Genomic DNA, 114,208 nt, shown 5'->3' with positions numbered 1-114,208 from the left:
GTCGCTTCGCTCCACGCCGCCGCCGTCCGGACGGCCGCCCTCGAGACGACGCTCGCCTCGCGCGAGGCGGGCGGCGAGTCCGCGCGCCGTGCGCTCGTCGCGGCGGGCGTCTCCCCCGCCGGCGTCCTCGCCGACCACTTCGAAGCCGCATCCGGCTACGAGACGGCGCTCGACGCGGCTCTCGGAGCCGCTCTCGAGGCCCCGGTGCTCGAGAGTCGCAGCGCTCTCGACGCCGCCCTGCGTGCCGTCCGCGAGGGGAAGCTCGGCACCGCGCGGTTCGTCCACCCGCTCGAAGACACGCCGTTCCCGCTCAAGCCCGCCGACCCGAGGGTCAAGGGCATCGCCCGTGAGCTCCTCTCCCCGAAGTCCGCGAAGGCGCCCGCCTCGGCACTGCCGGACGCCGTCGTCGTCGCGAACGTCGACGACGCCCTCGCGATCGCGGCCATCCACCCCGAGAGGACGATCGTCACGGAGTCCGGCGTCGTCGTGCGCGGCGCCGTCGTCGAGGCCGCCGGCACCGACGTGCCCGGCGAGGGCCTCTTCACGGTTCGGCGCGACCTCAAGAACCTCGCCGGCGAGCGCGAGGCGATCGACGCGAAGCTCGCGGCGTCCGACGCCTCGATCGCGGCGCTCACGCTGCAGGCCGGCAGCTTCGCCGCGACGCTCGACGAGGCCGTCGCGGCGGCTCGCGCCGCCGAGCGCGAGCACTCCGAGGCCCTCGCGAAGGCGGCCGCCGCCCGCGAGGAGGAGGAGCGCGCCCGCAAGGAGACCGCCGTCCTCGAGGACGAGGAGCGGGGCCTCGCGGCCGACCTCGGCCGCGCGAAGGAGAGCCGCGCGGAGGCGGCGCGCCTCGCGGCCGCCCGCGCCGCCGAGATGGCCACCGTCGAGCGGACGCTCGCCGAGCTCGAGACCGCGCTCGACGCGGCCCGCGCCGCGCGCCTCGAGGCGGCCGAAGCGGACGCCGCCTCTCGAAACGCAAGGGATGTCCTGACCGAGCGCGTGCGCGCGCTCACCGACGCCGCCGCGTCCGCCGACGACCGCGCGCGCGAGGCCGCCCGCCGCGTGGCCGAGCTCGCCGACGCCCTCGTCGAGGTCGAGACCAGGAGGACGCACGCCCTCGGGACGGGCGCCGCCTCCGCCGCCGCCCTCGCCGCCGCCTCCGCCGCCGCGGGGGCCGCCGAGACGCGTCGGGCCGACGTGGACGGCGCAGCCGCGGGACGAAGGGAAGCGCGCACCGGCGCCGAGACGCTCAGCGCCGCGGCCCGCGAGGCTCTCGACGCGGCCCGCCGCGCGCGCTTCGATGCGGACCTCGCGCTCGAGCGCCGCCGCGCCGACCAGGACCACCTCGTCGAGACCTGCCGCGCCGAGTTCGGCTGCCTCCCCGGCGAGCTGCCCGCCCTCGAGAGGACCGCGGAGGAACTGGCCGTCGCCGAGGACGTCTTCGAGGCCCAGCTCGCCGAGGACGTCGTCCAGAAGACGCTCTCCCTCGAGCGCCTCGGCCCCGTGAACCACGCGGCCCTCGAGGAATACGACGTCGAGCACGCGCGCTTCGTCGAGCTCTCCGGCCAGAAGGCCGACCTCGAGGCCTCCCTCGCGCAGATCCTGGAGACGATCAAGACGATCAACCAGACGTCGTCGGTCCGATTCCAGGAGGCGTTCGCGGCCGTCAACGCGAACTTCGGCGCCGTCTTCCAGCGGCTCTTCCACGGCGGCACCGCTTCGATGCACCTTCTCGACGAGGACGACCCGCTGGACTCGGGCCTCGAGATCATGGCGCAGCCCCCCGGCAAGCGGAACCAGACGATCGGCCTCCTGTCGGGCGGCGAGAAGGCGCTCACGGCCATCGCGCTCCTCGTCGCGATCTTCAAGTACAAGCCGTCGCCCTTCTGCATCCTCGACGAGGTCGACGCCCCCCTGGACGAGGCGAACATCGACCGCTTCACGTCCCTCCTCGTGGAGCTGTCCGAGGAAACGCAGTTCGTCCTCATCACGCACAACAAGAGGACGATGGAGACCGCGCAGGCGCTCTACGGCGTGACCCAGGAAGAGCCCGGGGTCTCGAAGCTCGTCAGCGTCCGGTTCGACTAGGCCGCGGCCTCCCCCGGGCCCGGCCGGTCCGTCGCCGCGCGGAAGAGGGCCCAGACGGAGAGCCCGGCGCACAGGACGAAGACGGCGAGGAAGAGAGCGAGAACGCTCCACTGCGGGGCGACCACGAGCCGCTCGGTCGCGCGCGCTCCGGCGAGGTAGAGATCGCGGACCTGGTGGCGCGTGACGATCATGAAGAGCGCCGCCGCCGCGAAGTGGCCGAGGGCGACCCGCGCGAGGCGGACGTTTCCGGGAGCCCCGACGGCCCGGACGAGGAGCCCGAGGAGGGCGAGCCCCACCAGGATCCCGAGGGCGAGCGGCGCCAGGTTCGCGACTCCTCCGGTCATGAGCCCCGACAGCACCGCCCTCGGGAGGGCGAGGAGAAGCCAGAGGCCCACCGCGAACTGCGCCCCGGTCAGGACGAGCGCCGTGAAGAGGCCGAAGCGGGCCGCCCCCGGGGCCGCGTCCGCGAGCGAGCCGGGGAAGGCGGCGGGGAGCACCGCCGCCATCGCGACCGCCGCGAGGACGAAATGAAGAAGACGCGGGACGAACGTCGGGTCCCCGAGGACGAGCGACGGGCGGCCCAGGAAGGCGCTCCAGAGAGCCGGCTGGACCGAGATGAGATGGACGGACGTCTGGATCGCCGCGATCGCGAGGGAGCAGGTCGCCGAGAACGCGAGAGCCGCCGTCGCGCCCTTCCCCGCCCGGAGCCGGAACTTCGCAATCCAGTTGAGGTAATAGGCGAGCATGAGCAGCAGGAGAAGTCCCAGCCAGACGGGGGCGACGAGGACCGACGCCGTGTAGAAGAAGCGGCCGTAGAGGACCTGCATGAAGAGGAGCGGGGCGATCGCGAACGTGATCGCGAGCGACAGCGCCCACGAGTTGATCTCCGCGAAGAACGCCGCGACGGCCCGCCGCGAGGCGCCGGGCATCGACGGCGGCAGGAGCACCGAGAAGAGCGCGCCGCCGAGCGCCGCGTTGACCGCGAGCAGATGGAGGAAGAACGTCACGATCCAGAGGACGACGAGCAGCGCCGGCGGTCCGGGGACCGGCGCAGGGTCGAGGGCCGGGATCAGGTCATTGCGCACGGGTCGCCTCCGCGGTTTTCACCGCTGCGGGGGATTTCAGGGAGTCGAGATAGGCGACGAGCCACCGGATCTCGTCCTCGGTTCCGACGAAGGGCGGCATGAACGGGTAGTCGGCCTTCTGCGGCGGCGACGCCGTCCACTTCGCTCCGTCGTCGCGCAGCGCCGTGAGAAACAGCGTCAGGAAGTCCGCATCGGCGGAGGCCGTCCGCTTGCGGATCGAGAGGTAACCGTCGAGCGTGTGGCACGAGGCGCACTCGGCGCGGAAGACGGCGCGGCCCTTCGAAACGGAATCGTCCCCCGCGTCGTACGCCGCCCAGCGCGCCTTCGAGAGGACGCCCTCTCGATTGAGCGCCGCCACCTCGGAGACGAGAATGCCGTTCGAGAACATGTAGCCCCGGACGATGAAGGGCTTGCGCGCCCCCTCGCGGATCCTCTCGTAACCGCCGAGGAGGCCAAACGCCGCAACGAGCGCGAGAACGGCCTGCGGCCAGCGGACGGTCCGCGGCAGGAGCGCGGCGAGGAGAGCGAGGACGGCGGAAGCCGCGAGGGCGATGAAGAGGTGCCGCCAGCCCGTCCCGAGAGACGCGATCAGCGGCTTGTCGCCGAGAAAATTGGCCGCCACGTCGGGCGGGAGCGCAGCCTTCCACCAGAAGAGCCCGGCGGCCGCGACCGCGACGCCCACCGTCATGACCCGGCCGAGGAGGCCGGCGAGGCGTGTGCGCGCCGCTCGGTCCTTCTCGCGGAGCGCCGCGAGCATGAGGTACGTGCCGGCGAGGAGGAGGCAGACGCCCGTCCGGAAGACGATGCCGGGGAGATACGTCGGGTTGAGGAAGCCGTCCCAGAAGCCGCGAGTCTCCAGCCACCGCCCCGGTGTCAGCATGAACCCGAGTATCCCCTGGATGATCACGAGCGACATGTACGCGGCGAAGGCGTAGAGAACGATCAGCAGGCGGTGCGTGCGGGGGCGGACGCGGTCCCACGTCGCGTACCAGGCCAGCGCCGTGACGACCTCGAGCAGGAAGAACGCCCACTCGATCGCCCATCCCCAGACGAAGGAATGGATGAGCGCCGACGTGGCCGCGGGGTGGACGAGGCCGATCGTGAACCAGATGGCCACGCCCGAGATCGCGCCGAAGACCGTCGAGACGAGGATCAGCATCAGCGAGGCGCGCTTCAGGAGAGCGCGCAGCGCAGGATCGGGGCGGCGGCCGAGCGACGTTTCCGCCCACGCCATGACGAGACCGCCGCCGACGGCGAAGTGAGAGACGACGACGTGGAGGATCGCGATCGTTCCGATCAGGACCCCTCCGCCGACCGCCAGATCCCAGATCGGGTAGTCCATGGGGGACCTCCACCCGGTTCTTAGCGCATCGACCCTCCGGCGTCCATGAGGCGCCGGCTCCACGCCGATCGGTGAGTCGGGACGCAGGCGCCCTTCGGCGGCCGCGAAGGCGACCGAGTCTCCGGTGCGATAATCTTTGAAACGGCGTTTCCTTGAAAGTAGAGTAACGGTCCTCGGGGGGAATCGAATGTCTCAGGAAGGTCCTCTGCACCGCCTCGTCCGGCGGGGGGCGTCCCGCACGTCGCGGAGCCTCGCGTTCCTGCTCCCGTTCCTCGTCTCCGCGGCCGCCCTCGCGGGGCCGTCCGCGCCGTACGCGCCGCCCCGCGACGTGTCCACGGAAGGCCACCGGGTCACCTGGCTCTTCTGGTACACGACCGGCCTCGGGATCGTCGCCTTCACGCTCGTCTGCGGGAGCCTCGCCTTCATCGTCGCGCGTTACCGCGCACGGGCTGGGCACCGCGCCGTGTACGACAAGGGAACGGACCGCCGGAGCCTCGTCGTCACGGGATCGCTCGCGCTCCTCGTCTTTCTCTCGATCGACCTCGTGCTCGTCCACCGGTCGCGCGCCGACATCGAGGAGTACCTGTTCAAGTGGCCGACGTCGGCCGACACCGTCCGGATCGAGGTCATGCCGCAGCAGTGGGCGTGGAACTTCCGGTACGCGGGCGCCGACGGCGTCTTCAACACGGCCGACGACGTCGTGACGCTGAACGAGATGTGGATCCCGAAGGGCCGCCCGATCTTCCTGAACCTGAAGGCCAAGGACGTCATCCACAGCTTCTACGTCCCGAACTTCCGCATCAAGCAGGACGCGAACCCGGGCCACGTGACCCGGATGTGGTTCCAGGCGAAGGAGACCGGTTCGATGGAGATTGCCTGCTCGCAGCTCTGCGGCTGGGCCCACTACAAGATGAAGGCCGACCTCACGGTGATGGAGAACGACGCGTTCGAGCGCTGGTACGCCGAGGCGCAGGGCGACGCGAAGCGCCGGTTCGACGCGGCCGACACGGAGGCCCAGTGGGGATGGGAATGGGTGGCGAAGTGACGACGGAGCGCCCGAGGCTCGCGTACGCCGGTCCGGACTTTCACGCCGAGCAGCACATCCACCCCGACCCCGACTCGTTCCTGAGGCGGTGGGTGTTCTCGCTGGACCACAAGGTCATCGCGAAGCAGTTCCTCTGGATGGGGCTCGCCTTCCTCGCGATCGGCGGGACGATGGCGATGATGATCCGCTGGCAGCTCGGCCACCCGGGGACCGCGTTCCCGGTCCTCGGCGAGCTCGTGTGGCCCCAGAGCGGCGGCGTCATGCCCCCGCAGTCCTACTCGTCGTTCTTCACGATGCACGGGACGATCATGATCTTCTTCGCGATCACGCCGATCCTGATCGGCGCGTTCGGCAACTTCTGCATCCCGCTCATGATCGGCGCCCGGGACATGGCGTTCCCGACCCTGAACATGCTCTCGTTCTGGACGATGGCGCTCTCGAGCGGCATCCTCGTCACGTCGTTCTTCGTCCCGGGCGGCTCCGCGTCGGGAGGCTGGGTGTCCTACCCGACGCTCTCGACCCTCGTCGGACAGCCGGCCCCGGGCCAGACGCTCTGGATCGTCGCGATCTTCCTCGCGGGCTCGTCGTCGATCATGGGCGCGGTCAACTACATCACGACCGTCATCCGCCTCCGCGCGCCCGGCATGGGCTACTTCGACATGCCGCTCACCGTGTGGGGCCTGTGGCTCACGGCGATCCTCAACGCGCTCTTCGTCCCCGTGATCGCGGCGGGCATGCTGCTCCTCTTCCTCGACCGCGTCTTCGGAAGCCACTTCTTCGTGGCCGGCATGGCCGTGACGAAGGGCGGCGGCGACCCGATCCTCTACCAGCACCTCTTCTGGATCTTCGGGCACCCCGAGGTCTACATCCTCATCCTCCCCGCGTGGGGCGTCGTGTCCGACGTCCTCTCGTTCTTCTCCCGCAAGCCCGCGTTCGGTTACAAGGCGACCGCCCTCTCGATGACCGCCATCACGGTGCTCTCGGCGGTCGTCTACGGCCACCACATGTTCGTGGTCGGCATGAGCCCGCTCCTCTCGGAGGGCTTCATGACGCTGACGATGCTCATCTCGATCCCGTCGGCGGTCTTCTTCCTGAACTGGCTCGGCACGATGTGGCGCGGCTCGATCCGCTTCACGACGCCGATGCTCTTCTCGATGGGCGTCGTCTTCGTGTTCGGCCTCGGCGGCCTCACGGGCCTGCACCTCGGCGCGATCGGCACGGACGTCTACCTGCACGACTCGTACTTCGTCGTCGGGCACTTCCACCTCACGATGGCGGCGTCCGTGCTGCTCGGCGCGTTCTCGGCGATCTACTTCTGGTTCCCGAAGCTCTTCGGAAAGATGATGAACGAGAGACTCGGGAAGCTTCACTTCTGGCTCACGATCGTCCCGATCGTCCTCGTCTTCGGCTCCCAGCTCGTCATCGGGTACGCGGGAATGCAGCGCCGCCTCTACAACCTCGACTCCTACACGTTCCTCCAGCATCTGCAGCCGCTGAACCTGTTCATCACGCGCGCAGCGCTCTTCCTGGGCGCGACGCAGTTTCTCTTCGTCGCGAACTTCCTCTCGAGCCTGATCTCGGGGGCGAAGGCCTCGGAGAACCCCTGGGAAGTCGGCACGCTCGAGTGGACGATTCCCTCCCCGCCCCCGCACCACAACTTCGACGAGATCCCGCTCGTCCTCCACGGGCCGCACGAGTTCAGCCACCCCGGCGTCACCGGGAAGGACTGGCTCGCGCAGAACGAGCCCCTCGAGTCCGAACCCGCCGCGCTCGGAGCCGTCGGAGCCTGATGGCCGCCGTCGCCGCCGCCCGCCTCCCGCGCCGCGAGGAGTCCCGCCGGACGTCGTTCGTCGGGATGGTCATGGCGCTCGGGTCGTGGACGATGCTCTTCGTCAGCCTCTTCTTCTCGTACGCGGTCCTGCGTCTCGGCGCCGGGGAGTGGCCGCCGGACGGCCTCGAGCCGCTGCCGCGGCTCCTCCCGTTTCTGAACACGCTCGTCCTCGTCGCCTCCAGCTTCGTCCTCCACGCCGGCGCCCGCTCCGAGGCGGCGGCGCGGCCGGGCGCGCTCCTGTCGGCGCTGCGCCGCACGCTCGCGCTCGGGTCGCTCTTCCTCGCGCTCCAGCTCGCCGTCTGGATCCCTCTCTGGCGCTCCGGCTTCCGGATCGAGTCCGGCGTCTACGGGTCGATCTTCTACGGCCTCACGGTGTTCCACGCGCTGCACGTCCTCGCGGGACTCGCCGCGCTGCTCGTCCTGGTCCCGGGCGCCGCGAAGGGCCGCTGGGTCTCGGGGGCGCAGAGCCCCGTGCGCCTCACGGCGATGTTCTGGCACTTCGTGGACGCCGTCTGGGCCCTCATGTTCGTGACGATCTATCTGCTCTAGAAAGAGAAAGAGGAAGAGAAGATTTCTATGAAGGTTGGAACGCGGGTCGCGGCGGGCGGGGTCGGTGCGCTTCTTGGCGCGCTTCTTCTGCTCGGTTCGGGATGCTCGGGTCCGGGCGCCCGTTTCTCGAAGTCCCAGACGCTCGGCGGCAAGCGCGTTTCCGCCCGCCGCCTCAACCACGGCCGCGAGCTGTTCGTGACGTACTGCGCCGCATGCCACGGCCTCGAGGGCGACGGGAAGGGACCGGCCGCCGTCGGCCTCCGCCCGCCGCCGCGCAACTTCAAGCAGGGGCAGTTCAAGTTCGCGGCCGTCGCGAGCGGCCAGCTCCCGAACGACGAGGATTTCCTGAATACCATCCAGATGGGCCTTCACGGTACCGCCATGCTCCCCTGGAACGACGTGCCGGAGCGCGACCTCCTCGACATCGTCCAGTACCTCAAGACGCTCTCGCCGAAGTGGGCCGAGAAGACTGCCGGCGAGCCGATCGTCCCGTCCCCCGACCCGTACGGCGCCGCGCGGAAGGCCGAAGCGATCACGCGTGGGATGAAGGTCTACCACGGCTTCGCGCAGTGCCTCTCGTGTCACCCGGCCTACGAGACGCCGGCGACGATCCAGGCCGCGAGCCTCGAACTCAGCAAACGCGAGACGACGCTGCGGCCCGACCCGTACCACGCCTCTCCCAAGGAAAGCGACTACGGCTTCAAAATCATGCCGCCCGACTTCACGCGCGACCACGTCCGTTCGGGCGAGGCGCTGACCGACTTCTACCGCACGATCGCCTCGGGCATCGGCGGCACGGCGATGCCGACGTGGAAGGGCGCCCTCCCCGAGGAGGACATCTGGGCGATGGCGTACTACGTGCGGTCGCTCATCGACATCAAGAACACGCCCGAGGCCGACGCGCGCCGCGCCAAGCTCGTCGCGATGGCGCCGCCGGAAGCGACGACCGCCTCCCGATGACGCCCGCCGCCGCCCCCGCCTTCGACGTCCCCGCCCCGCAACGCCTCGCAGCGCGGCTTACGGGGAGCGTGTGGTTCTGGGCGGTGTTCGTTTTCGCGGTCTTCGCCGTCCCGGTCTTCCGCTCCGTGACGCGGCCGCTCCCTGCCGCGCCGCCCGTGCTCGGCGACCTCCCCGCCTTCGCGCTCGTCGACCAGCAGGGCCAGCCCGTGACGGCCGAGAGCCTGCGGGGGTTCGTCGTCCTCGCCGAGTTCGTGTCCGCGGAGCGCTTCGCCGAGAAGCCCACGGCGGCCGCGTCGCTCGTCCGCCGCATGCGCAACACGGGCGGCTCCGTCCGGATCGTGAGCTTCGTGGACGCGCCGCCGGGCTCGCCGCCCTGGTGCGACGCGGACGCGGCCCGCGCCGCGCTGCCCCGCTGGATTCACGCGAGCGGCGGCCTCGCCGGCTTCGAGGCCGCGGCCCGGAAGGCGTCGGGCCTCCCCGACGACCTGCCCCTGTGGGGCCGTCTCCTCCTCGTCGACGCGCGCGGCCGGATCCGCCGCGTCGCCGTGCCCCTCAAGCCGGAGCTCGACCAGCTCATGCGCGACACCGGATTTCTCGTGAACATGGAAGGACGTTGAATGAGCGCACCGTCTGAGGCCTTCCTCGCCGCACCGGGAGCCACGCCCCGAAACGCGCCGACCTTCGGCGCCGCCACGACCGGCAAGGTCGGAATGTGGGTCTTCCTCGTCACGGACGCGATGACGTTCGCGGGCCTCCTCCTCGCCTACGCGATCCTCCGGGCCGGCAACCCGAAGTGGCCCCTGCCGTCCACCGTCCTCGGGATTCCGTTCACGGGCATCATGACGTTCGTCCTGATCCTCTCGAGCGTCACGATGGTCCAGGCGCTGGACGCGGCCAAACACGGCGAGCGCCGGCAGACCGCCCTCTGGCTCTTCGCCACCGCGCTCGGCGGAGCGTTCTTCCTGGGCGGGCAGGTCTACGAGTACGCGCACCTCATCCACCACGGGTTCACGCTGCCCTCCGGCAACTTTCCGGCGACCTTCTACGTGGTCACGAGCTTCCACGGCGCGCACGTCTTCACGGGCGTCTGCTACCTCCTGATCACGGCGATCGGGGTCCTGCGCGGAAAGTTTCTCGACAACGGCGCGAACGTCGTCGAGATCACGGGGCTGTTCTGGCACTTCGTCGACCTGATCTGGATCCTCGTCTTCACGTTCATCTACCTCATCTGACGGGAGCGCCCATGAGCGACCACGCCTCGACCCACGACGATTCCCCGGCCGCATACGTCCGCTTCGGGCCCCTGAAGATGCGGCGCGAGTACTTCATGGTCCTCATCGTCCTTTCCGTGCTGACGGTCGCGGAAATCGGCGTCGCGAGCCTCAAGATGGACCGCCGCGTCATGGCGGTCCTGCTGATCGGGATGGCCCTCACGAAGGCGGCTTACGTCGGCCTCTACTACATGCACCTCAAGCACGAGAAGCGGGGTCTGCTCTGGATGGCCGCGATCCCGCTCCCGCTTGCCGGCCTCTACGCCGCCGCCCTCATGCTCGACGGCGCGCACCTGCTGCGCGTCGCGACGCTCCCGTGGGTCCACCACTGAGGCGCGCCGTGACCCAAACGCTTCGCGCCGCCGCCCTCGCCGCCCTCGTGGCCGGCGGCGTTCTGTCCGCGCCGGCGGCGCACGCGTGCCCGTCCTGCTCGGCGAGTTCGTCGCCGAAGGAGCCGAACGTCTGGCCGGTCGTCGGCGCGTTCATGCTCGTCCCCTGGGTTCTCGCGGCCGGCGCGGTCGTGATCGTCCGCCGCAACTCCCGCTCGGCATAGACTTCCGCCCGTGCGGGCGCCCGCGGGCGCCCCGGAGGAGTCTCATGCCGCACGCCCGACGCGCCGCTGCCGGCGCCGTCCTCGCCCTGACCGCCGCCCTCACCGCGGCTCTCGCCCTCCCGCTCGCCGCGGCCGACGCTCCGAAGACCGCGGCCCCGGAGAAGGTCACGTCCGTCGAAGGAGTCACCGAATACCGGCTCGCGAACGGCCTCCGCGTGCTGCTGTTTCCCGACCCGTCGAAGCCGACGATCACGCTGAACATCACGTACCTCGTCGGCTCGCGGCACGAGGGCTACGGCGAGTCGGGCATGGCCCACCTGCTCGAGCATCTCGTCTTCAAGGGCACGCCGAAGCACCCGAACATCCCGCAGGAGCTCACGGCGCACGGCGCCCGCCCGAACGGCACGACGTGGTTCGACCGCACGAACTACTTCGAGACGTTCGACGCGACGGACGTGAACCTCGAATGGGCGCTCGACCTCGAGGCCGACCGGATGGTCAATTCGTTCATCGCGAAGAAGGACCTCGACACCGAGATGACGGTCGTCCGGAACGAGTTCGAGGCCGGCGAGAACGACCCGGGCGGAGTTCTCATCGCGCGCGTCTTCTCGACGGCCTATCTCTGGCACGGCTACGGCCGCGACACGATCGGGGCGCGCTCGGACCTCGAGAACGTTCCGATCGAGCGCCTCCAGGCCTTCTACCGGAACTACTACCAGCCCGACAACGCAGTCCTCGTCGTCGCCGGCAAGTTCGACGAGGCGAAGACCCTCGCCCTCGTCCAGAGGACCTTTGGTCCGATCCCGAGGCCCTCGCGGACTCTCTACCCGACGTACACACTGGACCCGACCCAGGACGGCGAGCGCGCCGTCACGCTGCGCCGCGTCGGCGACGTGCAGCTCGCCGCGGCCGCGTACCACATCCCCGCGGGCAGCGATCCGGACGCGCCCGGCCTCGACCTCCTCGCGTTCGTGCTCGCCGACACGCCGTCGGGCCGCCTTCACAAGGCTCTCGTCGAAACGAAGAAGGCGTCGTCCGTCTTCGATTTCTCGCCCCCCGTCAAGGAGCCCGGGCTTCTTCTCTTCGGGGCCGAGGTCCGGCAGGACCAGTCCCTCGACGAGGCGCGGGACATCCTCCTGAAGACCGTCGAGGACGCCGCTGTCCGCGCGCCCACGAAGGAGGAGGTCGAGCGCGCCCGCACGCAGCTCCTCAAGCAGATCGATCTCGCGCTGAATGACGCCTCCCAGATCGGGCTCCGGCTCTCCAACTGGATCGCGAAGGGCGACTGGAGGCTCTTCTTTCTGTACCGCGACCGGCTCAAGGCCTACCCGGTCGAAAGCGTCGCGAAGGTCGCCGCGGCGTACCTCAAGCCCTCGAATCGCACGCTCGGTCTCTTCGTCCCGACGGCGAAACCGGACCGCTCCGAGGTCCCGCCGCCCGCCGACGTGGCCGCGATGCTGAAGGGCTACACGGGCGCGGCCGCCGTCCAGACCGGCGAGGCGTTCGACCCGTCGCCCGCGAACGTCGAGGCCCGCACGAAGCGACCGACGCTGCCCTCCGGCATGAAGGTCGCGCTGCTTCCGAAGAAGACGCGCGGCGGGTCCGTGCGCGGGTCGATCACGCTCCACTTCCGCGACGTCGCGAGCCTCACGGGCAGGACCGCCGTCGCCGACCTCACGGCCGACATGCTCGAGCGCGGGACGGCGAAGAAGACGCGCCAGCAGATCCAGGACGAGATCGACCGCCTCAAGGCCCGGCTCAGAATCCTCGGCGGAACCGGCACGATGGCCGTTTCGATCGAGACCACGCGGGAGAACCTCCCGAAGGTCCTCGACCTCGTCGCCGAGATCCTCAAGGAGCCCTCCTTCCCCGCCTCCGAGTTCGAGATCCTGCGTCAGGAGAACCTCGCCCAGATCGACCAGATGAAGACGGAGCCGCAGGCCGTCGCCCAGACGGCCTTCATGCGGCGCCTTCGCCCGTACCCGAAGGGCGACCCGCGGTACACGTCGACGCCGGAGGAGAGCCTCGAGGAGTACAAGGCCGCGACGCTCGATCAGGTGAAGACGTTCTGGAAGGAGTCCTACGGCGCGTCGAACGCCGAGGCCGTCCTCGTGGGTGACTTCGACGAGGCCGCCGTGTCCTCCCAGCTCGCGAGCCTCTTCGGGGCGTGGAAGAGCCCCAGCCCGTACACGCGCGTCCCGAGCGTCTTCAAGGACGTCCCCGCCGACACGCTGAAGTTCGAGACGCCGGACAAGGCGAACGCGATGTTCTTCGCCGGGCAGAACCTCGCCCTCCGCGACGACGACCCGGACTACCCGGCCCTCCTCCTTTCGAACTACATGTTCGGCGGCGGCTTCCTGAACTCGCGCCTCGCCGTGCGGATCCGGCAGAAGGACGGCCTCTCGTACGGCGTCGGCTCCGGACTCGAAACCGGAATCCAGGACGTCTCGGGCCGCTTTACCGTCTACGCGATCCACGCGCCGCAGAACACCGCGAAGCTCGAAACGGCGGTGCGCGAGGAGATCGACCGCGCGCGCAAGGACGGGTTCACGGCCGAGGAGTTCGCGGCCGCGAAGTCCGGATGGCTCCAGGGACGGCAGGTGAGCCGGTCGCAGGACGGCGAGCTCGCCGGCCTCCTGCAGCGCCACCTCTTCAACGGCCGGACCCTCGCGTGGGACGCGGAGCTCGAGAAGAGGGTCGGCGCCCTCACCGCGGATCAGGCCGGCGCCGCGTTCCGCAAGTGGATCGACTCCGCGAAGATCTCGGTCGTGAGGGCCGGCGATTTCGCGAACGCGAAGGCGGGGGCGAAGTAGCGGCGTGCACGCCGAAGAGGCCGCCGCCCTCGCGACGCTCCACGTCGGGAGCCGTTACGAGATTCTCGAGCCGATCGGCGCGGGCGGCTACGCGGCCGTCCTGAAGGTGCGCAGCCGCGCGAACGGGCGGCTCGAGGCTCTCAAGATCACGACGGTCGCCCCGGGCGCGGACCCGGACGCGGTGCAGCGCTTCCGCGAGGAGACGCGGATCGCGGCCGGGCTCGACCATCCCTCGATCGTCAAGGTTTGGGCGTCGGGCGGCGAGGGCGAGGTGCTCTGGTACGCGATGGAGCTCGTCGAGGGGCCGAGCCTCGCCCAGAGCAGGGGCCGCCCGTTCGCCGCCGAAGCGGCCGCGCGCCTCGGTGAGGCGCTCGCGGACGCGCTCGCGTACAGCCACGCCCGCGGCGTCCTCCACCGCGACGTCAAGCCCGAGAACGTTCTTCTCGACCCGGAGGGTCGGCCCAGGCTCATGGATTTCGGCATCGCGAAGAGCGAAGACAGCTCGGTGCGGACGAAGACGGGGTTTCTCGTCGGCTCGCCCGCGTACGTTTCTCCGGAGCAGCTCTCGGGGACTCCGCTCGACGGCCGCACGGACGTCTACTCGCTCGGGACGACGCTGTTCGAGCTGCTCGCCGGCCGGCTCCCGTTCCGCTCGCGCGGCATCGAGGACCTCGTACGCCGGCTCGACGACGAGGCACCGCCCCTTTCGAAATACCTCCCCGAGGTGGACCCCGACCTCGAGCGCATCGTCGGCAAGGCTCTCGCCCGCGACCGGAACGCGCGCTACGACGCGGCGGGGCTGCGCGACGCGCTGCGGGCGTTCCTCGCGCGGGAGGCCGGAGGCCTCGCCCTCTCCGCGCCTCCCGCGCCCTCGGCGCCGTCCGAAAAGCGGCTCGCGCGGGCCGCGCTCATCGCGGCTCTCGCGCTCGCGGCCGCGGTCGTCGCGATCCTCGTCGCGCGCTGAACCCGGCGCGCCGGAAGCCGTCGTACACTCCCGGAACTTCGGCGGACGTGAGACGCCGCCACGCAATGAAGGGGCCCCGATGAACCTCATGAAGCGAGTGATCCCGATCCTCCTCGTCCTTGCCGCGACCGCACCGTCGTTGGCCCAGACCGACGCACCCGCAACGACGCCGGCGTGCAAGTGCCCGTGCCCGTGCCCCGAGCCGCCGCCGCCGCCGCTCACGGGATCGCTCGGCGCCGGCCTCTCGATCACGGGCGGCAATTCGGAGACGACCGCGTTCAACCTCGCGTTCGGCCTCGTCTACGACCCGAAGACGCACAGCCTCTTCAAGGCCGACGCGTTCTGGCTCTACTCGAGGTCGGACGGCGAAGCGACCTCCGACAAGGCGACCGCCTCGCTGCGTTACGAGTACAAGATCACGGAGCGGGCCTACGCGTTCGGTCAGCTCTCCTACCTCCGCGACCGGTTCAAGAACGTCACGTACCTCGTCACGCCGATGGTCGGCGCCGGGTACTACGTCGTGAAGCAGAAGGCCCTCGAGCTCTCCCTCGACGGCTCCGTCGGCGGCGCGTTCGAGAAGGACTCGGGCTACGACGCGACGTCGAGCGGCGCCTTCGCGGCGGGCGAGCAGTTCCTCTGGAAGTTCTCGCCGTCGGCCGCGCTCACGCAGAAGGCCCAGGGCCTCTGGAAGATGAACGACACGTCCGATTGTTTCTACCACTTCGAGATCGGCCTCGCCGCGACGCTCACGAAGGCGTTCGAGATGAAGGTCTCGTACCTCGTCGACTACAAGAACAAGCCGCTTCCCGAAACGCTCAAGAAGACCGACACGGCCTTCATCGCGACGATCCTCTACAAGTTCTAGGCCGTTCCGTGCGGCAACCTCAGCTGTCGCAGGGTCCCGACGTCGGCATCGTCAGGAGCGGGCGCTGGCCCAGCGGGCCCACGATCGTCCACTCGATCGTGTAGGAGAGAGATTCGCCCGGACCGTACATCCACTCGACGACCGTCTGCAGGCGGTCGGCGTCGGGCTTCGTCTTGACCCTCGCGTACCGGTACGCGTTTTCGGGTGCCGTGTTGCCCGGCGCGTCCAGCTTCGACTGCGCCGCGACGATCTTCGTCTCCGTCACCTTGTAGCCTTTGCCGAGGAAGACGCCGAGGCCGAGGGTGTCCTCGCCCGAGGTGGACACCCACGGCTCGCCGTCGCTCGAGCGCGGGCTGTTTCCGCCGAACTTCGCGTTCGCCGCCTGCAGGCCCGCGGCGTTCGCGCCGAGGAAGGGCGCCACCGCGTCGATCGAGAGCGTGATCTTCACCTGCTGCCCGGCGCCCAGGACGCCCGCGAAGGTCTTTGAGGCGTTCGGGAGACCCGCGGCCAGGAAGGTGAGCGTGACTGTCTTGCCGTCTGCACCGAGGCGCCACTTGTCCGCGTTGTTCGAGGAGTTTTTCAGGAACATCTTCTCCGCACCGTTCTCGTCCGGAAAACAGCAGATGCCCAGGGGGCCGTCACTCTCGAGCGGGCCGCCGTAGTCGAGCCCGCAGGGCCCGCTGACCTTGTATGTGACCTCGCCCGCGGCGTAGGCCTTCGGCGCCTTTACCTTGAGCGTGGCGTCGACGTCCCAGGCAGAGAGGAAGGCGCTGGTGATCTCGAGGGTCGGCGGGCCGGAGGGCGGCGCGGTTTTCCGGCCCTTCGTGTCCGGGGGCGCGGTCGGCTTGTTCTTCTCGCCGTATCCTCCCCGGCCCTGGACGATCTGGGCCACCACGCTGCCGCGGTTGCCCCTCGCCCGCCCACGGGACTCGAGAAGGGCCGCCATCTTCGCCTTGAGCTGGGGATCGGTAGCGAGAAGCCCGTTCGTCTTGATGCGGTCAGCGACGCCCGGCGGAATCGCCGCGACTGCTCCCTTCGCGATCACCTTCATGTTACTGGCCGTGGGCGTCGGCCAGGGGTTCTGGTTGAGCTGGGCTCGCGCCGCTGGCGCGGCGAGAACGACCGCAATGAGGACGAGAGACGGCGTCTGGCGCAGGATCATCGGTTCTCCTCTTTCACTTCGCGGGCGGCTTCGGCGCGGGCTTCGCCGCCGGGGCCGCCGGCGCCGCCTTCGCGCGCGTGTAGTGGTACTCGAGGAACGGCCTCACCAGCTCTCCCGTGAGCTTCTCCTCGAAGATCTCGTAGTACTCGTCGTTGCTCATCTTCACGAGGCGCATCGCGACGTCCGCGGATTCTCCCCAGATGTAAAACGTCCCCGCGAGCGTGAGCCGCTCCTCGTCCCAGCCCCGCGTCGAGACGAGTGCGGAGTTCGTGCTGCGGCCGACGCTCGAGAAGAACTGCCAGCGCCAGATGCGCTGGTACGGGTCGAACCCGAGGAGTTCGACGGCGTCCTCGCCGAGAGGACCTTCGCCCTTGTTCCGCGACACGAGCCAGCGGCTGCCGAGCTCGAACCGGGTCGTGCGCGTCGCCTTCCCGACTTTCTCGCCTTCCACCTTCGTCGCGTGGGTCCTGACCACCGCGTCCCACGTGCCCGTCAGCCAGCTGACGGCCGCGAGGGCCTCGGGCTGGGTGGTCGCGAGCTTGCGGATGTCCGGGTTCTCGGCCCACTTGCGCTGGACGCGCTCGATGACGGTCGGCGGCTCGTCGCCGAAGACCGGAGCGGCGAGGAGGGTGAACGGCGCGGCGAGCAGGGCGGCGAGGAGCTTGCGGCTGTTCATGGCCGCAATTCTATTGGACCGTCGAAGAAACAGCCTTCCAAAAGGTGGAACCCTTCGCCTGAAATCTCCCTGATGCACCTGGCTCACCTGCGGTAAATTCCGCCGGCCCCGATGTTGGGAGAGACATGATCAAGCAAGGGGAGGAGCATCCCATGTACCGCACGCAGTCCGTAACCGAGCTCGAGCGCTCCTGGGCCAACGACCTGAGGTGGAAGGGGATCGTCCGCCCCTACACGGCGCAGGAGGTCGACCGCCTGCGCGGGACCGTTCAGCTCGATCACTCGATCGCCCGCATGGGCGCCGAGCGCCTCTGGAACCTCCTCCACACCGAGAAGTTCGTCCGCGCCCTCGGCGCGCTGACGGGCAACCAGGCCGTCCAGCAGGTGCAGGCGGGGCTCAAGGCCATCTACCTCTCGGGCTGGCAGGTCGCGGGCGACGCGAACGATGCGCTCACGATGTACCCGGACCAGAGCCTCTATCCCGTCACGTCCGTCCCGACCGTGATCCGCAAGGTCAACAACGCCCTCATGCGCGCGGACCAGATCCAGCACATGGAGGGGAAGACCGACATCTACTACTTCGCGCCGATCGTCGCGGACGCCGAGGCCGGCTTCGGCGGCCCGCTCAACACGTTCGAGCTCGTCAAGTCGATGATCGAGGCCGGCGCGGCCGGCATCCACCTCGAGGACCAGCTCTCGTCCCTCAAGAAGTGCGGGCACATGGGCGGCAAGGTCCTCGTCCCGATCCACGACTTCATCCAGAAGCTCATCGCGGCGCGCCTCGCGGCCGACGTCACGGGCGTCCCGACCGTCTTCATCGGGCGGACGGACTCCCTCGGCGCGAACCTGATCCGCGGCGACATCGACAAGGTCGACCAGGACTTCCTCACGGGCGACCGGACGGCGGACGGCTTCTACATCGTCAAGGGCGGCCTCGACTACGCGGTCGCGCGCGCCTGCGCGTTCGCGCCGTACGTCGACCTCATCTGGTGCGAGACCGGAACGCCGGACATCGGCGAGGCGAAGGCCTTCGCCCAGGGCGTCCACGAGAAGTTCCCCGGCAAGCCGCTCGCGTACAACTGCTCGCCGTCCTTCAACTGGAAGCGCAAGCTCTCCGACGCGGAGATCGCCGCGTTCCAGGAGGAGCTCGGCGCGATGGGCTACAAGTTCCAGTTCATCACGCTCGCGGGCTTCCACACGCTGAACGCTTCCATGTACGACCTCGCGCACGGCTACAAGGCGCAGGGCATGACGGCCTTCGTCAAGCTGCAGGAGCACGAGTTCGAGATGGAGAGGACCGCGGGCTTCCAGGCCGTCAAGCACCAGCGCTTCGTCGGCGCGGGCTACTTCGACCAGATCCAGATGACCGTGACCGGCGGCGAGGTCTCCACGTCGGCCCTCAAGGGTTCGACGGAAGAAGAGCAGTTCTACGCCGGAGCCGAGAAGAAGGACCACTGACCTCGAAACGGGCCGCGGCGTAAGATTTCTCCCATGAGAAACGCCGCGGCCCTCCTTCTCCTCCTCCTTGCGGCAGACGCCGCCCTCGCGCAGCAGCAGGCTCCCACGCCGATCCCCCAGAGCGTCGTCGTGCCGTCCCTCCCGGACGAGAAGAACAAGGAGGGCGTCGTGCGGCCGGGAGCCAGCCAGAAGACGGACGGCGGCGGCTGGGTGCAGACGAACGTGGGCCCGATCGACCCGAACGCGCCGAAGACCGCGGCCCCCGCGGCCGCCGCGCAGCCGCCTGCCGGCGCCGCCCCCGGGCCCGGCATCGTAGCTCCGGCGATGCCGCTTCCTCCCGAGAGCGGCCCGACGGGCAAGGCCGTCGTGGGCGCCGCGAACATCACGCTGCGCGGAGTCGTCAAGGCCTACGAGAAGGGCGTCTCCGTCACGATCACCGAGGCGAACGGCAAGGACCGCACCGTGCTCCTCGCGGACAAGGCCGCCGTGTACGAGGGTGTCGCGGCCGGCGACAAGGTCACCCTGCGCGTTCCGCTGCAGAAGCCCGCCGACGGCAAGCACGCGGATCGTGTCGAAAAACAGAAGGTGTCGAAGACCCCGCCGCCGTCGAAGTTCTCGCAAGCTCAGTCGCCGAAGAGCTGAGCCTCGTGGGCTCCTGGACTCCCCCGCCCGGGCAGGCGGCGCGGCCCGCGCCGCCGTCGCGATTCGACGCGGGACGGCCCGCTCCGCCGGCCGGGCCTTCCGGGACGACGATCCTTCTCCTGCTCGCCGCCGTCGCCGCGGCCGCCTGGTTCCTCACGCACCGGCCGCAGCGCGTCGCGAGCGCGGCTCTCCCGCGCCTGACGGCGGAAGGCGCGAGCACCGGCGAGACGGGGTCGGCCGAGCGCTGCGGCGGCGAGAAGGGCTGCCTGATCGTCTACGTCGCGCCGTGGTGCGGGCCGTGCAAGCAGTCGCTCCCGCACGACCGCGCGCTCGCCGACCTCGTGAAGACGCGCGGGATCGAGACGACGTTCGTCGTCGGGATGGACTCGCTGCCGAAATGCCAGGAGATGGCGCGCGCGATCGGGCGCGAGGTCCTCGTGGACGAGAAGGGAACGTGGGCGAAGAAGATGGGCATCAGCGGCGTCCCGCACTTCCTCGTGACGGGCACGGACGGCCGCGTGAAGAAGCGCCAGGCGGGAGCGCTACTCGGCGCCCCAGAGGAGTTCGCGCGGCGGCTGGGGCTTTGAGGGCGGCGCAAGGGCCGTTCGGGGCCTACATTGGCCGGATGAAACGCGCCCTGCCGGCCTTCTTCGTGGCGATGGCCCTGCCCGCCGCAGGCCAGCAGAAGATTCCGGCCGCCGAGCAGCACCTGACGGCGCCGTCGGCGCCCGGCCAGGCCAACAAGGAGATCGTCGCCCAGCCGGGCGCGACGCTGAAGCAGGCGAGCTGCGGTCGGGTCCTGCAGGGAGAGCCGGCGCAGCGCCCGGCGGTCAATTCGGCGGCGGCCGCGCGCGCGGGGTCGTGGGCGCCCCCAACCGGAGGATCCGGCGAGAGTTTCTACGTCCCGCCGCCCCCTCCAGCGGACTCCGAGCCCACGGGACCCGCCCTCGTCGAGTCCGCGTACCTCACGCTGCGCGGCACGCTGGCCTCGTTCGACAAGGGACTCGTCACGATCGTGGACCGCAACGGGCGCTCCCGGACGGTCCCGCTCGCCCGCGGCGCGCGCGTGGATGGCGGCCTGAAGGCCGGCGACCTCGTGGCCCTGCGGGTCCCGCTCGAGGACGACCCGGCCAACAAGGCCGCGAGCCGCGTCGAGAGGCAGAAGCCCGTCGCGCCGCCCGCGATGTCGTTGCCGTCGTCGAAGTTCGCGCAGGCGCAGTCCGCGGCGCGCTGACGGGCCCTAGTTCGCGATCTGGCCCAGGGTCCTGACGAGCGGCTCGCTGGAGATCTTCATCAGGCCGCTGAAGGGCTGGTCCAGTTCGAGGAGCAGGAAGATCGCGCCGGAGACCGAGACGGCCGAGATCGCCAGGGAGAGGGCGGCGGTCGTGTTGTCCGGCGCGATGAGGCTGAAGCTGACGAAGATGAGCACGAGCCACGTGACGACGACCGTCAGGAGCAGCGTGGAGATGGACGGGATCGACTGAAACAGCAGCAGTTCCCGGGACTGGCCGAGGTCGGCGAGGACGGCCACGGCCTGTTCCTTGAGGATTCGCTGCGTGTCGTTCTGCGGGGCGAGCCGCAGAACGGCGGAGAAGACCTCGTTCCCTGCGTTTCGTTCCGGAGCCAGCTCGATCCGGGAGTCTTTTTCTTCAGGCCAGATCCGCCGGACGGCTCTCTCGTTCATGGCGCGGATCCGGGAGCGGACTTCCACCGCCTCCGGCCCGTATTCTGCGAGCAGCCGGTCGAGATAGGCGACCCGGGCGGCCATCTGAATGACCTGCCCTCTCGAAGCATCGTAGGAAGTCTTCGCCGAGCTCACGAGCAATCCCATGAGAAGGGCGGTCATGGTCGCGACCAGCCCCGCCGCCAGCTTGATGGTGTCCCGCGTCTCGGCACCCTGATGGTCCAGGGGAAGGACTCGCCGCAGCCGCCTCCCGGCCATCACGGCGACGAGAAGACCGGCCGCGACAATTCCGGCGGTGAGCGTTGCATTCATCGCGACGTTCCTCCCCTTCCACTCGACGCCCGGCATTTTAGGGGCATCGGTTTGCGGGAGTCCCGTCGACGAAAGACTGGAGCCGAAGCCCGGACTTGAACCGGGGACCTACTGATTACGAATCAGTTGCTCTACCAACTGAGCTACTTCGGCTCTCTTCCGAAGGGAACGGGAGTCTAGGCGGACGAGGAAAGCCCGTCAAGGAAGCGGGCCTGCCGGCTCAGCGCGGCTCGAGCCCGATCTCGAAGTCGGCGGACGCCGCCGCCGTGTCGCGGGCCGCGGCCCGCGCCTGGGACTCCGCGGGAGGCGCGATCGGCTCGAACACCATGCCGCGGACGAACGCGTCGAGGCGCGGGTCGGCGGCTGCCGCGCCCACCCGCGAGAGGGCCGTCACGCGGCCCGACGCATCGAGCGTCACGCGGTAAACGGCGGCCCCGCGCGCGGGAGGCGGGTTGTCCGGCGCCCGGCGGAGGGACCAGCGGCGCACCGCGTCGCCGCGCACGGACACGGTCCAGCCGCGCGGCGTGCGGCTCCCGGCGGCCCCGAGGGAACCGCCTGCGGCTGGAGCGGCGGCGGGGGCAGGTGCCGCGGGAGCCGGCGCCGCGTCCGCGAGCGCCCCCGCATTCGTCACCTTCGCGGGCGCCTGCTGGCGGAGGCCATCGATCACGCCGGCCTCGTCGCGGTCGACTTTCTGCTTTGGGGCGGCCTCGGCGACGACGTTGGACAGCGAAGACGCCGCCGCGCTCTCGTTCTGGCGCGCGACCTCGAGCTTCGCCTCCGCCTTCTTCTGGCCGGCTTCTTCCGCGGGGGCATCCCGGCGCTTCTCGTCGGCTTCCGGAGCAAACTTCTGATTCTTCTCGGCGTCCTTCGCGTCCCCGGGCTGAACTTCCTTCGCGCGCTCCTTCGCGAGCTCCCGCGCGCGCGCGGGCTTCGCCTCGGCGATCAAGGCCTGGGGAGCCGGGGCGGCGGGCGTGGCCGGGTTGTAGAGGTAGACGTCCACCGGGCCCTCCGCGAGGCGCTTCGGCGCCGGGCGGAGGATCGCGATCGACGCGCCGACGATGCCGAGGATGACGAGCGCGGCCTTCGCGAAACCGGGCGCCGGGAAGAACCCGATGCGTCCGCCGAGCGATCCGGGACGCCCGCGCTCGGCGACGTTGGAGTTCACGCGGGTCGCGAGGGCGAACGGCGTCGCGGGCTCCGGCAGGGCCTTCACGTCCGCGACGAGCGCGGCGAGCTCGGCCTTGCGGCGGGCGGCGGCGGGGTCGAGGGCGACGAGACGTTCGAGCTGCTGCTCCTCCTCCGGCGAGAGGTCGCCGTCGAGGGAGCGCGAGATGAGGAGGTCGAGCTCCTCCTCGGAAAGACGCGGGACGTCGGGACGGGCGCTCACGAGAGTTTCTCCTTCAGCAGGGCGCGCCCGCGCGCGAGGCGGCTCCGCACGGTTCCGACCGGAACGCCGAGCACGTCGGCGACTTCCTCGTACGAGAGGCCTTCGAGGTCGCGCAGGACGACCGCCGCGCGGAACTCGTCGGGCAGGGCGGCGACGGCCGCGCGCAGGCGCCGGCGGCGCTCGGTCAGGAGGGCGTTCTCCTCGGGGGAGAGCGCCGGGTCGGCGGCGTCGTCGAGGGACGCGAAGACGTCGCCCTCTCGCGTCTTCCCGGGCTTGAACACGGCGCGGAGGCGCGCGAGCCTCCCGTGCCGGGCGCGCGCGCGGTTCAGGGCGATCGCGTAGAGCCACGTCTTGAGGCTGGCCTCGCCGCGGAAGCGCTCGAGCCCGTGGTACGCCCGGAGGAACGTCTCCTGAACGACGTCCTCGGCCTCCGAGGGCCCGACGAGGCGGGCCGCGAGCGAGAAGACCATGCCGGAGTAGTGGCGCACGATCTGCTCGAAGCCGAGGACGTCCCCGGAGAGGAAGCGGCTGAGGGCCCGCTCGTCGCCGGGCCAGTCCCGGTCACTGGCGTGGATCGAGGCGCTCACGGGCGCGATTCTCGCACCCGCATCGTTCGCCCGGGAGGCTTCGAAGGCGAGGATTCGCGCCGGCACGGCATGGTCTCCAGCGCGTTGGACCCCGGGCTGGCCGGGAAGTTCCCGGCCAGCCGATCAGCTCTCGCTCACTTCTTTCCTTCCGCCTCGAGCGCCGCCTCGGCCGCCCGGAGCATGGGCTTGACCGAGAGGGGCTCGCCGGTCGCGTTCTTCATCCAGAGGTCCGGCGTGACCGAGCCGAACTTCGAGACGCGCTCGAACTCCTCGCCGAGGGGCCGGCCGGACTTCTCGAAGCGCTCCTCGACCTGGTTCGCGATGAGGTGGCCGAGGACGTAGTCCGGAAGGTAGAGGAAGTAGCCGACCATGTGCGAGTAGACGCCGGGCAGCGTCGCGTCCTTCCCGCCGAGGACTGGCGCGTAGTAGCGGTTCCAGACGTCCCGCGAGATCGCGACCGTCGCGTCCTTCAGCGCCGCGGGAGTGGCGTCGGGGTGGTCGTACATCCAGTGCCAGACGCGCATGTCGACGAGCGCGGGCCCGGCGATCTCCCACGTCTGCCAGAGCTCGTTCAGCGCCCGGAGCCGCTTCGCTTCGGCTCCGGGAGCCGGCAGCCCGAGGAGCTGCAGGTCCCGCGCCTGGAAGACGAACGCGAGCGCCTCGGTGAACGCGGTGTTCGGCACGCCCGCAAGGAGCCAGTGATCGACCTCGTACAGCGAGAAGAGCTGCTCGACGTTGTGGCCCATCTCGTGGACGGCGATGTTGTAACCCTTGTAGTCCATGCCGCCCGGCTCGACGCGCGTCCGGAGGTGCGGAACGTCGCCCTTCCTCTGCGCACCGAGCGCGTGGCCCGAGCCCCGCGACGGGTCGACGACGATCCGGTCCGCGAGCCAGCGCGCCTTTTCCTTTGTGAAGCCGAGGTCCTCGAAGAGGCGCGGCAGGTCGGCCTTGTAGGCCTCGGCCGTCGGGTACTTCGCCTTCGTGAGCGCGTCGAGCTCGCCTTCCGGATGCGCGGCGCGCGGGCGGAAGCCGTCGTACCAGACGTCGAACGGCTCGAGCTTCCGCCCGAGGCGCTTCTCGATCACGGACGCGATGCGGGGGATCAGCGGCGACGTCAGGATCTCCGTGAACAGCGCGTCGACGCGCGCCTCGGGAATCTCGCGGTCCACGTCGAAGCGGCGGCGAATGAGCGTGGGCTCCGTGGGCGAGTACGGGTCCGCGGCGCGCGCCGCCCGGAAGCACGCGAGGAGCCGCTCGTAGCGCGTGTCGGGCTCGCGGTCGGCCCCGGCGGGCTTCGGCCGCCCGCCCGTCTCGACCTCCGACGGCGGCGCCGGTGTGACCGCGTTCGTGAATGGGTCCCAGTCGACCGCGGGGTTGTCGACGACGGCGGCCGGAATCGTCTGCGTCACGATGCGATCCATGACCTTCGCGACGAGGCGCTGCTTCGCGGGGCCGTCCTTCGACGCGTAGTTCGCCTTGATCTCGTCGCGAAGGTTCCAGTGCGAGAGGAGCTTCAGCCCCTTCGGCCAGAGCCGCGCCCCCTTCGCGTCCACGACGTGGTGCATCCAGACGTTGTACTCGGCGATGTAGAGCTCGGCGTCCGCCGCGGCCTGCGCGAGCCCCTGCGCGACGTCCGCCGGGACGCGCGTCTCGAACCGGCGCGCGAGGCGCGCCTCGGCCCACTGCCGCCGCGTCCACGCCCCGCCCTTCTGGATCCGCTCCTCGAGCGTCGAGAGCGGGAAGTTCAGAAGCGCGACGAACGCGATCTTCTGCGCGAAGAGGTCCTCGCCGACGTGGGACGCGGGCTCCCACGCGCCGAAGAGCCGGTCGACCGGGAGAATCGGTCCCATCTCGATCACGGTCCGCCGCGAGAGGTCGCGGCCGATCTCGGCCATGTGCCCGTCCAGCGACTCGAGGTTCTCCTCGAAGCGCACGAGGAGTCCGTCGAGGACCTTCGGGTCGGACGCGAAGTTCTCCTTCGCGAAGAGCGCGAAGGCCGCGCCGTCGCCGTCGGAGGAGCGCCAGAGGGACGCGGCCTGGTCCACGCCGCGCTCGATGCGCGGGCGCTGGGCCTCGCCGTGGGACTGAAGAAGATCCGTTTTCGCCTGCGAGATGGCGGAGGCCGAGAGGACGGCGGCAATCAGGGTGGCAGCGATCATCCGCCGATCCTATCGGAGGAGCGCCTCCCGGGTGACCGCGTGGCGGTGCGCGAACATGCGCACGACGTCCGGGCGCACGAGGAGGACGTCGACGAGGCGGCCGCCGAGATGCGCGAGCGGGACCTCGTACGTGACGCGATCCACGAGACGGCCATCCGTGAAGACGTGCTCGTGCCGCCAGGACGCGAACGGCCCCTTCTCCTGCACCTCCACGAAGCGCGACTCGGGCTCCCACGCCTCGATGAGGGAGACCCACCTCAACCAGACTCCGAACTGCTTCACCCGGATCACGACGCGGACCCCGGCTCCCATCGACGCGGGCCGATCGACGACGCGGACTTCCTTGCCGGGGGGCGTGAGGCGTTCGAGGACGCGGGGGTCGCCGTGGAAATCCCAGATTGCGCGCTGCGTCACACCGGGCAGGTCGAGGGCGAATTCGAGGGTCGGCATTTGACTTTCGCTTTTTCCGATGCTGTCATATTCGCGTTTAGAAGGATCGCCCCGCCGCCGTTCATCTCCCCACCATCTTCAGGCCCCGCTGGCCGCGCAAGCGGTCCGCACAACCGTATCTGAATAGAAAGTAAGAATAGGACTCGTTCTCATGAAGCTCTACGTTGGAAACCTTCCCTACTCCGTCAACGACAACGTCCTGCGCTCCACGTTCGAGGCTTACGGTGCCGTCGAGTCGGCGCGCGTCATCTCCGACCGCGAGACCGGCCAGTCGAAAGGCTTCGGCTTCGTCGAGATGGCCGACGGAGACGCCCAGAAGGCCATGAGCGCCCTGAACGGTCAGGAGCTCGACGGCCGCGCGCTGCGCGTCAACGAGGCCCGCCCGCAGGAGCCGCGCACCGGCGGCGGCGGCGGCGGCGGCGGCCGCGGGTACGGTGGCGGTGGCGGCGGCGGCTACGGCCGCGAGCGCTACTGACGCTTGACATCGACCTCCGGCTTCTCTACCGTCCTCCGACCATGACGGTCCGCTCCGCCTCCGCTGCGTCCTGCATGTGCATGTGCATGTGCATTCCTTGCGCCTCGCGCGAGGTGGACGGAGGCTCGACGACCTAAGCGTCCTCGAACCAAGCGGCCCGAGCCAGACTCGGAATCCCGACCGGCCCTCTCGCACGAGAGGGCCGGTTTTTTTGTGCCTTGAGATCGAAAACGACGAAGGAGAAGCCCATGACGACGACCGCCGCCGAACCGAAAGCCCGCTACCGCCCCGGCACGCTCGCCGTTCACGCCGCGCAGGAGACGGCCGACCCGGCGACGAACGCCCGCGCCGTCCCGATCTACGCGACGACGTCGTACGTGTTCAACGGACCGGACCACGCCGCGAGCCTCTTCGGCCTGCGCGAGTTCGGGAACATCTACACGCGCCTCATGAACCCCACGACGGACGTCTTCGAAAGGCGGATCGCCGAGCTCGAGGGCGGCGTCGCGGCCGTGGCGACGGCGTCCGGGCAGGCGGCGCAGACGCTCGCGCTCCTGAACCTCGCGCAGGCGGGCGACACGATCGTCTCGTCGTCGGCGCTCTACGGCGGGACGTTCACGCTCCTCCAGCACACGCTGCCGCGCCTCGGGATCAGGACGAGGTTCGTGGACGCGAACGATCCGAAGAAGGTCGCGGCCGCGATCGACGCGACGACGCGCGCCGTCTACGTGGAGACGATCGGCAACCCGAAGCTCGACGTGCCGGACTTCCGCGCCCTCGCGGACGTCGCGCACGCCGCCGGCGTCCCGCTCGTCGTCGACAACACGTTCGCGACGCCGCTCCTCTGCCGGCCGATCGAGCACGGGGCGGACGTCGTCGTCCAGTCGGCCACCAAGTGGATCGGCGGCCACGGGACCGCGATCGGCGGCGTCGTCGTGGACGGCGGGAACTTCGACTGGGGCTCGAATCCCCGGTTCAAGAGCTTCTACCGCGATCCCGAGCCCGCGTACCACGGCCTGTCTTTCGCCGAGGCCTTCGGCGCCGCCGCGTTCGCCGTGCGTCTGCGCGTCGTCCTCCTGCGCGACGTCGGCGCGTCCCTCTCCCCGTTCAACTCGTTCCTCTTCCTGCAGGGGCTCGAGACGCTTCCTCTCCGCATCGCCCGCCACAGCGAGAACGCGCTCGCCGTCGCGCGCTTCCTCGAGGCGCATCCGGCCGTCGCCTGGGTGCGCTACCCCGGCCTGCCGTCGCACCCGGCGCACGAGACCGCCGCGCGCTACCTCGACGGCGGGTACGGCGGCGTCCTCACCTTCGGCGTGAAGGGCGGCGAGGACGAAGCGAGGGCCGTCATCAAGGAGGCGAAGCTCTTCTCGCTCGTCGCGAACGTCGGCGACGCCAAGAGCCTCGTGATCCACCCGTGGTCGACGACGCACGAGCAGCTCGTCCCGGAGGACCGCCTGCGCGCGGGCGTCACGCCCGACCTCATCCGCCTCTCCGTCGGGATCGAGGACGTGAGGGACCTCACCGAGGACCTCGACCAGGCGCTGCGCAAGGCGGTGCGAACGTGACCGCCGGCGCCCCCCTCACGCCCCGCTTCCACGTCACGCCGCGCTTCGCGCTCGAGTCCGGCGAGGTCCTGCGCGACGTGCGGCAGGCGTACGTCCTCGAAGGAACGATCAACGAAGCGAAGGACAACGTCGTCCTCGTCTTCCATTCGCTCACGGGGTCCCCCGAGACGCACGGCGGATGGAAGGGAAGCGTCATCGGGCCGGGGAAGGCCGTGGACACGGACAGATGGGCCGTCCTGTGCCCCAACCTGCTTGGCTCGTGCTACGGCACCGAATTCAAAAGACTTCTTAGAAGGGTTGGGAAGGCCGACGCGCCACCCACGATCACCACGCGCGACCAGGCGCATCTCGTCTTCTTACTCATAGAATCTCTCGGAATTTCCTCTCTGGCTCTCGTCACCGGCGGCTCGCTCGGCGGAATGGTCACATTGGAGTTCGCGGCGTCCTTCCCCTCTATCTTCCGCGCCGCCGTCGTCTTCGCGGCGCCCGCCGCGCACACGGCGTGGGCGATCGGCTGGAACCACGTCCAGCGCCGCGCCCTCGACGCGGGCGGGCCGGAGGCAGGGCTCGCGGTCGCCCGGATGGCCGGCATGCTCACGTACCGCACGCCGGAGGAATTCGAGGGCCGCTTCGGCCGGCAGGGCGGCGCGGACGAGCGGTTCGCGGTGCAGTCGTACCTGTCGCGCCACGGCGCGAAGCTCGTCGCGCGCTTCGACGCGAAGAGCTACCGGACGCTCCTCGACGCCATGGACGCACACGACGTCGGCCGCGGGCGCGGCGGCGTGGCGGCCGCGCTCGCCGCGGCGGGCGCGCGCCTGACGGGCGTCGGGATTCCGGGCGACGGCCTCTACCCCGAAGCCGTCGTGAAGGGCTGGGTAAAGGAGGCCGGCGCGACGTACGCAGAGCTCGCCTCGTCGCACGGGCACGACGGCTTCCTTCTCGAGACGGAGGCCGCCGGCGCGCTCCTCGCGGCCGCGCTCGCGGAGGCGCCCGCGCGCGTCAGTTCTCGGGCGGAGGCGGCGGGAGCGGGACGGGGGTCTTCTTCTTGGGCGGCCGCGCGGTGATGAGGAGGCCCGTGCCCGCCATGCTGGTCTTGCCGGCGGTCGCGAGGTCGCCCGTCTGGACGGCCGGGCCGAGTACGAAGGGCACGGGCTCGCCGATCGTGAGGACCTCGTCGTCGTCGAACTTCAGGATCGGCCGCGCCTTGGTCTCCGGCTTGCCGCCGCCCTCGGGACGCGTGTCCGCGTAGCCGAATACGTCGACGGCTTCCTTGAGGCCGACGAGCTTCGGGACCGAAACGACCGACGGCCCCGAGACGACGAACGGGACCGCGCTCTTCGCGACGGGTTTTCCGTCCTTCGAGATCTCGACGAACGCCGTGCCGTACGCCGTCGCCGGGACCTGGAAGCTGTAGATCCCCTTCGCCTCCTCGATGACGCTCACGGGCTTGCCGCCGAAGAGGACCTGCGCGCCCGCGGGCACGGTCGTGCGGATCGTGACGCGCGTGCTCGCCGCGCCGACCTTCGGCTCGAACTCGATTCCGTCCTGGGCGACGCCGGAGAGCCCGGCGAGGACGGCGGCGGCGCATACGGGAGCGAGAAGACGTCTCACGCCCCCCAATGTACGCTTCCCGGCCGGGTCCCGCAAACGGCCGTGAGACGATACCGCGCCGTGGCGGACTTCCCGCTGTCCCTCGTGATCGGTTTTCTCGCGGGGTTTCTCGGCGCGATCCCTCCGGGTCCGCTGAACGTCACGGTCCTGCGCAAGAGCCTGCTCGGACGGCGCCGCGAGGCCTATCGCGTCGCGTCCGGCGGTTCGGCCGTGGACATCCTCGTCTGTCTCCTGATCGGCTTCGGCCTCGGGTGGATCCTCGAGAAAGTCGCCACGAACTTCTGGGTCCGGACGGCCCTCGCGCTCTTCCTCGTGGCGTACGGCCTGAAGCTGCTCCTCGTCGACCGGCGCCGCGACAAGCTCGCGCTCGCCGCGGGCTCCGTCGAGCCGAACGGCACCGGCGAGACTTCGGCTCCGGCGCCCGGACCCGTGGGCCTCCGGTTCGTTCTCACGGGCCTCCTTCAGGGCGCGGCGAACCCCGCGCTCTTCGTGAACTGGACGATCCTCATCTCCTTTCTCGTGAGCCACCGGCTCTTCGTCCCCTCGGCGACCTCCGCGCTCGGCTTCGCGCTCGGCGTCGGCGCGGGCGTCTTCGCGTGGTTCGCGCTCCTGATCGAGCTCGTGGACCGCTGGAAGGACAAGGCCGGCGCGTGGGTCTCGCGCTCCACCGTCCTCGCCGGAATTCTCCTCGTGGCGTTCGGCGTCTTCTTCACGTGGCGCTCGTTTGCGGTGACGTGATGGCGACGAACGAAGGCTTCGCCGGCATGCGGCTCTCCACGAGGCTCGGCCTCACGTGGGCCGGCATCCTCGTCCTCGCGGCGATCGCGCAGACCCTCGTCTACTTCCAGACGCGCAACGAGACGCTCGACGAGGCCGACGCGTCGTACCAAGCGATTGCGAAGGCGATCGAGGTCGGCCAGACGCAGATCGGGCCGGAGGGCTGGAAGGACCCGAAGGTCCTCGAGGACTACACGGCCGCTCTCGGCGCCCGCGGCCTGCGCGACATCAAGGTCACGGACGAAGCGGGCAAGCCGCTCTTCGAGCCGACGCCGTCCGCGAGGCGGCGCGCGAAGAAGCCCGACGGGCCGAAGGACATCGTCATCTCGGGGGTGATCGGCTCGGGCCCGACGAACCGGAGCCTCACGGTCCCGATCGTCGTCGAGGGGCGCCTGCGCGGCCACGTCGAGATCGCGTACAACCTCGAGAACCTCCGGGCGCAGCTCGAGGACAACTTCCGGCGCCGGCTTTTCGCGCTCCTCGGCGTCTTCGCGCTCGGCCTCGCCGTGATGCTCGTCATCACGCGCAACGCGACGCGGCCGCTCGACCAGCTATCCGACGGCGCCGCGCGCGTCGCCGAGGGGCATCTCGACGTCACCGTGCCCGTGGACCGCGACGACGAGGTCGGGCGCCTCGCCTCGACGTTCAACCGGATGACGGAGAAGCTGCGCGAACGGCAGGAGCTCGAGCTGCGCCTCGCCGCCGCCGAGAAGCGCGCGGAGATCGGCCACCTCGCCTCGGGCCTCGCGCACGAGATCAAGAACCCCCTGAACGCGCTCTCGCTCGGGCTCGACGTCCTCCGGCGCCGGCACTCGCCCGCCGACCCTTCCGCCGTCGCCGAGTACGGCAGCCGGATCGAAGCCCTCCGCGAGGAGATCAACCGCCTTGCCGTTCTGATCAACAACTTCCTCGCGTACGGGCGGCCCCTCGAGCTCACGTTCGCGCCGACCGACCTCGCGGCCGTCGTCGCCCGGACTCTGGCCGACCTCGCCGAGACCGCGGAGCGCGCGCACGTGACGTTCGCCGTGCGGCTGCCCTCCGCGCGGCCGAGCGTCTCGGCGGACGCGAACCTCCTGAAGTCGTCGGTCTGGAACCTCGTCCAGAACGGGATCCAGTCCATGGAGCGCCACGGCGGCACTTTGGCCGTCGCCGTCGACCCGGAAGAGGGCGGGGCCGACGGCCCGCTGCGCCGTCTCGTCCTGTCCGTCACGGACGAGGGGGCCGGGCTCTCCGAGGCGGACCTGCCGCGCCTCTTCGACCCCTACTTCTCGAAGAAGGAGGGCGGCGTGGGCCTCGGCCTCGCGATGGTCAAGCGCATCGTCGAGGAGCACGGCGGCCGCGTGACGGCCGGGAACCGTTCGGACGGGCGGCCGGGCGCCGTCTTCCGGATTTCGCTCCCCGTGGCCGGCTGAGGGTAATCTCCGCTCCGTGACCGAGAAAGAACCGAAGGCGACGCTTCTCGTCGTCGACGACGAGAAGCACCAGCGCGAGTCGCTGACCGTCATCCTCGAGGACGAGGGCTACCGCGTGGCCGCCGCGGCGGACGGCCGCGAGGCGCTCGCGAAAGCCGCCGAGATCCGGCCCGAGGTCGTCCTCACGGACCTCAAGATGCCCGGCCTCACGGGCATGGACGTCGTCCGGAGCCTGAGCTCCTCCGCGGAGAACCCGCTTCCGCCGAAGGTCATCCTCGTGACGGCGCACGGCTCGGTCGAGCGCGCGCGCGAGGCCCACAAGCTCGGCGCGTTCGACTACATGTCGAAGCCCGTCGTGGCCGACGAGCTCCTCTTCCGCGTCGAGCGCGCTCTCGAGGCGTTCCGGCTCGCCGAGAAGACGCTCCGGCTCGAGCGTCGCCTCAAGGGCGACGGCCTCGAGTCGATCGTCGGGGACAGCGCCTCGATGCGCGACGTCTTCCGTCTCGTCGAGAAAATCGCGCCGACGAACTCGACCGTGATGATCCGGGGCGAGTCCGGCACCGGGAAGGAGCTCGTCGCGCGCGCGGTCCACGCGCGCTCGAACCGCTCTCAAAAGCCGTTCTTCGCCCTGAACTGCGCCGCGATCCCGGAGAACCTCCTCGAGAGCGAGCTCTTCGGGCACGAGAAGGGCTCCTTCACCGGCGCCGACGCGCGCAAGATCGGCCTCTTCGAGGCGGCGAGCGGCTCGACGCTGTTCCTCGACGAGATCGGCGACCTCACGCTGCCCCTGCAGGGCAAGATCCTGCGCGCCCTCCAGGAGAAGGAGGTCAAGCGCGTGGGCGGAAACGAGACGATCCCCGTCGACGTGCGCGTCGTCGCGGCCACGAACCGGGACCTCTCGGCGATGATGAAGTCCGGCCAGTTCCGCGAGGACCTCTTCTACCGCCTGAACGTGATCCCGGTCGAGCTGCCCCCGCTGCGCGACCGCGCCTCGGACGTGCGCGCCCTCGTGAGCCGCTTCCTCGACAAGGCGAACGCCTCGCACGGCACGGCCGTCGGGTCCGTGTCGCCCGAGGCGATGGATCTCCTCGTGCGGCACGGCTGGCCGGGCAACGTGCGCCAGCTCGAGAGCGTCGTCGAGCGCGCGGTCCTCCTGTGCGAGGGAAACATCGTCGTGCCGTCCGACCTGCCGTCCGAGGTCCGCCTCAACACGGCGCCCGCCGCGCGGCCGTACGGATTCGACATCCCGGCCGAGGGGATCGACATCGAGGAGTTCGAGCGCCAGCTCATCGTCCAGGCGATGGAAAAGTCGGGATGGGTGATCGCGAAGGCGGCGCGCCTCCTCGGTCTCACGTACCGGACGCTGCAATACCGGCTCGAGAAGTTCGGCCTCAAGAAGCCCGGCTGAGGCCTGATTCGGGGGCCTCGCCGACCGGAATCGTGCATTCCGGCGCGGCCGAGTGGCTCCCGAAATGCCATTCGGACGCCCAAACTGCCGTAAACGCCGCCGATGAGGGCTTCCGGCGCGCGGCACGTGTCCTGCAACGATTCGAGGCGTGGCGAGCCTCGTCCTCTTTCTGCTGCTCCTCGCCGGACCAGCGGCCCCCCCCGCACCCACGGCTTCCGGCCCGACCATGTCGGCCGCTCCGGCGGGCGAATCGCGCACCATCGTGGGCGAGATCGTGTGGGTCGATCTTCCGGCCCGCCTCGTCCTGATCCGCGAGTCGGTCAAGACCACGAACGTGAAGGGTCAGCCGCCCGCGCGGCAGACCATCGCCGTCAGCGTCGCGCCGGACGTCGCCGTCACGCGCGGCGCCAAGGCCGTGCCGCTCGAGGACCTGAAGCCGAAGGACCACGTGACCGCCCGCTACCTCGCGACTTCCGGAGGGGCCAAGGCGCTCACGTTCCGCGTGGCGGACGCCGCGCCGCGCCCGCCCGCTTCCGCGCCGGCCTCGGGCGACGGCGCGCCGCACGCCGGCGGCAACTGAGCCCGGCAGACTCGGGCATGGTCTCGCCCGCAGAGTTCGCTCCCGGAACCCCCGCTCCGTCCGCCACCTTCGCGCGCCCCGGCGGCGAACCGGTGACGACGGAGGGCCTCCTCGCGGAGGCAAACGGCCTTCCGCTCCTCCTCGCGTTCTTCAAGACCTCCTGCCCGACGTGCCGGCTGGCCTGGCCGTACGTGCAGCGCCTGCACGAGGCCTACGGAGGGACGGCTGCGAAGGTCGTAGGCGTCTCGCAGAACGGAGCCGCCGAAAGCGGAGTTTTCTTCGAGGAGTTCGGAAAGGCCACGTTCGATCTGGTCCTGGATCCGGAGCCCCGTTTTGCCGCGTCCAACGCCTTTCACGTCGAAGCGGTTCCCCACATCGTGCTCGTGTCTTCTGCAGGATCACTCGAAGAAATCTTCTCTGGCTGGTCGAAAGAAAAGATGGAAGCCCTCGGATCGCGCCTCTCTGGCGCGCGGAACCTCGCGAGAGTTCCCGTCGTGCCGCCGGGCGACCTCGTGCGCGACTTCCAGTCGGGTTGACTGGGCCGCAACGCACACTGACCGGTCCGGTCAGTCCGCAATCTCCCGGAGCCTTTATCCCGTAAGCTTGCGGCAAGGGAGTCTCATGACCGATCGCCCGACCACCCTCGGAGAGCTCGTCGCGGCCGGATACGCCCCGAAGACCGTCAAGGACGAGATCCGCGACAACCTCATCGCGAAGCTGAAGGCGGGCGAGAACGTCTTCCCCGGCATCCTCGGCTACGAGAAGACGGTCGTCCCCGCGCTCCAGAACGCGATCCTCGCGCGCCACGACATCATCCTCCTCGGCCTGCGCGGCCAGGCCAAGACGCGCATCCTGCGCGCCCTCGTCAACCTCCTCGACGAGGCGATCCCCGTCATCGCGGGCTCCGAGCTGAACGAGTCCCCGTTCGCGCCGTTCACGGCTTACGGGCGGCGCATGGCCGCCTCCGCCGGGGACGACCTCCCCGTCGCGTGGCTCGGGCGCGACGCGCGCTACCGCGAGAAGCTCGCGACGCCCGACGTCACGATCGCCGACCTCATCGGCGACGTCGACCCCGTGAAGGCCGCGACGCTCCGCAAGACGTTCGCGGACGAGGACGTCATCCACTACGGGATCGTCCCGCGCACGAACCGCGGCATCTTCGCGATCAACGAGCTGCCCGACCTGCAGCCCCGCATCCAGGTCGGCCTCCTGAACATCCTCGAGGAGCGCGACCTGCAGATCCGCGGCTTCCCGCTGCGCATCCCGCTCGACGTCCTGATGGTGTTCAGCGCGAACCCCGAGGACTACACGAATCGCGGCAACATCATCACGCCGCTCAAGGACCGCATCGCGTCGCAGATCCTCACGCACTACCCGCAGGACCCGAAGGTCGCCTCCGCGATCACGGACCAGGAGGCGTGGACGGACCGCACGCTGCACGGCGTGACGGTGCTGCTCGGCGAAGAGGTCAAGCTCCTCGTCGAGGAGATCGCCTTCGTCGCGAGGAAGAGCGAGCTCGTGGACCAGTCCTCGGGCGTCTCCGCGCGCCTCCCGATCGCGGCGCGCGAGCTCCTGATCTCGAACCTCGAGCGCCGCGCGCTCACGACCGGCGAGACCGTCGTCGCGCCGCGCCTCGTGGACCTCTTCGCGACGCTGCCCGCCATCACGGGCAAGGTCGAGATGGTCTTCGAGGGCGAGCAGCAGGGCGCCGAGATCGTCGCCAAGAAGCTCATTGGCGACGCCGTGAAGAACCTCTTCGAAGCGCAGTTCCCGCCCGTCGAGGGGCCGCGCGGACGCGCCGAGCGCCCGCGCCGCCCGCGCGGCGACTTCGACGAGGACGAGGGCGGCGGCCCGACGACGCTCGAGAGGGCCGAGGGGCGGCGCGCGGCCGCGGCCGCTCCCCCGCCGGGACCGTACGACGCGATCGCGGCGTGGTTCGGGGACGGAAAGAAGATCGTCCTCTCGGACCAGACGCCGTTCTCCGAGCACCTCAAGACGCTCGAGTCCGTCACCGGCCTCTCGGACTTCGTCCTCAAGCACGCCAAGCCGCGCGACCACTACGAGCGCGCGTTCCTCATGGAGCTCGTCCTCGAGGGGCTCGTCCAGAACCTCCGGATCGCGCGCGAGGACCTCGACTCGACGCTGACGTACGCGGAGCTCGCGAAGTTCAACCTGATGAGGAGCAGAGGCTGACCTGACCCGGCGTTAGACTCCCCCCATGCCGATGAACAGACGTGACCTCCTCGGCGCGGCCGCCGCGACCGCCGCCATGTCCTCCCTCCCCCGCTTCGCCTTCGCCGCGGACGACAAAGCGAAGGTCTACGCCGAGATCGAGAAGCGGCACGGCGAAGCCGTCGCGCGCCTGCAGGACTGGGTTCGGAACCCGACGATCGCGGCCGAGGGCCGCGGCGTCGAGACCGGCGCCGCCCAGATGATGTCGCTCGCGAAGGACGCGGGCTTCCAGACCGCCGTCAGGATGCCGACGTCCGGCGTCCCGGGCGTCTTCGCGACGCTCGACGCGGGCGCGCCGCGGACCGTCGGCCTCTACTTCATGTACGACGTCAAGCAGGCGGATCCCGCCGAGTGGAAGGTCGCGCCGCCCTTCGAGGCGCGGATCGTCGACAAGCCGGGGTTCGGCAAGGCTCTCGTCGGCCGCGGCGCCGTGAACCAGAAGGGCCCGGAGGCCGCGTTCCTCGCCGCGCTCCACGCGTTCCGGGGCGCGGGCGTGAAGCTCCCCGTGAACCTCGTCCTCGTCGCCGAGGGCGAGGAGGAGATCGGGTCGCCGCACATCCCCGAGATCGTGCGCAAGCCCGAGGTCCTCGCGGCGCTGAAGAACACGATGGGCGTCTTCATGCCCGGCGCGGGCCAGGACGCCGACGGCTCGGTGCAGGTCTCGCTCGGCGCCAAGGGCGTCGTCGAGCTGGAGCTCGTGTCGAGCGGCGCGAAGTGGGGCCGCGGCCCGTCGAAGGACGTCCACTCCGCGAACCGCGCGCGCCTCGACAGCCCCGCGTTCCACCTCGTGCAGGCGCTCGCGACGCTCGTGAACGCCGACGGCGATCCGGCCATCGACGGCCTCGCCGCCGCCGCCAAGCCGCCGAACGCCGCCCAGGCGGCGATGATCGACGCGGCCGCGAAGCGCCTCGACGAGGCGATGGCGAAGAAGATGCTCGGCGCATCGCGCTGGGCGCACGACGATTCGTGGCGCGCCTCCCTCGAGCGCCTGGCCTTCTCGCCGACCGTGAACATCCAGGGCCTCGTCGGCGGCTACATGGGCCCCGGCGGCAAGACGATGCTGCCGAACAAGGCCGTCGCGAAGCTCGACCTCCGCCTGGTCCCCGACATGACGTTCGACGGCGCGATCGCGGCCTTGAAGGCCCACCTCGCGAAGAGCGGCTTCGGCGACATCGAGGTGAACGTCTCGGGCGGCTACAGTCCCACGGAGACGTCCGCCGACGCGCCGCTCATCCGCGCGCAGATGTCCGTCTACAAGCGCGCCGGCCTCGACCCGATGCTCTGGGTGAGGAACGCGGGCTCGTACCCCGGCTACGTCTTCACGGGCGAGCCGCTCAAGCTCGCCTCCGGCCACCACGGCCTCGGGCACGGCAGCGGCGCGCACGCGCCGGACGAGTACTTCGTGATCGAGTCGACGAACCCGAAGGTCTCGGGCTTCGACGGCGCGGCGCGGTCGTTCGTCGACTACCTCTACGAGCTGGCTGCGATTCGCTGAGGCGGGGCCGGCCGCGGGTCGAGGGCGAGCGCGAGGAGCGCGAAGAGCGGCAGCCCCATCTGGATGAGAAACCGGTCCCACGTCGTCAGGGCGAGCTCTCCGGCCGGCCACACCGAGAGGGCGTACGCCGCCGCGTAGAACGCGAGAGCCCCTGCGAGCGCGGCGGCGAGCGGGACCGCGGCGAGCCGGCCGAGCCGCCGCGCGCCGAGGACGAGCCCGAGCGGCACGAGGAGCCACGTGAATCCCCACTCCTTGCGATCCGCCATCGCGTGGAGACACGCCCGCGCGGCTTCCGGCAGGCGCGCGACCGCGCCCTTCGCCAGCGCGGCGAGGCCGAACGCCGCGACCTGTCCCTCGTCGTAGCGCGGCGGTATTCCGGAGCGCCACGACGCCAGGAGTAACGCCGCCCCACCGACGGCGCCCACCGCGGCGAGGAGCGGGAGGCGGCTCGCGGTGAGCCGCCTCCCCGCGACCGCCCACGCGAGCGCGGCGGCGAGCGCGACGGCCGCGAGCGGCAGGCCTTCGCTTTTCGTAAGGACGGCCGCACCCAAAAGGAGGCCGGAGGCCAGGCCCTCGCCGAGGCCCGCTCCTTCGGACGTGAGGAGAAGCAGGCCACCTCCCCAGAAGCACGCCAGCGGAAGGTCGCTGTACGTGCCCGCCGCCCCGCCGTGCAGCGAGAACGCGAGGTAAGGCGCGCACGCGGCCGCAAGCGCGGCGGCGGCGGCCGCGAGGCGGCCCGCGCGCGCGGAGGCGGCGTCGAAGAGGACGAGCAGAAACGCCGGCCAGAAGAGCGCGTAGAGCGGCCGCACGAACCGGTCGTCCCACGGCGCGTCGACGATCTCCTGCGCGGCCGTCTGGAGGACCGGCATCAGCACCGGGTAGCGCGGATGGATGACCCACGCCGAGGCCTCGCGCAGGGCGGGCGCGTCCACCGTCCGCGCGCCGCGGATGAAGCGCGCCTGCGCGACCCAGGTCATCTTGCCGTCCCAGTCGGACACGGGGACCGCGAGGCCGTTCACGACGAGGCTGGCGGTCATGAAGACTCCGAACGCGAGGAGAAAAGAGAGGAGAATTCCTTCGAATGGTTTGAGAGGGACCCGGGCGGACCGCTCCGGCACCGTCGAACGCAGGCGCCGTGCGAGCGCCGCGGCCACGGGCAGGAGAAGGATCGGAAGCAGCACGCCTCGGCGGAGCGGGAGATGGAGGACGTGCGACGCGGCGTACGCTCCTCCGCCCAGCCACGCGCAGCCGAGGAGCCACGCCCAGCCGAGTCTTCTCAGAAGGGCGCGCTCCCGCAGGACCGGCACGAGGTCCGCGAGTGCGAGGCCCGCGGCCGCGACGATCGCTGCGGCAGCGAGGCTGGCCGCGACGGGTGCGCCGCTCACTTCGTCACCGTGAACGCCCACGGCCCGACGCGGCGATGCCGCCCGCCCTCGCCGACGAGCGCCGCGGCCACGCAGTGCTTGCCGGGCGCGAGGACGCCCGCCTCGAACGCCGTGCGCCAGCCCGCGCGGCTGCAGTCGCCCATGTCCGGCACGGCGGCCTGCACGTCCGGGCGCGGGAAGCGCTCGATGCGCGCGGTGTCCACCTCGACGCCGTCCAACCAGATGCGGATCGCGGCGCAAGGCCCCTTGCCTCTCTCCTGACACCACCCACTCACGACGACGCGGCCCGAGGCCGTCGTGTTCTCGGCGGGCGCGTCGATCCAGCCCGGGATGTCCTCCTGGGGACCCGTGAGGCCGGACCAGAGCGACGTGAGGAGCGCGCGGGTCTCCGCGAGCCGGAGGCTCCCGTCCTTCTCGATGACGACCGTGACTTGCGGAACGTTCTTCGGCGGCCGCTCGAAGAACCACCCGCGGCACTTCTCCGGCCGCAGGGCCACCGGAATGCGCGGCGCGAGGTCGCAGCGTACCCAGTTCTGGTCGGGAAGCCCGATGCCGCCATTCGCGATCGCGTAGGACCCGCCTTCGGGAACGAGCGCCCGGACCTCGTCGAGCGTGTTTGCGTATGCGTCCCCGCGCAGCTCGCGGCGCGCGGCGTCCTCTCCGTGCGCGAGGCCCTTCGGGCTCTCCGCGAGCCACTCCCACGCCGTCCGCATCTGCGCGGGCGCCGTCGCCAGCGCGAGGACGGCGACGAGGGCCGCGGGCGCGGCCGCGAGAACGCGCCGCGTCACTTCGCCCCGCCGGGCGTCACGATCTCGATCTCGCGCGGCGGGTAGACGCGGCGCCGATCGCCTGCCTGGAACGTGACCGTCAGGACGTGCCTGCCCGGCCCCACGCGCGGCGAGAGAACGGCTTCCCAGCCGGCCTCGCGCGCGTCGCCGATCGCCGGCAGGACCGCCGCAACGTCGGGCCGCGGCATCCGCGTGACGGTCACCTCCACGATGCGCAGTCCGTCGAGCCGGAACTCCACGGGGTCGACGCGTCCGCCTCCCTTCTCCTGGCACCAGCCGCGAGCGCGCAGCGGCAGCGCGATGCGCGCGCCCTCCGCCGGCTCGTCGAGCCCGGCCGGGATCGCGTCGTCGGCGCGATATGCGGGGCGATGCGTTTCGTGCGCGCGGATCCGGAACGCGTCGAGCGTCGCCCGACCCTTCAGGGCGGAAATCGTGAAGAGCTTCTCCGAGGGGTCCGGGGCCGCGCCGAACGTGACGGCGAGCTCGCCTCCCGGCTCGACGGAGCCCGTGCGCGCCCCGCCCAGAGTCTTGAGCTCGAGCTCGGCCCGTTCCCCGGCCGCTCTCACCATAAACGTCACATCCGCCGGGCTCGCGGCATAGATCGAGAACGTCGTCCCCTCCGGAAGCTCGACCCGGCCGTCCAGCTGCGTGGCGGGCCACGGCGTGATGGGGACGAAGACGCCCGCGCCCGCGCGGCCCTCGAAGATCTCCGTGCGCAGGTACCGGCCGCGCGAGATGTGCAGGAGGCGCGGGCTTTCGAACGTGAAGACGCGCTGCGGCACGACGCCGAACGGACGGTCCTCGGCGCCGACGAAGACGCCCGTTCGGGGCACGGCCACGGGGATGGTCTCGCTCACGACGTGGGCGCGGTAGCGGAAGTACTCGTCCGCGTGCGCGCGGAGCGGCTCGGTGACGAAGACGTCGCCCGGCGGGACGCCCGCGGCGCGGACGGCCTGCATCGCGGCGACGGACGGGCTCGGCTTCGACGCGACCTCGGCGATCGCGGGCGCCCCGAGCGCGGCGAAGGCGGCGAGGACGAGCACGCCTGCCGCGGGCGAAACGATCCGGCCGAAGCGCGACGCCGCGAATCTCTCCAGCGCGAACGCCGCGAGCGCGCACGGCGCCGCCCAGAACGCGAGGACGTAGCGCGGCGCCGAGTCGACGGAGAGGACGCCGAGCGTGAGGAGCGTGACCGGGACGAAGACGAGGAAGACCATCCCCGCCCTCTTCCTCTCGAGCGCGGCCCCGGCGAGGCCGAGGAGCAGGAACGTCCCGGCGAGCTTCCCGTGCCCGACCGGGTCCAGAAACCAGCGCTTCCAGAACGGCGGCTGCAGGACGTCGCGCAGTTTCGGGCTGTCGAACTGCGTCACGTACTTCATCTGGCCTTCGAACCGGTCCTTCCAGACCGCGAACCCGCCCGAGCTCCGGAAGACCGGGATCCAGATGGCGGCGGAGAGAAGAACGCCCACGGCCGCTGCAAGGAGAAGCGGCTTCACGCTCCGCTCGCGACGAAAGACGGATACGGCGGCCACGGCCGCCGCGGGCAGGAGGGCGAGGCCGACCTGCGGGCGCACGCCCGCCGCGAGCGCCGTGAACGCCGCGGCCCAGAGGAGCGCGTGCCGGCCCTTCCCCGCGATCGCCCGGACGAGGAACACCGCGGCGAAGAGCCCCGCTGCCGCCCCCGGCCCGTCGGACAGCGGCCGCACGCCGTGCAGCCACACCGACGGCGTGAGCGCGTAGAAGAGCGCGCCGACGAGCGCCCAGGCGCGCCGGGACCCGAGCTCGCGGAGAAGAAGATAGAGCGCGAGGACCGAGAGGTATCCGCCGATCGCCCCCGCGAGCGCCGTCGCGCGGAACGGCGGGGCGCCGAGCGCCCGAATCCCCTGCCCGAGCCGGATGAAGACCGGGTAGCCCGGCGGGTGCGGGTGGTTCACGCGGACGTCGAGGCCGTCGCGCACGCCCTCCATGAAGAGGACCTCGTCCCACTCCCACGGGTCGGGCGCGAGCGTCGCGAGGCGCAGGAGCGCGAGGACGGCGAACGCGGCGACGACGAGGATCCGCTCGCGGCGGGACGCGGGGCTCACGGTCATGAGGACCCCGAGAGCATACGCATTCGGCCTCCCGCCGATATCATCCGTCCGTGCCCGCCGAAAACAGGATCCGGTCCCGCGCCTTCGGCCGCGAGGCGCTGGTCTTTCTTGCGTTCCTCGCGCTGACGGTGGCGATGACGTGGCCCTGGGCGAAGCACCTGCGCGACCACGCGTCCGACGCCGGGGACCCGTACCTGAACTCGTGGATCCTCTGGTGGGACTTCCACCAGACGTTCCATTCGCCGTTCCACCTCTTCGACGGCAACGTCTTCTTCCCCTACAAGCTCAGCCTCGCGTTCAGCGAGCACAACTACGGCCTCGCGCTGCCGCTCTTCCCGCTGTTCGCGCTGGGCCTCCGGCCGCTCACCGCCCAGGGAATCCTGACGCTCCTCGGCTTCGCGTTCTCAGGCTACGGGGCGTTCCGGCTCGGGCGGACGCTGACCGGATCCACCGGCGCCGCGTGGGTCGCGGGCGTCGCGTTCGCGTTCGTTCCGTACCGCTTCGGGCAGCTGCCCCACGTGAACTACCTCTTCGCGGGCTGGATCCCGATCCTCTTCGAGGCGCTCGTCCTCTTCGTGCGCGAGAGATCCCCAAGGCGCGCGGCCTGGCTCGGCGCCGCGTTTTTCCTGAACGGCCTCGCGGTCATCCACTGGCTCGTCCTCACGCTCGTCCCTCTCGCCGCGGTCGCCCTCGTCCTCGCGTTCCGCTCCGGAGCGGACTCGGACCGCGCGGGCTGGAAGAGGGGGGCGCTGGCCGTCGGGATCGCGGGCGTCGCGCTCCTGCCGTTCCTCCTCCCGTACCAGCGCGCCGCGAAGCTCTACGGCTTCACGCGCGGCATCGAGGAGACGCGCGACTTCTCGGCGCAGCCGCACGACTGGCTGAACGCCGACCCGCGCAACCACCTCTGGCGGGGCTTCTCGGAGTTCCCGACGCCCGGCGAGCGCGCGCTCTTCCCGGGGCTCCTGCTTCTCGCGCTCCCTCTCGCGGCGCTGCTCCTGACGCCCCGCGGAGACGCGGCGGCCGCCGAAGCCGCGCCCGCCCCCGATCCGCGCGTCCTCTCCGCCCTCGACGCCGTGGCCGTCGTCACGGGCTTCCTCGCGCTCTTCGCGGCGAGCCCCGCCGGCATCCACGTCCGCCTCGCCGGGAAAGAGATCTTCCGCGCGACCGAGCCCTGGCGCGCGCTCGCCGTCTTCCTCGCGGCGCTCGCCGTGCGCTGGTGGCTCGCGTATCCGGCGACGCTTCCGCTCGTGACGTCGCGAAGCCTGAGGGCGAGCCTCCGCGCGGTCCGCCGCCCGGACGTCATCGTCGTCGGCGCGCTCCTCGCCCTTCTCGGCTTTCTCGGCTCGCTCGGCGTGCGGTTCCCGTTCCACCGCGTTCTCTTCGAGACGATTTCGCTCTTCCGAAGCATCCGCGTCCCCGCGCGCTGGGCGACGATCGCTTACCTCGGCCTCGCGGTCCTCGCCGGGGCCGGCGTCCTCGCTCTGGCCGAAGCCTGGAAGCGCCGCCGCCCCGCCGCGCGCACCGCCCCCGTCTTCGCTCTCGCGTGCCTCGCGTTTCTCCTCGAGGACCGCGCGGCGCCGCTGGACCTCTTCCGCGGCGAGGCCGATCCGGACGAGGTGACGCGCTTCCTCGCGACAACCCCCATGAAGGGCGGCCTCGTCGAGCTGCCGTCCGGCACGCCGGAGCACGGAAACTACCGCGCCGTGCTGCGGGCGGCCGACCACGGGAAGCCGCTCGTGACCGCCGTCTCGGGTTTCTCGTCGCCCGTCGTTCGCAGAATCGAGGAGGACGAGCGCAAGGCCCCCATCCCGGACGATCTCCTCGACTTCCTCGAGGGCCTCCCGACCTCGTACGTCCTCGTGCGCGAGTCGTGGCTCGACCCCGCGATGCGGACGACGCACCGGGCGTGGATCGACCGCGCCCTCGTCTCGGGCCGCCTCGTCTTCGTGAAGCGCTTCGACGGCGACGTGAAGAACGACCTCTTTGCCGTCGCGAAGAACGAGCCGTCGGCCAGGCCGCTCGAGCCCCTCCCGTGGGCGCCGCCCGCGGGCCTGACGCCTGCCGGCCTCCCCTGGAAGGAGGACGCCGCGCTCACGGGAAACATCGACGCTCCCGAGGAGGGCGCGACCGTGAAGGGAACCCTCCGCATCCGCGGCTGGGCGCGCATCCCCGGCGAGGACCTCCACGTCACGCTCCTCGTCGACGGAGAACAGCGCTCCCTCGCGTCCGGCAGCCGGACGCCCCGGCCCGACGTCTGCGCCGCCGTGCCCGCGCTCGGCGACTGCTCGCAGGCCGGGTACGAGGGGACGTTCGCGTTCCTTCCGGGGACGAGGGAAGCCACGAGATCGTCGCCCTCTTCCGGTCGAAGGACGGCCGCGAGCGCCACTACCCGCCGCGCAAGTTCACGTGGCAAGGCGGCCGGTGACGCGCGTTCGCGCGGCCGCCGCCGGACTCGCGTTCCTCGTCTGGGCTCTCGCGGCCTTCCCGCGCCAGGCCTCGAACGTCTTCAGCCATCTTGGATTCTCTAAACGGCACGTCGCCGATTCGCTCGGAGAGATCCGGCGTGAACAGTACGGCCCCGCATTCCAGGAGGCGATCGAGCGCATCGCGAGCGAGATACCTCCCGGCGCCGAGTACGGGATCGTCGAAAGCCCGGACCCGGGCTGCAACGCGTACTGGATCCGGTCGGCGCTCGTGCCTCGCACGCCGCGCTCCCTCGGCCCGGAGTCCGCCCTCCGCCCGGAGGACCTTCGGGCGCTGACGACAGCGTCGCCGCGCGTCTTCGTCGTCGGGTGCGCGGGCGGCGCACCCGGGCTCCTCGGTCCCGACCCTCCGACGGGAGTCGTCCGGCCGTGAGCACGGCGTATCGGCTCTTCGCGGCGTTCGGGGGCGTGGCCCTTCTCGCGGCGTCCGGCTGGGCGCTCACCTCGTTCGTGCCGTCCCTGCGCCGAAAGCCCGCGCTCCTGCGCTGCGCGTGGTCGTATCTCCTTGGCTGCGCGTTCACGGGCGTCTCGCTCTACGCGGCGAGCCACTGGGGAGGCGTCGAGCTCCGGCGCGGGACGATTCTCCCCGTCCTCCTTCTGCCCCTCGCGCTCGCCGCCTGGATGCGGCGGAAGATGCCGCGATCGACGCCACCCCCGCGCCCGGCCGCGGGCCGCGCGGCGCGCGCGGCGGTCGCCCTCGCCGCGCTCTCGGGTGCGTTCGTCTCGGCGGCGGTCATCGCCGACGCCCTCTCGGGCGTTCAGTGCGGGTTCGACGCGCGGATGACGTGGAACGCTCATGCCGGCTTCGTGCGGGCCGCGCGCACCGTGGACGCGCCCGTCCTCCTCGACGGCGGCACGTACCTCCACAACCCGAAGTACCCGCTGCTTCTCCCCGTCCTTCAGGTCGCCGTCCAGGAAACATTCGACACCGACGACGACGAGCGGGTCACGCGGCCCCTCTATGCCGTCTTCCTGCCCGTTCTCTTCCTCGTGATCTTCGACGTGGCCGAGGCCCGTTCCGGCACGCTCGCGGCGGCTCTGATCGTCCTCGCGATGACCCTGCTTCCCGGTCTCGCTTTCGAGTGGGACGGAGGCGCGATTACGTCGTATGCGGACATCCCGCTCGGCCTTTTCTGGGGAGGCGGTCTCGTACTGCTCCTGAGAGCCCCATGGCTGCCGCCCGAGGCTCTCGCGGGAGGACTTCTCCTCGGCGCGGGCGCACTCACGAAGACCGAGGGGCTGCTCCTCGGGGCGATTGCGGTCGGGCTTGCCGCGCTCAGGGCCTTGCGCCGCGCATGGCGAATGAAGCGCCTCGGACCCGTCCGCGCGACCGCCCTCGCGGCGGCCGCTTTCGCCCTGGCCGGGGCGCTCTGCGTCTTATGGCGCGCCCAGGTGCCGAACCGCAACTCGGAAACGTGGGACGAGGTGACGCCGCGCCAGATCGCCTCGGGCGTCGCGCAGCGCCTCCCGGCCGTCCTGCACTTCGTGCGGATCGAGATGGCCCGGCCTGAGGTGTGGAGCGGTTTCTGGTGGCTCGCTCCAGCACTTTTCCTTCTTGGCACGCGCGCCCTGACGCGCCCGTTCGCGCGCGGCCTGCTCGTCGCATCAGCCGGAGCGCTCGTGGTCTATGCCGCCGCATACGGCGGGAGCAGCTGGGCCCCGAAAGACCTCGTTCACCCGACATGGAACCGGTTCCTCTCGCAGCTGGCCGTGCCGCTGTACGTCCTCCTCGCGTGTGCGGTCGCCGACGCGTTCGGAAGAAGTCAGCGGGCGCCGCGCATCGGCCGCCCGTAGAGCTTCGTCTTCCCCACCGCGGCGAGCTGCCTCATGAGCGGCGCCGGTTCTTCCTCGACGAACCACACGGCGCCGTCCTCGGCGCCCGTCGCGCGGCGGTTGCGGCCGAACATCACCGTCCAGTCCTCTTCGACGGCGTAGTCGATCCCGGCGCGCTCGAGCTCGAGGAGGGCACCCGCGGCGGGCACCCAGGGCTCGCCGTCCGCGAGGTGGACGAGGGGCTTTCGGATGCCCTCTGCCGCGAGGTGGGCCTTCAGGGCTGCCGTGAACGTCGCGACGCTCTCCTTCGTCGCGATCGGAATCGGCTGCTGCTGCACGAGGCCGCGCGCGTTCGAGATCGCGGCGAGGACCGCCACGACGGCGCAGCCGATCCCGACGGCCCGGCCCCGGCCGCGCTCCTCCAGCGGGCGCGTCGCGACGAGCGCGACGGCCGTCCAGCCCGCGAAGGAGACGGCGGACGCGAACGCGAGCAGGTAGTCGAAGACCTCGCCGACGATCCTGAGGGCCGAGTAGATCGCCGCCGCGCCGGCCGCGAGCGCCAGCCACGAGAGCGCCGCCGCGTCGTCGTCCCGCCGCCGCCGCGCCGCCGCGAGAGCGAGCGGCAGCAGCGCGACGAGGAGGAGCGTGAAGATGCCCGCGCCGACGTCGCGGTGGTCGGTCGTCGACGGCACGATCGCCGCCGCGAGGGCGATCGGAATCGACCCCAGCTCGTGCGCGAGCGGCCCGAACACCTCCACGAACGTGTGCCGGGCGCCGTGCGAGCGAAAGAACTGCCAGAGCAGCGTCAGGTTCCCCGGCTGCGCGGGCGTTCCACGCCACTGTTCGAGGACCGGCGGCGCCCAGAGTGCCGCGAGCAGGAGCGCCGCGATCAGAACGGGCCGCAGCGCGGCGACGCGCCGGCCGAGCCGGCCCGCGAGGACGAGCGCCGCGAGGACGACGCAGGTGGCGGCCGGCGCGGTTCCGAGGTGCGTCTGGACGAGGAACGTCGCAACGAACGCGAGAGCCGGGAGCCATGCGGCGCCCTGCCGCGCGAGACCGAGGGCGAGGACGACGAGGAGCGCCAGCGGGACGACCACGGCGTGAGGCCCCCACGCGTGCGCGACCCAGCCGGGCCCCATCCGCGCGAGGAGGAGCGCGAGCCCCGCCGCGACGACGAGTCCGTGGCGCGGACCGAGGATCTTCGCCCCGGACCACGCCGCGGCGCCCGTGAAGAGCGTCGTCAGGAGAAGGGCGGCCAGCGAGAGCCCCGCGCTGCGCTGGCCGGTCGCCGCGTAAACGGGGGCCATCAGATAGAGCTGGACGGGCCCGGGGTGGCTGAAGCCGAAGCGCGAGTACGCGCCCGTGAGCTGCCCCCCGTGGAGCGCCCGCCGCTCGGCCATCTCGACGACCGCGCCGTCGTCGTCGACGCTCATCGGGAGCCACGGCCTCACGAGCGCGAACCACCACGACGGGAGCAGCGGCAGCAGCGCGAGGAGAACGGGCCAGAGCCCGGCGCGGCGATCGCGGACTTCCATGAAGCGGAGTGACCATACCCCAGTCCATCCCCCGTTCGGCGTCGTACCATGCGTCGTGGACTACCGGTACGGCATGCTGCCGCTCGAACTGCTCCAGTCGCTCCTGTCCTGGGAAGAGCTCCTGAAGCTCTTCCTCGACCTCGTCTCGCGCCTCGGCGGCGACGTGGAGGAGGCGATGGCCTGGATGCAGGAGCTGCAGCGCCGCGGGATCATCGGCAAGAACGTGGACCTCGAGGCGTTCCGCCAGGCGCTCGAGCAGCAGGGCATCGTGGGGCGCGACGGCGAGGGCAACCTCACGCTCATGGGCCCCGGCGAGCGCCGCATCCGCCGTAACGCGCTGGAGGAGATCTTCTCGTCGCTCCAGAAGGCGGGTCCGGGGCTGCACGCGATCCCGCGCGCGGGCGGCGGTTCCGAGACGCTGCCTGAGACGCGCCCGTACGAGTTCGGCGACGACCCGGCGCGTCTCGACGGCATCCGGACGGTCGCAAACGCGGCGCGCCGCGACCCGGACGACCTCGCGCTCGTGCCGGCCGACTTCGAGGTCTTCGACGTCGAGGCCCAGAGCGCCTGCGCGACGGCGATCGCGATCGACGTCTCGCACTCGATGATCCTCTACGGCGAGGACCGCTTCACGCCCGCCAAGAAGGTCGCGCTCGCGCTGACGGAGCTCATCCTCCAGAAGTACCCGAAGGACACGATCGACGTCGTCCTCTTCGGAGACGAGGCGCGCTCCGTGCCGCTCGAGGAGCTGAGCAAGGCGCAGGTCGGGCCGTTCCACACGAACACGAAGGACGGGCTCGCGCTCTCCCGCAAGCTCCTCATGCGCCGCCGCTCGAGGAACCGCCAGATCTTCATGATCACGGACGGCAAGCCCTCGTGCATCAAGGAGGGCGGGAAGCTCTACAAGAACCCGTTCGGCCTGGACCTGAAGATCGTGAACCGCACGCTCGAGGAAGCCGAGAAGCTCCGGCGCGACGGCATCCAGCTGACGACGTTCATGATCGCGACCGACGAGGCCCTCGTGGACTTCGTCGATACGATGACGAAGATCGCGCGCGGGCGGGCGTACTACGCCTCCCCCACCGACCTCGCGACGTTTGTGTTCCGGGACTACATCCGGAACAGGAAGAAGCTCTTCCGGTAATGGCTCTCTGGCTTGCAGGCGCAGTCGGGCTCTTTCTGCTCGGAACAGGAGCGTTCGTACTCGCGACACGGCTCATTGCCAGACGCCAAGGGAAGATTTTCTTAGAAGGTTTAGGGGGCGTGGTTCGAATCGGCACGCCGTGCCTTCTGGCTTCCTCCCCTCTTAACCTTCAAAGAAATCCCCGGGCGTTAATCCCCGGCACCGTGGCCCTCACGCCGGCCGGCCTCGCGTGGGAAGGCCTGTGGGGCCGTGCGGGCTCTTACTCATTCGAAGAAATACAGCGTCTCGAGACCGACGAGCGCCTGTCGAGCGGGCGAGGCTTCCTTCGCAGCAAGGTTCTCCGCGTCACCGCGACATCCGGCGAGGTCGCCGAGTTCGTCGTCTCGCCCGGGCACGCCTGGGAGTGGCGGCAGGCGCTCGGCGAGTGGGCCGCGAGCCGCGGCCGCATTGCCGGCGCGCCCGTCACACGGTAAGATCGCGTCGCACTCGCAACAAAATTCAAGTCGAAGGAGACCTCTATGCGTAAGCGTCTGCTCGCCGGATTCCTGTTCTCCGCAATGATCCTCTCGGGCTCCGCGGCCCTCGCCGCCGAGAACTGGATCGGCACCTGGAAAATGAACGTCGCAAAGTCGAAGGCGAGCCCGGGCCCCGGGCCGAAGAGCCAGACCCTGATGTTCTCGGCGTCGCCGGCCGGAATCATGCTCTCGACCGAGGGCGTCATGGCCGACGGGTCCGTGCGGAAGGGCTCGTACACCTCCAAGTTCGACGGCAAGGACGTCGCCTGGGCCGGCAATCCGGACGCCGACATGGCCGCCCCCAAGAAGGTCGACGACAACAACTACACGAACACCTGGAAGAAGGGCGGGAAGGTCACGATCAACGCCAAGGCCGTCGTCTCGGCGGACGGCAAGACGCTCACCGTCACCCAGACCGGCAAGAACGCGAAGGGCGAGGACGTGAACTCGACCGCGGTCTACGAAAAGCAGTAAGCCCTACTCCGGCAGGAACGGCAGCGCCCTGCCCGCAAGTCGCGCGGGCAGGCGCTGCTTCACGAGGCGGCGGATCTCGCCGGGCGACGTCCGAAGCGTCACGTGCGTGAGGAGAATGACCTCGTTCTCGAAGAGGTCGGCGCGCTCGGCGATCTCGTCCACGTGCAGGTGCTTGAACGGCGCTGCGCGGCCCTTGTCGCGCTCCTCCACGAACGAGCACTCGAGGAGAAGCACCTTCGCCCGGAAGAACTCCGGCGGGGCCGCGTCGAAGATCCCGGCCGCCGTGTCGCCCGAGTAGGCCGCGAGCGGGATCGCGACGCGCCCCGCGACGTCCCTCCCCTCCGCCGCGAGGGCCTTGATCTCCTCGCGCGTCTTCGACTCGAACTCCGGGAGCAGCCGGTGTCGCTCCTCGGAGGCCACGAACGCGAGCGTCGGGACGCGGTGGTCGGCCGAAAAGCACGTCATCGAGAGGTCGCGCCGGAGCGCGACGCTGGAGCCGGGAGCCATCGCCTCGAGGCGCGCGTCGTACGTCACGTCCTCGAGCTGCGCATGGAGGGCGACGATCTTCCGCCACGCCTCGACGGCGGAGGGGTGCGTGTGGATCGTCCCGCCCGGCAGGCGCAGGAGCCGCCGCTGCGAGAACCAGTACGCGAGGCCGGCGCCGTGGTCGAGGTGGGCGTGCGACAGGAAGACGTGCGGGACCGGCACGAGCTCCCACGGGGAGCGGCCGAGGTCGAACGCGAAGCCCAGCGTCGGGAAGTGGAACCACGTCTCGCGGCCCGCCACGGACACGCCGCGCAGCGGCAGGCCCGCGAACGTCCCCTCGATCCGCCGGGCCCGCGCCTCCACCGTCACGGGCCGAGGATACCCGGCGCGTATACTCGGACGGCGTCTCAAACGGGTCCGGAGGCACCATGGCCCTCTTCAACCACGCCACCAAAGAGCTGACGGCCAAGATCGTCTTCTACGGGCCCGGGCTCTGCGGCAAGACCACGAACCTGAAGATCCTGCACCAGAGGCTGGAGCGCGGGGCAGGCAAGCTGCTGTCCCTGTCCACCGCGCAGGACCGCACGATCTATTTCGACCTGCTCCCGATCGAGCTCGGGAACATCAAGGGCTACACGGTGCGCTTTCAGGTGTGCACCGTTCCCGGACAGGTCTTCTACAACGAGACGCGCCGCATCGTGCTGCGCGGCGTGGACGGCCTCGTCTTCGTCGTGGACTCGCAGTGGTCGATGCTCTCGCACAACCTCGAGAGCTACCAGAACCTGCGCGACAACCTCGCCCAGGAAAAAATCTCGCTCGAGTCGCTGCCCGTCGTCATCCAGTACAACAAGCGCGACCTTCCGAGCGCGCTCTCGGTGGAAGCGCTCCAGGAGTCGCTCGGGTTCCAGTCGTACCCATACGTCGAGGCCGTCGCCTCCGAGGGTATGGGCGTCCTCGAGACGTTCAAGCTCGCCTCCAAGCTCACGTTCGTCGACCTCCTCCGGCGCCTCCAGCGCGGCTGGCAGCCGCCCGCCGAGGCGGACGTGCCGGCCGCCGAGTCGTCGGTCGGGTCGTCGTCGGGCCCCGGCGGCTCGACGCAGCCCTTCGCGAGCCCGGGGCCCGCGGTGTCGATCTCGGCCCCCGCCCCCGAGCCCGACGAGTCGCCTGCCGCCGCACCCGTCCTCGCGATGGCCGGCGGAGGATCCGCCGCCGCGGAGGAAGAAGAGGACGCCGACTGGGTCCCGCCCTCGGCCGAAGGCACCTTCGCGGACCTCTCGGACGACTCGCAGAAGTCCGTCGCTTCGGTGGCCCGTGCCGAGCAGGCTGCCGCGTCTGCAGCGGCGTCGGCGTCCGCCCCTGCCACGCGGCCGGAAGCGCTTCTCGGCGCGATCTCCGCATCCACGTCCGGCGAGCGCCCCCGCCCGCGGCCCGAGACGACGGCGCCCGTCACGCCGCTCGACGACAAGCTCAACGCCGTCCTTGCCGAGGCCCGCCGCGCCGCGGCCGGCCGCATCTCCGGAGCGTTCAAGCGCGAGGAGCCCGCGCCGTCCGAGGCCGCGAAGGCCGACACGCGGCGCGTCGAGGCGCTCGAGAAGTCGCTCGAGGCCGAGCGCGACGAACGACGCCAGATCGCGACGGCGCTCGAGGCTGAAAAGGCCGCGCGCGACGTCGCCGCGGTCCGGGCCGAAGAGACGTTCGAGGCTCTCAGGGCCGCCGCGGAGAGCGCGGCGTCACGCGCGAACGAGGCGCACGAGGCCGTCGCCGCGCTGACGGCCGAGCTGGCCGCGCTGCGCGTCGAGGTCGAGGAGAACCGGACGAGAATCGCCGATGCCGTCGCGGGAGAGCGTGCGGCCCGCGAGGGCGCCGAAGCGGCCGCGAACGAGGCCTCGGCCAGCCTCGCGGCGCGGCTCGCCGCGCTCACGGACGAGCTGCAGGCCGCGAAGGCCGCGGCGGAAGCGTCCCACGCGTCGGCCGGGGCGGCCTCGGACCGCGCGCGGCGGCTCGAGGAGGCTCTCCGGTCCGCGCTGCGCGACCTCTCGACCGGGGAACAGGCTCCCTAGGCGGGCTTGACCTTCTTCAGGAACGCCGACGACTGGCTCGCGAGCTTGGCGCCGCCGATCTTCTCGATCGCGCGCGAAAGATTCAGCATCTGGTCCTCGGCGAGGCCCACGAACTCGCCCCCGGCCTGGTAGACCAGCACGCGCGTGCCCTTGTCGTCCGCCGCGAACCCGCCCGCGCGGCAGCGCGTGACGCGCACGAGCGCCGCGAAAGGGATGCCCGCCAGCGTGGCCGCGAGGTCGCACGTGGAGCCCGGCCGCAGGGCGGACGGCAGCTCCATGAGAAGGCCGGTCGCGGACACGTTCAAGAGGTCGACGGGCATCGTCGACTTGATCTGGGCCTTGGTGCCCTTCGCGAGCGGAAGACGCGGCGCGCGCCGCTTGTCGTCCTTGCCCTTTTCCGGCGTCGCCAGAGTCGCAGTCCTCCGCCCGGAGTCTTATGGCAACAGCCGGTCCGCGTCAACGTTCAGCTGGTCAGGGTCGTGAGAAAACGCGGGTCCTCGCGCCAGCCGGGCCTCGCCGCGACGACGAGATCGAGGAAGAACCTTCCACCGAGCGATTTCTCGAGGTCGAGACGGGCCGCCGTGCCCGCCTCCTTGAGGAGTCGCCCGCCCGCCCCGAGGACGATTCCCTTGTGGCCGTCGCGGTCGACGACGATCGTCGCGCGCACGACCGTGAGGTTCTTCGCCGCTTCGCGGCGGACTTCCTCCACGAGAACGCCGAGGCCGTACGGAATCTCCTCGCGCGTCCGTTCGAGGAACTTCTCGCGGATCGTCTCGGCGATCCGGGTCGCGTCGTCGGACGTCGTCACGACGCCGGCCGGGAAGAGCGCGTCGCCCTCGGGAACGTGGCCCCTCAGGGCCTCGAGGAGCACGTCGAGACCTTCGCCCGTGAGCGCCGACGCCGGGACGATCGCGTCGAAAAGTCCCGACGCGCCGAGAGCGGCGAGGCGCGGCAGGAGCGTCTCCTTCCGCGGGACGAGGTCGACCTTGTTCAGGACGCAGATCCGCGGCGCCGGGGCGGCCTTCAGGAGCTCGAGAACGAAGCGGTCTCCCGCGCCCGCCGGCGCGGTGGCGTCGACGACGAGCAGGCGCACGTCCTCCTCGCGCAGGGCGTCCTGCGCTTCGGCGACCATGGACTTGTTCAGCCGGTGGAGAGGCTTGTGGAGTCCCGGCGTGTCGACGAACACGATCTGCCCCTCGTCGTCGTTCCGGATCCCGAGGAGGTTGCGCCGCGTGGTCTGCGGCTTGTCGGACACGATGGCGACCTTCGTCCCCACGAGCGCGTTCACGAGCGTCGACTTGCCCGCGTTCGGTCGCCCGACGACGGCGACCGTCCCGGAGCGGAGGGTCTTCATTCCGTCCCCGCCCCGCCGTCGTCGCGCGGCGGCGGCGCCTCGCGGCGCACGCGCACGCGGTGGATCCGGCGGCGATCGGCCTCCTCCACCGTGAACGAGAGTCCGGCCTCGTGGGCGACCTCGCCGGGCTTCGGGATGCGGCCGAGCTTCTCGGAAACGAGGCCGGCGACCGTGTCGTACTCGGCGCGCGGGAAGTCCACGTCGAACAGCGTCGCGAGCTCGGGGACGCGCACGCGGCCCGCGACCGACCACGAGCCGTCGCCCTGCGCGGTGACGGGCGGCGCCTCGTCCTCGTGCTCGTCCGCGATCTCGCCGACGAGCTCCTCGACGAGGTCTTCCAGCGTCGCGAGGCCCGTCACGGCCCCGTACTCGTCGACGACGATCGCGAGGGGGTGGCGGCGGCGGCGGAAGTCCGAGAGGAGCGTCGCCACCGTCTGGGACTCCGGCGCGAAGAAGACCTCGCGCGCGATCGCACGCGCGGTGGCGGGCGGGTCCGGGCGCCGCAGCACCGTGAAGACGTCCTTGACGTGGACGATCCCGACGGGCTTGTCGATCGAGCCCTCGACGAGCGGGAGGCGCGTGAACTTCGTCTTCACGAAGAGGTCGGCGATCTCGTCGAGGGGCGCGTCGGCCTCGGCGAAGACGATGTCCGGGCGCGGCGTCATGACCTGCCCCACGGTGCGGTCGTTGAAGTCGACGGCGCGAGAGACGAGCTCTTCCTCGTGCTTCTCGAGAATGCCCTCCTCGCGGGCGACGTCGAGGAGCGCGCGCACCTCGGCGTCCTTCGTCGCCTCCTCCTTCGCCGCGTCCGGCACGAGGCCGCCCTCGGGGGCGTCCTCCTCGACCTCGACGAGGCGCGAGAGGAGCGGCGTGAGCGGCGCCGAGAGGAAGTCGACGAGCGGGATCAGCCACCCGAAGCCCGCGAGGAGCGCGTCGCCGCCCCGCCGCGCGACCCAGCGGATCACGAGGCTCTCGGCGACGATCCAGCCGAGAAGGATCACGACGGCCGAGAGGAGCCACGGCTCGCCGACACCGAGCGCCGCGAGCGCCGAGCCGAGGCAGAGGAGGCCGCCGAGGACGGCGCCCTGCGCCGTGAGGCGCACCGCGATCCGCGAGACGCGCACGTGCTCGCGCGCAAGGAGCGTCCCGAAGCGCGCCGGGTCGGCCTCGAGGAGCGCCTTGCGCCGAAGGACCGACAGGCTCTCGAGGGCCTGAGCGAAGCCCGAGAAGAGGACGAAGACGCCCGCGAAGAGCGCCGCCGCGACGAAGCCCGCACCCGCGGTCAGCCCGAAGCCCGTCACGGCACACCGTCCGGCCCGTCGCCGAAGGCCGCGAGGATGAGACGTCTCTGGAGTCGGAACATCCTGCCGTCGTCCTTCTCGTGATCGTATCCGAGAAGGTGCAGGAGGCCGTGGGCGAGGAGAATCTGGACCTCGCGGGAAACCGCATGCCCCCGCAGGCGCGCCTGCCGGCCCGCGTACGGGACGTCGATCACGAGGTCGCCGAGGAAGGAAGAAGAAGAAGAAGAAGAAGAAGAAGATTCTTCGAGTGATGGGAAAGAGAGGACGTCGGTCGAGCGGTCCTTGCGGCGCCACGTCCTGTTCAGCGTCCGCATGCGCGCGTCGCCGCACAGGAGGATCGAGAGAGAGGCGCGCTTCGCGCCCGCCTTCGAAAGGAGGGCGCGGGTCCAGGCGCTCACCCGGGCCGCGGGCGGCGCGCCGGCGACGGTGCAAAGGACATCGACGGCGCCGATGGCTCCGCCCGCCCGCGATTGCGCTCTTGCTCTCTTCACTTTCTAAGAAATCTTAATGCGCCCTGGCGGAAACCGAGGCGCTACTCGCGATGGCCGTTGCCGTTGCCGTTGCCGTTCCCGTTTCCGTTCGCGGCGGCCGCGTCGGCCGCGTCGGCCTTCTGCTTCTCGAAGGCCTCGTAGGCGGTCACGACGGACTGGACGATGCGGTGGCGGACGACGTCGCGCTGGTCGAAGCGGATGAACTTGACGCCGTCGACGCCGGCGAGGACGCGGTCGGCTTCCTTCAGGCCCGAGATCTTCCCCTGCGGGAGGTCGATCTGCGTGACGTCGCCCGTCACGACGGCCCGGCTCCCGAAGCCCATGCGGGTCAGGAACATCTTCATCTGCTCGGACGTCGTGTTCTGGGCCTCGTCGAGGATCACGAACGCGTCGTTCAGCGTGCGGCCGCGCATGAACGCGAGCGGCGCCACCTCGATGATGTTCCGCTCGAGCATCCGCCCGACCTTTTCGTAGCCGAGGATGTCGTAGAGCGCGTCGTGCAGCGGCCGAAGGTACGGGTTCACCTTCTCGGCGAGGTCGCCGGGGAGGAATCCGAGCTTCTCGCCCGCCTCGACCGCGGGGCGGCAGAGGACGATGCGCTTGACCTTCTTCTCGAGGAGGGCGGCCGCCGCCATCGCGACGGCAAGGTACGTCTTGCCCGTGCCCGCGGGCCCGATCGCGAACACGATGTCGTGCTCGAGGACGGCCTGCAGGTACTCCTGCTGGCGGACATTGCGCGGCGAGACGACCTGGCGGAGCGCCGGGCCGACGGACCGGTTCTCGAAGAAGTCGACGAGCGACGTCCCCGGCTCCTCGCGCAGGATGCGGATCGCGGCCTCGAGGTCGGGCTTCTTCGGGACATAGCCGCGCTCGATGAGCTTCGCGAAGTCGGAGAGGAGGCGGGCGGCGAGGGCCGTGCCGTCGGGATCGCCGGAGACGGAGACTTCCCGCCCGCGCGCGGCGATCTCGACGCCGAAAGCGTCTTCGAGAAGCCTCAGGTTTTCGTCGTGGACACCGAAGAGCGCGCCGAGCCCGGCCTCGGGAAGGGTGAGAGGAATGGCGTCGGGTCGGATGTGAGTGCGCGCCTCCGGGGAAATGATAGCAAGGTTTCTTCGAAGGGTGAAGAGACTTACTTCGCGTTCTTCCGGACGAACTCCACCATCTCGTCGCCCTGGACGTTCTTTACGCGGTGCTCCAGCGTGTCCGACGCGCTCGCCACGATCTTGTGGTGGACGCCGACGACCGTCTTGCCGCTCTTGTCCACGATTTTCCAGTCGTAGACGATCGTGCCCGAGCCGACCGCCCCTCCGATCCAGCCGCCCCAGGCGGCGCCCTTCTTGGGGTAGCGGAACTCCGTGATCTGTCCCTTCAGGGTGTAGTCGCCGGAGCCGCCGGTCACGAACTTCGCGCCGGCCTTCTCGATGCGCTCGTTCGTGTCCTTGGCGAAGCTCTCCTGCATGAACACGTCCGCGTTGCCGTACTCGAGACCGCCCATGTCGCCGCTGGCGGGCGCGTCGGCCTTCTTCTCGAACTTCTGGACGTGGATCGTCTTGCCCGAGAAGCTGAAGCCGTCGGCGACGTACACGCAGTCGAACTTGTCCTTCTTGCACTTGTCGATCCCGAGGTACTTGAGGTCTTCCTTCGGGCTGTCGGCGGCAGCCGCCGAGAAGGCGGCGGCGAGGAACGCACCGGCGATGAGGGTGATGGCTCTCTTCATGAGTCCTCCTGTTTGAAACGGGGACTCATTTTATACGATCAGGCGGCTTCCGCCGCCGAGTCCTTCAGGATCCGCCCGTCGTGGACCTCGATGACGCGGCCGGCGCGGCGGGCGAGGCTCATGTCGTGCGTGATGACGACGAGCGTGCCGCCACCCGTCCAGAGCTCCGTGAAGAGGCCCATGATGTCCCCGCCGGACGTCGAGTCGAGGTTCCCGGTGGGCTCGTCCGCGAGGAGCATGTCGGGCTTCATCGCGAGGGCCCGCGCGACGGCGACGCGCTGCATCTGGCCGCCGGACAGCTCCGTGGGCCTGTGCTCGAGGCGGTCGCCGAGGCCGACCTTCGTCAGGAGCTCGGCCGCGCGCGCGCGGCGCTCATTCGGGGGAACGCCGCCGAACAGCATCGGCATCTCCACGTTCTCGAGCGCCGAGATCTGCGGCAGGAGGTTGAAGTTCTGGAAGACGAACCCGACGCGGCGGTTCCTCACGTCGGCGAGCGCGTCGCGCGAGAGGCCCGCGACCGGCTCCCCCGCGAGGCGGTACGACCCGCTCGTGGGCGTGTCGAGGCAGCCGAGGAGGTTCATGAGCGTGGACTTGCCCGAGCCCGACGGCCCGACGATGGCCACGAACTCGCCCTTCCGGATCGTGAAGCTCACGCCCTTGAGGGCCTCGACCTTCACCTTGCCGGTGTCGTACACCTTGCGGATGTCGTCCATGGCAACGATGTCGTCGGTCGGCGGGGCGGCGGTCCTCACGTCGCGGGGCATGCGGTCTCCTTCATCGTCATTCGTAGCGCAGGGTGGCGGCAGGGTCGATGGCCGCCGCGCGGCGGGCCGGGAAGTAGCCGGCCATGAGGCCGATCGCGCCGAGGATCCCGGCGGTGGTCGCGGCGATGACCGGCGAAAGCGTCGGACGGCCCAGGAACGCGAGAACGCGGTTCGAGCCGTCCGGGATGAGGCCGAGGCCGGTCACGAGGAGGGTCGCGATCGTCATCCCCGCGACCCCGCCCACGAGCGTGTAGACGAGCCCCTCGAGGACGAAGGGCCACGTGATCCAGCGCGCCTTCGCGCCGAGGGCCATCTTCACGCCGATCTCGCGCGTCCGCTCCTTCACGACGGCGTACATGATGTTCGCGACGCCGACGCCACCGATGAGGAGAGTCAGCGCGCCGATCAGGCCGAGGAAGATCTGGATCCCGATGATCATGTTCTGGCCCTGCTTCGACGTCTTGACGATGTTCCACGTGGAGAGCGCGCGCTCGTCCGTCGGGTCGTAGCCGTACTTGGCGCCGAGGATCTCGTTCAGGCGGGCGAGCGCGGGTGCCATCTCCTCGGGCGTCCGCGACTGGATCACGAGGACGTTCAGCCGGTCGCGCCCGAAGAGCGCCTTGAACGTCGTCCACGGGATCACGGCGTGCTTCTCGTCCGGCCCGCCGTAGACGCCCATCTGCGTCTTGTGCTGCATGACGCCGATGACCGTGAACGGCGAATTGTTCACGAGGAGCGTCTTCCCGACAGGGTCGTCCTTTCCGAAGATGTCCTTCGCCATCTCGTCGCCGAGGAAGATCACGCGGCGCTTCTCGGCCTCGTCCCCGGGCGTCAGCCAGCGGCCGCCCGCCACGGGGTAGTGCTTGCGCGCCTCGCCGTAGACGACGTTGGTGCCGAGGACGCGGCCGTTCACGGTCTTGCGCCCGTACGTGAGCGCCGTGCGCCAGGACGTGACCTCGCCGATGACGGCAGGGAGCTCGGGCATGCGTTCCGCCACGAACGAGACGTCGTCCGTCGTGAGGCGGATGTCGCGGCCGGGAGGCATGCCCTTCCAGGGCTTCGACGTCTCGTTCGGCCACATGACGGCGAGGTTCTCGCCCGTGGAGCGGCGGTTGCGGTCCATCTGGCGTTTGAGGCCCTCGCCGAAGGAGAGGAGGAGAAGGATCGCGACGGTCCCCCACGCGATTGCAGCGATCGTGAGAAACGCGCGTTTCTTCGACAGCCGCGAGGACTGTGCGAAGAGGGTCAGGACGACGGCGGGCGTCCGCATCAGAGCTTCATCGCCACGACCGGATCCAGCCGCGACGCCTCCCGGGCCGGGAACCACCCGGCGACGAAGCCAATTGCCCCGAGGATCCCGATCGTGATCGCCGCGACGAACGGTGACACTTCGGGGACGCCGACGTACTCCGTGAGCCCGAAGCGCGGAAACACGGCGCAGAGCCCGAGCGACAGCGCGAGTCCGATCGCGCCGCCGATCCCGGTCACGAGGAGCGTCTCGAGGAGGAACTGCCCGAGGATGAAGCGCTGCTTCGCTCCGAGCGCCATCTTGATCCCGATCTCCTTCGTCCGCTCCTCGACGACGACGTTCATGATGTTCGAGACGCCGATGCCGCCGACGACGAGCGTCAGCGAGCCGACGACGCCGAGGAATCCCGTGAAGGCGAGCATGAACGTGTCGAAGAACTTGAACTGCCCCGTGGTGTCCCACACGGACAGCGCTTCCTTGTCCTTCGGGTCGAACTTCTTGCGCTTGCCGAGGATCTCGAGGACGCGCGCCGACAGGGGCTCCGTGTCGAAGGCGGACGTCGCCTGGTAGATCACGTTGTTCACGTACTTCTCGCCCGTGAGCGCGCGGTACGTCGTGCCCGGGATCGAGGCCTTGTCGTTGTCGCGCCCGCTGTAGCTCGAGTCCTGGGTCTTCGGCTTCAGGACGCCGATCACGAGGAAGGGCGAGCTGCCGAGCATGACGGTCTTCCCGACCGCGTCTTCAGGCTTGCCGAAGACGTTCTTCGCGAGCTTGTCGCCGAGGAAGACGACGCGGCGCTGCTCGGCCATGTCCATGGGGTCGATGAACCGGCCGCCGGCGTCCGGGATCAGGTTGCGCATCCGGCCGAACTCCGGCGAGACGCCCGAGACGTCCACGGGCCACGTCTTGAGGTCGAGGTGGAGCTTCATGGACGTCTGGTACTCGCTCGAGACGCCGGAGAGCCCTTCGGCCTCCCGGCGGATCGCATCGACGTCCTCCTCGACGAGGCGGATCCTCCGGCCCTTGCCGAGGCCCTGGTACGGGACCGACGTGAGGCCCGGCCACGCGATGCAGATCCGGTCCCCCAATCCCGCGGTGTTCTTGATCAGCTGCTTCTTCAACCCCGTGCCGAACGCGAGGAGCAGCGTCACGGCCACGGTCCCCCAGACGATGCCGAACACCGTCAGGAACGTTCGCAGCTTCTGGCTGCGCACGTCCCTCAGCAGCTGCCGGAGGACCTCGGAGAGGGAGACCACCTCAGGAGATCTCCTTCGGGGGTCTCTGCACGACCTTGTCGCCCTTCGCGAGACCGGAGATCACTTCCACGTTCATGCCGTCCGAGATGCCGAGCTTGACCTCGATCTTCTTCGGCTCGACCTTGCTGCCCTTGGCCTTCTCGTCCGGGACCTCGACGAAGCTCTTCTTGCCGCCGTCTTCCCACACGACGAGGCGTTCGGGGATCGTGAGGATGTCCTTCTTCTCGCGAATGATGAGGTCGGCGTTCGCCGAATACCCCGCGCGGAGCGTGATCTTCGTGTTTGCGTCGAGCTCGATCTCGACGTCGAACAGCGTCGCGCCTTCCTTCTGCTGGGCCTGCGGGGCGATGCGGGAGACCTTGCCCGTCACGACGTCCGTCGGGAGCGCCCCGACCTTGATGCGGGCCGGGAGATTCACGTGAAGCTTGCCGACGTCGATCTCGTCGACCGTGCCCTTGAAGATCAGATCGCTCATGTCCGCGATCGTCGCCATCTCCGTGCCCGGCTGGTAGGACGTGAGCGGGACGATGGGGTCGCCCGGGTTCACGAGGCGGGTCAGGATCGTCCCGGCGGCCGGCGCACGGATGATCGACTCGAGCCCCGTCGTGGCCGTCTTCGCGAGGCTGCCCTTGCGCGTCAGGTCGCGGTCCTGCTCGGCCTTGTTCAGCGCCACCTTCGCGAGCTCGAAACTCTCGCGCTTCTGGTCCACGTCCGACTTCGCCGTGATCCCCTGCCGGAACAGCTCCTCGGCCCGGTCGAATTCGAGCTGTGCGCGCTGGAAGGTCGCTTTCGCGGATTCGACGGCGCGATCCACGCCGGTCAGCTCGAGCGGCGTCGGGTCGGGCCCGATCTCGAAGAGCGGGTCGCCGGCTTTCACCCGATCGCCGACCTGGACGCGGCAGACCCGAACGATGCCCGAGATCTTGGACTTGACCGAGAACTTCTGGCGGGGCTGGATCTGCCCGACGGCAACGGCCTTCTCGGTTATCGACCCGAGCTGCGCATCGACGAGCTTCATGCCGCCGTCGGCCTTCCTGGCGCCCCGGCTGTAGGCGTAGACGCCGGTGGCCGCCCCGGCCAGAAGGGTCAACCCGAGCAGAATCTTCAGGATCTTGGCCATGCCGATGCCTCCCGGGCGGAGCCCCGTTCCAAAAGGGGATACGCCGGGAACGCCGGAAAGTTCCGGGGTCAGCGGACCATCGTGTTCGCGGGGAGCGCGACGCCCTCCGGCGTGTAAAGCGCCTGGATGCAGGCCATGCCCGACGTCGGGTGGTGATACAGGTAGACGTAGTCGAACCCCCCGCCGTCGCGCAGCTTGAGCTCCGGGGGACGCAGCGCCGAGGATCGGTACGCCCGGACGAACCCCGTGTCGAAGGGCGGAGTGTCCGAGCAGCCGTACCTGAACTCCCGGATCGGCTCCGTCGGGGTGAGGACCCGGAGCTTCAACGCCGCCACGAGCGTCGTCGACTGCGCGGGGGTCAGCGGGAGGACGCAGGCGCCCGAGTTGAGCGTGCCGAACATCCGGCACTTCACGTCGTTCACGAGGACGCCCTCGCGCGCCAGGAGGGACTTCACGTCGCGCGCGAGGTCGCCGCGCGCCCAGACGTTCCAGGCCCAGCCGCAGCCCCCACACGCGAGGAGAAGGCCCGCGGCGAGCGCGGCTCGGGTCAGGCGCCGGGTGTCCACGCCGTAATCCTACCCGCGAGAGCCGACGCCGCGACGACATACGGGCTCGCGAGGTAAACGGACCCCGGCCCGCTCCGGCCCGGGAAGTTGCGGTTGATCGCGCTGACGGTCACCTCGTCCGGCCGCGTCGACACGCCCGGACCCGCCGCGATGCAGGCGCCGCAGCCCGGCTCGATCGTGACGGCTCCCGCGCGCGCGAAAAGGTCGAGGTAACCTTTCTCCCGGCACCATTCGCGCACGTCGCGGCTCCCGAACTGGACGTAGAACCGCACGCCGGACGCCACGCGGCGGCCTCGCGCGAGGCCGTCGGCGAGGACGGCGGCGAGCATCTCCATGTCCTCCCGCTTTCCGGCCGTGCAAGACCCCCCGTAGGCGATGTCGATCGGGACGTCCCGGGCGAGATCGGCGATCCGGACGCCGTTGCCCGGGTCTCCCGGCAGGGCGACGAGGGGGGCGAGCGCCGAGACGTCGAGCGTGAGGATCGAGTCGTAAGCGGCGCCGGGATCGGGGGCGAGCCCTTCGCAGGCGCGGCGCGCGTCGTCGAGCGGAAGACCCCGCCGTTCGGCCAGGAACCGCGCCGTCGCGTCGTCGGGCGCGACGATCCCCGCGAACGCGCCGGCCTCGGCCGCCATGTTCGTCAGCGTGGCGCGCTCGTCGACGGACATCGCGCGCACCGCGTCGCCGCCGTACTCGAGGGCCTTCCCGATCGCGCCACCGCTCCGGACGGCCGGGTGCGCGAGAAGCGTGAGCATGACGTCCTTGGCCGCGACGCCGGCCGGCAGCGCGCCCGTCAATTCCACGCGGATCGTCGCCGGGACCGCCACGCGCACGTCGCGCGAGAGCCACGCGGCCGCGACTTCCGAGGTCCCGATCCCGAACGCGAGAGCGCCGAGCGCGCCCGCGTGCGTCGTGTGCGAATCGGAGCCGACCACGACCTGCCCGGGCCGGGCGTAGCGCTCGAGCATCAGGGAGTGGCAGATCCCGTCGCCCGCGCCGTGGAGCTTCAGGCCCTGCGCGCGGGCGAACTCCTCCTGGCGCGCCGCGAGGCCGTCCGCGAGCGCGAGGAGGCCGCGCCGGCGCCGCTCCTCCGGCATGACCTCTCCGAGGAGCGCGAGGTGGTCGCGAAAGAGGAGGACGCTCTCCGGGTCCGTGACGCGCGCGGCGGACCCGAGCTCGGCCTCGAATGCGTTCGCCGCCATCGGCGTGACGTACTCGTGCGAGAACCGCCAGTCCGTCCGGACGAAGCCCGCGTCGCCGGGCGCAACCGCGGGAACTCCGGCGTGCCGGGCGAGGATCTTCTCGGCGAGCGTCATCGGGCGCGCCGCCCGCCCGAACGGAGGCGGCACGGCCCCTCCCGCGAGGCGGGCGCGCGTGTACGCGAGGAGCCCGCCCGCCTCGACGATGCCTCGCGTCACGGCGTCCTCGCCGTCCGTGAAGAACGAGAGCGGAATCTCCTCACCCCGCCGGACCCTCGCGAGGATCGAGAAGTCCGTCGTGACGAGCATCCCGAGGTTGATCGCATTCTGGCGGTAGATGCGCTCGAAGCTCTCCGCGACGAGGAGGCGGATGCCGGCCGCGCGCTCGGCGTAAGGCGCCTGCTCGCGCGAAGAGCCCTTGCCGCGCCGGCGCCCGGCGACCGAAACGGCAAAGCCGCCGGCACGCACCGCGCCTTCGCCGAACGGCGTCACGCGCGCGTCGCCCTCGGCGCACGTGACCCCGAGGTACGCGAAACGGCCGAGCGCTTCGTCGTGGTGGAAGCAGACCCATCCCGGCGTGATCTCGTCCGTCGAGATCTGGTCCCGGAGGGCGTGGGAGGCGTCGTTCGCGTCCCAGGCGAGGTCCTCGCCCGAGAGCTGCCGGCGCACGAGGCCCGCGTCTTCGGTCAGGTAGAGGATGCGGCCGCCGAGGCGCACGGCAGGCTTCTCGCCGGACATCAGTTCACCACGTCCTCGGGATCGTCCTCCACGGTCGGATCGTCCGCCTCCGCGAGGCGCGGGGCGGGCGGCGCGCCCGGCACCATCGGGAGCGCGGGCCCGGGCTCGAGGACCCACCGCTCGAAGAGGTCGTCCGCGAGCTCGCGCAGGAACCGGCTCGCCTCCGTCACGACGACGATGCCGTACCGGTCGAACGCGGCGAGCGGGTGGACGAGGAAGAGCTCGTCCTTCGCGCGCGTCGCCGCCACGTAGAAGAGGCGGCGCTCCTCCTCGAGCCCCGGGGCCGTCCGGGCCGCGCGGACGTTCGGAAATCGGTCCTCGATGAGCCCGATGACGAAGACGGCCCGCCATTCGAGGCCCTTGGCCTGGTGGACGGACGAAAGGACGAGGCGCTCGTCTTCCTTTTCCCCAGCGATCGTCGTCTCGCCCGTCGGCTCGCCGAAGAGCGTGACCTCCTCGAGGAAGCTCTCGACGCCGTCGTACGGCAGCGCGAACTGGGCCAGTGCCTCGAGATCGTCGAGGCGCGCCTGGTGGTTGTCGAACTTCGACTTCGCGACGTGGGCGTAGCCGCCTTCGTCCACCACGTACCGGATCGCCTCGGCCGGAGCGCTCCGGAGCGAGGGCTTTCGCAGTGATTCCAGCGTCGCGGCGAGCTTCTTCAGGCCGCCCTGCGCGCCCGCCGGCGCCTTCCGGAAGTCCGTCCGGCAGAACGCGGCGACGGGGTCGGGCAGGTCGCCCACGGCCGTCCAGAGCGTCGCGGCCGTGCGCTCGCCCACCTTCGGGAGGAGCTTGAGGAGCCGCTTGAAGGACGTCTCCTCCTTCGGGTTCACGAGCAGGCGCAGGTACGCGAGGACGTCCTTCACGTGCTGCTGCTCGAAGAAGCGCATACCAGAGCGGATCTCGTACGGAATGCCCCGGCGCGTGAGCTCGATCTGGAGCTCGAGGGCCTGGTGGTGCGCGCGGTACAGGACGGCGATCTCGTTCAGCGGCGTCCCTTCGTCGCGCAGCTCGAGGACGCGCTGCGCGACGAACTCGGCCTGTTGCGAGACGTCCGACGCGCCGACGACGGCGACGGGCACGCCGGACGGGCGCACGGGCTTGAGCGTCTTTTCGAAGCGCCGCGTGTTCCCGGCGATCGACGCGTCCGCGAGGCGCAGGATCTCGGGCGTCGAACGGTAGTTCGTCTCGAGCGGGAACACGGACGTCCCCGGATGGCGGTCCGGGAAGCCCAGGAGGGCCTCGAAGTCGGCGCCCCGGAACGAGTAGATGGACTGCGCGTCGTCGCCCACGACCATCACGTTCGGCTTCTCGACGTCCTGAACGACCATGTCCACGAGGTCGGCCTGCAGATGGTTCACGTCCTGGTACTCGTCGACGAGGACGTGTTTGAACCTCAGCCCGAAGGAGCGCCGGATCTCGGGGCGCTCGAGCATGAGCCGCTTCCAGTTCAGGAGGAGGTCGTCGTAGTCCATCCCGTTCGCGAGGACTTTCCGCTCGAGATAGCGGTGCACGACCGTCCGGATCGCATCGATCTGCGGGAGAAAGTGCGGGTGCTCCTCCGTGATGACGTCGTCGAGCTTCCGCCCCGTGTTCACGCACAGGGACACGATCGCGCGCAGGAGGTCGCCCTTCGGGAAGCGGCGCTCCGTGACGGGAACGCCGATGTCGGACGTCGCGGACTCGAGGAGGTCTTTCGTGTCCTCCGAGTCGAGGATCGTGAAGTTCGGCTTGAAGCCGAGAAGCTCGGCGTGCGGGCGCAGGAGGCGCGCGCCCACCGAGTGAAACGTCCCCGCGGTCGCGCGCACGAGGTCCGCGCCGATGAGGGCCTCGACGCGCCGCTTCATCTCGCGCGCGGCGCGGTTCGTGAACGTCAGGAGGAGGAGCGACGCGGGGTCTGCGCCGTCCTCGATGAGGCGCGAGACGCGGTAGACGAGCGTGCGCGTCTTGCCCGAGCCGGCGCCCGCCACGACGAGCGTCGGGCCGTCCGGCGCGAAGACGACGGCCTTCTGCTCCTCGTTCAGCTCGCGCGCGTAATCCACGCGGTAGCTCTTCGCAACCGTGCGCTTGAGCACGTACCTGCGGGTCGCGGGCGGGCCGTCCGTCACGGCCGGAGATTACCCCTCCGGGACGCCTGCTAGGCTTCGCCGCGCGTGATTGAAGGACGCCGCGGCGCGACGCAGCTCGTGAGAGCCCTCGGGCTGTGGGACTGTGTCCTGTACGTCGCCGGCTCGATGATCGGGAGCGGGATCTTCCTCTCGGCCGGCAACGTCATCCGCAAGGCGGCCTTCCCCTCGTGGATCGTCGTCGTGTGGGTGATCGGCGCCGTCCACGCCGCCGCCGCCGGGCTGACGTACGCCGAGCTCGGCGCGCGCCGCCCTGCGGCCGGCGGCCCGTACGTGTACCTCTCCGAGACGTTCGGGCCGATCTGGGGCTTCCTCTACATGTGGGCGCTCGTCTTCGTCGTGATGCCGGGAACCGTCGCCGCCCTCTCGACCGCGTTCGCGGAGTTCCTCGGTTCGTTCTTCCCCGTTCTCGGAACTGCGGCTCCCGCCTTCTCCGCTTTCGGCCTGCCGGTCTCACAGGGCCAGCTCGTCGCGATCGCGACGGCGTTCGCGCTTTCGGCGTGGAACGTCCTGGGGATCAAGGAAGGCGGCCGGCTGAACGACGTCCTCACGGTCGTGAAGATCGGCTCGGTGATCGCCCTCGTCGGCTTCGGGCTGACGGCCGCGAAGGCCGTCCGGCCGTCCCTCGCATTCCCGCCGATGAACGCTCCCCTCGCGATCTCCGTCGGCGGCGCGCTCGCGGGCGTCCTGTGGGCATACGACGGCTGGATCAACCTTTCGGCCCTCGGCGCCGAGGTGAAGAACCCGAAGCGCGACATCCCCGGCGGGCTCATCCTCGGCGTCGGCGCGGTCGCCCTCCTTTACCTCGGGGCGAACGCGGTCTATCTCGGAGCGGCGCCTGCGGCCGTGCTCGGCGCGTCCCCGCGCGCGGCCGAGACGGCCGTGAAGGTCCTGTTCGGTGACGGCGCGGCCCGCTGGCTCTCGATCGCGGTGATCGTGTCCGTCCTCGGCTCCCTCGCCGCGAACATCATCCCGGCGCCGCGTATCGCGTGGGCCGCCGCGCAAGACGGCCGACTCCCCGCGCCGTTCGCGCGCCTTCACCCGAAGTACGCGACGCCCGCGTTCGGCCTCGTGTTCCAGGCGGTCTTCTCCGCGGCGCTGACGCTCTCGGGCAAGTTCGACGAGCTCGTCGCGACGGTCTCCTTCGCAGCGACGTTCTTCTACGCGCTCGGCGGCGCCGCCCTCTTCGTCTACCGCCGCCGGCAGCCGGACGCGCCGTGGAAGACGCCCGGCTACCCGTGGATCCCGGCGTTCTACGTCGTCACGTCGCTCGTCTTCACCGTCGCCATCGCCCTCGACGCTCCGAGGGACGCCGCGCGAGGCCTCCTGATCCTCGCCGCGGGCGTCGCCGTGTACGCCTGGCAAGGGCGGCGCGTGGCGGAACGCCGCTAGCGAGCCTCGGCGAGGCCGACGAGCCTTCCTGCCGTCGTGTCTCGCAGCACGAGGTCCGTCGGGCTGAGCTGTCCGAGCCGTTCCATCTCGGCGAAAGTCCGACGCGCCGCTTCGTAGACCGCGAGGGCCTCGCGACGCGCGGCTTCCCGGTCCTTGCCCCGGGCTCCCTGCATCTCCATCTCCCAGGTTTCGGCGAGAGCGACGTCGTGAGCCCCGAAACTGCCGGGAAGCCGCCCCGCGGTCACACCGGCCCTGGCGAGGGAGTCGAGCCGGGCGATTCCATCGAGGATCATCCGGCGTGCCTCGCGGAAGCGCCCGAGCGACGTGTGCGTCTGGGCGACCTGCAGCCGCGCCCTCAGCGCGGCAAGCTGCGCGCCCACATCCGCCGGATCCTTCGCGGCGATCTCGCCCGCGAGCGCGGCGGCCCTCTCGGCATGCGGCAACGCCTCGGCCGGACGGTTGGACCTCCGCAGAAAGACCGCGAGCGATCGCAGGCTGTGCGAGGCGTCCACCATCGTCTCCGCGTTGCGAGGGGCGGCCGCAAGCCGTGCCTCGTCGATCTCGACCGCCCGCCGGTACTCGCGCTCCGCCTCCGCGACGCGCACGAGACGGTCATAGAGACTCGCAAGGTATCGCGAGACGAGCGCCTGATTGCGCCGTTCGTTGTCGGTTGCCCCGGGATCGGCCGCGAGGAGGTCGAAAAGGCCCGCTTCGCGCCGACGGGCCGCGAGGGCGTCCTCGAAGTCACCTCGCTGGGTGAGGACCATGGCCCGCGCGTCGAGGACGATCGCAAGGCGCTTGCGGACGCTTCGGTCCGCGGGCGCGAGCGCGAGAGCCTCCTCGGCGGTCTTCACCGCGGCCGCGCTCAGCCGGAGGGCCTCCTCCGAGCTCGGGCCGAGCATTCCCGCCAGCGACGAACGTGCGCGGGCGAGGTCCAGCCGGTCCTGAAGCGTCGCGGAATGCGACTGAGCGGTCCTCTCCCGCAGCACGACCGCCTTGCGCAGGCTCTCCTGCGCACCGGCGGCGTCTCCCAGGCTCGCATTTCCCCCACCCTGTACGTCCGCGAGCTTCTCGTACGCGGCCGCGACGTCGCGCAGCAGCGCGAGGTCCTCGGGTTCCGCGGCAGGGTCGAGCCGGCTCAGGTACTCGAGGCCGCGGCGGACGAGGAGCTCGCGCGATCTCACGGTACCGGGCACGGCCGCGAGCGAATCGTTCAGCTCGAAGAGGAGCGTGTTCGCGAGGGCGCGCACGTCTTCGAGGCGCTTCTTCGAGACCGCCTCGTGCGCGCGCGCGATTCGCGCCTGGTGGAGAGCGACGCCGAAGCCGACGGCGAGAGAGAGAGCGGCGACCGCCGCCGCGGCGGCCGCCGTCCGGTGGCGGCTCACGAACTTGCCGAGACGGTAGGCCGCGCTCTCGGGCCGCGCCTCGACGGGCAGCCCGTCGAGATGGCGGCGGAGGTCCTCGGAGAGCTGGTCCACGGTCGCGTACCGGCGCCCGGGCTCCTTCCGCATCGCCTTGAGGACGATCGCGTCGAGGTCGCCCCTCAGGCCGGCCGCGCGCCGCGCCGCGTCCGGCCCCTTGGCGCGCTCGGCCGCCTCCGAGGGTGGCGGCGGGTCCACCTCGCAGATGGCCCGCCAAAGGAGGGCCGGCGCGGTGGCCGCCTCGCGGTACGGATGCGCGTCGGCGAGGAGCTCGTAGAGCATGACGCCGAGGGAGTAGACGTCGGCGGACGTCGTGATCGCGCGTCCCGCGAGCTGCTCCGGCGACGTGTACTCCGGAGTGAAGATGGCCGTGGCCGCCGTCGTGCGGTCCGGGTCTCCCGTTGCGGACGGCGCGAGCACCTTGGCGAGTCCGAAGTCGAGGAGCTTGACCGTGCCGTCCTCCATCACGAGGACGTTGGACGGCTTGATGTCGCGGTGGACGACGAGCATCCCGTGCGCGTGCTGGACGGCGCCGCACACGACCCGGAAGAGGGCGATGCGCTCCGCGAGGGACCGCCCCTTCGCGCGCACGTCCTCCGTCAGCGTCCGGCCCTCGATGTGCTCCATCACGAAGTACGGACGCCCGTCCTCCGTCGTGCCCCCGTCGAGCAGGCGCGCGATGTTCGGATGCTGAAGCGACGCGAGGATCTGCCGCTCCGTCCGGAAGCGGCGGAGGATGTCCTCGGTGTCCATCCCGCGCCGGACGAGCTTCACGGCGACGCGCCCCGCGTAGGCCTCGTCCGCCCGTTCGGCGAGGTAGACGGACCCCATGCCGCCCCGCCCGATCTCGCGGAGGAGCCGGTACGGGCCCACGCGCGCCGGCGGCGCGACCTCCTCGGCGTCGCTCGAGGGCAGCGGTGGCAGAGGAGCCCGTTCGAGGAACCCCGCGCCCTCCTGGTCCGAGGAGAGCAGGGCCTCGACTTCGCGGCGGAGAGCCTCGTCGCCGCCGCACCGGGTCGCGACGAGCGCCGCGCGTGCGCCCTCGGGAGCCTCCAGCGCGTCGAGAAAGATCTCCTTCGCGCGGCCGTAAGTCTCGGGCGTCACGGCGCCGCGGACCCCGCCATCTCGCGGTGGAGCCACGCCTCCGCGTGCCGCCAGTCCCGGCTGACCGTCGCCGCCGACACCTCGAGAGCCTCGGCAGCTTCGTCGATCGTGAGGCCGCCGTACACGCGCAGCTCGACGAGCTTCGCCTGCCGCGGGTCGAGTGAAGCGAGCCGCTCGAGCGCCTGGTCGAGGGCGAGAACGTCGAGGCTGGGCGGCGGCGTCGCGGCTTCGTCGCCCGCCCGCGAGAGAGGGACGAACGTCTTTCCGCCGTCCCGCTTGTCGGCGAGACGGCGGCGCGCGTGGTCGACGAGGACCTGCCGCATCGCCCGCGCCGAGACGGCGTAGAAGTGGAACCGATCCTGCCAGGGCACGCGGCTCTGGTCGACGAGGCGCATGTAAGCCTCGTGGACGAGCGCGGTGGGCTGAAGCGTGTGGCCGCGCCGCTCCTTCGCGAGAGCGCGCCGTGCGCGCTTTCGAAGCTCGTCGTAGACGAGCGGGACGAGCTTCTCGAGCGCCTCGCGGTCCCCCCCGTTCCAGGCGAGAAGGAGCCCGGTCACGTCGCCCGGCGGAGTGGGGTTCGGCCCGGTCATCGAAGAAGGTCCTCGCGGGATTCTCGCATTGCCGGCATCAACGCCTCGGGTCCGCAAAGCGCTTCGTCTCGCGCGCTTTCTCCTCGTCCGAGCACGGGAAGCCGAAAGTCGCGTCGAAATTGCACCCGGGCCCTCGCTCTCCGCGCACGAGCTTCTGCGGCGCCGCGAACCTCTCGGGCCAGACGAGACCGAGGAAATCCCTGGAATAGGAGCCGAACTCCGCAACCGCCGGAAGGAGCGGCGCGAGGGCGAACAGCGCGTCGCGCATACCGGGTGATACGAGCGCTCCGGCCTTCCCGCGCAGAGGCTGGGCCGTGGAGCCCGCGAACGCCGAGATCGGCGCGCCGAAAGATCCGTTCTCGCCGGTGAAGACCACGCAGGCATCGGGCGGGCGCACGGAAGAACAGGAAGGGATTTCTTTGAATGAAGAAAGCACGAGGCGACGGGTGAGCGTCTCGCCCCGCGGGAGGCGCCGGATGCTCTCCGAGGAGTCGCGACCGGAGAGGTCCTGAGAGGAAAGGAACACGAAACGTCCCGCCGGCGAAGAAACGAGGAGACGGGTGGAGTCTCCCTTCTCCTCCCTTTCAAAGAGAATTGAAATCTCCCACGTCTTCTCGAAGGTGAAATGCCACCTCGCAGGCGCCGCCGTGGCGACATGGGCGGCCAGGAGGAGCACCGCGGCGAAAGCGGCTTTCAACGGGAGAGCGCCGTCCAGACCCGCCCCTCTATGAACGCCTTCACGAGCCAGATGTCCAGCTTGTCCTTCTCGGCCTCGGCCGCGAGGACCTCGAGAGCGCGGTCGTGCGGCATCGCCTTCTTGTAGGGGCGGTCCGACGCGGTGAGCGCGTCGTAGATGTCGCAGACCGTGAGCGCGCGCGCCGCGGGCGGGATCTCCTGCGGGCCGACGCGCCTCGGGTAGCCCGAGCCGTCGAGCTTCTCGTGGTGCGCGTACGCGATCTGGGGGACGCGCGCGAGGTCCGGCGTCCACGGAATCGTCGAGAGGAACCGCCAGGTGTGCGTCACGTGGCTCTCGACGTCGAGCCGTTCCTCCTGCGAGAGGCTTCCCTGCGCGATGGAGAGGAACCGGAACTCCTCGGGCAGGAGAAGCGTCGCCGTCCGGCCGCGCCGGTCGCGCCACGGGCGCCCGACGAGCCGTTCGAGAGTTCCGCGTGCGTCCTTCGGGAGGATCGTCGGCTCGTTCGCGGCGGCGACCTCCTCGAACGCCGCCTCGATCTCCCGGCTCCGCGAGTCCGCCGCCTCCGCGAGCGCGGCGAGGTCGCGGTCCGTCACCGGCCGCCCGTCCTTCGCAAGGCGCTCCAGCAGCGCTCGCGCGTCCTCGAACTCCGCCGCGGCGAGAACGTAGTCGAAGCGGTCGCGGATCCGGCGCAACCCGTCCTGCTCGATCTTCTTCGCCTTGACGAGCACGCGCTCGGGGATCGAGATCTTTCCGAAGTCGTGCAGGAGGGCCGCCGTGAAGATCTCGCGCATCTCCTCGCGCGAGAACGAGACGGAGGCGTACGGGCCGTCCGGCGCGCGGTCCACGAGCCCCGCGAGCTCGACCGTGAGGGCCGCGACGCGGTTGCTGTGGCCGGCGGTCGTCGGGTCGCGCTGCTCGACGGCCACGATGGCCGCCTGCGCGAAGTCCTCAAAGAGGCGGCGGATGGAGGCCGTGAGCTGGTTCGCCTTCAGGCAGACCGCCGCCTGCGTCGCAAGGGAGAGGAGGAGCGGGACGAGGTCTTCCGGGTACGGCTCCGGGCCCGCGGGCCCGAGCCGGTTCATGAGCTGGAGGACGCCGACGAGGTCCCCGAGGTGGTCCTTCATGGGGACGACGAGCATCGCGCGCGTCCGGAACCCCGTCGCGACGTCGAAGGCGTCGTTGTGCCGGTAGGGGGCGTCCTTCGGAATCGCGTAGGCATCCCCGAGAACGAGCGGGGCGCCGTGCACGGCGACCCAGCCCGCGAGGCTCCCCTCGTCGACGGGCACGGTGCGTTCCTTGAAGGCGAACGAAACGGCGTCGTTCTGCGCGAGCTTGAAGCGCAGCCGCCTTCCGCCGCCGGGCACGTCCTCGGCGAGGTAGAGGGAGCCCGCCTCGGACCCGGAGAACCGGCGCGACTCCGTGAGGATCGTCTCGAGGAGCTTCTCGAGGTCGCGCTCGGCCGAGAGCGCGATTCCGATCCGGTTGAGCGCCGCGATGCGCTCCTCGGCCTGCCGGAGGCGCTCCTCGAGGGAGCGCGGGTCCGGGCTCACCGCCCGCTCCCGGGCGCCGCCGCACGGGCGATCGGCTCGACCACGCGCTCGCGTGGAAAAATGACGCGGAACCGGCTCCCCTTCTCGCGGCCCTCGCTCTCGGCGGCGATCGTCCCGCCGTGCGCCTCCACGATGGCGCGCGCGATCGAGAGGCCGACGCCGAGGCCCCCGTAGCGCCGGCTCGAGGACGTCTCTTCCTGCCGGAAGCGCTCGAAGACGTGCGGGAGGAAGTCCGGGTCGATCCCGTGGCCTTCGTCCGCGACGGCGAGCTCGAGCCCGCCGTCCCCGGCGCGCGCCACGGTCACCTCCACCGTGCCGCCGGTCGGCGAGAACTTCACGCCGTTCGCGAGGAGGTTCCAGACGACCTGCTTGAGGCGCGCGGGGTCGCCCTCCATCGCGGGCAGGTCGCGCTCGATGTGGCAGCGGATCGCGACGCCCCGTTTGGCGGCCCCGGGTGCCACGGCGTCCAGCGCGCCCGCGATCGTCTCGGAGAGCCGCACGCGCTCGCGCCGGAGCTCGAGCCCGAAGTTGTCGATCCGCGAGAGGTCGATCAGGTCCGCGAGCATGCGGCTGAGCGTCTCGGACTGCCCGAGAATCGCCTCCAGGGCGCGCTTCACGGGAGGATCGCCTCCGTGCGAGTCGAGGAGGACCTCGGCCCAGCCCACGATCCCCGTGAGCGGCGTGCGAACCTCGTGGGAGAGGTTCGCGAGGAAGTCGTCCTTGAGGCGGTTGCTGCGCTGGAGCTCCTCGATGAGCCGCGCGTTGCGCAATGCGATCGCGCACTGCTCGGCGAGGAGCGTGAGCGTGGCGCCGTCCTCGCGCGTGAACGCGCCCGCGCGGTACGACATGACCTCGAGGACGCCGAGCCGCTGGTCGCCGACGCGGATCGGCACGGCCATGAGCGCGCGCACGTCGGGGTTCGCGACCGAGGCGCGCGCGCGGGCCCTCTGTTCCACCGGATCGCCCTCGGCGAGCTCGTCGAGGCCGTTCACGGCCGTGAAGACGGGCCGGTTCTCGCGGAACGCGCGGCCGGCGCTCCTGAGGCGCACGGCAGGACGCGGCGCCGACCCGCCGCCGTGCAGGGTCATGACGCCGACGCCGAAGACCGCCGCGACGGAGAGGTTCCGGCCCGGCGGGTCCGCGACCCACGCCACCGCACCGTCCGCGGCCGGGAACGCCCGCGTCGTCTCCTCCACGACGGACGTGAGCACATCCGGAGCGTGGAGGCGGAAGTTCAGGAGCTGGGTCGCGCGCGCCACGGCCTCGAGGACGCGCGTGCGCTGCTCGAAGGCCCCGACGAGCTCCGCGAGGCGCAACGCGAGCGCGGCGCGCTCGGCGAAGGCGGAGATGTTCCGGGCGTCGGCGTCCGAGAACGCGGCCGCGTCTCCCGACTGGAGGTCGAAGACGCCGATCACGTGCTCGTCGAGGACGAGCGGCACGACGAGCTCGGAGCGCGCATCGGGCCACCCGACCACGTAATCCGGGTCGCGCGAGACGTCGGGGACGTTGACGACGCGCGCGGTCCGCGCGGCGAGCGGGATGAGGCCGGGCGCGTCGAGGGGGATCACGGAGACCGGGTCGCCCGGCGACCACCACTTTCCGCGCCGCCCGAACTGCACGAGGGCGCTCCGGTCGCGGTCGACGAGGAGCATGCTGCTCGCGTCGCGGCCGAAGTGGGTCGCGAGCGCGTCGAGAATCTGCGTCAGGAGGACGTCGCGGTTCGCCGTGCGCGTCAGGAGCGCGCGCGAGGCGTCCGCGAGACTGCGCGCCTCGCGCATGGACTGGGCGACGGCCTCGGCCGTGCGGCGCTGCTCAAGGGCGACCCCCACGAAGTCCGCGAGAGACTGCAGGGTCTCGACGTCGTCGAACTCGATGCGCCGCGCCTCGTCCCGGGTCGCGACCGCCATGACGCCGATCGTCTGGCCCGCCGAGCGCATCGGAAAGACCCCCACGGAACGCGCGCCGATGCGGACGAACCGCTCGCGCGACGCGCTCTCCGGCTCGAGGCGCACGTCCGTGATGATCATCGGCTGCCCTGTCTCGAGCACCCGGAGCGAGTACGTCGGGTTCTCGGGTGAGAGCGGGATGTTCCCCTCGAATTCGTCCTCGCGCGTCCCGCCGTATCCGCCGAGCCCGGCGAGGGCGTCCCCCTCGGGTGCGAGCAGCGAGAAGACGGCGATCGGGTACAGGAGCGTGTCCCGGAGGCCCGTGAGGGCCGTCTCGACGACGTCCTTCACGGTCGTCGAGCGCTGAACGGCCGAAGCGAGGTCGAAGAGGACCGAGAGGCGGTCGCGCTCGCGACCCAGCTCCTCGATGAGCTCGGTCTGCTTGAGCGCGGCCGAGAGGTGGTGGACGGCGGACTCGAGAAACGCGACGTCGTCGGGCGCCCAGTCCCGCCTCTCGACCGTCGCGGCGCCGACGAAGCCGCGGAGGACGCCGTCGATTCCGATCGGGACGAGGAGGAGCGAGACGATCCCGTTCCGGCGGCACGCGTCCACCTGGTCGATCAGCTCGGGATCGGCGAGGACGTCCGCCGCGATGATCGGCTGGAACCGCCGAAGCGACGGGGGGATCCGCGGGGCGGCGCCGGGTGGGACGAGCATGGAGAGCGGCGGCGCGCCCCCGGTGGCCCAGGCGGCACGCGCGACGAGCGTCGCGGGCCCGGCCTCGCTCCCGAAGAGGAAGAGGGTGAGGCGGTCGACCTCGAGGATCCGGCCGATCTGCGAGATGGACCAGTCCAGGAACTCCTGGAGCTGGACGCCCTCGACGAGCGCAAGGGCGAACTCCGAGAGAAAACGATCCCTCACGCCGCCCTCGGCGCCCCGACGGAATTCCTCGGCCACGACGGGGGATTATGACGCCCGCCCGGCGCCGGGTGTGGCCGGCGCGCGCCCTCAGTTGGGAGTCAGGAGGGGGCTGAACACCAGGTACGGGTTCACGACGAGGGCACGGCCGCCGGACGCGTCGTCCTCGTCCCGGAAGATCGCGAAGTGCAGGTGCGGGCCGCCGATCACGTGGCCGGTCGCGCCGACGTCGCCGAGCCGCTGGCCCTTCACGACGTGGTCCCCGGGCCTGAGGCCCTTTTCGTGCTTCGCCAGGTGGGCGTAGAAGAACGTGTAGCGGCCGGTCGTGTCCCGGAGGTACACGACCTTCCCGCCCTTCCGGTCGCGCCCGAGCCGCTCGATGACGCCGTCCGTCACGGCGAGCACCGGCGTGCCGCGCGGCGCGGGCAGGTCGATCGCGTGGTGCTTCTTCTGGCGGCCGCGCTTGGCGGAAAACGTATCGCGGAACTTCGCGCGATCGAAGGCTTCGAGCGGGATCGGAAAATCGGACGAGAGGAGGCCGGCGATCTCTTCCTCGGGAAGCGAGGCCGGCCGGCTGTTCGTCTTCCGGACGACGAGGCCCGTGACGGTCCGGGCGAGGTTCTTCCAGAAAGCGAACTGAGCGGGCGAGAGATTCGCGGCGGCCGCGGGAACCGGCTCGGCATCGGCCTCCTCGGCGCCGTCGTCGGGGTCCTCCTCATCCTCGGCGCGGGCGGCCGCCGGATCGACCGGCCGCTTCAGCCAAGCGAGGTCGGCCGCGTCGGCCGAGGAGAAGCAGTGACCCGTCTCGGGGTCGCGCACCGGGCAGGCGGCGGACGGAGCCGTGTCCGAGCCGGCAAGGGCCGGAGCGGAGGCATCGGGTCCCGCGACCGCGACGAGCACGGGCGGCTCGGAGGACGCCGCCGACACCTCACCGGCCGCGCCCAGCGCTCCGGCGAGGGCGGCCGCGAGGAGAAGGCTCAGCTCACTCGCTCCAGGTAGGAGTTGTCGCGCGTGTCGATCTTGACGACCGTACCCGCCTCCACGAACTGCGGCACCTGCACCATGAGACCCGTCTCCAGTCTGGCCGGCTTGTAGGACGCCGACGCCGTCGCGCCCTTCATGCCGGGCTCGACCTCGACGATCTTCAGGTTCACCGTCGTCGGCAGCTCCACCGAAACCGGGTTGCCGTCGTAGAAGTCGATCTCGATGACCGTCTCGGGGAGCAGGTACTTCATGGACTCGCCCACGACCTCGTCGTCGAGGCGGATCTGGTCGAAGGTCTCCTGGTTCATGAAGTGGTGGCCTTCGGTGTCCGAGTAGAGGTACTGCATCTGGTGCGTGTCGAGGGAGGCCTTCTCGACCTTGTCCTCGGACCGGAACCGATGCTCGTTCATGGCCCCGGACTTGAGGTTCCGGAGCTTCGCCTGGACGAATCCGCGGAGGTTCCCGGGCGTCTTGTGCAGGACGCTGTGCGCGCGGTGCAGCTCGCCGTTGTGGATGATGATCATGCCGGGGCGGATTTCGGTGGCGGAAATCATTGGTACTCCAAGAGTTCTGGAATCACCGGGGGGCGCTCCTGGCATGGGGGAAGACGAACCACCCGGCCCGACCCGCTGGCGGACCTCAAGCCTAACCCACCCCCCGACGGAAAGACAAGCGGCCCGGGTCCAGGGGACCCGGGCCGCCGGAAAGACCTGAAAAGAGGGCGCTTACTTCTTCGTGAGGACGAAGTGCGTCCGGCGGTTCTTCGACCAGGCCGACTCGTCGTGGCCTTCCACGAACGGCCGTTCCTTGCCGTAGGAGATCGTCTTGAGCTTCGCGGGGTCGACGCCGAGCGAGGCGAGGTAGTCCTTCGTCGCGTTCGCGCGGCGGTCGCCGAGCGCCAGGTTGTACTCGCGGGTGCCGCGCTCGTCGCAGTGACCCTCGAGGAGGAACTCGGCGTCCGGGTGCTTCTTCATCCAGCCCGCGGCCATGTCGAGCTTCTCGCGCGAGTCGGCCCGGATCTCGGACTTGTCGTAGTCGAAGAAGATGTCCTGGACGTACTTGTCGATCGGCTCTTCGACGGCGGCCGGCGGGGGCGGCGGCGGGGGCGGCGGCGCGACCGGCGGCGGGGGCGGCGGCGCGCACGTGAACTTCACGGACGCGGTCTCGCGGCGCTTGCCGTTCTGCCCGATCGCCCAGGCGGTGGCCGTGTGCGGGCCCGTCGCGAGGTTGTTGAACGTCGCGGCGAGCGGCGTCTTGTCCGCCGGGATCGTCTGCGATGCGCCGCCGTCGACCGAGATCTCGTAGGCCTTGGGCGGGAACGTGCAGTAATCGCCCGCGACGGGCGTCACGGACACGGCGACGGCCTTGCAGGCCTCCGCGGAGAGCGTGTCGCCCTCGGCGGGCGCCGAGACGCGGAACGCGGGCCCCGTCTGGCACGTGCAGGCGCCGAGGAACAGCGCAGCGACGGCGATCAGGGTGACGCCGGCGCGCCGCGCGAGGAATCCGGGAGAGGTCGCTTTCACGTCAATCCTCCTGTTCAGGGCATCGGGTCGGTGCGACCTGCGCGCTCGTTGCGCTGCACGGGCGCGGAGGGTCCGGGCGTCACGGCGGAGCGGTGCGTCGGGAACATCGCGGCGAGCTGGCTTGCGAAGTCGAGCGTGAAGATCTGCTCGATCGCCATCGCCTTTTCAGCATCGTTCATCGGGGCCCAGGCGTAGGGCTGCGTGTACGCGCCCGAGAGCCCGCCGGCCGTGCCGCCCGCGTAGAGGTACGTCGAGAGGTCGGGCTCCTTGAGGGTGGCCGGGAAGCTCCTGTTGATGAAATTGATCATGTCGTCGGCCAGCAGGGCGTAGCCGATCGGCGTCAGGTGGAAGCCGTCGTACGAGAACGCGCCGCCCGTCAGGAAGGCCGCATTGATCGTCGCGCCGCCGTAGTCGAAGCCGGCCTTGAGGCGGCTGAGGAGGTCGTTCGGGTCGTAGAACTTGTACCCGTTCGCCACCGCGGCCGCCTTCGCCGCCGCGTTGTACTCGGCGCCGCGCGTCTTGAGGAGCGTGATCTCGTCCAGATAGAGCAGGACGCCCGGGCCGGCGGCGCTGCTCGAGTCCGGGAGCGGGTTGTTGCATTTCGGAAGAGTCGGGGCCACCGCGCACGGGATTCCGTAGCCGAAGGGCATGTACGAGGCGGCAGCCAGCGTGACGATCGTCGTATTCGGAATCGCGCAGGCCGGAACGCCCGTCGCGCAGCCCTTCGGTCCGAGGAGCGGGATCGGCGCGCCGCCGACGAGGACGAGCTTGCCTCCGCTCGTCACGTACGGCGGGAGCGTCGTCGTGAACGGGATGTTCGTGATATCCACGACGCCGGTCACGATGCCGTTCTTCTGCCGGGCAGCCAGCTTCGCAACGGCGGCGTTCGTGTCGGCCGCGAACGAGGCGAGCGGCGTGACGGTCACGCCGTCGATCGCGGTTCCGCTCGTGACCGCGCCGAGGTAGTCGTTTCCGAAGTTCGCGAGAACCACGAACGTCGGGCTGAGGGAAATGGCCTGGTCGACCTGCGATCCGATGTGGAACACGGAGTTCCTGAGCGTGAGGTCGATGAAGCTCCGGCACGCCCCCGCGGAGGGCACGTCGGCCGCCGTCGTGGCGTAGAGCATGTCGTGGATCGCGCAGCCGCCGATCGCGAGGTTGTTGTACGGCCTCGGGAGGGCGAGATTCGCGGGCGTGCCCGTCGAAGGCTCCGCGCCGAACGACGGCGCGAGCGACGTGAGGACCATGCAGCCGCCCTGGCCCGGGTCGTTGATGATGGGCTGCTGGAAGTCGGCCACGTTGTTCGCGCGCGCGATCACGGCCGACGGCGAGTCGACCTGGACCCGTTTCGTCAGGCAGTTGGCCGAGAAACCGGCCCCGATCGAGTCGCCGATCCAGACGAGCTTGCTGAGGTCCACCTGGGCGGCGGCGGGAAGCGCGATGACGGCCGCGAGCGCGGCGGCGGTGAAGAGGCGGAGGAGGGTGTGAGGGGTTTTCATGTTCTTCCTGGCTCCCTCAGAAGGTGGTCTTCATGCCGACGCTCGGGAGGATCGCGAACGTCTGGTAGGTGGCGCTGAAGTTGTCCTTGTTCGTCGTGACGGTGCGTTCGTGGAACCACAGGAAGAGCGACGAGAAGTTGAGCTGGACGCCCTTGAGGACGTTGAAGCCGGCGCCGATCGTCACGCCCGTGCGGTTGTTGTCCGGGAGGAACGGCGAGGCGTCGAAGTCGGGCTGCGGCGTCTGGTCGTAGACGAATCCCGCGGCGACCCACCCCTTCTTGCCCTTGTAGAGCGCTCCGGCGCGGACGGCCCACGTGTTCTCCCAGCTGTGCGGGAGGACCGAGTCCGCGAGGCCGTCGATGCGGATGACCGTCTGGTCGAACACCTTCCACGTCGTGTAGTTGCCGTCCACCTCGAGCGTCAGGTTCGGGGTCACGTCGTACGCGACGCCGAAGGACGTCAGGGAGGGGAACTGCAGCGTCGTGCGCCCGTTCGGGTTGGTGCCGAACGGCAGCAGCGTGGAGACCGCGGCGTCGAACTGCGGGCTGCCCGAGGAGATCTGGTAGAACTGCGCGGGCCCCTCGAGGTCGACGTCGACGTGCGCGTGGTACGAAACCCCGAAGCGCAGGCGGTCGCACGGCTTGATGAGCATGCCGGCGGTCCACGTCACCTTGATGGGCGTTCCCGTCGAGATGAGGCTCAGGTGCGCGATGTCGGTGACGCGCTGCGTGAAGGGGTTCACGGCCTGGACGTTCCGCGAGAGCTTCACGTCCGTGAAGCGGACCTCGGGACCGGCGCCGATCGCGATCGCGTCCGAGACCTTCCACGCGAACTGCGCGCTCACGGAGAGCTGGCGGAGGTCGGTGCGCTGGTTGATGACGCGGCCGCGAAACGTGTCCGCGTTCTGCCAGGGCACGCCGAGGCCGTTCGGCGACCACATGCCCAGCGACACCTTCAGGTCCTTGCTCAGCGACGTGACGGCGTACATGTTTCCGAACCAGTAGAGGGGCTTGGCCATGTTCGCCGAGTAGCCTTCGCCGGGGAACGGGTTCAGGCCGTCGAGCCGCGCCGTGGGCCGCAGGACTCCGAAGATGCTGCCGTCCACGATGGTCTCGTCGATGAACGCGTTGCCGGCCGGGTTGTAGAACATCGCCGACGGGTCATCGGCGGTGGCGGCGAACGCGCCGCCCATCGCATTGCCCTTCGAACTCTGTTCGAAGAGCGCGAAGCCCGCGGCCTCGAGTCGGGCCGCCGGAAGGGCGACCGCGAGGCCGACGAGCACGAGTGCCGCCAGCCGGGTCCCAATCGCTTTGAACACCGGTTCCTCCTTCACGTCGCTATACAGGAAAGCGAGTAAGTCGTCTTTTCGGCCCGATTCTACAGACAAAGGCAAGTCTGGCGACCAGCGTTTCATTCCGTCAAGGGTGCAGCCGAATCAGACCGCCTCCCGGCGCGTCAACGCGGGCGCGCCCCCATGGTCGCGACGGCCACGGCGCCCGGCCCGGTGTGGGCGGCGAGTACGGGGGTGACCTCCACGACGTACTCCTCCGCCCCGGGGCGCCCGGCGAGCAGCTCCCGGGCGATTCTCTCCGCCAGCTCGGGGGCGTCGGCGTGGGCCACGGCGAAAACCGGCGCCGGGACCCCCGAGGCTGCATTCAGGGACTTCTCGACGAGCCGGACGCAGGCCCGGGGGAAGCCCCGGGCAGCCCCGCCGGCGCGCGCGCGGCCCGCCGCGTCGAGCGTCAGGAGCGGAACGACCCCCAGCAAGTTGGCGAGGCGGCGCTGTCCCGCCGTCACCCGGCCTCCCCGGACGAAGGAGTCCAGGGACGGCACGGCGGCCAGGAGCCGCACCCGGGCCGCGGCGTCCTCGGCGGCACGGACGACCTCGGCCAGGCCCTCCCCCCGGGCGGCCGCCTGGGCCGCGGCCCGCACGACCAGCCCCTGGGCAACCGACACGGCCTTCGAGTCCACGACCTCGACCGGAGCGAAACCGGCCCGGCCGCCGAGCGACGCCGCCGCGAGCCGCGCGGCCGAGGTCGTCCCGGACAGGGCGCCGGACACGTGGATCGCGACCACGGGCGACCCGTGCCCGGCGAGCGCGCCATAGACCTCGCGGAAGTCGGCCGCCGGCGGCTGCGACGTGCGGGCCGTGATCCCTTCCGCGCGGAGCCTGCGGTGGAACTCGGCCGGCGTGATCGTGACGCGGTCGAGAAACGTCTCCTCGCCGACGATGAGCCGCAGCGGCACGAGCGCGATCTCTTCCCGCTCGAGGAACACGTCGGGCAGGTCGCAGGCCGTGTCCGTCACGATCGCGACGCGTCCGGCCGGGCGGACGCGGCCGCCGCCCGCCTCGTCGCGCTGCGCGCGCATGTCCTCGGCCTTCGTCTCCTCGACGCGCCCGAAACGCCGCGCGACCTCGAAGACGTCCTCCGGGCGGTTCACGTGCATGTGGAGCCTCACGCGGGTCGCGCTCCCGACGACGGCGAGCGAATCGCCGAGCGGCGCTGCAGCCCGGCGGAGCGCCTCGCGGTCGATCCCGGCTCCCGACAGGAGCACCTCCGTGCACCACCGGAAGAGAAGCGTCTCCTTCGCCTCGCGGATCCGGGCCTCGACGCGGTCCGCCGGGGCGGGCGGCGGGGCGACGCCCCGCACCGCGTAACCGGCGGCGACGCCCTCGAGAAAGTCCACGAACCCCTGTGCGCCCGCGTCGACGACGCCGGCCTTCCGAAGAACGGCCAGCTGGTCGGGCGTCCGCGCGAGGGCGGCTCGAGCGGCAGTCCGCGCGGCAAGGAACGCGGACGCCCAGCCGCCGCCGGCGGCCGCCCGCTCCGCCTCCCCGGCCCACGCGTCGATCACGGAGAGGAGCGTCCCCTCCTGCGGGTGGGCCATGGCCCCGCGAGCCGCGCGCGCGGCGGCGCGGGCGGCTCGCCCGAACGCGGGCGCCGGGAGGCGGGCGTCGTCGCGCACGGCTTCCGCGAAGCCCTCGAGCGCCTGCGCCACGATCGCGCCCGAGTTGCCCCGCGCCCCGAGGAGCGCCTCGTCCGCCGCGCGGCGCGCGACGGCCGCGACGCTCCGCTCGCGCGTCCCGGCGATCGCCGCGGAAACGCGGTTCAGCGTCGCGGCGAGATTCGAGCCCGTGTCGCGGTCCGCGACCGGGAAGACGTTGATGCGGTCGATCGCCTCGCGGTGCAACGCGACCGCGCGGGCTCCCGCCACGAGGGCGCGAGCGAGGCGCCGCCCGTCGAGATACGGCACGCGGACTCGAGGCATTCAGGAGATTCTATTTGCTTCGGAGCTACTTCACCGGCGCGCGGAGGACGGGTGCGAAGTTTCCGACCTTCGACGCCTCGCGGGCCGCACCCGCTTCGTCGAGACGGCGCACGGGCGTCGTGTGCGGGGCGCCGTGGACGATCTCCGGGGACGTCTCGCACTCGCCCGCAATCGCGATCATCGCGTCGATGAACGCGTCGAGCTCTTCCTTCGGCTCGGACTCCGTCGGCTCGATCATGAGCGCGCCGGGCACGATGAGCGGGAAGGACATCGTCGGCGGGTGGAAGCCGTAGTCCATGAGCCTCTTGGCGACGTCGATGTTGTGGAGCCCGTGCGCGGCCTGCTTCTTGTCGTCGAACACGACCTCGTGGTAGCTCGGCGCGTCGTACTTCAGGTGGTAGAACGGCTCGAGCTTCCGGCGGATGTAGTTCGCGTTCAGGACGGCGTTCTCGGCCACCTCGTGGATGCGGTTGCCGTAGGACACGATGTACGTGAGCGCGCGGACGAGGACGCCGAAGTTCCCGTAGAACGTCCGCATCTTTCCGATCGTGTCCGGGCGGTCGACCTCGAGGCGGAAGACGCCGCCGTCGTTCTCGACCGTCGGGACCGGGAGGAACGGAACGAGCGCCGGCGCGACGCCGACGGGCCCCGCGCCCGGGCCGCCTCCGCCGTGCGGCGTCGAGAACGTCTTGTGCAGGTTCATGTGCATGACGTCGACGCCCATGTCCGCCGGCCGCACCTTGCCGACGAACGCGTTGAAGTTCGCGCCGTCGAGGTAGAGGTACGCGCCCTTGTCGTGGACCATCTTCGCGATGTCGAGGATCCGCTCCTCGAAGACGCCGAGCGTGTTCGGGACCGTGATCATGAGCGCCGCGACGTCCTCGTTCAGCTTCGACGCGAGCTCCGCGAGGTCGAGCGTGCCGTGCGCGTTCGACGTGAGCTCGACGACGTCGTAACCGGCGAAGTGGGCCGTGGCCGGGTTCGTGCCGTGCGCCGAGTCCGGGACGAGGACGTTCTTGCGCGGGTTTCCGGCCTTGACGTGCGCGGCCCGGATCATGAGCGCTCCGGTGAGCTCGCCGTTCGCGCCGGCCGAGGGCTGGAGCGTGACGCGCGCGAAGCCCGTGAGGGCCTTGAGCGCCTGCTCGAGCCGCCACATGAGCTCGAGGTTCCCCTGCGCAAGATGCTCCGGCGCGTAGGGGTGCGTGTCGTTGAACCCCGCGAGGCGCGCGATCTCCTCGTTGATGCGCGGGTTGTGCTTCATCGTGCACGACCCGAGGGAATAGAGCGCCGTGTCGATCGCGAAGTTCATCTGCGAGAGGCGCGTGAAGTGGCGGACGACGTCCACCTCGCTCGCCTCGATCTCGCCCGCGACCTCGGGTCGATGCTGAGCCCCGAAGATACGCTCGGCGTCGGCCGCGGGCACGTCGAGCGCGGGCAGGTGGACGCCCGTGCGGCCGGCGCGCGTCGCGTCGAAGAGGGAGCCGAAGCGGCGGCGCCGGTCGAGGCGCGCATCCGCGCGGACGATGGGTTCGGACACCAGGGTTCCGTGGTCGCTCATCTCAGAAGCTCCTCAGGACGGCGAGGAGGCCGTCGAGCCCGGCGCGCGGAACCCGCTCGGTCACGGCGACGAGAAGAAGGTCGCGGTGCGCGGGGCCGAGCGGGTCGAGGCGCGCGTACGGGACGCCCGCGAGGATCCTGTTCTCCTCGGCGCGGCGGAGAACCGCGTCGACGCCCGGGCCGCAGCGCAGGGCGAACTCGTTGAAGGTCTTCCCGGAGAACGGGAGCGAGAACGGGCCCGCGAGGGCTTTCACGCCCGCCTTGAGGTACTCCGCCTTCGCGAGACACTGGAGCGCGGTCTCGCGCAGGCCCTGCTTGCCGAGCGCCGAGAGCGTCATGGTCGCGGCGAGCGCGAAGAGGCCCTGGTTCGTGCAGATGTTCGACGTCGCCTTCTCGCGCCGGATGTGCTGCTCGCGCGTCGAGAGCGTGAGGCAGAACGCGCTCGCGCCGTCCGCGTCCACCGTCTTGCCGACGAGGCGGCCGGGGATCTGGCGCTTGAACGCGTCGCGGCAGGCGAGGAAACCCACGAGCGGGCCGCCGAACGACGGCGGGACGCCGAAGGACGCCGCCTCGCCGCAGGCGATGTCGACGCCGCGGGCGCCGGGCGGCTGGAGCACCGCGAGCGAGAACATCTCGTTCACGACGCCGATCGCGAGCGCGTTCTTCGCGTGGGCCGCGGCCGCGAGGCCGTCCCAGCTCTCGACGACGCCGAACGCGTTCGGCGACTGGACGGCGACGGCGAACGTCGCATCATCGACCGCGGATTCCAGGGCGGCCGCGTCCGTGAGGCCGTCCGCCCCGACCGGAACCTCGACGATCGTGAACGGGAAGTTGGCGAGGTACGTCCGGAGGCACCGGAGGTATTCGGGGTGGATGCCCTGCGAGACGACGACCTTCGTCTTCTTCTTCGTCAGGCGCTCGGCCATGAGCACCGCCTCGACGAAGGCGGACGCGCCCTCGTACATGGAGGCGTTCGCGATGTCCATGCCTGTCAGGAGCGCAACGTGCGTCTGGAACTCGTACACGGCCGTGAGCGTTCCCTGCGAAACCTCGGGCTGGTAGGGCGTGTAGGCCGTCAGGAACTCGCCCCTCAGGAGGAGCTGCGAGACGAACGCCGGCGAGTGGTGGCTGTAGAGGCCGGCGCCGAGGAAGGACGTCCAGTCGGACAGCGATGCGTTCGAGGCGGCGAGGGCGCCGAAGTCGCGGCGGACCTCGATCTCGGAGGCGGGCGGCGGGAGCGGCGGCGTCTCGCGGTGGTAGACGGCGCGCGGCACGGTCGCGAAAAGGTCGTCGACCGACGAGGCTCCGACCGCGGCGAGCAGCTCGGCGCGCTCGTCGGGACTGTTCGGGATGTAGCGCATCGGGTGATTCCTTCCCGGCTCGATCTACGCCGAGGGTCAGGCCTTGGCTTCTTCCTCGACGAATTTCTCGTAGTCGGTCGCGTTCAGGAGGGCGTCGACCTCGGCGTCCGACGAGAGCTTCACCTTCACGAGCCAGCCGTCGCCGTGCGGGTCCTCGTTCACGGCGCCGGGCTCGTCGGCGAGGACCTTGTTGGTCTCGAGGATCTCGCCGGCCACGGGCAGGAAGATCTCGGAGACCGCCTTCACGGACTCGATCGTCCCGAACTCCTGCCCGGCGTCGAAGATCTCGCCGATGTCCGGGAGGTCGACGAACACGATCTCGCCGAGCTCCTTCTGGGCATGGTCGCTGATGCCGATCGTGCCGACGTCGCCGTCCACGCGGATCCACTCGTGGCTCCTCGTGTAGCGGCGGTCGTCCGGATAGTTGCTCATGTCCTTCTCCTGTAGAACGGCGTCGGTACGACGACGGCCGGGACGCCGCGGCCCCGCACGTCGATCGCCAGGACGGTGCCCGGCGCGGTCTTCTCCGTTGGGACGTAGGCGAGGCCGATGGGCTTGCCGACCGTGGGCGTCTGGGTTCCGGACGTGACGACGCCGGCGGCCCCCGCGGCCCCGCCCACCTGCACGGCATAGCCGTGCCGCGCGATCCCGCGGCCCGTGACCTCGAAGCCGACGAGCTTGCGCGGAACGCCCGCCTCTTTCTGTTTCGCAAGCGCCTCGCGGCCCTGGAAATCGCCCTTCTTCATCTTGACGATCCAGCCCAGGTTCGCCTCCCACGGCGTGTGGGCGTCGTCGATGTCGTTGCCGTAGAGCGCGAGGCAGGCCTCGAGGCGCAGCGTGTCGCGCGCGCCGAGCCCCGCCGGCAGGATCCCGTGCGGCTGGCCAGCCTTGAGGATCGCGTCCCACACGTCGCCCGCGCGGTCGGGGTGAAGGTAGACCTCGAAGCCGTCCTCGCCCGTGTAGCCCGTGCGCGAGAGGAGCGCGGGGATGCCGAGGACCTTCCCCGGCTCGGAGCGGTAGTACGTGATCCGCCCGAGCGGCGTTTCGGTGAGCGTCTGGAGGATCGTCTCGGCGCGCGGGCCCTGCACGGCGATCTGCGCCCAGATCGGGGACTCGTCCTCGACGGACGCGCCCGGGCACTCGGCGGCCTTCGCCCACGCGACGTCCTTCGGCGTGTTCGAGGCGTTCACGACGAGGAGGTAGTCGTCCGCCGCGAGGCGGTACGTGAGCAGGTCGTCGACGAACGTGCCCTGCGGCGTCAGGAACGCCGAGTACTGGACCTTGCCGTCGTCGAGCGCGGCGACGTCGTTGCACGTGAGGCGCTGGACCACCTCGAACGCCTTCGGACCCTTGACGCGGATCTCGCCCATGTGGGAGACATCGAAGAGGCCGGCGCGCTCTCGGACGGCGCGGTGCTCCTCGGACAGCCCGGAGTACTCGACGGGCATGTCCCATCCGCCGAACGGGACCATCTTGCCGCCGAGCGCACGGTGCCGCTCCCAGAGCGGCGTATGCCTGAGAACCGGGGCCGAATCCGAGGTGGGACCGCTCATCGCCGCGCCGGGACGATAGATCCCGCCCCCCGCCCCGTCAACCGATGCACGTGCACCGAGCGGCGGATAATCCCGGGGTGGGAAGCGCACGCGACGCCGAGCTCCTCGCGGGGGCGCGTCCCCGCCGCGTTTTCGCCGCGGGAGACGAGATCCGGGACGGCGACTCCCCGGCCGGCGCATTCCTGTTCCTGGAAGGCTCTGCGGAGCTCCTCGCCGAGACGCCGTTCGGCCCGCACCCGGTCGCGCGCCTCTCCGCGCCGGCGCTCGCCGACCTCAGCGCGACGCTCGGCGGAGCGTCCCGGGTCGCGCGCCTCAGGCCGGAGGCGGGGTCCCGGGCCGTCTTCCTTCCCGCGGACGAGGCCCGCGCCCTCGTGTTCGCGGGCGGCGATGCGGGCGGAGCGTTCCGGCGGATCGCCCTCGCGAGCCTGACGTCCGCGATCCGCGACACGAACGCCTCGCTCGCGAGGTTCTTCGAGGGACTCTCGGTGAAGCCCGTGGCTCCGGACCCGACGCGCGCCCACACGATCGACTCCGACGTGGACCTCGCCCGGGCGCGCGACCTCTTCGAGACCGCGGGCCTCGATCCCGCGATCCTCCCGGCGCTCGGCCTCACGGCGCGCACGGTCATGCCGGGCGCCGCGCTCGTGAAGGCGGGCGACTCGGGACACGAGGCGTTCCTCCTCGTCGAGGGCAGGCTCCGCGTCTCCCTCGACATCGCGGGCGCCGGCGAGGAGGCCCTCGCGATCCTCAAGCCCGGCGAGATCGTGGGCGAGATGGGCCTCGTCGACGACGCACCGCGATCGGCGGACGTGTACGCGCACGGCGGCCCGGCCGTCGTCTACGTCCTGACGCGCAACGTCGTGCAGGGTCTGCTCGGAAGCGGCGCGCCGGAAGGCGCTCCCCTGCTCGGCGGCCTGACGCTTCTCCTCGCGCGGCGGCTGGAGGAGGCGATCAAGAAAGCGGCCGGCTTCCGAATCCTCTCCGGCCCGATCTGACTACTGCTTCTTCAGCCGTTCCTTGACCGTCGCGCGGAGCTCGCCGGCGGTCGGGGCGATCAGGACGCGGACCGTCTTCGTCTCGTAGCCTGGAGCCGAGAGAGCGACCTGGTAGACGGCCATGTTGGCGAACGTCATCTCTTCCTTCAGCCACTTCGACGCGGGGCCGTACTCCTTGCCGTTCACGGTGACCATCGCGTCGGGCGGGTCCACGTTGAAGAGGACGGCGCCGATCGACTTGTAATTCGGCCGGCGGAAGCTGCCCTCCGGGCCCGTCGGTCCGTCCGGCACGCCCTTCGGGAGGTCCTGCTCGATCGTGACCTTGTCGTCGGCCGCGGTCGAGCGGACGATGACGTCCACGAGCAGGTCCCGGTGCTCCGGGTAGCAGATGCGGAGCCGGTGCTGGCCCTCGAGGTTGAACGTCAGGAGCGAGCCGCCGCCGGCGTCGTCCCAGTCGTCCGAGATCCCGATGTAGTTGCCGTCCATGAAGACGCGCGCCTGGCTGGGCGAGACGTTGATCTTGAGGAAGCGGCGGATCGTGTACGTGAGATCGACGGGCTTGACCGCGGCCACGGTCGGCTTGGCGGCGGCCTTGGCGGCGGAGGCCGATGCGGAGGCCGCGGCCTCGCTCGGCGTCGGTTTCACCCTCGTCTTCTTCGGAGCCGGCGGGGGCGTGGGGGCCGCGGGCGCAGCGCTCGCGGCCGGGGTCTCGACGACCGCGACGGCGGGGCCGCCCGTGGACGGAGCGGCCACGGAAGCGGGCGGTGCCGGCGCCGGCGCGGACGTTGCGGCCGGGGACGCCGAGGTGACCGGCTGAGCGTCCGTGGCCCCGCCCTTCTTCAGCGCGACCGCGACGAGGACGGCGAGGGCGGCGACGATTCCGAGCGCTCCCAGAGTCGCGGCCGAGAGGCCCTTCTTCGCGGCCGGCGGGCCGACCTTCGCCTCGGCCTTCTTCGCGACTTCGCCCATCCGGCGGCCGGTCGTGATCGTCGGGGACTCCGAGTCCGACGCCGCCGGAGCTGCGCCCACGGGCCCCGGGGACATGACCGGCATGGCCGCCGTGGGCGCCATGGACGCGTGCGGCGACTGCGGCGGCAGCTGGGGCGTCGCGGGCGACGACGGCGTCGACTTCCCTCGCTTGACGCGGCTTTCCGAGAAGCTGGCCGTCGAGCCGACCGGCGAGAAGCCGAGCACCGCGCGCAGGTCGTCCGCAAGCTCGGCGGCGTCCGCGTAGCGGTTCGCGCGGTCCTTCGCGAGGCAGCGGCTCACGATCGCCCCGAGCCCCTCGGGCAGGTCGCCGGCGACCGCGGCCGGATCGGCCGGCTCCTCGTGGAGGATCTGGTACACGAGCGTCGTGAGGGTGTCCGCGGGGAACGGCTTGCGCAGCGTCACGGCCTGATAGAGGACGACGCCGAGCGAGAAAATGTCCGTCCGCGCGTCCAGCTTGTCGCCCTTGATCTGCTCGGGCGACATGTAGGCCGGCGAGCCGACCATCTGGCCCGTGGACGTGAGCTCCGTGTCGCCCGTGAGGAGCTTGCCGATCCCGAAGTCCGTGACCTTCGCCGAAAGCGACGGCGACAGGAGGATGTTCGCGGGCTTGATGTCGCGGTGCAGGACGCCGCGCTCATGGGCGTGCGCGAGCGCCTCGGCGACTTCGGCGACGACGCGGACGCGGTCGCGGATGGAGAACCCGGCCGGGTCGGCCAGTCGCTGCGAGAAGCTCCCGCCCTGCACGAGCTCCATCGCGAGGTAGAGCACGCCCTGGTCCTCGCCGACGTCGAACACCGTCACGATGTGCGGGTGCTGAAGGCGGCCGGAGATCTTCGCCTCCTTCAGGAAGCGGGCCTTGGCCTCGTCGGCGCTGAAGCTCTTCTCCCCGTCGTCGAAGCGGATCGTCTTCAGGGCGAGCTCGCGCTCGATCTGCGGGTCGCGCGCGAGGTAGACGACGCCCATCGCGCCTCGCCCGAGCGTGCGCAAAATGACGTACCGACCGATCTTTTCGGGCTGCAATGAGACTCCGGCGCCGGATTCTAGCGGAGGCGCCTCGAGACCCCGTGATCAGCCGCCCGAGGGTTCGTCGTCGCTGATCAGATCCGATCCGGGAGGCGCCTCGTCGTAGGCCTTTTCGCGGCGGGCGAGCTCCTCGCGCGCCTCGGCGACACGCGCGGCCGGCACGCCGACTTCGACGCCCGACAGGTCCTCGCTCTCGGTCGGCGTCAGGTGGAAGCTCTTGTCCACGACGCGGGCCGGGATTCCGCGGCTCTCGAGAAATCCCGCGATGAGCGCCGCCTCGGACTCGTTCGCCGCCGACGTGACCCCTTCCCAGCGCTCTTCGTCCTTCGTCGCGTCCATGTCCGCCTCCTTCAAGCGATCACCCGGATCGCCGGTGCACCCGACCGTATCCCGAAAAACCGTCCCACGACCGCCGCGGGAGCGTCGCCTCCGCCGCGCAGCGCCGCCACGAGCGCCTCCGCCTCCGATTCCCGGACGGCGAGGAGCAAACCCCCGGACGTCTGGGCGTCGGCCGCGAGGAGAAGATCGTCCTCGGCGACGCCGGACGCAACGTCGAGGCCGGGCCGCGCCGCGGCGAGGTTCCGCCGCGAGCCGTCGGGCGCGAAGCCCGCCGCAACGAGACGCCGGGCGCCCGCGAGGACGGGCAGAGCCGACGCGGAAACCTCCGCCGAGACGCCGCCGCCCCCGAGCATCTCCTTCAGGTGGCCGAGGAGCCCGAAGCCCGTCACGTCCGTCGACGCCGAGACGTCGAAGGCGTCCGCGGCGCGCGCGGCCGCGCGGTTGAGCCGGATCATCGAGGCGACGGCGCCCTCCTCCTCCTCCGGCGTCGGGCCCTCGCCGCGGCCGAGGAGCGCGCGGATCGAGCCCTCGCGCAGAACGCGCGCGCGCAGCGCGGAGGTGAGGATGCCGGTGCCGAGCGCCTTCGTGAGGACGAGCGCGTCGCCCGGCCGGGCGCCGACGTTGCGGCGCAGGCGCGAGAGCTTCGCGCGGCCCGTCACGGCCATGCCGTAGACCGGAACGTCGAAGTCCGTCGAGTGGCCGCCGAGGATCGGGATCCCGGCGTCCTCGGCGACGGCCGCGCCGCCCGCGAGAATCTCGCCCAGGACCTCCATCGGGAGGGCCTTCGCCGGAAAGCCGACGAGGTTCAGCGCGAAGAGCGGCTCGCCGCCCATCGCCCAGACGTCCGAGAGGGCGTTCGCGGCCGCGACGCGGCCGAAGTCGAACGGCGAGTCCACGACCGGCGTGAAGAAATCCGTCGTCGCGAGCAGGCACTCGGCGTCGGGGTCGTCGGCGTCCCCGAGGCGGAATACGGCAGCGTCGTCGGACGAGTCGAATCCGACGAGAGCGCGCGGATCGTGCACCCGCGGCAGCGCACCCAGCAGTTTCACCAGGTCAGACTGACCCAGCTTGCACGCTCAACCCGCCGACGACGCGAACGTCAGGATCGACGGATGAGCCTTCGCAGACTTCTCCATGGGAAGAGTCTACGCGGGCGAAGCGCCGAACCTTCTAGCCGAGGTCTCCGCCGACGAACGACTCGCCGATCTGCTTCAGCACCATGTTCGTCGCGACGCCGGCGAGGGCGCCGACGATGGCGCGCCCGCGATAGCGGCCCACGATGAAGCCCACCGCGGCCGCGCCCACGAGGCACGGGATCGGGTGCTTCTGGACCGTCTCGAGAACGGTCTTCTGCCAGTCGCCGGACGCGATGAAGCCGAACGGCTCACCGAGCGCGCCGACCGGGCCTTCGGGCGACGCGCCGTGAGGAGCGGGCGGGCGGGCGGCGCCGTCCATCAGTCGTCCCTTCGCCGCATGAGGAGCCCGAGCGCGAACCCGACGCCGAGCGCGATCGCCACCGACTTGCCCGGGTTGTCGCGGACGTAGCCCGCGACGTTCGCTTTCACGTCTTCCCACTCGGTGTCCGCGATCTTGTCGCGCAGCGCGGAGGCGCGCGCCTTGACGTTGTCGGCGACCTCCGAGACACGCTCGCGGACCCGGCCCGCGCCCGAGGCGGCGGCATCGCGCGTCGCGTCGATCTTCTGCTCCACCGCCCGGGCGGCGTCTTCGACGGTGTTGTTGGCCATGAGGTCCTCCTTCGGGAGGCGGAATCTTGTCACAGCCCGCGCGCGGGCGGAAGGTTACGATGGGAGACGCAATGCACCCGACGACGGCGCGGCTCCGGCTCGCCCGGACCCCGTGGCAGAACCTGGCCGAAACCCTGCGGGTGGTCGGCCGAGGCACGGCACGTCGCTTCTGGGACGCCCGCGGATTCGACCTCGCCTCGAGCCTCGCGTACTCGTCGCTGCTGAGCCTCGTCCCCCTCATCGCGTCCGTCACGGTCCTCACGTCGACGCTCTTCGGCCTCTCGGGCGTCGGCCTCTATCGGATCCTCCGCCTTGCCCTCCCGGGCGCCGGGCGCGAAGTCGTCGCGGACATCCAGACGATCGTGCGCTATGCGTCGGTGTCGGGGACCGCGACGATCTTCTTCCTCGTCACGTCGCTCCGGACCTATTTCCTGGTGGAGGGCGCCGCGCAGGCCCTGTGGGGCACGACCGTGACGCCGCGGCCGCCGCTCCGGCGGCTCGGCACCGCGCTGTCCGTGATGATCCTCGGGCCGATCGCGATCGGCGTCCTCACGTCGCTCGTCCTCGAGAGCGGGGCGAGCCTTTCCGGCATCCGGCCTCTCGGCGCGATCCTGACGCTCGTCCTTCTCGTCTACCTCTACCGGACGCTCCCGGGCGCCGTCGTCCGATGGGGTCCCGCGCTCGCCGGCGCGACGTTCGCGGCGGCGACGATCACGGGGCTCCGCGTCGCGATCGCGCGCGGCGTCGCGCAGCTCGCGGGCGGCGGCGCCGTTTACGGCCCGCTCACGGCCGCCATCGTCTTCGTCGTCGCGGTGGGCTTCGTGTTCGTCCTCTTCCTGCTCGGGATCTCGCTCGCCCACGCGATCCAGTTCCGCGCGGAGTTCCTCGACCACGACGCCCTCGCGGAGCGCACCGAGGAGGGCGGCCGCCTGTACGAATCCGTGCGGCTCCTCCTCGTCCTGACGGTCGCCTGGCGGAACGACCGGGCGACGCGCACGCTCACGGCGCTCGCGCACGAGCTCGCGCGGCCGGAGGCCGACGTCGTGCCCCTCGTGCGCGACCTGCGCCAGGCCGGCCTCGTGGCGGCCGGCGAGGGCGGCGTCTTCTCGCTCACGCGGGCCCCGGAGACGATCTCGCTCTACGCGGTCGCGCGCGCGATCGGCGAGTCGGCCGCGCGCGCCGTCCCGAAGGGGACCGACGCCGTCGCCACGAGCCTGCACCGCATCTTCGGGAAGGCCGCGCGCGAGGAACGGGCCGTCCTGCAGGGGACGAGCCTCCACGACCTCCTCACGGCCGGCGCCCAGGAGCAGAATCGGACCGTGAAGGCGATCGTGGCGCCGTGAAGGCCGCCCTCAAGTTCCTCGCGTTCTGCGTCGTCGCCGTCGTCGTCATGGCGATGGTCGGGGCCGGCCTGCCCCAGAAGCACGTCCTGACGCGCCGCAAGTCGTTCGCGGCGCCGCCGGAACGGGTCTGGTCCGCGCTCCTCTCGATCCGCCAGCTGCCGGTCGATCGCTCGGACCTGCGCGCCGTGGACCAGGGAGTGGCGACGGCGCCGCCCACGGCGATCGAGGTCGTCGGGTCGCCCGTCTCGATCACGTTCGATACATTCCGGCCTCCCCGCAAGCTCGTCGTCAGGACGACCGAGCCGGACGTCGCCTACGGCGGGACGTGGACGTTCGAGCTCGAGCTCGAGACCGCGCAGATCACGAAACTCACGGTGACCGAGGAGGCGGAGGTGCGCGGGAGGCTCGTGCGGTTCGCCGTGCGGACGTTCGGCCTCGACGACGCGATCATCGAGGGCGTGTTCCGCGCGGTCAAGCGCAAGCTCGTCGAGACTCCGAGCTGAGGCCTTCGGGGGCCGCGTTTGACGGCCTCACCGCTTCCCGCTAATCTCCGCGTCCTCTCCGACGGGTGGGGCTGTAGCTCAGTTGGGAGAGCGCCTGAATCGCACTCAGGAGGTCGTCAGTTCGATCCTGATCAGCTCCACCACTTCATCGACCCTTCGCCGGTGAGGCGCGGAAGGTCACGTCCATCCGCCGCCGAGATATAGATCGCTGATCGCCCGATGCCAGCCGTAGCCGTAGTGCTGGCCGTTCGGCGTCACCACCATCCCCGACAGGTTCAGGCTCATGATCCCGGTCGGATCCGTGGGCCCGATCTCCTTCCAGGCGACGCGCCGGCCGGTGGATAGATCGAGACGAAACACCGTCCCCGCGGCCGCCGGGTTCTCGGAGATCAGGATGCCGTCCTCGATCCAGCGGAGCGGCCAGTCTCGGTCCGTCACCCCAGGCACTCGTCGCGGGGGCCCAGGCGTCAGCGGATAGAGCTCCAGCGCGCGATCCGTCGCGACCGCTACCGCCGTCCCATCCGGCGACACCTGCCACCCCGTCGCGCCGACCGCCACGTCCCCGGGCGTGATGGCGTCGACCGCTGTCCCGTCGATGTCGATCACGAACAGCCGGGGGCCGCCCGCCGCCGGCTGCGCGCGCACGACAACGCGCCGGCTGTCAGGCAGAAAGCGCGCCGTGAGCAGCGTCAGGCCCGATCGCTCGAGCCGCCTGGCCTGTCCCGCTCCGGTCGGAACCAGATCGAGGTGCGGCGATCCCGTCCGCGCGATCGCCCATCGGCCATCCGGCGACAGTGCCTGCGCGTGACCATCGCCGAGGCGCACCGGCGCCGAGCCGTTGGTGCCGCGCAAGTAGGTGCTTCCCCGGGGCCCGCCGCCAACACCAGTCTCCGAGAAGAGAATCGATCGGCCGTCCATGGAGATGTCGGCCAGGACCGGCGCGTCGAGCCAGGACAGATCGCGTTCGGTCGCCGCGCCGGGCGCGAAGACGGAGATGCCGCTGCGATCGTCCGTGCGCGCGATCAGGACGCGGCCGTCGGGCGCCACGTCGTGCAGGCTGACATTGCCTGGCAGGCGTGCGAGGACGCGCACGGGCCCGTCGAGGGGCATCGCGTAGAGCGTGTTGCGGAAAAGCGGCAGCTCGTCGGCTGCCGTGAAGAGGACCTCACGTCCGTTCCCGCTCCACGCCAGTCCGAAAACGTTGACATACGGCCGCGACGTGGCCTTCCGCCTGCCGGAGCGGTCGACGATGGTGACCGTGCCGTTCAAGTCGCGGGCTGCCGCGAGCTCGAAGGCGGCCACGAAATCGCCGCCCGGGGACACGCGGACGAAGCTGAACCCGCCATTCGGCGTGGACGACTCGGCTACGACGGTGCCCATCGGGAATTCGAGCTGGTCGCGAGCGCCCGCTCGCCGGACGATCGCGAGGTCGCGGCCGTCGGGGGACCAATCCGCGAACTTCACGTCCTCGAGCATTTCCCGGGGGGCGCCTCCCGAGAGCGGCACGCGCGCGAGCGTGCCGTAGGTCATGGTGCCCCTCAAGTGCGTGCCGAGGGACAGCGCCAGCTCTCCGGACGCGGAGATCGCCAGGGGCATCGCGGGGGGCAGATTGAGCGGAGCCGATTCCGGACTCTCGGGTCTGACCGTGTAGATGCGACATACGTCGCCGTCCCAAAGAGCACCGCAAAGGACCGTCTTGAAGTCGGGCGCGAAACGAGCCGTGCGAATCAACCCGCGCCTGAACGTGAGCCGCTGGTATGACGGCGGGGCCCCACCGCGCCCGCGGCCTGCCGCCGCCGAGCCGCCCACGAACCCGACGCCCAGCATCCCCAGTGCCGCTCCGCCGAAGAGGACCCCTCTTCGTGACACGCCCGGCGCGGCCGGGTGGACGGGAACAGCCGCGACGGGCAGGAGCGCGTCCTCGAGGGCCGGTCGCGCGTCGCCGATGTCGCGCAGGCGACGCCTGAGATTCTCGTCAAGGCAGCGCTCGAGCAAATGGCGCAGCGCAGGTGGCACGTCATCCGGCAAGCTGGTCCAGTCCACGTCGGAGCGGAGAATGGCCGCGATCGTGTCGGAGCTCGTCTCACGGGAGAAGGCCTTTCGGCCCGCCAGCATCTCGAACAACACGCATCCGAAGGCCCAGATGTCCGTGCGCCGATCGACGGCTTGGCCGCGCGCCTGCTCGGGGCTCATGTAGGGCACGGTCCCGACGACGAGTCCCTCTCGCGTCGCCTTCAGCTCTGTCGAGGCGCCCGAGTCATCACCGAAAAAGTCGCGAGCAGCGACAGCCTTCGCCAAGCCAAAGTCCAGCACTTTGACGAGGCCGTCGGGCGTGATCTTGATGTTCGCTGGCTTGAGATCGCGGTGGACGATTCCCTTCTCGTGTGCGGCGTCGAGCGCGTCGGCGATCTGCCGGGCGATGGCGATCGCCTCGGGGAGCGCGACCGGGCCGCGCCTCACGCGCTCGGACAGGTCATCACCAGGCACCAGCTCCATCACGATCGCCTGCACCGGGCCGTTTTTCTCGACGCCGTAGATCGCGGCGATGTTGGGGTGGCTCAGCGACGCGAGCGCCCTTGCCTCGCGCTCGAAACGCGCGAGGCGCTCAGGATCGCTCCCGAACTGGTCCGGCAGCACCTTGATCGCGACCTCGCGCCCGAGCGTCAGGTCGCGGGCTCTGTAGACGTCGCCCATGCCACCGGCGCCCAGCGGCCCGACGATCTCGTACGACCCGAGCCTGGCCCCGGTCAAGAGCGACATGTTGGAGGGCGATTATAGGTGCGCGGGATAGAGTCGGCCGGATGGTTCGTGAGCCTTCGCGTGTGCCGAGTTTCGTTCTCGTCGCGAGTCTCCTTCTCACAGCCGGCGCCGCGCGCGGCCAGAACCTCGTTTCCGACCCGCACTTCGCCTCCGGGATCTCCGCGTGGTCCCTTCGGCTCTCCCCCGGGATCACGGCCACCCTCGTGCGCGATCCCGGGCCGGGCGCCGACGGGTCCCCGGGCTTCGCGGCGCTCGCGGGAGCCACATTCAATCCCGTCACCCTCTTCGCGCGCACGTGCGTTCCCGTTCAGCCGGGTGTCGTCTATTCGTTCGGCGGCGCCGTGCGGTTCCGAACGGCTCAGCAATCCCAGGCGTTCTTCACGCTGAACTTCTATCCCGACGCGGCCTGCGGCACGACGATCCTCTCGCCGCCGCCTCCCCCCAGCAGCGCGGCGGCGTCCGGCGGGACGCCGGGCGCGTGGGCGTCCTGCGCGGGAACCGGAGCGGCGGCGCCGCCCGGCGCGGCGAGCGCGGCGCTCGAGCTCAACCTCAGCGGAGTCTCTACGGGCGGCACGCCCTCCGTGGACTTCGACGACGTCTACGCCGGACGCGCCGGCACGGTGGAGCCGCCCGCAGCGGTCCCGTCCCTGTCGCACGCGGGCGTTCTTGCGCTCGGACTCGCGCTCTCTCTTGCGGGCGCCCTCGCGGCCCGTCCGGCGCGCTGAGACGCCGGCCTCACCAGACCTTGACGCGCTCCTTCGGCGCGAGGTGGAGCTTCTGCCCCGGCTTCACGTCGAACGCGGCGTACCAGGCGTCGAGGTTGCGCACGGTGTCGGCGCGGTACTCGGCCGGCGCGTGGCTGTCGACCACGATGCGCTGCCTGAGCGCCGGTTCGCGGAACTTCGTCCGCCAGCTCTGGGCAAACGCGAGGAAGAACTGCTGGTCGCCCGGCACGCCGCGCCACGCGGGCGCTTCCTTGCCGCCTTGCGAGATCCGGTAGGCGTCGTACGCCGCCGCGAGGCCCGCGACGTCCGCGATGTTCTCGCTGATCGTGAGCTTGCCGTTGACGGCGAGGTCCGGGAAGGGCCGGTACTCGTTGTACTGCCGGATCAGGGCCTGCGCCGACGCGGTGAAGTGCTCGAAGTCTTCCTTCGTCCACCAGTTCCTGAGCCGCCCCTCGGCGTCGAAGAGCGCGCCCTGGTCGTCGAAGCTGTGGCTGATCTCGTGCCCGATCACGGAGCCCGCCGCGCCGTAGTCCATGACGGCGGGCCGCTTCGGGTCGAAGTACGGAGGCTGGAGCATCGCGGCCGGGAAGTTCAGCGCGTTCATCGCCGGCAGGTTCACGGCGTTCACGAGCTGCGGGTTCATGACCCACTCGCCGCGGTCGACCGGCTTGCCCAGCCGCGCGAGGCTCCGCCGGGTCCGGAAGAGCGACGCCCGGCGCGCGTTGCCGAGCGCGTCGCCCTTCACGACCTCGAGGCCGGAGTAATCGGTCCACTTGTCCGGGTAGCCGACGCCGACCTTCAGCGCCGCGAGCTTCGCTTTCGCCTTAGCTTTCGTCTCCGGCGCCATCCAGTCGAGCCGGTCGATCCGGATGGCGAACGCCGCGATCTCGTTCCTCACCATCTCCTCGGCGCGGGCCTTCTCAGACGGCGGAAAGTACTTGGTGACGTAGAGCCGCCCGACGGCCTCGCCGAGCGCGGCGTCCGTGACGGACACGCCGCGCTTCCAGCGGTCGCGGAGCTTCGGGGCGCCCGTGAGCGTCGTGCCGTAGAACGCGAACTGCTCGTCGACGAACGCCTTCGGGAGGAACGTCGCGGCGCGCGAGAGGGCCCGCAGCGCGAGGTACTCCTTCCACGTTTCGAGCGGCTCGGACGCCACGAGCGCCGCGATGCCCCGGACGGCGTCCGGCTGCCAGACGACGAACGAGGCCTGAGCGCCGAGCCCCGCGGCGCCGAAATAGGCGTCCCAGTCGAGGCCCGGGGCCTTCGCCGCGAAGTCCGCGCGCGACCAGTGGTTGTTGCCCTTGAGGACGTCCTCGGAGTCCTCGCGGCTCGCGTGGGCCGCCGCGATCTTCGTCTCGAGGCCGAAGATCCTCGCCGCCTTCGCCGCGGCGTCCGAAACTCCGGCGAGCGCGAGCATCCTTCCGATGTGGGCCTGGTACTTCGTCCGGATGTCCGCCATGCGCGGCGCCGGATCGAGGTAGTAGTCGCGGTCCGGCATCCCGAGGCCCCCCTGAAAGAGAAACGGCGAGTACTTCGAGGGCTGGTCGAGATCCTGCGCGACCCACAGGCCGAAGAGGTTCGGCGTGTAGAAATTCGTGTTGTTCAGGGCGTCGACGTCGGCACGGAGCGTTCCACCGAGGGTGTGGGCGAGCGCGGCCTTGTCCGCGAGGGCGGCAACGCCGTCGAACTCGGGCTTCAGCGGAGCGAGCCCCTTCGCCTCGATCGCGGCCTCGTCCATGAACGTCGCGAAGGTGTCGCCGACCTTGCGCTCGTCGGACGCGGCTGGGGCGGAGGACGACGACGCCTTCTCGATCAGCTCGCGCGTGCGCTTCGACGTCAGCTCGTCGAGCATGCCGGAGGCGCCCCACGCCGCGCGGTCGGCCGGGATCTCGGTCTCCCTCAGCCACGTCCCGTTCGCGTAACGGAAGAAGTCGTCGCCGGGCGCGACGGAGCGGTCCATGCCGCCGAGGTCGATGCCCGGCACGGCCACGGCGGCGAGAAGGGCGAGGGACGCGAGCGCGGCGGCGAAGACCCTGGCGACTCTCATGGCCCGGACGATAGGAAGTTCTCCCCGGAGCCGCAAGCGTTATGGGACGGACGCCCGCGGCCCGACCCCGAGCCACAGGAGCCCGCCGACGACGGAGAGAGCCGCCGCGACGTGGAGCGCGTTCTCCCAGCCGATCGACGCAGCCAGGATGGGCGTCAGCGCGGGCGAGACGAGCCCGCCGAGGTTGCTCCCCATGTTCATGACGCCGCCGGCCGTGCCGCTGCGGTCGCCTGCGGCGTCCATCATCGCGGCCCAGAACGGGCCCTCGACGGAGAGGACGAGCGCGGTCGCGAGCGCGAGGCAGACGGCCGCGACACGCGCGTCCGGCGTGCGCGCGCCGTACGAGAGGAACGCGGCCCCGCCGATGAGGCCCGCCATCGGGACGAGGCGCCTGCCCCAGGCCGGCCCGAGCCTCTTCACGAGAGCGTCCGAGACCGCGCCACCCAGCGGGATCGAGACGATCGAGAGGAGCCACGGCAGGCTCGCGTAGAGCGCGCCCCTCAGAAGGTCGAACTTCCGGACGTCCACGAGGTACAGGTAGAACCAGAAGACGAAGATGTAGCCGACGTAGCCCTGCAGCGTGTAGCTCGCCGTCAGGAGCGCGAACGAGCGCGTCGCGAGGCTCCTGTCCGTGGCCGGCGCTACCGCTTCCGCGCCTCCGCCGCCCGCGACCACGGGCGGCATCCCCTTCACCGCGAGCCAGACGCACGCGACGGCGAGGGCCGGAACCACCGACACGACGAGAGCCGCGCGCCAGCCGAACCGGACCATGACGGCCGTGACGAGCGGCGGCGCGATCGCCGAGCCGAGGCCGATCGCGGCGATCACGAAACCGTTCGCGCGGCCCCGCGCCGCGACAGGCACGTGCCGGGAGACGGCCTCGGCCGCCGCCGGGAAGGTGGGCGCCTCGCCGATTCCGAGGAGGAAACGCGCGCCGAGGAGGACCGGCAGCGCCGCGGCCGCGGGCGCAACGACCATGAGCGCCGTCGCGAAGACCCACGTGAGCGCGGCGATCCCGAGGACCCGCCGGGCGCCGAAGCGGTCCGCGAGCATTCCGGCCGGCACCTGGCAGAGCGCGTACCCGAGGAGGAAGGCGCTGAAGACGCGCCCCATCTGGATCTGGTCGAGCGCCAGCTCCTTCATCATGAGCGCGCCCGCGACCGACACGTTCACGCGCGCGAGGTAGCTCGCCGTCGCGGTCGCCGCGAGGAGGACGACGAGCGCCGCGCGGCTCAGGCGAGCCTCTTGACCATCAGGTGCTCGGCGAACCCGTCCGCGACGTAGTCCGGCAGCGCGCCGACGAAGCGGTAGCCGCTCCGCTCGTAGAGGGCGCGCGCCCTCGGATTGAAGTCCGACACGCACAGGAACATCCAGCGCGCGCCCGGGAACCGAGCCTCTCCCGCCGCGAGGAGCGCCGAACCCACGCCGAGGCCGCGCGCCTCGGGAGCGACCGCGATCGACGCGAGGTACGGAGAACCCGCGACCCCGCGCGGGTGGAAACGCGCGAAGCCGAGCGGAGCGCCGTCCCCGCGCGCGACGAGCGTGACGTACGCGGGGTCGAGCGCGGCGGCGCGGCATGCGTCCTCGCCGCGGCCGAGCGTGATCCAGGGCTCGCTCGAAGCCATGAGACGGCCCGCCCACAGGCGCTCCTCGTGCGTCGCGTCGCCGATCTCCGGGCCCGTCATGCCGCTCCGAGGATAATCCCGCGCGCATGACCTCCGTCGTCCTCGTTCGCCATGGCCAGGCGTCTTTCGGCGCCGCCGACTACGACGTCCTCTCGGAGACGGGGCGGCGGCAGGCCCGGGTCGCCGGCGAGGCGCTCCGCGGACGGGTCGGGGACGTGCACGCCGTCGTCACGGGCTCCATGCGCCGGCAGCGCGACACCGCCGCGGCGTGTCTCGAGGCGATGGGTCTCGCGCCGCCCTGGGTCGAGGACGCCGCGTGGAACGAGTTCGACCACGAGGAGGTCCTGCGCGTCTTCGAGCCGCGCTGGGGAGACCACGCGCAGCTCCACCGCGACCTCGAGGCTGCGGCGTTCGCCGGGGCCTTCGAGCGCGCCTTCCACGCCGCCGTCGCCCGCTGGACGGATGGCGCGCACGACGCGGAGTACCGCGAGACGTGGCCCGGCTTCCTCGCGCGCGTGGACGGCGCGCTCACGCGGCTGCCCCGCACGCCGGGCGGGTCGGTGCTCGTCTTCACGTCGGGCGGCCCGATCTCCGCCGCATGCCGCGCGCATCTCGGCGCGGCGGACGCCGCGGCCGTCTTCGCCCACGCGTTCCGCCTCGCGAACGCGAGCGTGACGACGCTCGAGATCGGGCCGGCCGGAAGCGTTCTGGCGGCGTTCAACGACCACGCCCACCTGACGCTGCGGGACGAGGCGCTCCTCACGTTTCGGTGAAAGGGCGCCCCCGCGGCGCTCCGATTCTCGTCTCCTGAGCGAAGATGCAGCAGCCGAAGGAGACCTCCGTGAGACGTTTCGCCGCCCTCGCCCTCCCGCTCCTCCTCCTCGCCTCCCGCCCCGCAGCCGCCGCGCAGCCGCTGCCCGACGGATTTCACGGGCTGAAGTGGCGCTCCGCCGTCGCGCCGGGGATGAAGCTCAAGAAGGACGTCTCCACCGGCGACAACGCCGCCTACACGCGCCCGAACGACTCGAAAAAACTGCACGGCGCCGTGCTCGAGAGCGTCACCTACGGCTACTACAAGGGCCAGCTCTGCTCCGCGACCGTCCAGACGGACCCGGGCCAGGGCGCCAAGCTCCTCAAGGCGCTCACGGCCGAGTGGGGTGAGCCGGAGAAAGCCGCCGCGAACGTTTTCGTCTGGAAGGACACGACCGAGACGATGGTGATCTTCCGCGGGACGGACCTCGAGGGCTCCGCGTCGAGCGCCGAGGTCTACATCGTCTGCAAGCCGCTCGTCGAGGAGGCGAACAAGGCCGAGCGCGAGCGCCGCGAGAAGATGCTCGGCCTCAAGTAGCCGCGAGCCGCGCCGCCGCGCGGTCCACGCCCTCGAGACCGGCCGCCTTCCCCTGGAAGACGCGCCCCGACCCGCCGCCCTTGCCGCCGAGGAGCGCGGCCACCTCACGGCCGAGCGCCTGAGCGTCGCCGAAGCCCTCCCCCGCTCCGAGCGCGAAGACGTGCTGCCCGCCCGCCGTCGCCGTGACGAGCGCGATCCGGGCCCCGGCCTTCTCCGCGAACCGCCGCGCGACTGCCTGGACGAACGCCATGTCGCGGCCCTCGAAGTGCACCCGCGCCACGCGCCCGTCCCGCGTGAGGAGCGCCTCCGCCGCGGCCGCGGCCAGGGATTCCTCGGCGCGGCGCAGCGCCTTCTGCGCCTCGGAAAGCTGCTCGAGCTTCGTCCTGGCGGCATCGACGAGCGCCTCGTCGGCCGCGCCGAGCGCGACCCGCAGAGCCGCGTTCCGGTCCTCGTGGCGTTTCAGCCGGCGCCGCGCGCGGCCGCCCGCGGCGAAGAAGACGCGCGTCCCGCCGCGCAGGGATTCGTTCGAAAGAAGAGCCACGACCTCGATCTCCGCGGTGTTCGAGAGGTGCGTCCCGCCGCACGTGTTCAGGTCGACGCCCGCGATCTCGACGAGGCGCACGTCGCCCGAGAAACCTTCGGGCAGCCCGCGCGTCCTCACGGGCAGCGCCCGGAACTCCTCGAGCGACACGCGCCGCGGAACGACCGGGCGCGCGGCCCGGATCTCCGCGGCGACGGCCTCCTCGAGCCGCGCGAGATCGGCGGCGGAGAGGGACGCCACGGCGAGCTCGACGTCGGACACCTCGGGCCCGAGGTGGAACGCGGTCGTCTCCCAGCGGAACCGGTCCTGCGCCACCGCCGAGAGAAGGTGCTGGCCCGTGTGCTGCTGCATGTGGTCGAAGCGGCGCTCCCAGTCGAGACGCAGGTCCGCGGGGCCCGGCGGGACCGGCGCGGCGAGCACGTGCCGGATCGCGCCGTCCTTCTTCTGGACGTCGAGGACGGCGACACCGTTCAGCGTGCCGCGGTCGGGCGGCTGGCCGCCGCCCTCGGGGTAGAGGATCGTGTCCTCGAGGACGGCGAAAGGCTTCCCCGCATCCACTCCGGCCTCGATGACCGTCGTCGCGAGCGACGTGCGGTACGGCTCGCGCTCGAAGGCCGGGAGGCGTTCCTCCCCCACTCTCAGCGTCTCCCGAGCTCCGCCGTCGCGGCTGCCGCGAGGCGGTCGAACGCCTCGCCCTGGAACGGCCCCTTCTGGAATCGGACGGCGCCGCGCGGCCGGAGGTCCGACGGAGGCGCCAGCGGCCAGAGCAGCCGGATGGGCAGGAACGCGTCGTCCAGCGGAGGCCCTCCTGCCTGTTGCTTGAGGAACGCGAGCGCGGAGGCGGCGTCGAGGAGCCTCGGCTCGACGTTCGCGACGAGGGTGGCGACCCAGCAGGCGACGGTGGGGCGTTGGAGCTCCGCCTCGACGACCGTGACGGTGCGTCCGCCGGCCTCGAGAAGGATCGAGTCGCCGCGGCGCGTGAACGTTACGCCCGGCGGGCCGCCCAGCCAGATCTGGTAAGACGTGGCGCCGCCGTCCTGCGAAGCGCGGCGCAGGAACAGCCGGTCGCCGCGCGCGCTTTCGAGGACGATGACGACGGCGGCGCCCGGGCTGGAGCCCCGCGTCGCGCGGGCGGCCGTGACCGCGAGCGAGCCTTCGTCCGCGACCCGGAAGAACGCGACGTCGTCGGCGCGCGCCGGCCCGCAGGTCGCGGCCGCGAAATGCAGAAAGAGGATGAGCGCGGCGCGTCTCATGTCAGAAGACCGGCACGCCGGGGAGCATCTCGGGAGCGTTCGTGACGGACCGCCAGGCGCCGTCGGCGGGGCTGAGAGGAGGTCCTCCCGACACGCGGAAGCTCAGCGCCTTGGCCGAACGCGCGAAGTTCCGGCCGGGGAAGAAGACGTCGAGCATGTCGGACGGTACGCCTGGCAGTCCCTGCGTCGTCCCCGCGTAGAGGATTGGCACCGTGGCCGCCACGAGGTCCCGCTGGCGTTCCGAGACCGCGGCCTCGACGACCTGCGCGACGCCCAGTCGCACCGTCCGCGCCGCGAGGTCCGCCGACGCGAGCGGCAGGTCCGCGTTGCCCGCGCGGACGAGGACGTCGAGCGACGCGCACGCCCCGCCCGTTCCCGCCGCGCGGCCGAACGTCTCGAGCGCGCTCCCCTCGAGGCCGATGCGCGTGCGCGGCGTCCAGGCCGTCGGGTCGGAGGCGGCCGGCAGGCGCGTCACGCGCTCGAAGATCAGCCTCTCGCCCGACGCGTGCTCGACCAGGAGCATCTCGCGCTGGGGCCAGGAGTCCCAGGCGATGTCGCGGCGCCCCGGGTCGAGGGAAAGGCGCACGTACCGGATGCGGGCGACCGGCTCGAGGCCTCCCGCGGCCGCCATCGCGTCGAGCGACACGTCGACGACGATGTAGCCCTTCGCCGGCACGTCGTCGAAGAATCCCGCGCCGGACGCGGGACCGGCGGCGAGGAGGCCGCACGCGAGGGCCGCCGCGGCGCGGAGACCCGACCTCGGCAAATTGGCCATGGCCCGATCCTAAGTCCTCAGCGTCCGCGGATCGAGCGCTCTTCCGGCACCGGCGGGAGCTCGAGCTTCGTCTTCACGTCCACCTCGTACGAGGCTGCGACGCGCCAGAGGCCCGCCTCCTTGAGGAAGACCTGCAGGAGCCGCATCCGGAGTGTCTGGTCGGCGTCGGCCTTGAAGCCGGGAGGCAGCTTCTTCCAGCCGGTGAGCTCCGCATCGGCCTCGACGAGCGCGACGTCCGGCTTGAGGACGCGGACCTTGCGGACCTTGAGCGCAATCCGCGTCCCGCGCCACGCCGACAGGACCTCGGCGATCCGCTTGTCCACTTCCGAGCGTCCGCGCGCGACTCCGCCAAACGCGTCGGCATACGTCGCGTCGTCTCGGAACAGCGCCGCAAGCGCCTTCGCGTCCGCGCCGTTCCACGCCGCTTCCTCGTCGTCCACGGCCTTGCGGAGCGCCGGTTCTTCCGCCGCCGGGTCGAACACGGGGCCGACGGCCGGAGCCGAGGCCGCGCCGGGAGCCGCGTCGTCAGGCGGCGCGGCTGGCGCGCCCAACGCGCCCGACGCGCCCTTCGGCGGCTCGTACACCGACGACAGGATCTTGCCGTCGCCCGCGTCCACGGAGACTTCGGTCACGCCGCCCTTGTTCGAGAAGCGGAGGAGGAACGTCCAGGCGAGACAGCCGTCCAGGACGTCGACGTCGCCCGAGACGATCGAGTTCACCTTGTCCGGGGCGACCGACGCGATCGCCTTCGCCTCGGCCTCCTTGACGCTTACCTTCGTGAGACGCCGGAGCTCGGCCTCCGACGCGCCGCGCGGCGCCTTGATCGAGCACTCCGGCTTCTGGGCGAGCGCGGGGACGCAAAGAACGAGGAGGACGGCGAGGGCGGAGAGCGGGACGCGACACATGTGGCGATTATGGGCGTCAGGGATTCATCTCGTACGCGTCCGCGAGCGGCAGGACCTCGCGCGCCCAGATCGCGGCGGCGCGGGCGGGATCGGCCGCGGGCTTTCGCACCATCGTCAGGCAGTCGGCCGCCTGTTCCGGCGTCGTCCCGGCGCGGCCGTGCAGCTCGACCGCGAAGCGCGAGAAGTCGCGCACCATGAAGTCGAAGATCTGGTCCACGACGTCGGACGCCACGCCGAGGAGCTTCGCGTTCTCGAGGACGAGCTGCCCGTAGACGACGAGCGTGAAGAGCTCTCCGAGCGTCAGGAGGAAGTCGAGGTCCTTCTGCTGGGCTTCCGTCACGCTCCGCTTCGCGAGGAAGCCGCGCAGCGCCGCGATCTGCTCCTCGAAGAGGTTCACGTTCGGGAGGTCCCACGCCGCGAACGCCGGACGGAAGTCGTGGAAGCGGATCTTCGAGAGCCCGTGCGCGGGGCCCTGGTCGAACAGGAACCCGTCGTCGGCCGCGTCCGTCCGGCGCGGGACGTCGGGGTACGGCGCGGGCGCGAAGAAATAGTTCGGCATGAACTTGAGGATCAGCGCGATGTTCACGTGGACCGTGCCCTCGAGCTTCGGGAGCGCGCGAATGTCGCGCGCCGCCATCTCGAACGCCATGTCCTTCTCGAAGCCCTTCGCCGCGATGACGTCCCAGAGGAGGTCGACGACCGCCTCGCCCTGCGTCGTGACCTTCATCTTCACGACCGGGTTGTAGAGGAGGTAGCGGCGGTCCTCCTTCGACGCCGTCCGGAAGTAGTCCGACGCCCGGAGCGCGAAGAGCCGCATCGCGACGAGGCGCGCCCACGCGTCCGTGAACATGCGCTTGACGTGCGGGAAGTCCGTGACGTTCATCTTGTAGAGCCGCCGCCGGGCCGCATGCCGGACCGCCTCGTAGAGCGCGTGCGTGGAGATCCCGATCGATGCCCACCCGAGGTTGTACTTCCCGACGTTCACCGTGTTGAGCGCCGCGTCCCACGCGGACGGTCCGCGCGAAAGGAGGGCGTCCTCCGCGACGGGCATGTCGTGCAACGCGAGCTCGGCGACGTACGACTGGCTGTTGCACACGTTTCGCACGAGCTCGTACGCCGGGTGCTTCGGATCGGCCGCGAAGAAGACGAATTCCTCCGTGCCCGCGACCTTGCCGAACACCGAGAGAAGCGCGGCCTCGTTGCCGTTGCCGATGTAGTACTTCCGGCCGTTCGCGAGGTATCCGCCTCCCGGCGCCGGCGCGAGCGCCGTCTCGGTGGAGTAGACGTCCGCCCCGTGCTCCTTCTCCGAGAGGCCGAAGCCGAAGATCCCGCCGCCCGCGAGGAGCGCCGCGGCTTTCTTCCTCATCGCCTCGTTCGTGCTCATCCAGTAAGGGCCGAGGCCGAGGATCGTGACCTGCCACGTGTACCAGTACGCGAGGCCGTAGAAGCCGAGGACCTCGTTGAGGGCGCAGTTGCGGAACGTGTCCCACCGCGCCGCGCCGCTTCCGAGCGCCGCGGGCGTCAGGAACGTCGCGAAGAGCCCGCGGTCCTTCTGGAAGTCCAGGAAGTCGCGGTACCAGACGCGGGCGGCGTCGTCGTCCTTGAGCTTCTTCTTGCCCTTCTTCTCGAAGAACGCGACGGTTTCCTCGACGAGCGTCCGCGAGGGTGCGTCGAGGCCGAAGGCGGAGAGATCGCGGGGGTTCAGGAGGAGCATGTCGTCACCTCGTTTTCGAATCGGGCGTGGTACGCGTCGACGGCTTGCTCGAGCGTCGGGAAGAAATTCTCCGTCCCGAGCTGGCTGAAGAGGCCGTACGTCTTCAGGCGGTCTTTGACCGGGCCCTTCATCTCCGCGAAGATCAGTTTGATCCCGGCCCCGTGCAGGGTTTCGTCCAGCGCGGCGAGGGCGTCGGCGGCCGTGATGTCCACGTCCGTGACCGGCTCCGCGGCAACGACGACCCATCGTGTCGGCGTCGGCGCACCGGCGACGGCGCCGAGCACGTGGTCGCGAAACGTCGCGGCGTTCGCGAAGAACAGCGGGGCGTCCCAGCGGAACAGGACGAGGCCGGGCACGCGCCGGGCTTCGGGGTGGCGCGAGACGTCGTGGTACCCCTTCAATCCGTCGACGAGGCCAAGGACGGCGTCGTAAGGCCGCCACGCCCGCCACACGAAGGCGAGGAGCGCGATGCCCACGGCGAGGAAGATCCCCCGCGTGACGCCGAGCAGCGCGACGCCGAGGAAGCACACGCCCGAGATTGCGAACTCCCCGCGCCGCAGACGGTAGAGGCGGAGAACGCCCGACACCTCCACGAGGCCGAGGCATGCGGCGATCACGACGGCGCCGAGGACCGCGTGCGGGAGGTTTCGCAGCAGGCCCGGCGCGCCCACGAGCAGGAGCGCCACGACGAGAGCGCCCACGAGTCCGGTCACCTGCGTCTGCGCGCCCGCGGACTCGGCGACCGGCGTCCGGGACGCGCTGCTCGCGACCGGGAACCCCTGGAACAGCCCCGTCGCGACGTTCGCGGCGCCCAGCGCGAGGAGCTCCTGGTCCGTGTCGGTGACGCCGCCGCTGCGCGCCGCGAACGCCCGGGACAGGACGCTCATGTCGGCGAGCGAGACGAGCGCGATCGCGACCGCCGCGGGGGCGAGCGCCTGAACGTCGGGCACGGAGACGTCCGGAACCCGGAATGCGGGCAGCCCCCGCGGCAACGCCCCCACCACGGAGAGCCCGGCCTTCGCGGCGAGGTCGAGGCCGGCGGCCGCCAGCGTTCCGGCGGCCACAGCAACCGCCGCGCCCGGGACCCTCGGCGCCCAGCGCCGGAGCCCGAGGATCAACGCGAGACTTCCCAGTCCGATCGCGCAGGCGGCCGCGTTCGTGTGGCCCGCGGCGACGCCGCGCGCGAGGCCCGCGATCTCGCCGACGAGACCCGGGCCCTCCGCCGGAAAGCCGAGCACCTTCGGGAACTGCCCAACGATGACGGTGAGGGCGATGCCGTTGAGGTAGCCGTACCGGATCGGCGTCGACAGAAGGTCCGTGAGGAAGCCGAGCTTCAGGAAGCCGGCGAGAACGCACAGGACGCCCGTGAGGACCGCCAGCATCCCCGCGAGCGCCACCGCCCGGTCCGTGCTCCCGGCCGCGAGGGGCAGGACCGCCGCCGCCACGAGGGCCGCGAGGGCGGAGTCGGGTCCGAGCACCATGATCCGGCTCGGCCCGAAGACGGCGTACGCCACGAGCGGGACGATCGTCGCGTAGAGGCCGTAGATCGCGGGGAGGCCCGCGGCCTCGGCGTAGCCCATCCCGACCGGAACGAGCACGGCCGTGAGGACGAGCCCGGCGAGGAGATCCTTCCCGAGCCACGCCGGCTGGTAGGCGCGAACCGCCGCGAGACCGGGGGCCCAGCGCCGCGGGCCCGCGGGCGCGGGCGGCGCAAACGGATTCCCGCGCAAGACTGGCACGCCTGGAATGTACGCCCGTCTCCCGGCGGAGGCGCGCTATCGTCTCCGGATGAGCACCCTCGCGAACGTCCTCGTCGGCCTCGTCGCGCTCCTCCACGCCGGCTTCCTCGTCCTCGAGATGTTCCTGTGGAAGACGCCGACCGGCCGCCGCGTGTTCGGTCTTCCGCCCGACGTCATGGCGGCTTCGGCCCCGCTCGCCGCCAATCAGGGCCTCTACAACGGTTTCCTCGCGGCCGGGCTCGTGTGGGGCCTGCTTCTCGGCCCGGCGGGCTTTCCCGTGAAAATCTTCTTCCTCGTCTGCGTCGTCGTCGCGGGCGTGTTCGGAGCGGCCACGGCGAAGAAGACGATCCTCTACGTTCAGGCGCTGCCTGGAGCCCTCGCGCTCGCCGCCGTCTGGCTGGCGCGTTGAGAGCGCGCCGGGTGTAGGCTGGCCGAGGGTGCGTCCCGCGCCCGAGGAGTCCCACATGGTTCTCTGTCCCATTGCCCTCGCCGTCGGTTGCAAGAAGTGCCCGATCTTCTCGTTCTGCCCCGTCAAGACCGTGATCGGAGACCAGAAGGAAGCGGCGAAGCCCGCTCCGAAGGCCCCGGGCGGAAAGAAGCGCGGCTGACCGCAGCCCGCGGATTCCTGAGACGGCCCGCGTCCGCCGCCGCCCTCGCGGCGCTTCTCCTCCTCGCGTCCTGCGGGCGCGGCTCCGGCGATCCCGTGACGGACTGTCTGAAGGGCGCGGTCGCTGCCGCGGAGAAGCGCGACGCGGACGCCGTGATGTCCCGCGTCGCCGAGAATTTCCGCGACGCCGAAGGCGGCACGAAGCCCGACGCCGCCGCGCTCGTCCGGCGGTATCTCGCGGCGTACGAGTCTCTCTCCCTCACGCTCTCGGACCTCGCGATCGAGCGCGGCGCCGCGGCCGCGCAGGCGAAGTTCAAGGTGCGGATGTCGGGCAGGCCGCGCGCCGTGGGCGGGCTCGACGGGCTGCTCCCGCGGTCCTCGCGCTGGAGCTTCGACGTCCGCCTCGAGTCCGGCAAGGGCGGATGGCGGATCGTGTCGGCCGCATGGAGCCGGCTCGAGGACGACTAGCGTGGCGGCGCGCGCGGACTCCCTCTACCGGAGGATCTGGGCCGTCGCGGCGAAAATCCCGCGCGGACGCGTCGCGACGTACGGGCAGGTCGCGCGGCTCGCGGGCCTTCCAAACCACGCGCGGCTCGCCGGCTACGCGCTGCATGCGCTTCCGGCGCGGAGCCCCGTCCCGTGGCACCGCGTCGTGAACGCGAAGGGCGAGGTGAGCCCGCGCCGCGACGGCTCCGAGCACCACGTCCTGCAGCGCGTCCTGCTCGAGAAGGAAAGGGTGCGCTTCGACCGGAACGGCCGCCTCGACCTCGCGGCCCTGCGCTGGAAGCCGTGACCTCTCCCGTCTTCCTCACGGCGCGCTGGAGTCACCTCGCGATGCTGAACTGGGAGGTGGACCGCGCGCTCCTCGAGCCCCTCCTGCCCGCGGGCGTCGAGCTGGACGACTGGAACGGGGCGCACCACGTGAGCGCCGTCGGCTTCCTTTTCCTCGAGACGCGGGTCCTCGGCGTCCCCGTTCCGTTTCATGCCGACTTCGAAGAGGTCAATTTGCGGTTCTATGTCCGGCGCGAGACGGGCGGGAGCCTCCGCCGCGGCGTGGTCTTCGTCAAGGAACTCGTCCCACGCCGGCTGATCGCCTTCGTCGCCCGCCGTGTGTACCACGAGAACTACGACGCGGCCCCGATGTCGCACGAGATCGTCCTCCGAGCGGAGGGCTCCCCCGTGCGCGTCGCGTACGCGTGGCGATACGGCGGTGCGGACGGCCGGATCCGGCTGGAGAGCGCGCCGGATGTCGGCGCGCCCGGAAGCGGATCCCGCGAGGAGTTCTTCGTCGAGCACTACCATGGGTACGTCCGGCAACCCGGAGGAGGCACCTTGGAGTACGCCGTCGAACATCCGCCTTGGCGCGTCCGCCGCGCCGGGAGCGCGGCGCTCGAAGGGGACGTGCGCCCCCTCTACGGAGAGAGCTTCGCGTCAGCGCTTCGACGGGCGCCCGATTCCGCATTCCTCGCGGAGGGTTCCGAGGTCTCCGTGAGGCGCGGTGTGAGGATCGCGCCGTGACGCAACCCCTCGCCTGGGTCCTCTACGACGGCGCGTGCGGGTTCTGCAGCCGGTGGGTCCCGTTCTGGGAAGGCACGCTCGCGAAGCGCGGCATCGGGATCGCGACGCTTCAGGAGCCGTGGGTCGCAGAACGTCTCGAGGCAAAGGGCGTGGCCACGGAGAACCTCCTCGACGACCTGCGCGTCCTCGTCGCGGAATCGGGCGACGTGATTCCGGGAGCGGACGCCTACCGCTGGGCGCTGCGCCGCATCTGGTGGGCGACGCCGGCGTGGCTCCTGTCCGTCACGCCGGGCTTTCGGCGCCTGTTCGACCGCGGCTATCGGACCTTCGCCGAGAACCGCTACCGGGTGTCGAAGGCCTGCCGCCTCGACTCTCCGCCGCGCGGCTGATCGCGGGTCAGCGGGTCGCGGGCGCCTTCGCCTGCGTGAACTTCGACTTTGGGTCGATCGCCGCGGGCGTCTTCTGCAGCTCCACCCGGTCGGCGGTGCGGGCGCCGGAGCCCTCCTCGAGGGGGACGCGCACGGCGACCGCGTCGCCCTCCTTGATTCCCTCCGGGACGACCGCGGCCTTCGCGAGCAGCACGCGCCGTTCCTTGCCGGTGCGGCCGTCGAGAATGGTGATCGCGGCGCCTTTCTCGATCCGCACGACCGTGCCCCGGAACGTGACGAAGGCCGCGTCCACGACGGCCGGCCCCGACGGGCCCTGCGAGGGCGCGATCGTCACGAGTCCGCCGCCGGAGTCCGCAGGCTGGTCCGCCCGCTCCCTGGCAGGCCGGGGAGTCGGCGTGTTCTTCTGGAAGACGATTCCGTCCTTCGTTTCCACGAGCTTCCCGCCGGGATTCAGGGACTGCGCGGCGGCCACCCCGGCCGCCGCGAGGAGGACGAGCGCGGCACGGCTCCCCTTCATGGCCCGTCGATTCTAGTCGCCTCTGATACGCTGAGGCGCAAGCTCGTGAGGTCGACGACATGACCCTTCTCGCGGTGTGGCTGGCCGTCGCGCTCCTCGCCGGGATCGTCGAGATGATCGTCCCGGCGCTCGTGTGTCTCTTCGTCGCGGTCGCGGCCGTTCTGACGGCCGGCCTCGCGTGGCTGGGCTTCTCCGCCACGGTCCAGATCATCTTCTTCGCGGCGGCGTCCGTGCTCCTGCTCCTCGTCGTCCGCCCGATCCTCGCGACGAAGCGCCTCGGCGGGGCGGGCGTGCCCTCGCGCACCGAAGCGCTCACGGGAAAGCTCGCGCACGTCACCGAGGCGATCGACCCCGTGCGCGGCACGGGCCGCGTCAACGTGGCCGGCGAGGACTGGGCCGCGCGCAGCGCCGCGCCCGTGCCCGCGGGCGCCGAGGTCCGCGTCGACGGCGCCGACGGAATCGTCCTCATCGTCTCGGCCAACCGGAAATAACGGAGGTCGCATGCCGACACCCGCCTCGTTTCTCCTCGGCCTCGTCGTCTTCTTCGCGCTCATCGTCCTGCTCAAGTCGGTCCAGGTCGTGCCGCAGAAGCAGGTGAAGCTCATCGAGCGCCTCGGCAAGTTTCACAAGAAGGCCGAGGCGGGGCTGAACGTCATCCTCCCGTTCTTCGACTCCGTGCGCGCGACGATCGACCTCCGCGAGCAGATCACGCAGATCGAGCCGCAGTCCGTCATCACGCGCGACAACGTGACGATGGAGGTCGACGCGGTCATCTATTACGTGGTCGCCGACCCCATCCGCGCGACGTACGAAGTCCAGAACCTCAAGTGGGGCATCGACCAGCTCACGCTCTCCGGCCTGCGCAACGTGATCGGCGCGCTCGACCTCGACCATACGCTGACCTCGCGCGACACGATCAACACGCAGCTGCGGGCCGCGCTCGACGCCGCGACCCAGCAGTGGGGCGTCAAGGTCATGCGCGTCGAGCTGAAGAACATCGACCCGCCCCAGGAGATCAAGCTCACGATGGAGAAGCAGATGACCGCCGAGCGCGCACGCCGCGCGACGGTCACGCAGGCCGAGGGCGAGAAGTCGTCCGCGATCCTCAGAGCCGAAGGGCAGAAGCAGTCGCAGATCGTGAGCGCCGAGGGCCAGAAGGAGTCCGCGATCCTCGCGGCCGAGGGGCAGGCGCAGGCCCGCCTGCGCGTCGCGACGGCCGAGGCGCAGGCGATCGAGGTCGTCGCGAAGGCGATCGGCGCGACCGGCAACCCCGCGCAGTACCTGATCGCACAACGCTACCTGGAGTCCCTCACGCAGATCGCCGCGGGATCGCAGAAGATCGTCTTCATGCCGTTCGAGGCCGCGGGCGTCATGGGTTCGATCGGGAGCATGAAGGAGCTCTTCGACGCCACGTCGGCCGGCGGCCGCCCGGCCGCGCCACCTCCGCCGCCGCGCTG

106 protein-coding genes, 2 tRNA genes and 1 pseudogene (2 of these 109 only partly in view) are annotated in these 114,208 nt (G+C 70.9%); 49 read left to right on the top strand and 60 right to left on the bottom strand.

Annotation, left to right across the window (positions count from 1 at the left end; genetic code table 11):
- Positions 1 to 2,088: the 3' portion of a chromosome segregation protein SMC gene (gene smc / locus IPL89_06175; GenBank protein MBK9062768.1), read on the top strand. Its footprint begins 1,452 nt before the window's first position; 2,088 of the gene's 3,540 nt are visible here — the last part of the coding sequence; its start codon lies off the left edge, out of view; it ends in the stop codon at positions 2,086 to 2,088.
- Here smc and IPL89_06170 read toward each other — a convergent pair.
- Positions 2,085 to 3,173 carry a hypothetical protein gene (locus IPL89_06170; GenBank protein MBK9062767.1) on the bottom strand — a complete coding sequence of 363 codons (1,089 nt, stop codon included), beginning with the start codon at positions 3,171 to 3,173 and terminating at the stop codon, positions 2,085 to 2,087. The genes smc and IPL89_06170 overlap by 4 nt on opposite strands.
- On the bottom strand, positions 3,163 to 4,515 hold the full coding sequence (locus IPL89_06165) for a cytochrome ubiquinol oxidase subunit I (protein MBK9062766.1): 1,353 nt from the start codon (positions 4,513 to 4,515) through the stop codon (positions 3,163 to 3,165). Before IPL89_06165 ends, IPL89_06170 begins: the two co-directional genes overlap by 11 nt.
- 187 nt (positions 4,516 to 4,702) lie before the next feature.
- On the opposite strand from IPL89_06165, the gene IPL89_06160 reads away from it, so the two are divergent.
- From IPL89_06160 to IPL89_06110, 11 genes are all read left to right on the top strand, one after another.
- Positions 4,703 to 5,560: a cytochrome C oxidase subunit II gene (locus IPL89_06160; GenBank protein ID MBK9062765.1), complete on the top strand. Its 858-nt coding sequence runs from the start codon at positions 4,703 to 4,705 to the stop codon at positions 5,558 to 5,560.
- Positions 5,545 to 7,350 (top strand): cbb3-type cytochrome c oxidase subunit I, encoded by a 1,806-nt coding sequence (locus IPL89_06155; GenBank protein ID MBK9062764.1) that lies wholly within the window; start codon positions 5,545 to 5,547, stop codon positions 7,348 to 7,350. Before IPL89_06160 ends, IPL89_06155 begins: the two co-directional genes overlap by 16 nt.
- Positions 7,350 to 7,940 (top strand): cytochrome c oxidase subunit 3, encoded by a 591-nt coding sequence (locus tag IPL89_06150; protein MBK9062763.1) that lies wholly within the window; start codon positions 7,350 to 7,352, stop codon positions 7,938 to 7,940. The genes IPL89_06155 and IPL89_06150 overlap by 1 nt, the downstream gene beginning before the upstream one ends.
- A gap of 27 nt (positions 7,941 to 7,967) precedes the next feature.
- Positions 7,968 to 8,900, top strand: coding sequence for a c-type cytochrome (locus IPL89_06145; protein MBK9062762.1), 933 nt, complete (start codon positions 7,968 to 7,970; stop codon positions 8,898 to 8,900).
- On the top strand, positions 8,897 to 9,517 hold the full coding sequence (locus tag IPL89_06140) for a hypothetical protein (GenBank protein ID MBK9062761.1): 621 nt from the start codon (positions 8,897 to 8,899) through the stop codon (positions 9,515 to 9,517). Before IPL89_06145 ends, IPL89_06140 begins: the two co-directional genes overlap by 4 nt.
- The gene (locus tag IPL89_06135; protein ID MBK9062760.1) at positions 9,518 to 10,132 is read left to right on the top strand and encodes a heme-copper oxidase subunit III; all 615 of its coding nucleotides are present in this window, start codon (positions 9,518 to 9,520) and stop codon (positions 10,130 to 10,132) included. It abuts the gene before it with no gap.
- An 11-nt stretch (positions 10,133 to 10,143) separates the two neighbouring features.
- The gene (locus IPL89_06130; GenBank protein MBK9062759.1) at positions 10,144 to 10,503 is read left to right on the top strand and encodes a cytochrome C oxidase subunit IV family protein; all 360 of its coding nucleotides are present in this window, start codon (positions 10,144 to 10,146) and stop codon (positions 10,501 to 10,503) included.
- An 8-nt stretch (positions 10,504 to 10,511) separates the two neighbouring features.
- Positions 10,512 to 10,724: a hypothetical protein gene (locus IPL89_06125; protein ID MBK9062758.1), complete on the top strand. Its 213-nt coding sequence runs from the start codon at positions 10,512 to 10,514 to the stop codon at positions 10,722 to 10,724.
- Positions 10,725 to 10,768: 44 nt separating this feature from the next.
- A complete protein-coding gene (locus IPL89_06120; protein MBK9062757.1) occupies positions 10,769 to 13,537 on the top strand; it encodes an insulinase family protein in 2,769 nt (922 codons plus the stop codon).
- Between the two features lie 4 nt (positions 13,538 to 13,541).
- Positions 13,542 to 14,501 (top strand): serine/threonine protein kinase, encoded by a 960-nt coding sequence (locus IPL89_06115; protein ID MBK9062756.1) that lies wholly within the window; start codon positions 13,542 to 13,544, stop codon positions 14,499 to 14,501.
- Positions 14,502 to 14,580: 79 nt separating this feature from the next.
- The gene (locus IPL89_06110; protein ID MBK9062755.1) at positions 14,581 to 15,366 is read left to right on the top strand and encodes a DUF481 domain-containing protein; all 786 of its coding nucleotides are present in this window, start codon (positions 14,581 to 14,583) and stop codon (positions 15,364 to 15,366) included.
- A 19-nt stretch (positions 15,367 to 15,385) separates the two neighbouring features.
- Here the strand turns inward: IPL89_06110 and IPL89_06105 are convergent, their stop codons facing one another.
- Entirely contained in the window at positions 15,386 to 16,528 is a 1,143-nt protein-coding gene (locus IPL89_06105; GenBank protein ID MBK9062754.1) for a hypothetical protein, read from the bottom strand.
- A gap of 13 nt (positions 16,529 to 16,541) precedes the next feature.
- Positions 16,542 to 17,204 carry a DUF1579 family protein gene (locus IPL89_06100; protein MBK9062753.1) on the bottom strand — a complete coding sequence of 221 codons (663 nt, stop codon included), beginning with the start codon at positions 17,202 to 17,204 and terminating at the stop codon, positions 16,542 to 16,544.
- Positions 17,205 to 17,356: 152 nt separating this feature from the next.
- Here IPL89_06100 and aceA point away from each other — a divergent pair, with 152 nt between their 5' ends.
- From aceA to IPL89_06080, 4 genes are read left to right on the top strand one after another with little or no spacing between them, the layout of a single operon-like run.
- The gene (aceA, locus tag IPL89_06095) at positions 17,357 to 18,661 is read left to right on the top strand and encodes an isocitrate lyase (GenBank protein MBK9062752.1); all 1,305 of its coding nucleotides are present in this window, start codon (positions 17,357 to 17,359) and stop codon (positions 18,659 to 18,661) included.
- A 33-nt stretch (positions 18,662 to 18,694) separates the two neighbouring features.
- Complete coding sequence (locus IPL89_06090; GenBank protein MBK9062751.1) at positions 18,695 to 19,303, top strand: hypothetical protein; 609 nt, start codon at positions 18,695 to 18,697, stop codon at positions 19,301 to 19,303.
- Positions 19,304 to 19,308: 5 nt separating this feature from the next.
- On the top strand, positions 19,309 to 19,890 hold the full coding sequence (locus IPL89_06085; GenBank protein ID MBK9062750.1) for a redoxin family protein: 582 nt from the start codon (positions 19,309 to 19,311) through the stop codon (positions 19,888 to 19,890).
- A 38-nt stretch (positions 19,891 to 19,928) separates the two neighbouring features.
- A complete protein-coding gene (locus IPL89_06080; protein ID MBK9062749.1) occupies positions 19,929 to 20,537 on the top strand; it encodes a hypothetical protein in 609 nt (202 codons plus the stop codon).
- Between the two features lie 6 nt (positions 20,538 to 20,543).
- Here the strand turns inward: IPL89_06080 and IPL89_06075 are convergent, their stop codons facing one another.
- The 6 genes from IPL89_06075 to IPL89_06050 form a co-directional block, all read right to left on the bottom strand.
- Positions 20,544 to 21,299 carry a DUF4239 domain-containing protein gene (locus IPL89_06075; protein ID MBK9062748.1) on the bottom strand — a complete coding sequence of 252 codons (756 nt, stop codon included), beginning with the start codon at positions 21,297 to 21,299 and terminating at the stop codon, positions 20,544 to 20,546.
- A gap of 77 nt (positions 21,300 to 21,376) precedes the next feature.
- A tRNA-Thr gene (locus IPL89_06070) sits at positions 21,377 to 21,452 on the bottom strand.
- A gap of 67 nt (positions 21,453 to 21,519) precedes the next feature.
- The gene (locus tag IPL89_06065; GenBank protein ID MBK9062747.1) at positions 21,520 to 22,686 is read right to left on the bottom strand and encodes a hypothetical protein; all 1,167 of its coding nucleotides are present in this window, start codon (positions 22,684 to 22,686) and stop codon (positions 21,520 to 21,522) included.
- On the bottom strand, positions 22,683 to 23,273 hold the full coding sequence (locus IPL89_06060; GenBank protein ID MBK9062746.1) for a sigma-70 family RNA polymerase sigma factor: 591 nt from the start codon (positions 23,271 to 23,273) through the stop codon (positions 22,683 to 22,685). The genes IPL89_06065 and IPL89_06060 overlap by 4 nt, the downstream gene beginning before the upstream one ends.
- A 134-nt stretch (positions 23,274 to 23,407) precedes the next feature.
- Entirely contained in the window at positions 23,408 to 25,432 is a 2,025-nt protein-coding gene (locus IPL89_06055) for a hypothetical protein (protein MBK9062745.1), read from the bottom strand.
- Positions 25,433 to 25,441: 9 nt separating this feature from the next.
- A complete protein-coding gene (locus IPL89_06050; protein MBK9062744.1) occupies positions 25,442 to 25,882 on the bottom strand; it encodes an SRPBCC family protein in 441 nt (146 codons plus the stop codon).
- A gap of 151 nt (positions 25,883 to 26,033) precedes the next feature.
- Here IPL89_06050 and IPL89_06045 point away from each other — a divergent pair, with 151 nt between their 5' ends.
- The 3 genes from IPL89_06045 (at position 26,034) to IPL89_06035 (ending at position 28,986) form a co-directional block, all read left to right on the top strand.
- Positions 26,034 to 26,357, top strand: a complete 324-nt coding sequence (locus tag IPL89_06045; protein MBK9062743.1) for an RNA-binding protein — start codon at positions 26,034 to 26,036, stop codon at positions 26,355 to 26,357.
- A gap of 248 nt (positions 26,358 to 26,605) precedes the next feature.
- Positions 26,606 to 27,922, top strand: a complete 1,317-nt coding sequence (locus IPL89_06040; GenBank protein ID MBK9062742.1) for an O-acetylhomoserine aminocarboxypropyltransferase/cysteine synthase — start codon at positions 26,606 to 26,608, stop codon at positions 27,920 to 27,922.
- Positions 27,919 to 28,986 carry an alpha/beta fold hydrolase gene (locus IPL89_06035; GenBank protein MBK9062741.1) on the top strand — a complete coding sequence of 356 codons (1,068 nt, stop codon included), beginning with the start codon at positions 27,919 to 27,921 and terminating at the stop codon, positions 28,984 to 28,986. The genes IPL89_06040 and IPL89_06035 overlap by 4 nt, the downstream gene beginning before the upstream one ends.
- Here the strand turns inward: IPL89_06035 and IPL89_06030 are convergent.
- Entirely contained in the window at positions 28,922 to 29,533 is a 612-nt protein-coding gene (locus IPL89_06030) for a hypothetical protein (protein MBK9062740.1), read from the bottom strand. The genes IPL89_06035 and IPL89_06030 overlap by 65 nt on opposite strands.
- 42 nt (positions 29,534 to 29,575) lie before the next feature.
- On the opposite strand from IPL89_06030, the gene IPL89_06025 reads away from it, so the two are divergent.
- From IPL89_06025 to IPL89_05995, 7 genes are all read left to right on the top strand, one after another.
- Entirely contained in the window at positions 29,576 to 30,271 is a 696-nt protein-coding gene (locus tag IPL89_06025; protein MBK9062739.1) for a LysE family transporter, read from the top strand.
- Complete coding sequence (locus tag IPL89_06020; GenBank protein ID MBK9062738.1) at positions 30,271 to 31,722, top strand: HAMP domain-containing histidine kinase; 1,452 nt, start codon at positions 30,271 to 30,273, stop codon at positions 31,720 to 31,722. Before IPL89_06025 ends, IPL89_06020 begins: the two co-directional genes overlap by 1 nt.
- Before the next feature lie 16 nt (positions 31,723 to 31,738).
- On the top strand, positions 31,739 to 33,130 hold the full coding sequence (locus tag IPL89_06015; protein MBK9062737.1) for a sigma-54-dependent Fis family transcriptional regulator: 1,392 nt from the start codon (positions 31,739 to 31,741) through the stop codon (positions 33,128 to 33,130).
- A 148-nt stretch (positions 33,131 to 33,278) separates the two neighbouring features.
- A complete protein-coding gene (locus IPL89_06010; protein ID MBK9062736.1) occupies positions 33,279 to 33,710 on the top strand; it encodes a hypothetical protein in 432 nt (143 codons plus the stop codon).
- 17 nt (positions 33,711 to 33,727) lie between these two features.
- Positions 33,728 to 34,246 (top strand): TlpA family protein disulfide reductase, encoded by a 519-nt coding sequence (locus IPL89_06005; GenBank protein ID MBK9062735.1) that lies wholly within the window; start codon positions 33,728 to 33,730, stop codon positions 34,244 to 34,246.
- An 85-nt stretch (positions 34,247 to 34,331) separates the two neighbouring features.
- Positions 34,332 to 35,903 (top strand): magnesium chelatase, encoded by a 1,572-nt coding sequence (locus IPL89_06000; protein ID MBK9062734.1) that lies wholly within the window; start codon positions 34,332 to 34,334, stop codon positions 35,901 to 35,903.
- Positions 35,904 to 35,928: 25 nt separating this feature from the next.
- Entirely contained in the window at positions 35,929 to 37,437 is a 1,509-nt protein-coding gene (locus IPL89_05995) for a M20/M25/M40 family metallo-hydrolase (GenBank protein ID MBK9062733.1), read from the top strand.
- Here the strand turns inward: IPL89_05995 and IPL89_05990 are convergent.
- Genes IPL89_05990 through IPL89_05980 form a run of 3 tightly spaced genes read right to left on the bottom strand, consistent with a single transcriptional unit; the run spans position 37,413 to position 41,700 of the window.
- Positions 37,413 to 38,822 carry a hypothetical protein gene (locus IPL89_05990; GenBank protein ID MBK9062732.1) on the bottom strand — a complete coding sequence of 470 codons (1,410 nt, stop codon included), beginning with the start codon at positions 38,820 to 38,822 and terminating at the stop codon, positions 37,413 to 37,415. The genes IPL89_05995 and IPL89_05990 overlap by 25 nt on opposite strands.
- Entirely contained in the window at positions 38,819 to 39,610 is a 792-nt protein-coding gene (locus IPL89_05985; protein ID MBK9062731.1) for a hypothetical protein, read from the bottom strand. The genes IPL89_05990 and IPL89_05985 overlap by 4 nt, the downstream gene beginning before the upstream one ends.
- Positions 39,607 to 41,700 carry a glycosyltransferase family 39 protein gene (locus tag IPL89_05980; GenBank protein MBK9062730.1) on the bottom strand — a complete coding sequence of 698 codons (2,094 nt, stop codon included), beginning with the start codon at positions 41,698 to 41,700 and terminating at the stop codon, positions 39,607 to 39,609. The genes IPL89_05985 and IPL89_05980 overlap by 4 nt, the downstream gene beginning before the upstream one ends.
- A gap of 50 nt (positions 41,701 to 41,750) precedes the next feature.
- Between IPL89_05980 and IPL89_05975 the strand changes: the two genes are divergently transcribed.
- Genes IPL89_05975 through IPL89_05965 form a run of 3 tightly spaced genes read left to right on the top strand, consistent with a single transcriptional unit; the run spans position 41,751 to position 45,977 of the window.
- On the top strand, positions 41,751 to 44,228 hold the full coding sequence (locus IPL89_05975) for a hypothetical protein (GenBank protein ID MBK9062729.1): 2,478 nt from the start codon (positions 41,751 to 41,753) through the stop codon (positions 44,226 to 44,228).
- Positions 44,122 to 44,556: a hypothetical protein gene (locus tag IPL89_05970; protein MBK9062728.1), complete on the top strand. Its 435-nt coding sequence runs from the start codon at positions 44,122 to 44,124 to the stop codon at positions 44,554 to 44,556. Before IPL89_05975 ends, IPL89_05970 begins: the two co-directional genes overlap by 107 nt.
- Positions 44,553 to 45,977 (top strand): hypothetical protein, encoded by a 1,425-nt coding sequence (locus IPL89_05965; GenBank protein MBK9062727.1) that lies wholly within the window; start codon positions 44,553 to 44,555, stop codon positions 45,975 to 45,977. The genes IPL89_05970 and IPL89_05965 overlap by 4 nt, the downstream gene beginning before the upstream one ends.
- On the opposite strand, the gene IPL89_05960 is transcribed toward IPL89_05965, so the two are convergent.
- Positions 45,947 to 47,491, bottom strand: coding sequence for a hypothetical protein (locus tag IPL89_05960; GenBank protein MBK9062726.1), 1,545 nt, complete (start codon positions 47,489 to 47,491; stop codon positions 45,947 to 45,949). The two genes, IPL89_05965 and IPL89_05960, sit on opposite strands and share 31 nt — an antisense overlap.
- A gap of 55 nt (positions 47,492 to 47,546) precedes the next feature.
- Between IPL89_05960 and IPL89_05955 the strand changes: the two genes are divergently transcribed.
- The 3 genes from IPL89_05955 to IPL89_05945 all read left to right on the top strand — a co-directional run bounded on the left by IPL89_05955 (position 47,547) and on the right by IPL89_05945 (position 49,624).
- The gene (locus IPL89_05955) at positions 47,547 to 48,635 is read left to right on the top strand and encodes a VWA domain-containing protein (GenBank protein MBK9062725.1); all 1,089 of its coding nucleotides are present in this window, start codon (positions 47,547 to 47,549) and stop codon (positions 48,633 to 48,635) included.
- Between the two features lie 203 nt (positions 48,636 to 48,838).
- Positions 48,839 to 49,108, top strand: coding sequence for a hypothetical protein (locus IPL89_05950; GenBank protein MBK9062724.1), 270 nt, complete (start codon positions 48,839 to 48,841; stop codon positions 49,106 to 49,108).
- 45 nt (positions 49,109 to 49,153) lie between these two features.
- Complete coding sequence (locus tag IPL89_05945; GenBank protein ID MBK9062723.1) at positions 49,154 to 49,624, top strand: hypothetical protein; 471 nt, start codon at positions 49,154 to 49,156, stop codon at positions 49,622 to 49,624.
- A gap of 3 nt (positions 49,625 to 49,627) precedes the next feature.
- On the opposite strand, the gene IPL89_05940 is transcribed toward IPL89_05945, so the two are convergent.
- A complete protein-coding gene (locus tag IPL89_05940; protein ID MBK9062722.1) occupies positions 49,628 to 50,479 on the bottom strand; it encodes a hypothetical protein in 852 nt (283 codons plus the stop codon).
- 59 nt (positions 50,480 to 50,538) lie between these two features.
- Between IPL89_05940 and IPL89_05935 the strand changes: the two are divergent.
- Positions 50,539 to 51,114, top strand: a pseudogene (locus IPL89_05935) (gliding-motility protein MglA).
- A 1,052-nt stretch (positions 51,115 to 52,166) separates the two neighbouring features.
- Here IPL89_05935 and IPL89_05930 read toward each other — a convergent pair.
- The 13 genes from IPL89_05930 to IPL89_05870 form a co-directional block, all read right to left on the bottom strand.
- Entirely contained in the window at positions 52,167 to 52,490 is a 324-nt protein-coding gene (locus IPL89_05930) for a hypothetical protein (GenBank protein ID MBK9062721.1), read from the bottom strand.
- 143 nt (positions 52,491 to 52,633) lie between these two features.
- Positions 52,634 to 53,524: a GTPase Era gene (gene era / locus IPL89_05925; protein ID MBK9062720.1), complete on the bottom strand. Its 891-nt coding sequence runs from the start codon at positions 53,522 to 53,524 to the stop codon at positions 52,634 to 52,636.
- Entirely contained in the window at positions 53,521 to 54,825 is a 1,305-nt protein-coding gene (locus IPL89_05920; protein ID MBK9062719.1) for an HlyC/CorC family transporter, read from the bottom strand. The genes era and IPL89_05920 overlap by 4 nt, the downstream gene beginning before the upstream one ends.
- A complete protein-coding gene (gene ybeY / locus IPL89_05915) occupies positions 54,822 to 55,316 on the bottom strand; it encodes an rRNA maturation RNase YbeY (protein MBK9062718.1) in 495 nt (164 codons plus the stop codon). Before ybeY ends, IPL89_05920 begins: the two co-directional genes overlap by 4 nt.
- Before the next feature lie 41 nt (positions 55,317 to 55,357).
- Positions 55,358 to 56,374, bottom strand: a complete 1,017-nt coding sequence (locus IPL89_05910; protein ID MBK9062717.1) for a PhoH family protein — start codon at positions 56,372 to 56,374, stop codon at positions 55,358 to 55,360.
- 71 nt (positions 56,375 to 56,445) lie between these two features.
- A complete protein-coding gene (locus tag IPL89_05905; GenBank protein ID MBK9062716.1) occupies positions 56,446 to 57,033 on the bottom strand; it encodes a hypothetical protein in 588 nt (195 codons plus the stop codon).
- 38 nt (positions 57,034 to 57,071) lie between these two features.
- Complete coding sequence (locus tag IPL89_05900) at positions 57,072 to 57,797, bottom strand: ABC transporter ATP-binding protein (protein ID MBK9062715.1); 726 nt, start codon at positions 57,795 to 57,797, stop codon at positions 57,072 to 57,074.
- A gap of 16 nt (positions 57,798 to 57,813) precedes the next feature.
- The gene (locus IPL89_05895) at positions 57,814 to 59,067 is read right to left on the bottom strand and encodes an ABC transporter permease (GenBank protein MBK9062714.1); all 1,254 of its coding nucleotides are present in this window, start codon (positions 59,065 to 59,067) and stop codon (positions 57,814 to 57,816) included.
- A complete protein-coding gene (locus tag IPL89_05890; protein MBK9062713.1) occupies positions 59,067 to 60,302 on the bottom strand; it encodes an ABC transporter permease in 1,236 nt (411 codons plus the stop codon). Before IPL89_05890 ends, IPL89_05895 begins: the two co-directional genes overlap by 1 nt.
- A gap of 1 nt (position 60,303) precedes the next feature.
- Entirely contained in the window at positions 60,304 to 61,422 is a 1,119-nt protein-coding gene (locus IPL89_05885; protein ID MBK9062712.1) for an efflux RND transporter periplasmic adaptor subunit, read from the bottom strand.
- A gap of 68 nt (positions 61,423 to 61,490) precedes the next feature.
- Complete coding sequence (locus IPL89_05880) at positions 61,491 to 61,988, bottom strand: hypothetical protein (GenBank protein MBK9062711.1); 498 nt, start codon at positions 61,986 to 61,988, stop codon at positions 61,491 to 61,493.
- Positions 61,970 to 63,922, bottom strand: a complete 1,953-nt coding sequence (locus IPL89_05875) for a 3-isopropylmalate dehydratase (protein ID MBK9062710.1) — start codon at positions 63,920 to 63,922, stop codon at positions 61,970 to 61,972. Before IPL89_05875 ends, IPL89_05880 begins: the two co-directional genes overlap by 19 nt.
- Entirely contained in the window at positions 63,922 to 66,027 is a 2,106-nt protein-coding gene (locus tag IPL89_05870; protein MBK9062709.1) for an ATP-dependent helicase, read from the bottom strand. The genes IPL89_05875 and IPL89_05870 overlap by 1 nt, the downstream gene beginning before the upstream one ends.
- A 45-nt stretch (positions 66,028 to 66,072) precedes the next feature.
- Between IPL89_05870 and IPL89_05865 the strand changes: the two genes are divergently transcribed.
- Positions 66,073 to 67,437, top strand: a complete 1,365-nt coding sequence (locus IPL89_05865) for an amino acid permease (GenBank protein MBK9062708.1) — start codon at positions 66,073 to 66,075, stop codon at positions 67,435 to 67,437.
- Here IPL89_05865 and IPL89_05860 read toward each other — a convergent pair.
- The 15 genes from IPL89_05860 to gcvT all read right to left on the bottom strand — a co-directional run bounded on the left by IPL89_05860 (position 67,434) and on the right by gcvT (position 87,350).
- On the bottom strand, positions 67,434 to 69,962 hold the full coding sequence (locus IPL89_05860) for a serine/threonine protein kinase (GenBank protein MBK9062707.1): 2,529 nt from the start codon (positions 69,960 to 69,962) through the stop codon (positions 67,434 to 67,436). The genes IPL89_05865 and IPL89_05860 overlap by 4 nt on opposite strands.
- Positions 69,959 to 70,552, bottom strand: coding sequence for a sigma-70 family RNA polymerase sigma factor (locus IPL89_05855; GenBank protein ID MBK9062706.1), 594 nt, complete (start codon positions 70,550 to 70,552; stop codon positions 69,959 to 69,961). Before IPL89_05855 ends, IPL89_05860 begins: the two co-directional genes overlap by 4 nt.
- Before the next feature lie 37 nt (positions 70,553 to 70,589).
- Positions 70,590 to 71,249 (bottom strand): hypothetical protein, encoded by a 660-nt coding sequence (locus IPL89_05850; GenBank protein MBK9062705.1) that lies wholly within the window; start codon positions 71,247 to 71,249, stop codon positions 70,590 to 70,592.
- Entirely contained in the window at positions 71,246 to 72,799 is a 1,554-nt protein-coding gene (locus IPL89_05845) for a GAF domain-containing protein (protein MBK9062704.1), read from the bottom strand. Before IPL89_05845 ends, IPL89_05850 begins: the two co-directional genes overlap by 4 nt.
- Positions 72,796 to 75,606 carry a GAF domain-containing protein gene (locus tag IPL89_05840; protein MBK9062703.1) on the bottom strand — a complete coding sequence of 937 codons (2,811 nt, stop codon included), beginning with the start codon at positions 75,604 to 75,606 and terminating at the stop codon, positions 72,796 to 72,798. Before IPL89_05840 ends, IPL89_05845 begins: the two co-directional genes overlap by 4 nt.
- A gap of 87 nt (positions 75,607 to 75,693) precedes the next feature.
- Positions 75,694 to 76,530, bottom strand: coding sequence for a M23 family metallopeptidase (locus IPL89_05835; GenBank protein ID MBK9062702.1), 837 nt, complete (start codon positions 76,528 to 76,530; stop codon positions 75,694 to 75,696).
- A gap of 50 nt (positions 76,531 to 76,580) precedes the next feature.
- On the bottom strand, positions 76,581 to 77,141 hold the full coding sequence (gene efp, locus IPL89_05830; GenBank protein ID MBK9062701.1) for an elongation factor P: 561 nt from the start codon (positions 77,139 to 77,141) through the stop codon (positions 76,581 to 76,583).
- Positions 77,142 to 77,312: 171 nt separating this feature from the next.
- The gene (gene pal, locus IPL89_05825; GenBank protein MBK9062700.1) at positions 77,313 to 77,777 is read right to left on the bottom strand and encodes a peptidoglycan-associated lipoprotein Pal; all 465 of its coding nucleotides are present in this window, start codon (positions 77,775 to 77,777) and stop codon (positions 77,313 to 77,315) included.
- A 347-nt stretch (positions 77,778 to 78,124) separates the two neighbouring features.
- Positions 78,125 to 79,609 (bottom strand): hypothetical protein, encoded by a 1,485-nt coding sequence (locus IPL89_05820; protein ID MBK9062699.1) that lies wholly within the window; start codon positions 79,607 to 79,609, stop codon positions 78,125 to 78,127.
- Between the two features lie 16 nt (positions 79,610 to 79,625).
- The gene (locus IPL89_05815; GenBank protein MBK9062698.1) at positions 79,626 to 80,927 is read right to left on the bottom strand and encodes an outer membrane protein transport protein; all 1,302 of its coding nucleotides are present in this window, start codon (positions 80,925 to 80,927) and stop codon (positions 79,626 to 79,628) included.
- Between the two features lie 137 nt (positions 80,928 to 81,064).
- A complete protein-coding gene (locus IPL89_05810) occupies positions 81,065 to 82,879 on the bottom strand; it encodes a DegV family EDD domain-containing protein (GenBank protein MBK9062697.1) in 1,815 nt (604 codons plus the stop codon).
- Between the two features lie 25 nt (positions 82,880 to 82,904).
- On the bottom strand, positions 82,905 to 84,437 hold the full coding sequence (gene gcvPB, locus IPL89_05805) for an aminomethyl-transferring glycine dehydrogenase subunit GcvPB (GenBank protein MBK9062696.1): 1,533 nt from the start codon (positions 84,435 to 84,437) through the stop codon (positions 82,905 to 82,907).
- A 1-nt stretch (position 84,438) separates the two neighbouring features.
- Positions 84,439 to 85,797 carry an aminomethyl-transferring glycine dehydrogenase subunit GcvPA gene (gene gcvPA / locus IPL89_05800; GenBank protein MBK9062695.1) on the bottom strand — a complete coding sequence of 453 codons (1,359 nt, stop codon included), beginning with the start codon at positions 85,795 to 85,797 and terminating at the stop codon, positions 84,439 to 84,441.
- Positions 85,798 to 85,833: 36 nt separating this feature from the next.
- On the bottom strand, positions 85,834 to 86,229 hold the full coding sequence (gene gcvH, locus IPL89_05795; GenBank protein ID MBK9062694.1) for a glycine cleavage system protein GcvH: 396 nt from the start codon (positions 86,227 to 86,229) through the stop codon (positions 85,834 to 85,836).
- Positions 86,226 to 87,350, bottom strand: a complete 1,125-nt coding sequence (gcvT, locus tag IPL89_05790) for a glycine cleavage system aminomethyltransferase GcvT (GenBank protein ID MBK9062693.1) — start codon at positions 87,348 to 87,350, stop codon at positions 86,226 to 86,228. Before gcvT ends, gcvH begins: the two co-directional genes overlap by 4 nt.
- 77 nt (positions 87,351 to 87,427) lie before the next feature.
- On the opposite strand from gcvT, the gene IPL89_05785 reads away from it, so the two are divergent.
- Positions 87,428 to 88,345 carry a cyclic nucleotide-binding domain-containing protein gene (locus tag IPL89_05785; GenBank protein ID MBK9062692.1) on the top strand — a complete coding sequence of 306 codons (918 nt, stop codon included), beginning with the start codon at positions 87,428 to 87,430 and terminating at the stop codon, positions 88,343 to 88,345.
- On the opposite strand, the gene IPL89_05780 is transcribed toward IPL89_05785, so the two are convergent.
- From IPL89_05780 to IPL89_05760, 5 genes are all read right to left on the bottom strand, one after another.
- Positions 88,346 to 90,355, bottom strand: coding sequence for a serine/threonine protein kinase (locus IPL89_05780; GenBank protein ID MBK9062691.1), 2,010 nt, complete (start codon positions 90,353 to 90,355; stop codon positions 88,346 to 88,348).
- Between the two features lie 48 nt (positions 90,356 to 90,403).
- Positions 90,404 to 90,697, bottom strand: a complete 294-nt coding sequence (locus IPL89_05775; GenBank protein ID MBK9062690.1) for a DUF2007 domain-containing protein — start codon at positions 90,695 to 90,697, stop codon at positions 90,404 to 90,406.
- 11 nt (positions 90,698 to 90,708) lie between these two features.
- The gene (selD, locus tag IPL89_05770) at positions 90,709 to 91,746 is read right to left on the bottom strand and encodes a selenide, water dikinase SelD (protein ID MBK9062689.1); all 1,038 of its coding nucleotides are present in this window, start codon (positions 91,744 to 91,746) and stop codon (positions 90,709 to 90,711) included.
- A 121-nt stretch (positions 91,747 to 91,867) separates the two neighbouring features.
- Complete coding sequence (locus IPL89_05765) at positions 91,868 to 92,152, bottom strand: hypothetical protein (GenBank protein MBK9062688.1); 285 nt, start codon at positions 92,150 to 92,152, stop codon at positions 91,868 to 91,870.
- The gene (locus IPL89_05760; protein MBK9062687.1) at positions 92,152 to 92,442 is read right to left on the bottom strand and encodes a DUF883 family protein; all 291 of its coding nucleotides are present in this window, start codon (positions 92,440 to 92,442) and stop codon (positions 92,152 to 92,154) included. Before IPL89_05760 ends, IPL89_05765 begins: the two co-directional genes overlap by 1 nt.
- A 71-nt stretch (positions 92,443 to 92,513) precedes the next feature.
- Between IPL89_05760 and IPL89_05755 the strand changes: the two genes are divergently transcribed.
- The 3 genes from IPL89_05755 to IPL89_05745 all read left to right on the top strand — a co-directional run bounded on the left by IPL89_05755 (position 92,514) and on the right by IPL89_05745 (position 94,431).
- Positions 92,514 to 93,785, top strand: coding sequence for a YihY/virulence factor BrkB family protein (locus IPL89_05755; protein ID MBK9062686.1), 1,272 nt, complete (start codon positions 92,514 to 92,516; stop codon positions 93,783 to 93,785).
- On the top strand, positions 93,782 to 94,288 hold the full coding sequence (locus tag IPL89_05750; protein ID MBK9062685.1) for a hypothetical protein: 507 nt from the start codon (positions 93,782 to 93,784) through the stop codon (positions 94,286 to 94,288). Before IPL89_05755 ends, IPL89_05750 begins: the two co-directional genes overlap by 4 nt.
- Before the next feature lie 67 nt (positions 94,289 to 94,355).
- Positions 94,356 to 94,431, top strand: a tRNA-Ala gene (locus IPL89_05745).
- A gap of 34 nt (positions 94,432 to 94,465) precedes the next feature.
- Here the strand turns inward: IPL89_05745 and IPL89_05740 are convergent.
- Entirely contained in the window at positions 94,466 to 96,982 is a 2,517-nt protein-coding gene (locus tag IPL89_05740) for a protein kinase (protein ID MBK9062684.1), read from the bottom strand.
- Positions 96,983 to 97,110: 128 nt separating this feature from the next.
- On the opposite strand from IPL89_05740, the gene IPL89_05735 reads away from it, so the two are divergent.
- Positions 97,111 to 97,773, top strand: coding sequence for a hypothetical protein (locus IPL89_05735; protein MBK9062683.1), 663 nt, complete (start codon positions 97,111 to 97,113; stop codon positions 97,771 to 97,773).
- 10 nt (positions 97,774 to 97,783) lie between these two features.
- Here the strand turns inward: IPL89_05735 and IPL89_05730 are convergent, their stop codons facing one another.
- From IPL89_05730 to IPL89_05720, 3 genes are read right to left on the bottom strand one after another with little or no spacing between them, the layout of a single operon-like run.
- Positions 97,784 to 99,820 (bottom strand): M13 family metallopeptidase, encoded by a 2,037-nt coding sequence (locus tag IPL89_05730; protein ID MBK9062682.1) that lies wholly within the window; start codon positions 99,818 to 99,820, stop codon positions 97,784 to 97,786.
- 39 nt (positions 99,821 to 99,859) lie between these two features.
- Positions 99,860 to 100,993: an MFS transporter gene (locus IPL89_05725; GenBank protein MBK9062681.1), complete on the bottom strand. Its 1,134-nt coding sequence runs from the start codon at positions 100,991 to 100,993 to the stop codon at positions 99,860 to 99,862.
- A gap of 59 nt (positions 100,994 to 101,052) precedes the next feature.
- On the bottom strand, positions 101,053 to 101,505 hold the full coding sequence (locus IPL89_05720) for a GNAT family N-acetyltransferase (protein ID MBK9062680.1): 453 nt from the start codon (positions 101,503 to 101,505) through the stop codon (positions 101,053 to 101,055).
- Between the two features lie 26 nt (positions 101,506 to 101,531).
- On the opposite strand from IPL89_05720, the gene IPL89_05715 reads away from it, so the two are divergent.
- Together IPL89_05715 and IPL89_05710 are read left to right on the top strand one after the other, a co-directional pair.
- Positions 101,532 to 102,218: a histidine phosphatase family protein gene (locus IPL89_05715; GenBank protein MBK9062679.1), complete on the top strand. Its 687-nt coding sequence runs from the start codon at positions 101,532 to 101,534 to the stop codon at positions 102,216 to 102,218.
- A gap of 68 nt (positions 102,219 to 102,286) precedes the next feature.
- A complete protein-coding gene (locus IPL89_05710) occupies positions 102,287 to 102,793 on the top strand; it encodes a hypothetical protein (protein ID MBK9062678.1) in 507 nt (168 codons plus the stop codon).
- On the opposite strand, the gene IPL89_05705 is transcribed toward IPL89_05710, so the two are convergent.
- The 6 genes from IPL89_05705 to IPL89_05680 are packed head-to-tail and all read right to left on the bottom strand — an operon-like array spanning position 102,786 to position 109,720.
- Positions 102,786 to 103,970, bottom strand: a complete 1,185-nt coding sequence (locus IPL89_05705) for an alanyl-tRNA editing protein (protein MBK9062677.1) — start codon at positions 103,968 to 103,970, stop codon at positions 102,786 to 102,788. The genes IPL89_05710 and IPL89_05705 overlap by 8 nt on opposite strands.
- 2 nt (positions 103,971 to 103,972) lie before the next feature.
- Positions 103,973 to 104,587, bottom strand: coding sequence for a hypothetical protein (locus IPL89_05700; GenBank protein ID MBK9062676.1), 615 nt, complete (start codon positions 104,585 to 104,587; stop codon positions 103,973 to 103,975).
- 1 nt (position 104,588) lies between these two features.
- Positions 104,589 to 105,362, bottom strand: a complete 774-nt coding sequence (locus IPL89_05695) for a hypothetical protein (GenBank protein ID MBK9062675.1) — start codon at positions 105,360 to 105,362, stop codon at positions 104,589 to 104,591.
- A 17-nt stretch (positions 105,363 to 105,379) separates the two neighbouring features.
- A complete protein-coding gene (locus tag IPL89_05690; GenBank protein ID MBK9062674.1) occupies positions 105,380 to 106,267 on the bottom strand; it encodes an SgcJ/EcaC family oxidoreductase in 888 nt (295 codons plus the stop codon).
- A gap of 16 nt (positions 106,268 to 106,283) precedes the next feature.
- Entirely contained in the window at positions 106,284 to 107,981 is a 1,698-nt protein-coding gene (locus IPL89_05685; GenBank protein MBK9062673.1) for an acyl-CoA dehydrogenase, read from the bottom strand.
- Positions 107,969 to 109,720: a SulP family inorganic anion transporter gene (locus IPL89_05680; protein ID MBK9062672.1), complete on the bottom strand. Its 1,752-nt coding sequence runs from the start codon at positions 109,718 to 109,720 to the stop codon at positions 107,969 to 107,971. Before IPL89_05680 ends, IPL89_05685 begins: the two co-directional genes overlap by 13 nt.
- A gap of 49 nt (positions 109,721 to 109,769) precedes the next feature.
- On the opposite strand from IPL89_05680, the gene IPL89_05675 reads away from it, so the two are divergent.
- From IPL89_05675 to IPL89_05650, 6 genes are all read left to right on the top strand, one after another.
- Positions 109,770 to 110,129, top strand: coding sequence for a DUF1304 domain-containing protein (locus tag IPL89_05675; GenBank protein ID MBK9062671.1), 360 nt, complete (start codon positions 109,770 to 109,772; stop codon positions 110,127 to 110,129).
- A gap of 55 nt (positions 110,130 to 110,184) precedes the next feature.
- On the top strand, positions 110,185 to 110,328 hold the full coding sequence (locus IPL89_05670; protein MBK9062670.1) for a hypothetical protein: 144 nt from the start codon (positions 110,185 to 110,187) through the stop codon (positions 110,326 to 110,328).
- A gap of 95 nt (positions 110,329 to 110,423) precedes the next feature.
- A complete protein-coding gene (locus IPL89_05665; protein MBK9062669.1) occupies positions 110,424 to 110,795 on the top strand; it encodes a hypothetical protein in 372 nt (123 codons plus the stop codon).
- 1 nt (position 110,796) lies between these two features.
- Positions 110,797 to 111,120, top strand: coding sequence for an MGMT family protein (locus IPL89_05660; GenBank protein ID MBK9062668.1), 324 nt, complete (start codon positions 110,797 to 110,799; stop codon positions 111,118 to 111,120).
- Complete coding sequence (locus IPL89_05655) at positions 111,117 to 111,845, top strand: DUF2071 domain-containing protein (GenBank protein MBK9062667.1); 729 nt, start codon at positions 111,117 to 111,119, stop codon at positions 111,843 to 111,845. Before IPL89_05660 ends, IPL89_05655 begins: the two co-directional genes overlap by 4 nt.
- Positions 111,842 to 112,234: a DUF393 domain-containing protein gene (locus IPL89_05650; protein MBK9062666.1), complete on the top strand. Its 393-nt coding sequence runs from the start codon at positions 111,842 to 111,844 to the stop codon at positions 112,232 to 112,234. The genes IPL89_05655 and IPL89_05650 overlap by 4 nt, the downstream gene beginning before the upstream one ends.
- Before the next feature lie 7 nt (positions 112,235 to 112,241).
- On the opposite strand, the gene IPL89_05645 is transcribed toward IPL89_05650, so the two are convergent.
- Positions 112,242 to 112,751, bottom strand: coding sequence for a hypothetical protein (locus IPL89_05645; GenBank protein ID MBK9062665.1), 510 nt, complete (start codon positions 112,749 to 112,751; stop codon positions 112,242 to 112,244).
- 59 nt (positions 112,752 to 112,810) lie between these two features.
- Between IPL89_05645 and IPL89_05640 the strand changes: the two genes are divergently transcribed.
- Positions 112,811 to 113,242, top strand: coding sequence for an NfeD family protein (locus IPL89_05640; GenBank protein MBK9062664.1), 432 nt, complete (start codon positions 112,811 to 112,813; stop codon positions 113,240 to 113,242).
- Between the two features lie 10 nt (positions 113,243 to 113,252).
- Positions 113,253 to 114,208 carry the 5' portion of an SPFH/Band 7/PHB domain protein gene (locus tag IPL89_05635; GenBank protein MBK9062663.1) on the top strand. 1 nt of this gene lie beyond the right edge of the window, so 956 of the gene's 957 nt are visible here — the first part of the coding sequence; the start codon lies at positions 113,253 to 113,255; only part of the stop codon is in view: it crosses the right edge, with 2 bases visible at positions 114,207 to 114,208.

This window comes from Acidobacteriota bacterium (assembly GCA_016716715.1).
GTDB lineage: Bacteria > Acidobacteriota > Thermoanaerobaculia > UBA5066 > UBA5066 > Fen-183.
This window is presented reverse-complemented; position numbering and strand designations above follow the sequence as displayed.

What these genes read in the sequence shown, in the direction of transcription:
- IPL89_06165 (MBK9062766.1), bottom strand. Translation starts at nt 4,515, where the DNA reads ATGGACTACCCGATCTGGGATCTGGCGGTCGGCGGAGGGGTCCTGATC.
- IPL89_06160 (MBK9062765.1), top strand. Translation starts at nt 4,703, where the DNA reads ATGTCTCAGGAAGGTCCTCTGCACCGCCTCGTCCGGCGGGGGGCGTCC.
- IPL89_06155 (MBK9062764.1), top strand. Translation starts at nt 5,545, where the DNA reads ATGGGTGGCGAAGTGACGACGGAGCGCCCGAGGCTCGCGTACGCCGGT.
- IPL89_06150 (MBK9062763.1), top strand. Translation starts at nt 7,350, where the DNA reads ATGGCCGCCGTCGCCGCCGCCCGCCTCCCGCGCCGCGAGGAGTCCCGC.
- IPL89_06145 (MBK9062762.1), top strand. Translation starts at nt 7,968, where the DNA reads ATGAAGGTTGGAACGCGGGTCGCGGCGGGCGGGGTCGGTGCGCTTCTT.
- IPL89_06140 (MBK9062761.1), top strand. Translation starts at nt 8,897, where the DNA reads ATGACGCCCGCCGCCGCCCCCGCCTTCGACGTCCCCGCCCCGCAACGC.
- IPL89_06135 (MBK9062760.1), top strand. Translation starts at nt 9,518, where the DNA reads ATGAGCGCACCGTCTGAGGCCTTCCTCGCCGCACCGGGAGCCACGCCC.
- IPL89_06130 (MBK9062759.1), top strand. Translation starts at nt 10,144, where the DNA reads ATGAGCGACCACGCCTCGACCCACGACGATTCCCCGGCCGCATACGTC.
- IPL89_06120 (MBK9062757.1), top strand. Translation starts at nt 10,769, where the DNA reads ATGCCGCACGCCCGACGCGCCGCTGCCGGCGCCGTCCTCGCCCTGACC.
- IPL89_06110 (MBK9062755.1), top strand. Translation starts at nt 14,581, where the DNA reads ATGAACCTCATGAAGCGAGTGATCCCGATCCTCCTCGTCCTTGCCGCG.
- IPL89_06105 (MBK9062754.1), bottom strand. Translation starts at nt 16,528, where the DNA reads ATGATCCTGCGCCAGACGCCGTCTCTCGTCCTCATTGCGGTCGTTCTC.
- IPL89_06100 (MBK9062753.1), bottom strand. Translation starts at nt 17,204, where the DNA reads ATGAACAGCCGCAAGCTCCTCGCCGCCCTGCTCGCCGCGCCGTTCACC.
- aceA (MBK9062752.1), top strand. Translation starts at nt 17,357, where the DNA reads ATGTACCGCACGCAGTCCGTAACCGAGCTCGAGCGCTCCTGGGCCAAC.
- IPL89_06090 (MBK9062751.1), top strand. Translation starts at nt 18,695, where the DNA reads ATGAGAAACGCCGCGGCCCTCCTTCTCCTCCTCCTTGCGGCAGACGCC.
- IPL89_06080 (MBK9062749.1), top strand. Translation starts at nt 19,929, where the DNA reads ATGAAACGCGCCCTGCCGGCCTTCTTCGTGGCGATGGCCCTGCCCGCC.
- IPL89_06075 (MBK9062748.1), bottom strand. Translation starts at nt 21,299, where the DNA reads ATGAATGCAACGCTCACCGCCGGAATTGTCGCGGCCGGTCTTCTCGTC.
- IPL89_06055 (MBK9062745.1), bottom strand. Translation starts at nt 25,432, where the DNA reads ATGATCGCTGCCACCCTGATTGCCGCCGTCCTCTCGGCCTCCGCCATC.
- IPL89_06050 (MBK9062744.1), bottom strand. Translation starts at nt 25,882, where the DNA reads ATGCCGACCCTCGAATTCGCCCTCGACCTGCCCGGTGTGACGCAGCGC.
- IPL89_06045 (MBK9062743.1), top strand. Translation starts at nt 26,034, where the DNA reads ATGAAGCTCTACGTTGGAAACCTTCCCTACTCCGTCAACGACAACGTC.
- IPL89_06040 (MBK9062742.1), top strand. Translation starts at nt 26,606, where the DNA reads ATGACGACGACCGCCGCCGAACCGAAAGCCCGCTACCGCCCCGGCACG.
- IPL89_06020 (MBK9062738.1), top strand. Translation starts at nt 30,271, where the DNA reads ATGGCGACGAACGAAGGCTTCGCCGGCATGCGGCTCTCCACGAGGCTC.
- IPL89_06005 (MBK9062735.1), top strand. Translation starts at nt 33,728, where the DNA reads ATGGTCTCGCCCGCAGAGTTCGCTCCCGGAACCCCCGCTCCGTCCGCC.
- IPL89_06000 (MBK9062734.1), top strand. Translation starts at nt 34,332, where the DNA reads ATGACCGATCGCCCGACCACCCTCGGAGAGCTCGTCGCGGCCGGATAC.
- IPL89_05995 (MBK9062733.1), top strand. Translation starts at nt 35,929, where the DNA reads ATGCCGATGAACAGACGTGACCTCCTCGGCGCGGCCGCCGCGACCGCC.
- IPL89_05980 (MBK9062730.1), bottom strand. Translation starts at nt 41,700, where the DNA reads ATGACCGTGAGCCCCGCGTCCCGCCGCGAGCGGATCCTCGTCGTCGCC.
- IPL89_05960 (MBK9062726.1), bottom strand. Translation starts at nt 47,491, where the DNA reads ATGGAAGTCCGCGATCGCCGCGCCGGGCTCTGGCCCGTTCTCCTCGCG.
- IPL89_05945 (MBK9062723.1), top strand. Translation starts at nt 49,154, where the DNA reads ATGCGTAAGCGTCTGCTCGCCGGATTCCTGTTCTCCGCAATGATCCTC.
- IPL89_05930 (MBK9062721.1), bottom strand. Translation starts at nt 52,490, where the DNA reads ATGCCCGTCGACCTCTTGAACGTGTCCGCGACCGGCCTTCTCATGGAG.
- era (MBK9062720.1), bottom strand. Translation starts at nt 53,524, where the DNA reads ATGAAGACCCTCCGCTCCGGGACGGTCGCCGTCGTCGGGCGACCGAAC.
- IPL89_05905 (MBK9062716.1), bottom strand. Translation starts at nt 57,033, where the DNA reads ATGAAGAGAGCCATCACCCTCATCGCCGGTGCGTTCCTCGCCGCCGCC.
- IPL89_05900 (MBK9062715.1), bottom strand. Translation starts at nt 57,797, where the DNA reads ATGCCCCGCGACGTGAGGACCGCCGCCCCGCCGACCGACGACATCGTT.
- IPL89_05895 (MBK9062714.1), bottom strand. Translation starts at nt 59,067, where the DNA reads ATGCGGACGCCCGCCGTCGTCCTGACCCTCTTCGCACAGTCCTCGCGG.
- IPL89_05885 (MBK9062712.1), bottom strand. Translation starts at nt 61,422, where the DNA reads ATGGCCAAGATCCTGAAGATTCTGCTCGGGTTGACCCTTCTGGCCGGG.
- IPL89_05875 (MBK9062710.1), bottom strand. Translation starts at nt 63,922, where the DNA reads ATGTCCGGCGAGAAGCCTGCCGTGCGCCTCGGCGGCCGCATCCTCTAC.
- IPL89_05855 (MBK9062706.1), bottom strand. Translation starts at nt 70,552, where the DNA reads ATGACCGGGCCGAACCCCACTCCGCCGGGCGACGTGACCGGGCTCCTT.
- efp (MBK9062701.1), bottom strand. Translation starts at nt 77,141, where the DNA reads ATGATTTCCGCCACCGAAATCCGCCCCGGCATGATCATCATCCACAAC.
- IPL89_05820 (MBK9062699.1), bottom strand. Translation starts at nt 79,609, where the DNA reads ATGAAAACCCCTCACACCCTCCTCCGCCTCTTCACCGCCGCCGCGCTC.
- IPL89_05810 (MBK9062697.1), bottom strand. Translation starts at nt 82,879, where the DNA reads ATGCCTCGAGTCCGCGTGCCGTATCTCGACGGGCGGCGCCTCGCTCGC.
- gcvPB (MBK9062696.1), bottom strand. Translation starts at nt 84,437, where the DNA reads ATGAGCGACCACGGAACCCTGGTGTCCGAACCCATCGTCCGCGCGGAT.
- gcvPA (MBK9062695.1), bottom strand. Translation starts at nt 85,797, where the DNA reads ATGCGCTACATCCCGAACAGTCCCGACGAGCGCGCCGAGCTGCTCGCC.
- gcvH (MBK9062694.1), bottom strand. Translation starts at nt 86,229, where the DNA reads ATGAGCAACTATCCGGACGACCGCCGCTACACGAGGAGCCACGAGTGG.
- gcvT (MBK9062693.1), bottom strand. Translation starts at nt 87,350, where the DNA reads ATGAGCGGTCCCACCTCGGATTCGGCCCCGGTTCTCAGGCATACGCCG.
- IPL89_05775 (MBK9062690.1), bottom strand. Translation starts at nt 90,697, where the DNA reads ATGGACGCGACGAAGGACGAAGAGCGCTGGGAAGGGGTCACGTCGGCG.
- IPL89_05765 (MBK9062688.1), bottom strand. Translation starts at nt 92,152, where the DNA reads ATGGACGGCGCCGCCCGCCCGCCCGCTCCTCACGGCGCGTCGCCCGAA.
- IPL89_05760 (MBK9062687.1), bottom strand. Translation starts at nt 92,442, where the DNA reads ATGGCCAACAACACCGTCGAAGACGCCGCCCGGGCGGTGGAGCAGAAG.
- IPL89_05755 (MBK9062686.1), top strand. Translation starts at nt 92,514, where the DNA reads ATGCACCCGACGACGGCGCGGCTCCGGCTCGCCCGGACCCCGTGGCAG.
- IPL89_05740 (MBK9062684.1), bottom strand. Translation starts at nt 96,982, where the DNA reads ATGGGCGACGTCTACAGAGCCCGCGACCTGACGCTCGGGCGCGAGGTC.
- IPL89_05730 (MBK9062682.1), bottom strand. Translation starts at nt 99,820, where the DNA reads ATGAGAGTCGCCAGGGTCTTCGCCGCCGCGCTCGCGTCCCTCGCCCTT.
- IPL89_05720 (MBK9062680.1), bottom strand. Translation starts at nt 101,505, where the DNA reads ATGACGGGCCCGGAGATCGGCGACGCGACGCACGAGGAGCGCCTGTGG.
- IPL89_05715 (MBK9062679.1), top strand. Translation starts at nt 101,532, where the DNA reads ATGACCTCCGTCGTCCTCGTTCGCCATGGCCAGGCGTCTTTCGGCGCC.
- IPL89_05700 (MBK9062676.1), bottom strand. Translation starts at nt 104,587, where the DNA reads ATGAGACGCGCCGCGCTCATCCTCTTTCTGCATTTCGCGGCCGCGACC.
- IPL89_05695 (MBK9062675.1), bottom strand. Translation starts at nt 105,362, where the DNA reads ATGGCCAATTTGCCGAGGTCGGGTCTCCGCGCCGCGGCGGCCCTCGCG.
- IPL89_05690 (MBK9062674.1), bottom strand. Translation starts at nt 106,267, where the DNA reads ATGTGTCGCGTCCCGCTCTCCGCCCTCGCCGTCCTCCTCGTTCTTTGC.
- IPL89_05685 (MBK9062673.1), bottom strand. Translation starts at nt 107,981, where the DNA reads ATGCTCCTCCTGAACCCCCGCGATCTCTCCGCCTTCGGCCTCGACGCA.
- IPL89_05675 (MBK9062671.1), top strand. Translation starts at nt 109,770, where the DNA reads ATGAGCACCCTCGCGAACGTCCTCGTCGGCCTCGTCGCGCTCCTCCAC.
- IPL89_05670 (MBK9062670.1), top strand. Translation starts at nt 110,185, where the DNA reads ATGGTTCTCTGTCCCATTGCCCTCGCCGTCGGTTGCAAGAAGTGCCCG.
- IPL89_05645 (MBK9062665.1), bottom strand. Translation starts at nt 112,751, where the DNA reads ATGAAGGGGAGCCGTGCCGCGCTCGTCCTCCTCGCGGCGGCCGGGGTG.
- IPL89_05640 (MBK9062664.1), top strand. Translation starts at nt 112,811, where the DNA reads ATGACCCTTCTCGCGGTGTGGCTGGCCGTCGCGCTCCTCGCCGGGATC.